Source organism: Nonlabens spongiae, from assembly GCF_002117125.1.
In the GTDB taxonomy this organism is placed as follows: Bacteria; Bacteroidota; Bacteroidia; order Flavobacteriales; family Flavobacteriaceae; genus Nonlabens; species Nonlabens spongiae.
On record NZ_CP019344.1, the window covers coordinates 1 to 115,343 of the forward strand.

The 115,343-nt window shown below is 39.1% G+C and carries 103 protein-coding genes and 2 tRNA genes (1 of these 105 running past the window's edge); 77 read left to right on the top strand and 28 right to left on the bottom strand.

The features are described 5' to 3' along the window. The first annotated feature begins 57 nt into the window (after positions 1–57). The gene (locus BST97_RS00005) at positions 58–939 is read left to right on the top strand and encodes a sulfotransferase (protein ID WP_085765315.1); all 882 of its coding nucleotides are present in this window, start codon (positions 58–60) and stop codon (positions 937–939) included. Beyond that, positions 936–2,120, top strand: a complete 1,185-nt coding sequence (gene lhgO, locus BST97_RS00010) for an L-2-hydroxyglutarate oxidase (RefSeq protein ID WP_085765316.1) — start codon at positions 936–938, stop codon at positions 2,118–2,120. The genes BST97_RS00005 and lhgO overlap by 4 nt, the downstream gene beginning before the upstream one ends. Before the next feature lie 48 nt (positions 2,121–2,168). On the opposite strand, the gene BST97_RS00015 is transcribed toward lhgO, so the two are convergent. Next, positions 2,169–3,074 (bottom strand): IS982 family transposase, encoded by a 906-nt coding sequence (locus BST97_RS00015; protein ID WP_085765317.1) that lies wholly within the window; start codon positions 3,072–3,074, stop codon positions 2,169–2,171. 275 nt (positions 3,075–3,349) lie between these two features. Here BST97_RS00015 and BST97_RS00020 point away from each other — a divergent pair, with 275 nt between their 5' ends. The 36 genes from BST97_RS00020 to BST97_RS00195 all read left to right on the top strand — a co-directional run bounded on the left by BST97_RS00020 (position 3,350) and on the right by BST97_RS00195 (position 40,668). Continuing rightward, a complete protein-coding gene (locus BST97_RS00020) occupies positions 3,350–4,537 on the top strand; it encodes a UDP-N-acetylglucosamine 4,6-dehydratase (RefSeq protein WP_085765318.1) in 1,188 nt (395 codons plus the stop codon). Then, on the top strand, positions 4,537–5,676 hold the full coding sequence (locus BST97_RS00025; RefSeq protein ID WP_085765319.1) for a LegC family aminotransferase: 1,140 nt from the start codon (positions 4,537–4,539) through the stop codon (positions 5,674–5,676). The genes BST97_RS00020 and BST97_RS00025 overlap by 1 nt, the downstream gene beginning before the upstream one ends. After that, on the top strand, positions 5,673–6,311 hold the full coding sequence (locus BST97_RS00030; RefSeq protein WP_211277442.1) for an acetyltransferase: 639 nt from the start codon (positions 5,673–5,675) through the stop codon (positions 6,309–6,311). The genes BST97_RS00025 and BST97_RS00030 overlap by 4 nt, the downstream gene beginning before the upstream one ends. Positions 6,312–6,313: 2 nt before the next feature. Next, positions 6,314–7,387 (top strand): nucleotidyltransferase family protein, encoded by a 1,074-nt coding sequence (locus BST97_RS00035; protein WP_085765320.1) that lies wholly within the window; start codon positions 6,314–6,316, stop codon positions 7,385–7,387. Further along, positions 7,384–8,625 (top strand): glycosyltransferase, encoded by a 1,242-nt coding sequence (locus BST97_RS00040; protein ID WP_085765321.1) that lies wholly within the window; start codon positions 7,384–7,386, stop codon positions 8,623–8,625. Before BST97_RS00035 ends, BST97_RS00040 begins: the two co-directional genes overlap by 4 nt. 5 nt (positions 8,626–8,630) lie before the next feature. After that, positions 8,631–9,641 carry a Gfo/Idh/MocA family protein gene (locus tag BST97_RS00045; protein ID WP_085768090.1) on the top strand — a complete coding sequence of 337 codons (1,011 nt, stop codon included), beginning with the start codon at positions 8,631–8,633 and terminating at the stop codon, positions 9,639–9,641. Then, positions 9,638–10,093, top strand: coding sequence for an acyltransferase (locus tag BST97_RS00050; protein ID WP_085765322.1), 456 nt, complete (start codon positions 9,638–9,640; stop codon positions 10,091–10,093). The genes BST97_RS00045 and BST97_RS00050 overlap by 4 nt, the downstream gene beginning before the upstream one ends. Beyond that, positions 10,090–11,184 carry a DegT/DnrJ/EryC1/StrS family aminotransferase gene (locus tag BST97_RS00055; protein ID WP_085765323.1) on the top strand — a complete coding sequence of 365 codons (1,095 nt, stop codon included), beginning with the start codon at positions 10,090–10,092 and terminating at the stop codon, positions 11,182–11,184. The genes BST97_RS00050 and BST97_RS00055 overlap by 4 nt, the downstream gene beginning before the upstream one ends. Then, positions 11,184–12,314 carry a glycosyltransferase family protein gene (locus BST97_RS00060; protein ID WP_085765324.1) on the top strand — a complete coding sequence of 377 codons (1,131 nt, stop codon included), beginning with the start codon at positions 11,184–11,186 and terminating at the stop codon, positions 12,312–12,314. The genes BST97_RS00055 and BST97_RS00060 overlap by 1 nt, the downstream gene beginning before the upstream one ends. Then, positions 12,275–12,715, top strand: a complete 441-nt coding sequence (locus BST97_RS00065; protein ID WP_085765325.1) for a sugar 3,4-ketoisomerase — start codon at positions 12,275–12,277, stop codon at positions 12,713–12,715. Before BST97_RS00060 ends, BST97_RS00065 begins: the two co-directional genes overlap by 40 nt. Continuing rightward, positions 12,715–13,257 carry an acyltransferase gene (locus tag BST97_RS00070; protein WP_085765326.1) on the top strand — a complete coding sequence of 181 codons (543 nt, stop codon included), beginning with the start codon at positions 12,715–12,717 and terminating at the stop codon, positions 13,255–13,257. Before BST97_RS00065 ends, BST97_RS00070 begins: the two co-directional genes overlap by 1 nt. After that, positions 13,254–14,354, top strand: coding sequence for a DegT/DnrJ/EryC1/StrS family aminotransferase (locus tag BST97_RS00075; RefSeq protein WP_085765327.1), 1,101 nt, complete (start codon positions 13,254–13,256; stop codon positions 14,352–14,354). The genes BST97_RS00070 and BST97_RS00075 overlap by 4 nt, the downstream gene beginning before the upstream one ends. Position 14,355: 1 nt before the next feature. Beyond that, positions 14,356–15,219 carry a glycosyltransferase gene (locus BST97_RS00080; protein WP_085765328.1) on the top strand — a complete coding sequence of 288 codons (864 nt, stop codon included), beginning with the start codon at positions 14,356–14,358 and terminating at the stop codon, positions 15,217–15,219. A 238-nt stretch (positions 15,220–15,457) separates the two neighbouring features. Beyond that, on the top strand, positions 15,458–16,357 hold the full coding sequence (locus BST97_RS00085; RefSeq protein WP_085765329.1) for a polysaccharide pyruvyl transferase family protein: 900 nt from the start codon (positions 15,458–15,460) through the stop codon (positions 16,355–16,357). Beyond that, positions 16,323–17,198, top strand: coding sequence for a glycosyltransferase family 2 protein (locus BST97_RS00090; protein ID WP_085765330.1), 876 nt, complete (start codon positions 16,323–16,325; stop codon positions 17,196–17,198). The genes BST97_RS00085 and BST97_RS00090 overlap by 35 nt, the downstream gene beginning before the upstream one ends. A gap of 803 nt (positions 17,199–18,001) precedes the next feature. Further along, positions 18,002–18,937 carry a glycosyltransferase family 2 protein gene (locus tag BST97_RS00095; protein ID WP_085765331.1) on the top strand — a complete coding sequence of 312 codons (936 nt, stop codon included), beginning with the start codon at positions 18,002–18,004 and terminating at the stop codon, positions 18,935–18,937. Positions 18,938–19,026: 89 nt separating this feature from the next. Next, the gene (locus tag BST97_RS00100) at positions 19,027–20,010 is read left to right on the top strand and encodes a glycosyltransferase family 2 protein (RefSeq protein WP_085765332.1); all 984 of its coding nucleotides are present in this window, start codon (positions 19,027–19,029) and stop codon (positions 20,008–20,010) included. Between the two features lie 6 nt (positions 20,011–20,016). Continuing rightward, positions 20,017–20,952 carry a sulfotransferase family protein gene (locus BST97_RS00105; protein ID WP_085765333.1) on the top strand — a complete coding sequence of 312 codons (936 nt, stop codon included), beginning with the start codon at positions 20,017–20,019 and terminating at the stop codon, positions 20,950–20,952. After that, entirely contained in the window at positions 20,949–21,887 is a 939-nt protein-coding gene (locus BST97_RS00110; protein WP_085765334.1) for a glycosyltransferase family 2 protein, read from the top strand. The genes BST97_RS00105 and BST97_RS00110 overlap by 4 nt, the downstream gene beginning before the upstream one ends. Positions 21,888–21,908: 21 nt before the next feature. Continuing rightward, positions 21,909–22,940, top strand: coding sequence for an NAD-dependent epimerase (locus tag BST97_RS00115; protein ID WP_085765335.1), 1,032 nt, complete (start codon positions 21,909–21,911; stop codon positions 22,938–22,940). A gap of 60 nt (positions 22,941–23,000) precedes the next feature. Next, on the top strand, positions 23,001–24,167 hold the full coding sequence (locus BST97_RS00120) for a glycosyltransferase family 4 protein (RefSeq protein WP_085768091.1): 1,167 nt from the start codon (positions 23,001–23,003) through the stop codon (positions 24,165–24,167). Continuing rightward, positions 24,154–25,176 (top strand): glycosyltransferase family 2 protein, encoded by a 1,023-nt coding sequence (locus BST97_RS00125; RefSeq protein ID WP_085765336.1) that lies wholly within the window; start codon positions 24,154–24,156, stop codon positions 25,174–25,176. Before BST97_RS00120 ends, BST97_RS00125 begins: the two co-directional genes overlap by 14 nt. Before the next feature lie 26 nt (positions 25,177–25,202). Beyond that, positions 25,203–26,594, top strand: a complete 1,392-nt coding sequence (locus tag BST97_RS00130; RefSeq protein ID WP_085765337.1) for an asparagine synthetase B family protein — start codon at positions 25,203–25,205, stop codon at positions 26,592–26,594. A 52-nt stretch (positions 26,595–26,646) separates the two neighbouring features. Further along, complete coding sequence (locus BST97_RS00135) at positions 26,647–27,201, top strand: serine acetyltransferase (RefSeq protein WP_245833609.1); 555 nt, start codon at positions 26,647–26,649, stop codon at positions 27,199–27,201. Positions 27,202–27,395: 194 nt separating this feature from the next. Beyond that, positions 27,396–28,499, top strand: coding sequence for a glycosyltransferase (locus BST97_RS00140; RefSeq protein WP_085765339.1), 1,104 nt, complete (start codon positions 27,396–27,398; stop codon positions 28,497–28,499). Next, positions 28,486–29,334, top strand: a complete 849-nt coding sequence (locus tag BST97_RS00145) for a sulfotransferase family protein (protein ID WP_085765340.1) — start codon at positions 28,486–28,488, stop codon at positions 29,332–29,334. Before BST97_RS00140 ends, BST97_RS00145 begins: the two co-directional genes overlap by 14 nt. 26 nt (positions 29,335–29,360) lie before the next feature. Beyond that, on the top strand, positions 29,361–30,539 hold the full coding sequence (locus BST97_RS00150; RefSeq protein WP_085765341.1) for a glycosyltransferase family 4 protein: 1,179 nt from the start codon (positions 29,361–29,363) through the stop codon (positions 30,537–30,539). A 170-nt stretch (positions 30,540–30,709) separates the two neighbouring features. Then, the gene (locus BST97_RS00155; RefSeq protein WP_085765342.1) at positions 30,710–32,242 is read left to right on the top strand and encodes a hypothetical protein; all 1,533 of its coding nucleotides are present in this window, start codon (positions 30,710–30,712) and stop codon (positions 32,240–32,242) included. A gap of 2 nt (positions 32,243–32,244) precedes the next feature. Then, positions 32,245–32,985, top strand: coding sequence for a 3-deoxy-manno-octulosonate cytidylyltransferase (locus BST97_RS00160; RefSeq protein WP_085765343.1), 741 nt, complete (start codon positions 32,245–32,247; stop codon positions 32,983–32,985). Further along, positions 32,978–33,589, top strand: coding sequence for an HAD family hydrolase (locus tag BST97_RS00165; protein WP_085765344.1), 612 nt, complete (start codon positions 32,978–32,980; stop codon positions 33,587–33,589). The genes BST97_RS00160 and BST97_RS00165 overlap by 8 nt, the downstream gene beginning before the upstream one ends. After that, entirely contained in the window at positions 33,564–34,346 is a 783-nt protein-coding gene (locus BST97_RS00170; protein ID WP_085765345.1) for a hypothetical protein, read from the top strand. The genes BST97_RS00165 and BST97_RS00170 overlap by 26 nt, the downstream gene beginning before the upstream one ends. Before the next feature lie 231 nt (positions 34,347–34,577). Beyond that, positions 34,578–35,906 (top strand): glycosyltransferase family 2 protein, encoded by a 1,329-nt coding sequence (locus BST97_RS00175; protein ID WP_085765346.1) that lies wholly within the window; start codon positions 34,578–34,580, stop codon positions 35,904–35,906. After that, positions 35,903–37,027 (top strand): glycosyltransferase family 4 protein, encoded by a 1,125-nt coding sequence (locus tag BST97_RS00180; RefSeq protein ID WP_085765347.1) that lies wholly within the window; start codon positions 35,903–35,905, stop codon positions 37,025–37,027. The genes BST97_RS00175 and BST97_RS00180 overlap by 4 nt, the downstream gene beginning before the upstream one ends. Beyond that, positions 37,018–38,154: a glycosyltransferase gene (locus BST97_RS00185; RefSeq protein WP_085765348.1), complete on the top strand. Its 1,137-nt coding sequence runs from the start codon at positions 37,018–37,020 to the stop codon at positions 38,152–38,154. The genes BST97_RS00180 and BST97_RS00185 overlap by 10 nt, the downstream gene beginning before the upstream one ends. 284 nt (positions 38,155–38,438) lie before the next feature. Next, complete coding sequence (locus BST97_RS00190) at positions 38,439–39,635, top strand: O-antigen ligase family protein (RefSeq protein ID WP_169711506.1); 1,197 nt, start codon at positions 38,439–38,441, stop codon at positions 39,633–39,635. Between the two features lies 1 nt (position 39,636). Beyond that, entirely contained in the window at positions 39,637–40,668 is a 1,032-nt protein-coding gene (locus BST97_RS00195) for a glycosyltransferase family 4 protein (RefSeq protein WP_085765350.1), read from the top strand. A gap of 5 nt (positions 40,669–40,673) precedes the next feature. Here BST97_RS00195 and BST97_RS00200 read toward each other — a convergent pair whose 3' ends face one another. From BST97_RS00200 to BST97_RS00210, 3 genes are read right to left on the bottom strand one after another with little or no spacing between them, the layout of a single operon-like run. Beyond that, the gene (locus BST97_RS00200; protein ID WP_085765351.1) at positions 40,674–42,059 is read right to left on the bottom strand and encodes an FAD-binding oxidoreductase; all 1,386 of its coding nucleotides are present in this window, start codon (positions 42,057–42,059) and stop codon (positions 40,674–40,676) included. Position 42,060: 1 nt separating this feature from the next. After that, positions 42,061–42,303, bottom strand: coding sequence for a hypothetical protein (locus BST97_RS00205; protein WP_085765352.1), 243 nt, complete (start codon positions 42,301–42,303; stop codon positions 42,061–42,063). Further along, the gene (locus tag BST97_RS00210) at positions 42,300–42,773 is read right to left on the bottom strand and encodes an SRPBCC family protein (RefSeq protein WP_085765353.1); all 474 of its coding nucleotides are present in this window, start codon (positions 42,771–42,773) and stop codon (positions 42,300–42,302) included. Before BST97_RS00210 ends, BST97_RS00205 begins: the two co-directional genes overlap by 4 nt. A 104-nt stretch (positions 42,774–42,877) precedes the next feature. Between BST97_RS00210 and BST97_RS00215 the strand changes: the two genes are divergently transcribed. The 7 genes from BST97_RS00215 to BST97_RS16020 all read left to right on the top strand — a co-directional run bounded on the left by BST97_RS00215 (position 42,878) and on the right by BST97_RS16020 (position 52,467). Further along, positions 42,878–44,857 (top strand): peptidylprolyl isomerase, encoded by a 1,980-nt coding sequence (locus BST97_RS00215; RefSeq protein WP_085765354.1) that lies wholly within the window; start codon positions 42,878–42,880, stop codon positions 44,855–44,857. Further along, positions 44,838–45,701: a hypothetical protein gene (locus tag BST97_RS00220; RefSeq protein ID WP_157111359.1), complete on the top strand. Its 864-nt coding sequence runs from the start codon at positions 44,838–44,840 to the stop codon at positions 45,699–45,701. Before BST97_RS00215 ends, BST97_RS00220 begins: the two co-directional genes overlap by 20 nt. Continuing rightward, complete coding sequence (locus tag BST97_RS00225) at positions 45,694–47,133, top strand: peptidylprolyl isomerase (protein ID WP_157111360.1); 1,440 nt, start codon at positions 45,694–45,696, stop codon at positions 47,131–47,133. Before BST97_RS00220 ends, BST97_RS00225 begins: the two co-directional genes overlap by 8 nt. A gap of 9 nt (positions 47,134–47,142) precedes the next feature. Next, a complete protein-coding gene (locus BST97_RS00230; protein ID WP_085765356.1) occupies positions 47,143–48,096 on the top strand; it encodes an AAA family ATPase in 954 nt (317 codons plus the stop codon). 274 nt (positions 48,097–48,370) lie between these two features. Further along, positions 48,371–50,638, top strand: coding sequence for an aconitate hydratase (locus BST97_RS00235; protein ID WP_085765357.1), 2,268 nt, complete (start codon positions 48,371–48,373; stop codon positions 50,636–50,638). 256 nt (positions 50,639–50,894) lie between these two features. Next, positions 50,895–51,419, top strand: coding sequence for a hypothetical protein (locus tag BST97_RS00240; RefSeq protein ID WP_085765358.1), 525 nt, complete (start codon positions 50,895–50,897; stop codon positions 51,417–51,419). 187 nt (positions 51,420–51,606) lie between these two features. Next, positions 51,607–52,467: a M23 family metallopeptidase gene (locus BST97_RS16020; RefSeq protein WP_085765359.1), complete on the top strand. Its 861-nt coding sequence runs from the start codon at positions 51,607–51,609 to the stop codon at positions 52,465–52,467. Positions 52,468–52,473: 6 nt separating this feature from the next. Here the strand turns inward: BST97_RS16020 and BST97_RS00250 are convergent, their stop codons facing one another. Together BST97_RS00250 and BST97_RS00255 are read right to left on the bottom strand one after the other, a co-directional pair. Further along, entirely contained in the window at positions 52,474–52,842 is a 369-nt protein-coding gene (locus BST97_RS00250) for a hypothetical protein (protein ID WP_157111361.1), read from the bottom strand. Then, positions 52,839–53,066 (bottom strand): hypothetical protein, encoded by a 228-nt coding sequence (locus BST97_RS00255; RefSeq protein WP_085765361.1) that lies wholly within the window; start codon positions 53,064–53,066, stop codon positions 52,839–52,841. The genes BST97_RS00250 and BST97_RS00255 overlap by 4 nt, the downstream gene beginning before the upstream one ends. A 162-nt stretch (positions 53,067–53,228) precedes the next feature. Between BST97_RS00255 and BST97_RS00260 the strand changes: the two genes are divergently transcribed. Continuing rightward, the gene (locus BST97_RS00260) at positions 53,229–53,936 is read left to right on the top strand and encodes a hypothetical protein (RefSeq protein ID WP_085765362.1); all 708 of its coding nucleotides are present in this window, start codon (positions 53,229–53,231) and stop codon (positions 53,934–53,936) included. On the opposite strand, the gene BST97_RS00265 is transcribed toward BST97_RS00260, so the two are convergent. The 10 genes from BST97_RS00265 to BST97_RS00310 all read right to left on the bottom strand — a co-directional run bounded on the left by BST97_RS00265 (position 53,904) and on the right by BST97_RS00310 (position 62,023). Beyond that, positions 53,904–55,067: a lycopene cyclase family protein gene (locus BST97_RS00265; protein WP_085765363.1), complete on the bottom strand. Its 1,164-nt coding sequence runs from the start codon at positions 55,065–55,067 to the stop codon at positions 53,904–53,906. The genes BST97_RS00260 and BST97_RS00265 overlap by 33 nt on opposite strands. Next, positions 55,046–55,669 (bottom strand): carotenoid biosynthesis protein, encoded by a 624-nt coding sequence (locus BST97_RS00270; RefSeq protein WP_085765364.1) that lies wholly within the window; start codon positions 55,667–55,669, stop codon positions 55,046–55,048. The genes BST97_RS00265 and BST97_RS00270 overlap by 22 nt, the downstream gene beginning before the upstream one ends. Continuing rightward, a complete protein-coding gene (crtD, locus tag BST97_RS00275) occupies positions 55,666–57,123 on the bottom strand; it encodes a 1-hydroxycarotenoid 3,4-desaturase CrtD (protein ID WP_085765365.1) in 1,458 nt (485 codons plus the stop codon). Before crtD ends, BST97_RS00270 begins: the two co-directional genes overlap by 4 nt. A gap of 5 nt (positions 57,124–57,128) precedes the next feature. Further along, a complete protein-coding gene (locus BST97_RS00280) occupies positions 57,129–57,575 on the bottom strand; it encodes a sterol desaturase family protein (protein ID WP_085765366.1) in 447 nt (148 codons plus the stop codon). A gap of 1 nt (position 57,576) precedes the next feature. Then, the gene (locus tag BST97_RS00285; protein WP_085765367.1) at positions 57,577–58,416 is read right to left on the bottom strand and encodes a phytoene/squalene synthase family protein; all 840 of its coding nucleotides are present in this window, start codon (positions 58,414–58,416) and stop codon (positions 57,577–57,579) included. Further along, complete coding sequence (locus BST97_RS00290; protein ID WP_085765368.1) at positions 58,413–59,879, bottom strand: phytoene desaturase family protein; 1,467 nt, start codon at positions 59,877–59,879, stop codon at positions 58,413–58,415. Before BST97_RS00290 ends, BST97_RS00285 begins: the two co-directional genes overlap by 4 nt. Continuing rightward, positions 59,876–60,787, bottom strand: a complete 912-nt coding sequence (locus BST97_RS00295) for a MerR family transcriptional regulator (RefSeq protein ID WP_085765369.1) — start codon at positions 60,785–60,787, stop codon at positions 59,876–59,878. The genes BST97_RS00290 and BST97_RS00295 overlap by 4 nt, the downstream gene beginning before the upstream one ends. Before the next feature lie 120 nt (positions 60,788–60,907). Next, entirely contained in the window at positions 60,908–61,642 is a 735-nt protein-coding gene (locus tag BST97_RS00300; protein ID WP_169711507.1) for a metallophosphoesterase, read from the bottom strand. A gap of 184 nt (positions 61,643–61,826) precedes the next feature. Beyond that, positions 61,827–61,911 (bottom strand) — tRNA-Leu (locus BST97_RS00305). A 39-nt stretch (positions 61,912–61,950) separates the two neighbouring features. Beyond that, positions 61,951–62,023, bottom strand: a tRNA-Lys gene (locus BST97_RS00310). Between the two features lie 107 nt (positions 62,024–62,130). On the opposite strand from BST97_RS00310, the gene BST97_RS00315 reads away from it, so the two are divergent. Then, positions 62,131–62,670, top strand: coding sequence for a shikimate kinase (locus BST97_RS00315; protein WP_085765371.1), 540 nt, complete (start codon positions 62,131–62,133; stop codon positions 62,668–62,670). On the opposite strand, the gene BST97_RS00320 is transcribed toward BST97_RS00315, so the two are convergent. From BST97_RS00320 to BST97_RS00330, 3 genes are read right to left on the bottom strand one after another with little or no spacing between them, the layout of a single operon-like run. Further along, entirely contained in the window at positions 62,649–63,143 is a 495-nt protein-coding gene (locus BST97_RS00320; RefSeq protein ID WP_085765372.1) for a phosphoribosyltransferase family protein, read from the bottom strand. The genes BST97_RS00315 and BST97_RS00320 overlap by 22 nt on opposite strands. Positions 63,144–63,151: 8 nt before the next feature. Next, a complete protein-coding gene (locus BST97_RS00325) occupies positions 63,152–63,730 on the bottom strand; it encodes a methyltransferase domain-containing protein (protein WP_085765373.1) in 579 nt (192 codons plus the stop codon). A 2-nt stretch (positions 63,731–63,732) separates the two neighbouring features. After that, entirely contained in the window at positions 63,733–64,107 is a 375-nt protein-coding gene (locus BST97_RS00330) for an RNA-binding S4 domain-containing protein (protein WP_085765374.1), read from the bottom strand. A 72-nt stretch (positions 64,108–64,179) separates the two neighbouring features. On the opposite strand from BST97_RS00330, the gene BST97_RS00335 reads away from it, so the two are divergent. The 3 genes from BST97_RS00335 to BST97_RS00345 all read left to right on the top strand — a co-directional run bounded on the left by BST97_RS00335 (position 64,180) and on the right by BST97_RS00345 (position 69,004). Continuing rightward, entirely contained in the window at positions 64,180–65,106 is a 927-nt protein-coding gene (locus BST97_RS00335; RefSeq protein ID WP_085765375.1) for an FKBP-type peptidyl-prolyl cis-trans isomerase, read from the top strand. A gap of 73 nt (positions 65,107–65,179) precedes the next feature. Beyond that, a complete protein-coding gene (locus BST97_RS00340) occupies positions 65,180–68,287 on the top strand; it encodes a T9SS type B sorting domain-containing protein (protein ID WP_085765376.1) in 3,108 nt (1,035 codons plus the stop codon). A gap of 213 nt (positions 68,288–68,500) precedes the next feature. Beyond that, entirely contained in the window at positions 68,501–69,004 is a 504-nt protein-coding gene (locus BST97_RS00345; RefSeq protein ID WP_085765377.1) for an OmpH family outer membrane protein, read from the top strand. A gap of 77 nt (positions 69,005–69,081) precedes the next feature. Here BST97_RS00345 and BST97_RS00350 read toward each other — a convergent pair whose 3' ends face one another. The 3 genes from BST97_RS00350 to glgA all read right to left on the bottom strand — a co-directional run bounded on the left by BST97_RS00350 (position 69,082) and on the right by glgA (position 71,956). Next, complete coding sequence (locus BST97_RS00350) at positions 69,082–69,330, bottom strand: YgjV family protein (RefSeq protein ID WP_085765378.1); 249 nt, start codon at positions 69,328–69,330, stop codon at positions 69,082–69,084. 148 nt (positions 69,331–69,478) lie between these two features. After that, a complete protein-coding gene (locus BST97_RS00355) occupies positions 69,479–70,747 on the bottom strand; it encodes a glucose-1-phosphate adenylyltransferase (protein WP_085765379.1) in 1,269 nt (422 codons plus the stop codon). A 3-nt stretch (positions 70,748–70,750) separates the two neighbouring features. Then, positions 70,751–71,956 carry a glycogen synthase gene (gene glgA, locus BST97_RS00360; RefSeq protein WP_085765380.1) on the bottom strand — a complete coding sequence of 402 codons (1,206 nt, stop codon included), beginning with the start codon at positions 71,954–71,956 and terminating at the stop codon, positions 70,751–70,753. 106 nt (positions 71,957–72,062) lie between these two features. Here glgA and BST97_RS00365 point away from each other — a divergent pair, with 106 nt between their 5' ends. Next, positions 72,063–72,641 carry a CopD family protein gene (locus BST97_RS00365; protein WP_245833611.1) on the top strand — a complete coding sequence of 193 codons (579 nt, stop codon included), beginning with the start codon at positions 72,063–72,065 and terminating at the stop codon, positions 72,639–72,641. Between the two features lie 40 nt (positions 72,642–72,681). Here the strand turns inward: BST97_RS00365 and BST97_RS00370 are convergent, their stop codons facing one another. Continuing rightward, on the bottom strand, positions 72,682–73,599 hold the full coding sequence (locus BST97_RS00370) for a LysR family transcriptional regulator (protein ID WP_085765382.1): 918 nt from the start codon (positions 73,597–73,599) through the stop codon (positions 72,682–72,684). 116 nt (positions 73,600–73,715) lie between these two features. Between BST97_RS00370 and BST97_RS00375 the strand changes: the two genes are divergently transcribed. Next, positions 73,716–74,687: a sodium-dependent bicarbonate transport family permease gene (locus BST97_RS00375; RefSeq protein WP_085765383.1), complete on the top strand. Its 972-nt coding sequence runs from the start codon at positions 73,716–73,718 to the stop codon at positions 74,685–74,687. A gap of 54 nt (positions 74,688–74,741) precedes the next feature. Here BST97_RS00375 and BST97_RS00380 read toward each other — a convergent pair whose 3' ends face one another. Continuing rightward, positions 74,742–75,407: a YceI family protein gene (locus BST97_RS00380; RefSeq protein WP_085765384.1), complete on the bottom strand. Its 666-nt coding sequence runs from the start codon at positions 75,405–75,407 to the stop codon at positions 74,742–74,744. Between the two features lie 279 nt (positions 75,408–75,686). Here BST97_RS00380 and BST97_RS00385 point away from each other — a divergent pair, with 279 nt between their 5' ends. The 25 genes from BST97_RS00385 to BST97_RS00510 all read left to right on the top strand — a co-directional run bounded on the left by BST97_RS00385 (position 75,687) and on the right by BST97_RS00510 (position 111,537). Beyond that, a complete protein-coding gene (locus tag BST97_RS00385; protein WP_085765385.1) occupies positions 75,687–76,277 on the top strand; it encodes a nucleotide exchange factor GrpE in 591 nt (196 codons plus the stop codon). Between the two features lies 1 nt (position 76,278). Beyond that, a complete protein-coding gene (gene dnaJ / locus BST97_RS00390) occupies positions 76,279–77,403 on the top strand; it encodes a molecular chaperone DnaJ (protein WP_085765386.1) in 1,125 nt (374 codons plus the stop codon). Positions 77,404–78,128: 725 nt separating this feature from the next. After that, complete coding sequence (locus BST97_RS00395; RefSeq protein ID WP_245833612.1) at positions 78,129–79,907, top strand: tetratricopeptide repeat protein; 1,779 nt, start codon at positions 78,129–78,131, stop codon at positions 79,905–79,907. Positions 79,908–80,067: 160 nt separating this feature from the next. Beyond that, on the top strand, positions 80,068–80,397 hold the full coding sequence (locus BST97_RS00400; protein ID WP_085765387.1) for a DUF4286 family protein: 330 nt from the start codon (positions 80,068–80,070) through the stop codon (positions 80,395–80,397). Positions 80,398–80,428: 31 nt separating this feature from the next. After that, complete coding sequence (locus BST97_RS00405) at positions 80,429–80,884, top strand: hypothetical protein (protein ID WP_085765388.1); 456 nt, start codon at positions 80,429–80,431, stop codon at positions 80,882–80,884. Further along, positions 80,868–81,425, top strand: coding sequence for a hypothetical protein (locus BST97_RS00410; RefSeq protein WP_085765389.1), 558 nt, complete (start codon positions 80,868–80,870; stop codon positions 81,423–81,425). The genes BST97_RS00405 and BST97_RS00410 overlap by 17 nt, the downstream gene beginning before the upstream one ends. A gap of 172 nt (positions 81,426–81,597) precedes the next feature. After that, complete coding sequence (purH, locus tag BST97_RS00415) at positions 81,598–83,145, top strand: bifunctional phosphoribosylaminoimidazolecarboxamide formyltransferase/IMP cyclohydrolase (RefSeq protein ID WP_085765390.1); 1,548 nt, start codon at positions 81,598–81,600, stop codon at positions 83,143–83,145. Positions 83,146–83,198: 53 nt separating this feature from the next. Next, a complete protein-coding gene (locus tag BST97_RS00420) occupies positions 83,199–84,233 on the top strand; it encodes a rod shape-determining protein (RefSeq protein WP_085765391.1) in 1,035 nt (344 codons plus the stop codon). Between the two features lie 27 nt (positions 84,234–84,260). Further along, positions 84,261–85,085 carry a rod shape-determining protein MreC gene (gene mreC, locus BST97_RS00425; protein ID WP_085765392.1) on the top strand — a complete coding sequence of 275 codons (825 nt, stop codon included), beginning with the start codon at positions 84,261–84,263 and terminating at the stop codon, positions 85,083–85,085. Between the two features lie 498 nt (positions 85,086–85,583). Next, on the top strand, positions 85,584–87,527 hold the full coding sequence (mrdA, locus tag BST97_RS00435; protein ID WP_085765394.1) for a penicillin-binding protein 2: 1,944 nt from the start codon (positions 85,584–85,586) through the stop codon (positions 87,525–87,527). Further along, positions 87,511–88,788 carry a rod shape-determining protein RodA gene (gene rodA, locus BST97_RS00440; protein WP_085765395.1) on the top strand — a complete coding sequence of 426 codons (1,278 nt, stop codon included), beginning with the start codon at positions 87,511–87,513 and terminating at the stop codon, positions 88,786–88,788. The genes mrdA and rodA overlap by 17 nt, the downstream gene beginning before the upstream one ends. Before the next feature lie 100 nt (positions 88,789–88,888). After that, positions 88,889–89,656, top strand: a complete 768-nt coding sequence (locus BST97_RS00445) for a 3'-5' exonuclease (protein ID WP_085768094.1) — start codon at positions 88,889–88,891, stop codon at positions 89,654–89,656. 129 nt (positions 89,657–89,785) lie between these two features. Then, the gene (locus BST97_RS00450; RefSeq protein WP_085765396.1) at positions 89,786–92,563 is read left to right on the top strand and encodes a hypothetical protein; all 2,778 of its coding nucleotides are present in this window, start codon (positions 89,786–89,788) and stop codon (positions 92,561–92,563) included. 316 nt (positions 92,564–92,879) lie between these two features. Beyond that, positions 92,880–96,053, top strand: coding sequence for a glycoside hydrolase family 2 TIM barrel-domain containing protein (locus tag BST97_RS00455; protein ID WP_085765397.1), 3,174 nt, complete (start codon positions 92,880–92,882; stop codon positions 96,051–96,053). 9 nt (positions 96,054–96,062) lie between these two features. Continuing rightward, positions 96,063–98,024, top strand: coding sequence for a carbohydrate-binding protein (locus BST97_RS00460; protein WP_211277450.1), 1,962 nt, complete (start codon positions 96,063–96,065; stop codon positions 98,022–98,024). 109 nt (positions 98,025–98,133) lie between these two features. Continuing rightward, positions 98,134–98,949, top strand: coding sequence for a glycoside hydrolase family 16 protein (locus BST97_RS00465; protein ID WP_085765398.1), 816 nt, complete (start codon positions 98,134–98,136; stop codon positions 98,947–98,949). 45 nt (positions 98,950–98,994) lie between these two features. Continuing rightward, positions 98,995–100,542 (top strand): sugar porter family MFS transporter, encoded by a 1,548-nt coding sequence (locus BST97_RS00470; RefSeq protein WP_085765399.1) that lies wholly within the window; start codon positions 98,995–98,997, stop codon positions 100,540–100,542. Positions 100,543–100,889: 347 nt separating this feature from the next. Then, positions 100,890–104,345, top strand: coding sequence for a hypothetical protein (locus BST97_RS00475; RefSeq protein ID WP_085765400.1), 3,456 nt, complete (start codon positions 100,890–100,892; stop codon positions 104,343–104,345). Beyond that, entirely contained in the window at positions 104,345–106,195 is a 1,851-nt protein-coding gene (locus BST97_RS00480) for a glycoside hydrolase family 3 protein (protein ID WP_245833613.1), read from the top strand. The genes BST97_RS00475 and BST97_RS00480 overlap by 1 nt, the downstream gene beginning before the upstream one ends. Further along, positions 106,192–107,481, top strand: coding sequence for a glycoside hydrolase family 17 protein (locus BST97_RS00485; RefSeq protein ID WP_085765401.1), 1,290 nt, complete (start codon positions 106,192–106,194; stop codon positions 107,479–107,481). Before BST97_RS00480 ends, BST97_RS00485 begins: the two co-directional genes overlap by 4 nt. An 11-nt stretch (positions 107,482–107,492) precedes the next feature. Beyond that, positions 107,493–108,929 carry an MFS transporter gene (locus BST97_RS00490; protein ID WP_085765402.1) on the top strand — a complete coding sequence of 479 codons (1,437 nt, stop codon included), beginning with the start codon at positions 107,493–107,495 and terminating at the stop codon, positions 108,927–108,929. An 11-nt stretch (positions 108,930–108,940) separates the two neighbouring features. Beyond that, positions 108,941–109,852, top strand: coding sequence for a glycoside hydrolase family 17 protein (locus tag BST97_RS00495; protein ID WP_085765403.1), 912 nt, complete (start codon positions 108,941–108,943; stop codon positions 109,850–109,852). 394 nt (positions 109,853–110,246) lie between these two features. Next, positions 110,247–110,759 carry an isopentenyl-diphosphate Delta-isomerase gene (idi, locus tag BST97_RS00500; protein ID WP_085765404.1) on the top strand — a complete coding sequence of 171 codons (513 nt, stop codon included), beginning with the start codon at positions 110,247–110,249 and terminating at the stop codon, positions 110,757–110,759. Beyond that, the gene (locus BST97_RS00505) at positions 110,756–111,166 is read left to right on the top strand and encodes a 6-pyruvoyl trahydropterin synthase family protein (protein WP_085765405.1); all 411 of its coding nucleotides are present in this window, start codon (positions 110,756–110,758) and stop codon (positions 111,164–111,166) included. The genes idi and BST97_RS00505 overlap by 4 nt, the downstream gene beginning before the upstream one ends. Before the next feature lie 104 nt (positions 111,167–111,270). Beyond that, complete coding sequence (locus tag BST97_RS00510) at positions 111,271–111,537, top strand: hypothetical protein (RefSeq protein WP_085765406.1); 267 nt, start codon at positions 111,271–111,273, stop codon at positions 111,535–111,537. Here the strand turns inward: BST97_RS00510 and BST97_RS00515 are convergent. From BST97_RS00515 to BST97_RS00530, 4 genes are all read right to left on the bottom strand, one after another. Then, positions 111,532–112,251: a DUF4369 domain-containing protein gene (locus BST97_RS00515; protein ID WP_085765407.1), complete on the bottom strand. Its 720-nt coding sequence runs from the start codon at positions 112,249–112,251 to the stop codon at positions 111,532–111,534. The genes BST97_RS00510 and BST97_RS00515 overlap by 6 nt on opposite strands. Positions 112,252–112,352: 101 nt before the next feature. Beyond that, positions 112,353–113,693, bottom strand: coding sequence for a DUF819 family protein (locus BST97_RS00520; RefSeq protein WP_085765408.1), 1,341 nt, complete (start codon positions 113,691–113,693; stop codon positions 112,353–112,355). 103 nt (positions 113,694–113,796) lie between these two features. Next, entirely contained in the window at positions 113,797–114,753 is a 957-nt protein-coding gene (locus BST97_RS00525; protein ID WP_085765409.1) for an alpha/beta hydrolase, read from the bottom strand. A 368-nt stretch (positions 114,754–115,121) separates the two neighbouring features. Further along, positions 115,122–115,343, bottom strand: partial view of a TIGR03643 family protein gene (locus BST97_RS00530; RefSeq protein ID WP_085765410.1) — the 3' portion only. Its footprint extends 75 nt past the window's final position; 222 of the gene's 297 nt are visible here — the last part of the coding sequence; its start codon lies beyond the right edge, outside the window; it ends in the stop codon at positions 115,122–115,124.

Genomic DNA, 115,343 nt, shown 5'->3' on the forward strand with positions numbered 1-115,343 from the left:
TTGAAGAAGTGTGAAGCTGAATTTTAAGCCTAAATTATTATAAATTAAATATTTTAGATGTTTTTAAAATTTAAACAAAAATTTTTTAAGAGACGGGTTTTTAAAAATGCATCAGCTAAAAATTTCTATTTCATTGTCAGTACTGGCAGGACTGGTACTAACTTTATGGAAGCTTTTATAAATAAAGCTTCTCACGACGTATTTTGTGTTCATGAACCTCATCCTGATTTGTTCAACTTATCGATAGAAAAATATCGAGAAAAAAAATCTTCTAATTATATTTATGAGAAACTTCAAGAATCTCGTTACGAGGTCTTACACAGTTTTTTGAACAGTAGGAAATCGATTTATATCGAGAGCAATCCATTCGCAGCTTTCTTGGTTGATAATCTTAAAGAAACGTTTAAAAATGCTAAATTTATTTTTATCTATCGAGATATAGATACCTACTTGCTTTCAGCTTTAAATAAATCTCCGCTAGGAAACAATGTTAATAACTTTTATGCTAAAGATGATGGCCGCAAGAGACTTTCGCCTATTGATTTTGATAATAATGAACTTGCTAAGGTGTGGTCGGATTTATCTCGTGCACAAAAGATCACATGGTATTGGACTAAATGTAATACATATTTAAGGAATTATGCCAAAGATAATTCAGGTCATGTTTTAGAGTTAAAGTTTGAAGATTTATTTTCCCTCGAAAATAAAAAGAAACACACTTCTTTTTCTAAGCTTTTTTCATATCTCAATATTGAATTAGAATCTAAACATTTGAATGAGTTACTAAAGAATTCTTTTGATAAAAGGAATAGCACTGAAGAAAAGTTTTATAAATCGTTGACTGAATTAAGTCAGCACGAAACGGAATGGATACAGTCTCAATCCGCTAATCTGAGCAGAGAGCTTCATGACAAGGTCTCTCTAAATGACCTAGGATGAAAATTGGAATTATAGGAGGAGGATTAATCGGTTTAGCGCTTGGAAGATTAATTTCAGCTAAGGGTGTGAAAGTAATTGTTTTTGATAAGGATAATATTGCAAGCCATCAATCCGGAAACAATAGTGGTGTGCTGCATTGCGGCTTGCATTATAAACCTGGATCACTCAAGGCAAGATTAGCTGTACAGGGTATAAGAGAGATGACCAACTACTGTATAAAAAATTCTATTACCCACGAATCTTGTGGAAAAATTGTGGTTGCGAATTCTCAACAAGAGATTGATAGGCTCAAAACATTAGCCGGCAGGGGAAAATTAAATGGGTTAAAAGGGCTAAAGTATTTAAATCAAAAAGAACTCAAAGAGCGAGAGCCGCATGTATGCGCAGCTGCTGCATTACTAGTTCCCGAGGAAGGTATTGTTGACTTCAAACAAGTTGCCACTAGTTTGAAAAAAGATATTCAAAATCAAGATGGATTTGTCAAAGAAAACTGCAAGGTAGTCTCATCTAAAATTAATCCTCAGGGAAAAACAATGCTAACTACCGCTTGTGGTGAATATGAGTTTGATTTAATATTCAATTGTGCAGGCTTGTACTCTGATAAGATATTTGCCGATTTCTCTTCAACAAAACCAGACTTGAAGGTTGTACCTTTTAGAGGCGAATACTGGAGTTTAAAGCCTGAATTCTCACATCTCGTAAAACACTTGATCTACCCTACACCTAATCCTGCATTCCCTTTCTTGGGAGTTCACTTCACTAGAATGACTTCAGGGGTCAGAGAAGTAGGTCCCAACGCGGTTCTAGCGCTTAAGCGAGAGGGTTACACGAATAAAGATTTCAATTTAAGTGAAGCTCTAGAAAGTGTAACCTATCCTGGTTTTATTAAATTTTTGACAAAAAACTTCAGATTCAGTTTGGAGGAGTTCATTAGTTCGCTCACTATTGAGGGATTTGTGAAAAAATCTAAAAAACTCATTCCAGATATCGACGCTAGTATGCTGGATCAAAAAACTGCTGGAGTGAGGGCTCAGTCAATGTCACGTTCAGGAAAGTTACATATGGATTTTGAAGTTAAGAGGTTCAACAATCAGGTTCATGTGCTGAATGCCCCATCACCAGGAGCGACCGCTTCATTAGCAATTGCAAGGTATATTGTTGAAGAGTATACTACACTGTGAATATGCATGAACCGTCCATTGTAGAAGACTATATAGTAACCCGTTGTGCTAGTAGTTCCATGCATGCCTGATCCTATTTATTGGTCTGTTGTTTTCCCTATTGAACATCTGCAGCATGGCAACTGCGGCCAGTTTGCTTGAGACCCTTGTCAGGAAGCCCTTGAAGCTCTTTGCCAGGTTGATCTTGATGGAGAACTGGGAGCATAACTGTGAAAACCTTGTCTCTATAAACTTACGGTTCTTTCTCCTCTCGGGCGAGAATGCGCTTTTGACCAGCTGGTTTTTCCTGGGTGGGGTGAGAAGTTCTATACCGTAGCTTGTGAACAGATCTGCCTGGAGCTCCCTGGATATATAGCCTCGATCGCCGATGATCTGCCTCTCCTCGCTACCGTCGTACTGCCTTTCCTTCAGGAACTTTATGTCGTGTACGTTTGCTGGGGTCACTGCCATGTCATGGAAGATGCCCTGCGTACTCATGAGCAGGTGGAGCTTGTATCCAATGTAGTAGAGGCGGTCAACCGCCGAGTAGCCCTTTCTCGGAGCCGTGCCCAGATCTTCCATACAGATCTTCATGCGGTGCTCCCTGGCGTTGTGCACGATGGGACAGGGCATCGAGTCCACCAGAAGGGCAGATCTGCCATCATCCATACGGTCGCCCAAGAGTCCCGCGGACTCCTTGAAGCGTGGCTCGAGCGAGCGCCTGCGCCGGTTGAACCTGGTGCGGTCGACCAGCATGGGAAAGTCCTCGCGAAAGTGCTTCTTTATCTCGGCAAACAATAGGTTCTCGCTGGGGATCGAGGCCGCCTCTCCGGTAATGGCGAGTGCCATGACCTCCAGGTCATTCATTTTCGTGTTGACCGGTCGCTTGATGAAGTTTCCGTCCACCGTGACGGTTTGGTAGAGATCAATGAGGTAGGAAAGGTGTTTTTTGTACATTGCAGGTAGATCGTGCATGGTATCAGAATTACAGATTAGGAACCATTAATATACTGAATATCAACAAAATGCACGGTCTTTTTTTAATCTGTTTTTTAATTTTAACTAGCACAACGGGTTATATAGTATTATATCTTAATGACTGGTCAGCGATAACTTCAAAATCCAAAGCATTGCGTGTTGATAACGATACACATATATTTGCGAGCAACGTATTCTAAAGAGGGATAGTGTTTTTTTGCATTGACTTAGTGTTGGAATAAGTTGTATAATCTAGAAAAATTAAAATTGTAGTGAACATACTTAATCTAATAGGACGAAACAAAAAACTGTTTGAGAAGGATGTACAGGCCTACTCAGACAAGATCAAAAGTCTTGTTGAAAGTTCAAAATTCCTTGTTCTAGGTGGAGCAGGTTCGATAGGTCAGGCAGTTACTAAAGAGATATTTAAACGCAACCCTCTGAAGCTTCATGTGGTGGATATTTCTGAAAATAATCTTGTTGAATTGGTTAGGGACTTAAGGAGTTCCCATGGATATATTGATGGTGATTTCAGGACATTTGCTATAGATATAGGTTCTTTGGAGTATCATGTATACTTTGAGAATGAGGGTGATTTTGACTATGTTCTGAATTTATCGGCTTTGAAACATGTGCGCAGTGAGAAAGATCCTTATACTTTGATGCGCATGATTGAAACTAACATCTTCAATACTGAGAAAACAATTGATCAAGCGGTAAGCCTTGGTGCCCAAAAATATTTTTGCGTTTCCACTGACAAGGCCGCAAATCCCGTGAATCTAATGGGCGCATCTAAACGCATCATGGAAATGTTTTTGATGCAGAGGAGCCAGCAAATCCAGATTTCCACAGCTCGATTTGCAAATGTAGCATTCTCTGATGGTTCATTGCTGCACGGGTTTAATCAGCGTATCGCTAAAAAACAACCTATAGTAGCGCCACGAGACGTTAAAAGATATTTTGTAACTTCACAGGAGTCTGGAGAATTGTGTCTCATGTCTTGCCTATTTGGAGAAAATGGAGACATCTATTTTCCTAAACTCAGTGAAAACCTGCATTTGATCTCATTTGCTGAAATCGCAAAGAAATATTTAATAGTGATGGGTTATGCACCTTTTGAATGCAGTTCTGAAGATGAGGCGCGGGAACTCATTGGAACGCTTCCGGAACAAGGAAAGTGGCCGTGCCTATTTACGCTCAGCGACACCACGGGAGAGAAAGATTTTGAAGAATTTTATACTGATGCTGAGGTGCTGGACCTTAATACCTATTCAGATCTCGGAGTAATTAAGAATAATCTTGATGTTGAGAAAGAAAAGCTAGAAAAGTTCAAAAATAGAATTGAACATTTCAAAGAAAAGAAGTCATGGACAAAAAAAGACCTTATAGAACTATTTAACCAAATGTTGCCTGAACTTGATCATCAAGAGAAAGGGAAATTTTTAGACTCAAAAATGTAATGAATGAGGTAGTAAGATTTATAAGGGAGGTACACAAACAGAAAGATGGATTTATCCCCTTACATGCTCCTGTTTTTGAAGGTAATGAGAAACAGTACCTTCTGGATTGCATAGATTCTACTTTTGTCTCTTCGGTAGGAGAATATGTCACAAGATTTGAGGAGCAATTAGCACTCTATACATCGGTTAAAAAAGCAGTTTCTGTGGTGAATGGTACAGCTGCTTTGCAAGTAGGAATGAGAATAGTAGGCGTCGAAAAAAGTACCGAAGTTATAACGCAAGCATTAACTTTTATAGCGACAGCAAATGCCATATCTTATTTAGGAGCAGAGCCTATATTTCTAGACGTAGATGTAGATACCATGGGATTATCCCCTAAGGCTGTTGGAAGTTTTTTGGAAGAACATGCAGAATTAAGAGAAGAAGCTTGCTACAATAAAACAACGGGAAAAAGAATCAGCGCTTGTGTTCCTATGCATACTTTTGGTTTTCCGGTACACCTTGATGAATTGTTTAAGATATGTGCTAAATGGAATATACCCATTGTAGAAGATGCTGCTGAGTCATTAGGTAGTTTTTATAAGGGACAGCATACGGGTTCATATGGTAAGGTAGGTGCCTTTTCATTTAATGGGAATAAAATTGTGACCAGTGGTGGGGGCGGTGCTTTAGTGAGCAACGATGAAGCTTTAATGGTTCGTGCCAAACACCTAACTACCACAGCAAAAGTACCGCACTCGTGGGAATATGTGCACGATGAAGTAGGCTATAACTATAGAATGCCAAACCTTAATGCGGCACTAGCTTGCGCGCAATTAGAACGCTTAGATGCTTATCTGGCAAATAAGCGCAAACTGGCCCGAGAATACCAAGCATTTTTTGCCGAGCAGTCTATAAAATTTAGAACAGAAACGCCCAATACCAAAGCCAATTATTGGCTAATGTGTGTAGAACTAGAAGATAAAGCCGAACGTGATGCCTTTTTAAAAACAACCAATGATGCCGGCGTAATGACGCGCCCCATTTGGCAATTGATGCATCGCTTGCCCATGTTTGCAAACTGCATGACTGACGGTCTTAAAAACTCAGAGTTTTTTGAAGATAGAATTGTTAATGTACCAAGTAGTTTTAGAGTTTGATCGAGAAAAACCCCATATTGTTAGTTGGTGGTGGGGGGCATTGTGCCTCTGTTATTGATGTAATTGAATCACAAGGGGCATACCAGATTATTGGTATTGTTGACAAAGAGGAATTTAAAGGTCAACAGCTTTTAGGATATAATTACATAGGAGAAGATAAAGACTTACCTGATTTAATATCAAAGTTTAAAAATGTTGTTATCACCTTAGGTATGATCAAGAGCAACACCTTAAGGGTGAAATTATTTAATTTAACTAAAAGTTTAGGAGCAAATTTTCCTGTAATAAAATCCCCCAGCGCCCATGTTTCAAGGTATTCAAAAATTTCACCAGGAACTGTGGTGATGCATCATGCTATAGTTAACTCACATAGCAAAATTGGCGAGAATTGTATAATCAATACAAAAGCATTGATAGAACATGATTGTATAATTGGGAATCACTGTCATATGTCTACCGCCGCAACCGTAAATGGCTCTTGCACTATTGGGGATAACGTAATGATAGGAAGTAATTCTGTTTTGTTAAATGGTGTCAAGGTTATAAGTAACACGATAATAGGTGCCGGCGGTGTAGTGGTTAAAAATGTTGATGTGGCTGGAACATTAGTTGGTAACCCAGCTAAAACTCTATAAAAATGCAAGGTAATATATCAAAAATTTCCATTGACTCAAATGCTTCTTTACTGGAGGCAATTAAACAGATGGATGTCTTGGATGGCAAGTTGCTCATGGTTACTGACAATGAGAACGACTATGTTTCCATCATTAGTATAGGCGATATTCAGCGGTACCTTATCACGCATCAAAATATTGAGGCTAAAGTTACTGATGCATTACGTCAAAACGTACGTGTCGCTTCAATCGACGATTCACCCGAACAGATCAAGAATATCATGCTCGAATTTAGAACGGAGTTTATGCCTGTGCTGGATGAAAAAGGTGATTTAGACCGTGTTATTTTCTGGAAAGACATTTTTGAAGAAAAGCAAACCTTTAATAAGGAAAAAATCAATGTACCTGTAGTTATTATGGCGGGAGGCAAAGGGACACGTTTGAAGCCTATAACAAATATCATCCCTAAACCATTGGTACCTGTTGGTGAAAGACCAATAGTTCAAATAATTATGGATCAGTTTTCTGAAATGGGCACAGAAAATTTTTATATGTCTGTCAACTATAAAGCAGATATGATCCAACAATATTTTGATAAAATAGAGAAACCCTACGCTGTTAATTATTTTGAGGAGGACAAGCCTTTGGGAACTGCTGGAAGCTTATCTCTGATAAAAAATCAAATTACGGAAACCTTTTTTGTAAGTAATTGTGATATTTTAATTGATCAAGATTATGAAGAAGTGTACAAATGGCATAAGAAGAACAAAAACGAGATCACGTCAATAGCGGCTATCAAGAATTATCATATACCCTACGGAACTCTTGAAATAGGTAGAGATGGATTGCTGGAAAATATGAAGGAAAAGCCTGACCTGACTTTTTTTGTGAACGCTGGAGTTTATATAGTAGAGCCACATTTATTGCATGATATTCCCAATAATGAATTTTATCACATCACTTATCTTATGGAAAAAGTCAAGCAGCGTGGTGGTAGAGTGGGTGTGTTTCCTGTAAGTGAAGGAAGCTGGATGGATATTGGTAACTGGGTTGAATACAATAAAACTCAAGAAATGTTTAAAAAGCGCTTTTCATGAGAATTCTCTATGTAGGACACTGCAATGACCTATATATTGGGTATTTGAATAGAATAGTCAAGAGTAATATTCGTGAAGCCATAACAGGTGTTGTAGATTTAAACTATTCTGGACCTAAGGAGGAGCTGTACGCGAGAAAAAAGAATTATGATTACTCTTTTTCGCTCAAGCGAAAACATAAAAAGTCAATTTCATCTCCATCTATAAAGGGGTTACTACAATTGCCGAATCGATTTCTAGTCTCAAACATTTTAAGAGCTCGGTTCAAAGCCATTGTGAAAGAAATAGAGAAGCGTCAAAATCAGCAAGTGATTAGCGCTAGTTATTCTAATATAATTAGAGAATTCAGGCCAACTCACATTCATGTGCACTACCTAGATAAGAACCGTTTGAAATGGGTCGATTTTGCTCCAGAGGACTGTAAGATAATATTATCGTTTTGGGGCTCTGACTTGATGACCGTTCCTCGTGGTGTGGGAGAGTATAACGTGCAATATCATGCTTTGAGAAAGGCAAATGTTATAACAACTCAAACACTAGACTTAAGAACTATACTGCTGAGTAAATATGGTCAGGATCTACAGCCAAGAATTCAGACGCAAACGTTTGACCCATTATTAAACAATAGAGAGATTATATCTCAATTGTCAACTGGGGAAAGTCGCAAAAAGTTCAAGCTAAAATATAATATTGATCCAGAGAAACGCTGTATTCAAGTAGGCTACAGCGCTGCTGCTGGTCAAAATCACATAGCCATTCTTGAGCAAATCAATCAACTACCCGCGGTTCATAAAAATACTATAGCTATTTTAATTCCCTTAAGCTATAATAACACGAATGACTATGTATCACTATTGTTGAAAAGAATAGCTACTTATGACTTTCAGATCATTCCTGTTTTAGAATTTCTTCCAGTCGAAGATATGCTTCAAATTGTTTCTGGATGCGATATTTTTATCTCAATGCGTCAAAATGATGCTCTCAATGCCGCTATGTTGGAATCACTCTATGCTGAAAACCTAGTTATTACCGGAGCATGGTTGCCTTATGGTATTTATAGACGTAACTCGATAGGATTTACAGCAGTTGACCGATATGAGGATTTGAAAGGTGAATTGTTGAAAATATTATCTAATTTCGCGAAAGCGAAAAATGTTACAATAAAAAACAGGCAAAAGCTAGCAAAGCTGTTTGATTCAGAGCAAATTGCGAGCAACTGGTTAAATGTCTATACTTGAAAAAAATGAAAGAAATAACTGTTGCTATAATAGGCTGTGGCCGAATTGCCCAGCGCCACGCTCAACACATTAATAATACAGAAGGGCTAAATCTAGTAGCTGTTTGCGATATTGACGAAAATAAAGCAAAAGAACTAGGAGCGGAATATTCAGTACCTCACATAAAAAACGCCGGTGATTTATTCAAAATCGAGGATATTGATGTCGTAGCGATTTGCACGCCTAATGGACATCACGCTGAGCATTCAATAAGTGCTTTAAAGGCAGGTAAACATGTTCTTTGTGAGAAACCTATGGCTATTTCAGTCCACGATTGTGGCGAAATGATCAAAACAGCTGAAAAGTATAACAAGCGCCTATTTGTTATCAAACAAAATAGGTTTAACCCACCTGTTGCGGCAGTCAAGAAGGCTATTGAAGAAAATAAACTAGGTAAAATCAATAGCGTCCAGTTATCTTGTTTCTGGAACCGTAATGAAAATTACTATCATAATAGCTGGAAGGGTACTAAAGAATTAGATGGTGGAACCCTTTTTACCCAATTCAGCCATTTTGTTGATTTGCTCTACTACCTTGTGGGAGATGTAAAGGAAGCAAAGGCTTTTGGAGCTAATTTTATCCACGAAGGAATTATCGAATTTGAAGACACCGGTGTTGTAATACTCAAATTTTTCAATGATGCTATAGGTACGATTAACTATACCGTGAATAGCTACGGAGGCAACATGGAAGGGTCTTTAACCTTGTTTGGCGATAAGGGAACGGTTAAGATAGGAGGGCAATATTTGAATGAATTGGAATATCAGCGTTTTGAAGACTATAGTATTGAAGATTTACCGCAAGGCAATAAGCCTAATAATTATGGTGAGTACAAAGGCAGTATGTCTAACCACGATGCGATATATGAGAATTTAGTAGATGTACTCAGTCGCGGTGGATCAATCTCTACAAATATGTTTGAAGGCTTGAAAACCGTCGAGATCATCAGTAAAATTTACGCAAACTTTCGGGCATGAAAGAGTATCAATCTCAAGTACGAAAGGTTTCCTTTGGTACGGGTTGCACAATAGTCCATCCTGTTAATATTTACGAATGCGAAATTGGGGATAGTTGTTTTGTAGGTCCTTTTGTTGAAATTCAGAATAATGTTTTAATAGGAGATCGCACTAAGGTTCAATCCCACTCTTTCATTTGCGAGATGGTTCATATTGGTAATGACTGTTTTATAGGTCATGGGGTGATGTTTATCAATGATGTTTTTTCAAAAGGCAAGCCTGCGGGAGGAGATTCCACACAATGGAAGAAAACTAAGATTGGCAATAATGTCAGTATCGGTTCAAATGCTACAATTTTACCTGTTGAAATTGCAGATGAAACAGTAATTGGGGCGGGAGCGGTTGTCACTAAAGATATTTTGACTAAGGGAGTGTACGCTGGCAATCCTGCTAGAAAATTAAGAGATTTATGAAAGTACCTTTTGTTGATTTATACGCTCAATATGTAAACATCCAGCAAGAAATTGATGATGCCATTTCAAAAGTTATTGCAGATACTTCATTCATAGGTGGAGAAGATGTCAAGTTATTTGAAAAAGAGTTTGCTAGTTATATGGGAGCTCAGTTCTGCGTTGCTTGTGCCAATGGTACAGATTCCATTGAAATGGCTCTCAAAGCTATGGGGGTAGGACCTGGTGACGAGGTTATCGTTCCAGCTATATCTTGGATCTCCACTTCAGAGGCAGTAAGTACGGTAGGGGCACGTCCTATTTTTGTGGATGTAGAAAAAGACTATTTAACAATAGATGTTTCTAAAATAGAAGAAAAAATCACAACCAATACCAAGGCAATCATTCCGGTTCATTTGTATGGACACCCAGCAAACATGAGCGAAGTGATGCGTATTGCTAAAAATTACGATTTAAAAGTGTTAGAAGATTGTGCTCAGGCACATAATGCTGAATGGAATGGACAAAAAGTTGGAAATATAGGTAATGCGGGTAGTTTTAGTTTTTATCCCGGCAAAAATTTAGGGGCTTATGGTGATGCCGGTGGTATAATAACAAATGATGAAGCCTTAGCCAAAAAAGTCCGAATGATTGCCAATCATGGTCAACTTAAAAAACACGATCATCAAATAGAAGGTCGTAACAGCCGTATGGATGGTATGCAAGCTGCGATATTGCGCGCAAAATTACCTCATCTGAGCGCTTGGACTGACGGTAGAATTGCGGTTTCTGATAAATATGATCGAGCTATAACTAACACAAAGATCGTTAAGCCAAAAACTGATGAGGTTGCAAAGCATGTATTTCATCTTTATGTGATACGAACAGAAAAACGAGATGAACTGAAGAATCTTTTGGAAAGTAAAAATATAAGTGTAGCGATTCATTACCCAACCGCTTTACCTTTCATGCCGTGCTATTCTCATTTCAATTTTGAATTCAAGGATTTTCCGGTAGCAGCAGAAAATCAAAATGAAATACTTTCCATTCCAATGTATGCTGAAATGACAGATGAAATGATTCAGACCGTAGCTGAAGAATTGAATAATTTTTGATGAAGGTTTTACAAGCAATACATTCTTACAAGCCCTATTTACCTTATTTTGAAGATAAGTACAAGGTGAATCAGGAGGAGATTACTTTTGATGAATTAAAAAGCCTACTACTTAAGGATAGGTTTTATGCGTCTCATTTACTCGATCCAGTATTAAATGATACCGAGAGTGGTTTTTATACCATGTGGGACTATCCATTATTTCAAGAAAAATGGGCTGAAAGTAAAGGGTGGAAGGAAACTGATGCTAAAAAGATTCTATTTGCTCAGATAGAAGAGTTTCAACCTGATGTGTTTTATAACTTTTCACCAGCGAGGTTTGAGTCATCTGAAATTAATGCAGGAGTTCCAGATCAAGTTCTTAAAATATGCTGGTCTGCCGCACCAGGGATACTAAATGAGGTATTTAGTCTATACAAAACGAGATTAACAAATCTTCCATCTGATATTCAACCCTTGGCAGAAGCAGGTTTTCGTAGCGATCTATTTCAACCAGCCCATGACCCTATGATGGACCAAATTAAAAAACAAACAAAAAAGGAAATTGATGTTTTTTTCTATGGCCAGTACGCTCCAGCGCATTTTAAAGTTAGGAACAAAATCATAGATCGATTGATTGATTATAAACTTCAGTCCAAGTTTAAAATTGAATTAGCGTTATTGTACACAAGCAGATATAAAGACCGTTATCTCCTTTCACGCCCCTATCGACTGCGCAAATTATTCCATAGCAGGAAATTAATTCATCCCTCCAGTAAAGTTGTTGAGAATTCAGCTTCTCAAGTTTATGGTTTGGATTTATACAAAAAAATTGCTTCAAGTAGAATCGTATTTAATGCGGCGGTAGATTTTTCAGGAAATTATAAAGTGAATATGCGTAATTTTGAAAGTCTAGGTTTAGGTGCGCATCTGATATCAGATGATGGAATTTATCCAGAACACTTTGAAAAGGAAAAGCATTTCTCTGTTTACAAATCTTTTGATCATTTTGTAGAAATTGCAGAGTACATGTTGAAAAATGAATCGAAGTCTCGGGAGATAGCTGCAGCTGGTAATAATATGATCACAAAGAAATATTCTAAAGAAAAACAATGGCTACAGTTTCAGAAAATAGTGGAAAAAGTATCATAGAATCAAAACCACATATTATAGATCTTAAGAGTATTGGATCACCAGATTTAGGATATATTTCCGTTGCCCAATACCAAGATAACATGCCATTTGAGATAAAACGTGTCTACTGGACGTATTATACTCCTAATCAGGTTACTAGAGGGCATCATGCTCATAAAGAGTTGCACCAGTGTATTTTTGCTGTAAGCGGTAAAATTGAATTTGAATTGATAAACCAACAAGGCAAAAAAACGATCTTTATTCTCGACTCACCAGAAAAGGGATTGTACATACCTCCTCTGCATTGGCGTACGATAAACTTTTCGCATAGTGCAGTTTTATTATGCTTAGCTTCTGAGGTTTATCTTAAAGAAGATTACATTAGAGATTTCGACTCATTTATCAATAATTCTAAGTAATGATTCATCCATTAGCAGACGTTCAATCCAGCACTATCGGTGAGAATACGACTATTTGGCAATTTTGTGTTATTCTTAAGAATGCGCAAATAGGTAAAAATTGCAATATTAATTGTAACGTTTTTATTGAAAATGATGTGATTGTTGGCGACAATGTCACTATTAAACCTGGAGTGCAGCTGTGGGATGGAGTAAGAATTGCAGATAATGTTCATCTTGGGCCAAATGCAACTTTTACTAACGATAAATATCCAAGGTCAAAAGAATACGTTGATCGTTGGCCTCAAATTACGATTGGCAAATACGCATCTATTGGCGCTAATGCAACAATTTTGCCTGGAGTTTCTATTGGTAACTATGCAAAAGTAGGTGCGGGTGCTGTTGTTACTAAAGAAGTGTTACCTCATCAAGTAGTAGTAGGGAATCCGGCAAAAGTAATAGGTTATTCAAGCATTGAAAATAATAGAGTGAGCTTGGCACTGCTTGACGAGTATGGGCACAGGTATAAATATGAAAATAATATTCTTAGCAAGACCTCATGATTAAATTTTTAGATCTAAAAGCAATTAATGACCAGTATCGATCAGAAATTAACGAAGCGATTAAAACGGTATTAGATTCTGGCTGGTATATAAAAGGTTTTGCACTTGAAAAGTTTGAAGCTGAATTTGCATCATATTGTGATACTGAACATTGCGTGGGTGTTGCTAATGGCTTAGATGCATTGATTCTCATCTTTAGAGCACTCATAATTCAAGATAAATTGAAAGTAGGAGATGAGGTCATCGTACCTGCTAACACTTACATTGCTAGTGTAATGGCTTTAACTCAAAACGGATTGATTCCAGTTTTGATAGAGCCAAACGAAAACTCATTTAATCTTGATTTAGAGGGTTTGAAAAAAAACAGAACAAGAAAAACTAGAGCTGTTCTTACCGTTCATCTATATGGTCAATTAGCAGTGGACGTAAGCTCTTATTGTAAAGAAAATGATTTGTTATTGGTTGAAGATGCAGCTCAGGCTCATGGAGCTCAAAACGAAAATGGTCAAAGAGCTGGCAGCTACGGTATAGCCGCAGGATTTTCATTTTATCCTGGCAAGAACCTGGGAGCGATTGGTGATGCTGGCGCGGTGACAACTAATGATGAAGAATTAGCTCAGCTTATTAGTCAATTAGGGAATTATGGGAGTGAGAAAAAGTATCACAATTCAATATTGGGTTTAAATAGTCGCTTAGATGAATTACAAGCTGCTGTATTAAGTGTTAAGCTTAAAAATTTAGATCACGAAAATGCTCAAAGAAGAATTGCTGCAAAGTATTACTCAGATAATATAAAAAACCCAAAACTTCGCTTGCCAGACTGGGATCAAAATGTCAAAAACCACGTATTTCATTTATTTGTAATACGCTGTCGCGAAAGAGATCTCTTAAAAAATTACTTAGAGGATAATGGCATTCAAACTGTCATCCATTATCCTATACCACCTCATAAGCAAAATGCTTATAATGAATGGAATGATTTGTTGTCGTACCCTATCACAGAGAAGATACATAAGGAGGTGTTGAGTTTACCTATTAGTCCTATAATCACAAAAGAAGAGCAAGAAAAAATTGTAAACGTTTTAAACGAATTTTGAAATGGAAAAAATACCACTTGTCTCACTGTGTATATTCACTTATAATCAACAGGATTATATTGAAGAGGCTATAGATGGTGCCTTTAGTCAAGATTATGATAATTTAGAGATTATTATCTCTGATGACAATTCTAGCGATAAAACCTGGCAACTTATTCAAGAAAAGGTGGCACGCTATGATGGAAAGCATAAAATAAAGATTAACCGCAATACACCTAATTTAGGTATTGCAGCACATGTTAATAAATTGTATTATGACTTAAGTAAGGGAGACTATATTGCCATTGCGGCTGGTGACGATATATCTTTACCGCAACGAGTATCAAAATCTGTATCTTACATGGTTGACAACAAGGGTGTTGTCGCCTTAAGCACCAGATTGATATATATCGATAAGAACTCTCAAATAGCCGCCCATCACAAAAAACATATAGAACAAGACTCAATTTATGATCTAGAATACTTCCTTTCTCCTGATTATAATCACATTAATGGTCCCAGTCGTTTTATTGATAGAAAGCTAATTGATGCATTCACGCCATTAAATAAAAATTGCCCTACCGAGGATACTCCTATGCTTTTGCGTTGTTTTTTATCAGGTAAGGTAGCACTCTTAAGAGATGAACTTGTTAAGTATAGAATTCATGAGAGTAATGTAAGCTCTGAAAAAGGTTTGCAGAAAATGAATATCAATTTCATTTTTGTCCAGTATGATCAGGACATTGCTTTCGCGAAAGCGGAAAAAATGATTACCCCTCAAATCGCCTTGAGGCTAACTCAAAAGATTGAAGAAATCAAAAGAAAGCGATTGAAAAAGAAAGAGAAACAAAGTATCTTGCAGCGCTTAAAATCTCGGTTACCGTAATTAAAAACGTTCTTATTTCAATAGTCGTGATCGGATTGATGGATTTTAATCCCAGACATTTTGATTCTCTCAAAAAGTGAGTAGATTGAACCGGTCAGCTATAATCTATTTGATATTCCTCGATATTTAATAATGACTTAGCAAGCAGTCTCTCTAGATAATACTGAAGTTGATCAAAATGTAACTAAAAAAACAATATCCGTGAGTTCATGACTATTGTGAATCAAAACCCAGCATTATGAAGCTATCCTATTATAAGACGAATCTAAATTTTGGAGACGAACTCAATGTATGTTTATTTCAAGATATTCTGGGTATCGAGAATGTAGTTCATGAACCGAAAATTCAGTGGGCAGAAATGATAGGTATAGGAAGCCTGTTTGAGCGTTTGTTGATGAATAAGGAGCAAGTGAGACATCGTAATAAGAAATTGAGAAAAAAGTCCCTGTTGAAAAGATTTAAACATACTTACCATGAATTCAAGAAATCTCCTATTGAAGTTTTTGGAACGGGTTTTATTCATGAAAACCATGATCTGGTTGTATTGTCTAGAAAAATTGATGTGATTGCATTGAGAGGTAAATTTAGCAAGGAGAAATTAGAGCGTATTGCAGGCAGGACATATTCTAATCTAGCTTTGGGAGATCCAGGGCTTTTATGTAGAGAGCTTATCGATCACGCAAAGATTGAGAAGCGCTTCAAACTAGGAATTATACCTCACTATGCTGATAAAAATATTAAAGCTATCAAGGATTTGCAAATTATAAACAAACATTCTAAAATAATTGATATTCAGCAAGAACCATATGCTTTTCTTCAGGAAATTGCTCAATGCGACACTATAGTTTCCACTGCTATGCACGGATTGATCGCGGCTGATAGTCTCGATATTCCAAATTTGAGATTGATAGTTTCAAATAACTTGACCGGTGGGGATTTTAAATTTCATGATTATAACTCAGTATTTGAGCATTCAGATCACCATAAAATAGACCTACTACGAGAATCTTTAGCTAATGAATACCTAGAAGATCTTCCTGCGTACGTGAACAAGTTTTACAAATCTCGTAAGAATGAGGTGAACAGTATAAACAATCGTTTATATGATGCATTTAAAAACAAATCAAGATTTGCCTAGAGTATCCATCATTGTACCGTGTTATAAACAAGCCCAATATCTTGATGAATGTCTCAATTCTGTTCTGTATCAAACTATAGAAGAATGGGAATGTATTATAGTTAATGATGGTAGCCCTGATAATACTATTGAAGTTACAAATGAATGGGTAAGACGAGATCCTAGATTCAGGATCATTACCCTGCCTAATGGAGGGGTGTCTCGAGCTAGAAATGTAGGCGTTCAAAACGCAAAAGCGGAACTTATACTACCTCTGGATGGAGATGATAAAATTCACCACCAATATTTAGAAAAAGCTCTGTCAAAATTCAGTGAGGGTATAAGTTTGGTTTACTGTAAAGCAGAATTTTTTGGTGCTAGAGAAGGTGCTATGGGTGCCTCATTTACTAATTACAGTGATTTATTGCTAAAAAATCAAATTTTTGTATCTGCAGTATTTAGGAAGAAGGATTGTGAAAGTATAGGAGGTTTTGATGAAAAGTTGACCATGGGGTATGAAGACTGGGAATTTTTCATTAGACTTTTGGATAAGGTTCAAGGTAATGTCGTCCAGTTAGATTTTGTGGGTTTTTACTATCGCATAAAAACGGTTTCAAGAAATCAGAATATCATGGCTGATTCACAGCTCCGTGACCAGGCATACAATATGATTTTTAAGAAACACTTTTCCCTTTACTACAAGCATTTCGGGAGTCCTTTAAGAAATTTAAAACAATTGCATAAACTTCGCTCTAAGCATTCTAATCCCATAAATTACAATAATCTATCCTTCAAACTTGTTATAAAACACAAATTGTCCAGCTACAGTCATAAGCTTTTTTCGTATTTCAAGTTACCGTAAATGACTAAACTATGGAATACGTGTAAGGTTAATTATTAATAACTTGAACCTACAAAGAAAGGTAGATAACAAACACTAGGTAATGGTATGGATGTTTTGCTTTTTTAATTTTTAAGCTTTGATCGTTTTGGTAATAAATAGACAAAACAATGAGGTCTTGTCCCAAGAGATATTTGCGGAAATCTCTAAAATCAAATGGACTTTGAATTCAATTCCATTATATCATTCCAACACATAAATAAAAAGACTTTTCAAAGTTGATCACACCTACATAAATCGATCACCAAGAGGATTTATGAGCAGGAACTGAGCCTATAATGAGCTTAGTTTATAGATGAAGAGTATCGATGTTTCCTCTATCTGATCGCTAAGTTTGAGAACGGAATATTTATGATTGAAATAAACTTGTCTCTATTTTGATCTCTGGTAATGTGGGTTTCCCTTTAACCAAAGTTTTTTTAACAACACATTTATCCTTAATTTTGCTTTTTCAAACCAACTGTATTAGATTAGAGAAATTTGACAGGAATATCTAAACGCAATATCTTACAGTGAATCGTTTCGCCTAAAATGAAAATGTTTGCGAATCAATAGATTATCATGGATCCGACGATTTGGAAACAACATTGAAGGAAGTGTTGTTTGCTTTCGCGAAAGCGAGATCTTAATTCATATCTTACCCAAAGATTTATAAACTTTATGCTCAACTTCAGAATTCAAAATTATGAGAATCATTTATCATATTTGTGACTAAAAACTTCTGCAAAATCACATTGGTTTAATAGCGGTATCATATAAATAGTATGTCTTTTAAAACTTATGTAGTAATTGTGACTTACAATGCCATGCCATGGCTCGACAAATGCTTATCAAGCATAGACCGGACCTTGTATAAAACAGTTGTGGTGGACAATAATTCAAAAGACGAAACCACCGATGTTATCAAGTCCAAATACCCACATGTAAAATTATTTGAAGAAGAGGAAAATTTAGGTTTTGGTCAGGGAAATAACAAAGGCATAAGTTACGCGCTGAATAACGGAGCAGAACATGTTTTCTTGTTGAATCAAGATGCCTATTTAAAAGGTGACTGTTTAAGAAAACTAGTAAACCTGCAAGTTGAGAACCCTGAGTACGGTATTTTGAGTCCCATACATACAAATGCCGAATCCAATAAGCTGGATCGTAATTTTGCAAAGTACGTGGGTTACGATAATAACAATTTTTTCTATTCTGATTTTGTATTGGGAAGTGAGTTAAAATCTGTTTATGAAGTCCCATTTATCAATGCGGCCGGGTGGCTATTGAGTAAAAACTGTCTTATGAATGTAGGTGGATTTGACCCTATGTTTTTTCATTACGGTGAAGATGAAAATTACTGCCAACGCGTCTCATTTCATAAATTTAAAATAGGCGTGGTTCCTAATGTGTTTATGGTTCATGACAGAGAATATCGGGAGAAAGAAGTGTTCAAATTATTTTCTGAAAAGTACTTCTATAAGCAGGATATAAGAATGAAAGCTTTTTATGGTAATATAAATGAATATGAGGCTGATAGGATATTGAAATATAAGGAAACGGTAAAAAAACAGCTGATGATCGCCTTTTTAAAAGGTAAAATTACTCACGCGCGAGGATTTAAGAAACTGCTCAAAGTTATAGACAAGGTCCATATTGAGATTGAAAAAAGTCATCATATAGTAAAAACAAAATTTCCAGCCTACCTTGACCTCTCATAGGTCTATGCGATTTTCTCTATTAAGGGGTAATGTAAGTCTAAGACTCGATTAAAGTTAATCTAATTGAATAGATTGTAGCTCGATTGCGCATGATAAAAGCATTATTTTTGCTCCAAAAGTTTTCAATGAGCCCATTGGTTTCAATCATTATTCCTACATACAATAGAGCTCACATTATAGGGCCGACTTTAGATTCTGTTATAGCCCAGACTTATCAGAATTGGGAGTGTATTGTAGTAGATGATGGATCTAATGATAACACCCAAGAGGTTTTAAATGATTATGTGAATAAAGATTCTCGTTTTAGATTCTATATAAGACCTGATGATCATTTACCAGGTGGGAACGGTGCCCGTAATTATGGTTTCAAAATGAGTAAGGGGGAGTTAATACAATGGTTTGATAGTGATGATTTCATGCTTGATAGGAAGATTGAGTTGAAAGTTGAGGCTATTTTGAGCAAAGAATATGATTTTGCATTGTGCAAAAGTGGAGAATTAACTTCCTTTAATCCGTATACTGTCAATCAAAAATGGAAAATACAATCTGAAGGCAATATTTTGTTGGACCACTTAAAAACCAATATTGCCTTTACAACAGCAGGACCTTTATTCAGTAAAAAGTTTCTGAATGATAAAAATCTTTTTGATGAGAAAGTGAAAATAGGACAAGAGTGGGAGTTTTACTCGAGGCTTTTGACTTATAAACCTCGAATCATATATGTCGATAAAGTTCTTTATCATTTCAGAAATCTTCAGGGGGGTATTAGAGAATCAATAGACAATGAAAAATATCTCAATAGATGTAGAACAGATCAAAAATTGTTTAAGTTTATCAATCAGTCTGGTTATTTTAAGCGAAGAAGTAAATTACACTATGATTATCAACAATTTAAATTTTACTGGTGTCTGCGACGTTTTCACTATTTAAGACGAAATACAGATCATGCCTTGGCTGTTTCAAATCTTATCAAATATTTGAAATTGATTGACAATCATTATTTTACATTAAATATTAGTAGAAATTTATTTAATTTCAAACATTGGAATAATATTTTAAAAAAAGCTTTATAGGTTAGAATGGCAATGTTGAAAAAAATACCAGGTTATTATGTGGTTAAAAAATATGTTCGTAATCATACTCGATTTGATAAAGATTTAAACTTCTTATTATTTGCCGATCCTCGTGGAGGAAGTACTTGGTTTTCAGAATGTTTGGTTTCAATCTTGAATAAACCACTTATTTGGGAGCCATTGCATTTAAAAAGGGTTGAAGAACTTAAACCATTGAAATTTGGATGGCGTCAGTACGTTGGGGAAGATTGTTCAGAAATAGAGATAAAAAATTTCTTTTCAAAACTATTTGAAGGGAGGCTAAAATCTGATTGGTTGTATAATCATACTTCCTTGTGGAAACTCTATACCTCAAACTCAGCAATATTCAAATTTTGCCGTGGTAATCAACTTCTACCTTATTTGGTTGAAGTTTTTGATTTGAAATATAAGCCCATTTATTTTATCAGGCATCCTTTTGCGGTCGTAGCCTCACAGTTAAAACAAGGTGGGTGGTCAAACACTTCAACTGGCTTCAGTTCTAATGAGATTGATCATGACCCTTTAAAGAGAAGGCATCGTGAATTTTTGTTGAGCTTGACAACTAAAGAAGAAGTTTTGACAGCAAATTGGTGTATAGTCAATAAAGTACCCCTTGAACATAAACTTAATAATATTAAATGGATTACTATCACCTACGAAGAGTTTTTACAGGACCCGGAGAAAACCTTCAGAAGAATTCAGAAGGAATGGAATAAAAATTTAGATACGACAAAGGTTGACTTCAATAAAAATAGTGTTACTTCCATTGAGGAGGTAACTACTGAATCAAAGTTGCAATTAGCAAAATGGAAAAACCAATTGTCAGAACTTCAAATATGGCGTATGCTTAAGGTTTTAAGATATTTTGATATAGAAATCTATTCTGAAGACGCATTACCGCATCAACGTTTCAATTTATGATTAGCGTTATAATCCCCAGTTATAATAGAGCTGACCTCATAGGAGAAACGCTAGAGTCTTTAATTGCCCAAACCCATACTGATTGGGAATGTATAGTAGTAGACGATAATTCTAAAGATGATACCGTTAAAATTGTAGAAAGCTACGCCAGAAAAGATTCAAGGTTTCACTGCTTTAAGAAGCCTCTTTCTCTACCCAAAGGCCCGTCTGCATCGCGAAACTTTGGACTTACCAAAGCGCGAGGGGCTTTTATTAACTGGTTAGATTCAGACGATTTGATGCATCCAGAAAAGATGACCAGGGACTTAGAGGCAATAAATTCTGGAGACTATGACTTTACAGTTTGTCAATCCAAATTTTTTACGAAAACAGGTGATGAAACCGAAAAAGATTATTGGAACAATGAAGTTTGGAGCAGTGACCCAATTTGTGACTTTATCTTGAAGAATATTGGATGGTCCACCAATGCTCCATTATGGCGGCAGTCGTCTTTAGCCGAGGTGAACTTAGTATTTGATGAAGAACTAATCACAGCAGAAGACTTCTTCTATCATTTGCAAGCGTTGAAGTTTGAGCTCAAGCCAAAAGTTTGTGATCAAATTCTTATTTATCAAAGAGAGCATCCCAATCGCTTAAATGAATTTCAGAAAAAATCCCCCTTTAAGTTGAAAGTGTTTAGCGCGCTATTGCAGGATGATTTTAAGCCATTACTAAATGAACAAACTTTAAATCACATATCTAAGGTATTGATTAGACAATTTTCAAACCTTTTAAAACATAAAGATCTTACCCTCGCTAGGGTTTACAGGAAAAAATTGAATCGTTTATTACCCGAGTATAAATCCGAATTTGACAGATTGTATAGAGTTGGGAAGTTATATAAATTTACAGGAAGGTTTTACTCCCGTTTGAATCCTATAATCGATGTTAAATAGCATTTTTAGACTTTTACCTTGATGAGATCTTTTCAAACAATACTGGTTACAGGCATCGCTGGTTTCATAGGTTTTCATTTAGCAAAACGCCTTCTAGAAGATGGTCATCGAGTAATCGGAATAGATAACCTAAATACCTACTACGACGTAGACCTTAAATATGCACGTCTTCAGCAATTAGGTGTCTCAAAAAACAATTCTGAATTTTACAATCGCGAGGTAAAATCAGATACTTATGAAGCTTTGGTTTTTTACCAATTGAAACTAGAAGACCGGGCCAATTTGCCTAAGCTTTTTTTGAATCATAAGATTGATGTCGTATGTAATCTGGCGGCACAAGCAGGTGTGAGGTATAGTATTGAAAACCCTGATGTTTACGTTGATACCAACGTAACTGGTTTTCTCAATATTTTAGAGTGTATGAGACATCATCACGTCCAAAAGCTTGTTTACGCTAGCAGCTCAAGCGTTTATGGCAATACAGATCAAGTTCCTTTTAGTGTCGATCAAAATGTCGATCATCCTATAAGTTTATACGCAGCTACTAAAAAATCAAACGAGCTTTTTGCTCATACCTACTCACACCTATTTGGAATACAAACTATTGGTTTGAGATTTTTCACGGTGTACGGTCCTTGGGGCCGTCCTGATATGGCGGCTTATCTTTTCATTGATGCCATTACTAAGGATAAACCTATACAAGTTTTCAACAATGGAGAATTGTCCAGGGACTTTACTTATATTGATGATATTGTTGATGGAGTCGAGAAAGTAATAAAAACGGATCTCCCAGATGATCGTAAATACGGTATCTATAACATAGGAAATTCTACTCCCGTAAACCTTCTTAACTTTATTGAGGAGATCGAAAACAGTCTTGGAAAAACCGCTCAAAAAATTATGATGCCCATGCAACCGGGCGACGTGAACCAGACATGGGCTGACGTTTCCAATCTGGAAAATGATTTTGGCTATAAGCCAGCTACTACAATAAGTACTGGAATTAGTAGATTTGTCGCTTGGTACAAAGAGTATCATGATATAGACCAATAAGGTTTCAAAACCTATCTCGCGGTGAACTAATAGAACTGATAGTCTAGTTAAATGGATAATTTGAGAATCGTAATATTTGATGGCTCCTTTAAGACTACCGCTTTTATAAGAAGGCTCATGCAAGGGTTGACACGTGCTGGACATCAAGTTTACGTTCTTGGTTTCAATTTAGATAATCCAGCACCTATGAAAGGCGTTCATTACATTTCACTAGGCAATAATTCCAGTAATTTTCACTTTATCAGAACCAGCCTCAAGTGGGGTCTGAGATTTGGTGAAATAGTATATGCGCTCAAAAATCTATTTTTAGTCAAAAAGAGTAAACTTAGAAGATTGAATCTTCGTGCAGCTTTAAAAGCTATAGACCCTCATATAGTACACCTTCAATGGATTTCAACGATTCCATTGTTTGAGGATGAGTTAGTAGAGGGGAAATATAAATTTGTAATATCCCAGAGAGGCTACCAAACAAATGTAAGACCATTTGTGAGTGAATCAGACTTTGAATATCAAGCAAAATGGTTACCCTATTTCTCAGGTTTTCATAGCGTGTCAAAAACGATGTCCAGTCAAGGTGATAAGATTTTTAATACATCCTCAAAGGTAAATCAAGTGGCATATACTGGATTGGATTTGAGTCAAATTGAGTTCTCAAGTAACGTGGTAGAAAATTCTGTGCTGGATATCATTTCTATCGGTCGACCTCATTGGAAAAAAGGTTATGTTTTTGCTATTAGAGCCCTTCACAAAATTAAGATGAATGGAATTGAATTCAAGTACACCATAATTGGTGCGGAAAATGACCAAGAACTTCTATTCCTAATCAAGGATCTTGATCTAGAAAATGAAATTGAACTATTTCCAAAGCTGGATCAAAAGGAGGTTTTCAAAAAGATTCAAGATTCTGAATTATTTCTTTTGCCCAGTCTGGAGGAAGGCATTGCCAATGTTGCTGTAGAGGCAATGGCTCTAGGTACTCCAGTCATTTCTACAGATTGTGGAGGGATGAAAGAATTGATAGAATCTGGTAAGGAAGGATGGATTGTACCCGTGTATGATATCAACGCGATGGCTGAAACTGTTACCGCTTTCGCGAAAGCGTCACCTGAAAAAATTGCTCAGATCAAATTAGCTGCCAGGAGAAAGGTTGAACACCAGCACAATGAAGAAAAGATGGTTACAGATATGAATACACTTTACCAAAAAATTTATAATGGACTTGATTAGTGTAATTATACCTCTTTATAATGCTGAGGACTTCGTTGAAAAAGCCTACGACTTTATAAAAAACCAAAAAGAGCTAAAGGTTCCTGTGGAAATTATTTTTGTCGATAATAATTCTAAAGACAGCTCATTTGAAAAAGCCAAGCACCTAGCTCAGAAGGATGAGCAGGTAAAAGTATTTAGGGAAACCAGACAAGGAGCGCCTTCTGCACGCAACAAGGGCTTCAAGGAATCTAAAGGAAATTTTCTATATTTCTTTGATGCTGATGATCAACTATTTGATGATGCACTAGCTTCGCTATACAATGTCCTTACCTCTCAAGATGTACATGCTGTCTGCGGTAGATTTATTAAATCTCATAAGAATATTGAAGATTTATCTATCAAGGAGATGAAATATGATGGCGATGTGAAGGTTTTTCAGCCTCCATTTCTGGGACTTTTATGGTTTAAAGATCTGAGTACAACTATAGGGCCTCCAGGATTCATGTATACTAGACGTGTCTTTGAAGAATTAGGAATGTATAATGTAGAGATTCCAGCTAGTGAGGATACAGCGTTTGACATAGATCTAGGGATGAGGTATCCAGTTGCCACGATCAACAAGTTGATTTATCTATATTTTAAACATGAAAATGCAACCACTACAATTTTAAAAAAGAAAAAAAGTAGGGCATTTATGCAATGGCCTCGTATTATCCATTCTCATGTGCCGTTCCATAAAAAGCACCCAGATAATCATGCCTACACACAAATTCTTAAAGAAAAGATATTCAGCTCTATCCCTAGAATGATTCATGAGACTAACGGTTATCAAAAACGGAAAGAGCTTTTTAATAAAACCAAAACTGATATCTATCCACTCGAACTTCCTAGGACCTATGATCTAGCTTTGAAACTATTGGTTCTCACAAATAATCCCATTTTATTCAAGTTTATACTGTTTAAGATGAAATCACGATATATCGAGTCCTATGATGATCCTACTTTAAGATTGTCAGAATATTTCTGACAAACAAAATCCAATTTTCTACAGAAATGACTACTAGTTTCAAGAGTCCTATAATACCCAGTGAACAAAAATTTGCTCGAATTCATGGTGAATCGCATGAACCGGATCTGAAATCCATTTGTTTATATGCTGCCACGGGTTTTTTCTGGGGAGATGCTACTTACTACCGTGACTTGAAAGCTGTACAACCTGGTACTTTAAATAATATTGATGAAGACGGGTTCTTACTAGATTCTAAACCTTGGTTCAATTGGTACTACGAGCCGCATGGACAATCTTTTCAAGAATCTGTTAAGCAACATGAGTTGTTGCTCGAGCAAATAATAGATGAACAGGTAGGTGAACAAAACGTAATCCTTCCTCTTTCTGGAGGTCTCGATAGCAGAAGCCAGGCAGTGGCACTTCATAAACTGGGTAAAAAAGTATCGTCGTATTCCTATTCATTCGCTGGTGGTTTTAAGGAGCATGAAATCAGCGAGCAAATTGCTAAGAAATGCAATTTTGAATTTCAGGCTTTTGAAATACCACATGGCTACCTCTGGGACGATATTGAAAAACTGGCACAAATAAATGGTTGCTATTCAGAGTTTACGCACCCGCGCCAGATGGCAGTAGTTGAAGATTTGAGAAAGCTAGATGGAGTTTTTTCTTTGGGCCACTGGGGCGATGTGCTTTTTGATCGAGGTGGCGATGAAGGTATCGAGCAGAATGACCTTGTCAAATACATTCATAAGAAGGTGATAAAAAAAGGAGGGCTAGAATTAGCCACTCAATTATGGAAATCTTGGGGTGTCGAGGGAAACTTTCAAGAGTATCTCTCTGAGGTTACCTTGGATTTATTGAAAAGAATTGAAATTAAAAATACATCTGCTAAAGTTCGCGCCTTCAAATCAATGTACTGGGCGCCTAGATGGACAAGCATCAATATGAGTGTTTTTAAAGCGGCACATCCTATTACCTTACCCTACTATGACGATAGGATGTGCGAGTTGATTTGCAACATCCCAGAAGAACATCTCGCTGATCGCAAGATCCAAATCGAATACATTAAACAAAATAATCCTGCAGTGGCGCAGATCACTTGGCAGGACCACAAGCCATACAATTTATTCAATTATCACCGTGATAAGTCTCCCAACAATCTACCTTATCGCGTAAAGAATAAGATCAAGCGTATGGTCAATGATAAGATGGGAAGGAAATATATTCAACGTAACTGGGAGCTTCAGTTCTTAGGGGATGAAAATAAGCAGCACTTAGAGTCTTATCTTTTCAATGATACTTTTTCAAACTTCATCGATCCTGAGATCGTACAAAAGGTTTATGCCAGCTTTAAAAACGATGATCAAGTTTATTATTCCCATCCTGTGAGCATGTTGCTGACCTTGAGCTTATGGAACAATAAGCTGCGTGATTGATTTATAGCCTCCTGACATGAAGAAACTCAAGTTTTACCTAAAGCACTATTTGATGAATTCTCACCTCAAGAGATTTGAAAAAATTGTGCTCGCAAATCATCCAGAAGTGGTAGAAGATGTACAGATAACTTATGGATTGAGGGGGTGCGATGAACGCAAAACTAATTTCTCAGAGCGTTTCAAGCATCTTATGAAGTATTATCCCGAGTTTGTTTATGTGTTTCAATGGCGTACAGGGCTTCTCAAATCCAGTCGTTTAAAATCTCTGTTTAAGTATACTGATTACCAGTGCAAAATCTTCAAAAGTACCAAAATTGAAGGAGGAATGGCTTGTTATCATCCTTATGCAAGTGTTATTAATGCTAAAAACATCGGTAGGAATTTTGAATTCAGAAACAGTATTACGATAGGCAATAAATCAAATGACAACCGGCTCATTCCTACCATAGGCGATAATGTCAAGATTGGTGCTAATGCTTGCATCATAGGCGATATTAAAATTGGTAATAATGTGATCATTGGCGCGGGCTCAATTGTTGTTAGAGATGTGCCTAATAATGTGGTTGTGGCAGGGAATCCAGCTCGTGTGATTAAAGCTTTAGAATAATATTATCTAGGCTAGGAGAGTGATGAATCTCTCGCTTTCGCGAAAGCGAACTATTAAAACGCCTCATTATTAAGACCAAAAATCATAAAACCTAGAATAGCTATTGACCGACTATGTTTGCCATTATTCCTTCTCGCATTTAAATGGGGTAGGTGAAGCAAATCAGTTATTTTTGACCCTCAGATGTAATATTCATGTCGAGACCTCTTAAAATCCTTTTTACCATACCAAATTTTGAGACAGCTGGTAGTGGAAAAGTCGTTTATGACCTAGTGAAGGGGCTCAATAGAGAAAAATTTCATCCAGAGATTTTAGTGAAGCATTCTAGAGGTAAATTTTTCAAAGAAGTTGAGAAACTAGGTGTCCCCATACATGTTTTTGATTATGAAACGGATTACAAGCCTTTATGGAACTTCCCGTTTCGAGTCCTTAGAGTTTCTAGGTATCTTAAAAGTCTGGATGTCGATATTATACATTCCTGGCATTGGAGTTCAGACTTTTCAGAACCTCTGGCAGCGCGCATGGCGGGAATAAAGTTTATTTATACAAAAAAGGCGATGGGATGGGGCAATAAAGCCTGGGTATGGCGCTCTAAATTGAGTACAAAGGTCATTGCAATCAATAAAGACATGATGAGTGAGTTTTTTGCGAAGCTCCCTTCAGTTCACGCTACCTACTTACCGCTGGGCTTGGATACAGAAGTTTATCAACCGCAAGAGTATCACCGACCTACCGCGGTTAAACATGGGATTGTTTATGACGATTTCGTTGTGATCTCAGTTGTAAATATGGTACCGGTAAAAGGCATAGAGATTTTAATAGAAGCTTTTCTCCAAACCAATATTCCCAATAAAAAGCTATTGCTTGTAGGTAATGATCGATCTGAATACGTGGATCAACTCAAATTGAAATATTGCAAAAAGCATCCAGAAGTGATTTTTACAGGAAAACAGCAAGAGGTTAGAAATTATCTTTCCATTGCAGATGTTTTTGTGATCCCGACTAAAAATGAAGGTAAGCGTGAAGGCATGCCTATGGCTCCAGTTGAGGCTATGAGTAGTGCTTTGCCAGTAATTGGATCTAGAGTTTCAGGGGTGACTGATATCTTGGAAGGTTTTGAAGACTGGATCTTTGATGCTGGAAATACTCATTCATTATCTGACAAACTCACGGAGTTCTACAAACTTCCTAAAGAAAGCAAAGAGAATATAGGTGTTGAAATGCGTGCAAAAGTAATCGATCAATATTCTCTTCAAGAGTTTATTAGATCTAGAGAGCAAGTATATGAGTCAGTATAAAAAGCACGCAATCATTTTGGGGTCTGCTAGAAGTGGCACGAGCTGGTTGAGCGAGAATCTGGCAAAGCCTTTCCGGTATAGAATGTTGTTTGAGCCTGAGCATGATGATAATACTCCAAAAGGTCATCTTCTAACCGATAAGCTTTTTTTAAACAGAAAGGAGGTGTCAAAAAATGCGAGTCATTATTTGCACCAAGTTTTGAAAAATAGAGTTGATAGTGACTGGATTGCACAGAATTCAAATAGAAAGTATAAAATGCATCTATGGCCAGTAGTGCCTAAGAAGTTTATCGTAAAATTTGTGAGGTTCAACCTTTCAGGACTTTATGTGGCTCGAGATTTAGGAATTCCCACAGTTCATATCATCAGGAATCCCATTGAAGTAATTAAATCACAAAAACGTGTGGCTTTTCCTTGGCTTTTAGATTTTCAATACTTCTTAAATCAGCCTCAACTCATCGATATTCTCAGAAATGAATATAGTTATGATCTCAAAGCAATTGAAAGTAAGACAGATACAGAAAAACTTGTCGTACGCTGGTGCCTAGAAAATGTGATCCCTTTAGAATATTACCGCTATTCCGATGAAAATTTCTATGTAGTAAAGCATGAAGATTTACGTAAAAACATAAGTGTTTATAAGGAGCTGTGTACTAACCTCGGCCTTGAAGTAGTTGAAAACATTGAGAGCGAGTACAAAAAGCCATCAAGTAAAACCCATCCTAAATCACATATTCAAGGAAAGCGTGATAAGAACTTGCTGCTGGAACCATCAGAAATGGATACGATCACGTCAATCTTGAACCAATTTAAACAATCACTTTACCACGTCTAATGGTGCGAACTTTATAGTTTAAAATAATGACGATAACCCTAGTTTTACCTCAACCTCCTGCTTATTCAGAGACTTTCTTTAGGTCTAAAATCTCAGGGCTTCAAGAGTCAGGGTACAAGGTAATTTTAGTAACAGGTTCCTCAGAGCAAAAGTTTACCGAGTGCTTGCATTTACAGCACCCTAGAGTGAGTCAAAATGCATTTGTACAGATTCTGAAAATGGGTTACACGTTTATAGGGTTACTATCTCATTTAGCTCGCATTATCAAGTATATAAAGCTTGAGAAAAGCAACGGTACAAGCATGGGTCGCATTTTGGAAAAAATCTATCTAAATTCGACTTTATTAAAACTTGATACGGATTGGCTACATTATGGATTTGCTACGATGGCGATGGACAGAGAGCTAGTTGGAAAATCTATAGGTGCTAAGGTTGCGGTTAGTTTCAGAGGTTATGATATTGATGTATTTCCATTAAACAAGGATGATGTCTATGGAAAACTTTGGCATAATCTAGACAGAGTGCATAGTATTTCAAATTATTTGATTGAAAAGGCTTATGAATTAGGACTGCCTCAAGATATAACCAGTGAAGTCATAACACCAGCGGTAGATATAGACAACTTGCCAAAATGCACGGAAAGCAGTAGACAACGATCAAAAAAACTAAAAATTATCACTATAGCGCGTTTGCATTGGATCAAGGGGATCGACGACTTGATAGAGGTGGCACAACTTCTTAAACAAAAATCGATAGACTTTGAATGGATAATTGTGGGCGATGGAGACAAGAAGCATTTAGAACGATATAAATACAGGCTTTACGAGAAAGGACTTCAAGGCGAAGTGAAATTACTTGGAAAACGTAGTCATGCTGAGACGCTCAAAATTTTATGCGATTGTTCTATATACGTTCAAACTAGCTTGAGTGAAGGGTTTTGCAATGCCGTTCTTGAAGCACAAGCGATGGGTAAATTATGCATAGTTACTGATGGTGGTGCTTTGATAGAAAACGTAGAGAACGGTAAGAGTGGGTGGGTAGTGCCTAAACTTGATCCAGAATCAATGAGGGATAAGATTATTGAGGTGAGTTCTTTATCAAGCATTGAAACAAATGAAATCTCAAACTATGCTAGACTAAGAGTTAAGAGATTGTTTACCCTAGAAAATCAAAAAAGACAGTTCAATAGATTTTATAATTCGTAAGTCTCAGGTCGATCTAAGTCAATCAGTATCTTTTAAATTTCGATGACTTTTTATTGATATTTAGAAGAGCTTGGAACTAGCATCCAAAAGTTTATAGAAAATCACTCATTTGTTTATGGGTCAGCATAAAAAGTCTTTATTTTGAAAATCGCTTATACAGATAATTTTTGATGAAAATACTAGATTGTACTTTAAGAGATGGTGGGTATTACACAAATTGGGATTTTGATAATGGGTTGGTTGATCTTTATTTGCAATCTTTAGAACACCTGCCTGTGGAGTATCTAGAGGTAGGATATCGATCTAAGCCTCTCCCGGGTTACCTAGGGAAATATTTCTATTTACCTCTTCCAGTTCTTAAGGAACTTAAATCAAAAAGCAGCAAAAAATTGGTGGTCATCTTGAATGAGAAAGATGTTCGAGCTGCTGATGCTGAGGAGTTGTTGTTACCCGTCAAAAATTATGTGACCATGGTGCGTATGGCCATTGATCCCAAGAATTTCAAACGGGCTTTGGAACTGGCACAAAAAATCAAAGAGCTCGGTTTTGAAGTGGCATTTAATGTAATGTATATGTCCACATGGAAAGAGGAGAAAGAATTTCTAGACTTATTAGATAAGGTTGATGGCGTAGCAGATTATTTTTATATGGTAGATTCCTATGGTGGAGTCTATCCAGAGGATGTCAAGGAAACTATAGCTCTTGTTAGATCTAAAACTGGAGTAAGACTTGGATTCCATGGGCATAACAATCTAGAAATGGCACTCGCCAATACTCTGGTCGCAATTGAACAAGGAGTCGACATAGTTGATGCAACTATCACCGGGATGGGTAGAGGAGCTGGTAATCTTAAGACGGAACTGTTGTTGAGTTCATTACAGGCTAAAAATCAATTAAACTTTGATTATAATGAGTTGGCAAAGGTTGTAGATGCATTTAGTGATCTACATAAACAACATGACTGGGGGACAAGTTTACCTTATATGGTTTCAGGTGCAAACTCTTTACCTCAAAAACAGGTTATGGAATGGGTAGGGAAACGATATTATTCATTTAACTCCATCATTAGAGCATTAAATAATCAGACTCTGGGTAAAAGGGACAATATCTCACTGCCTAAAATAAAATTTGGTGAAAATCTTTCTAAAGTGCTTATCGTTGGGGGCGGCCCTAGCCCTGTAGATCATGTACATGCCATTGAGCAATTCTTGAACCAGAATCCTGAAATATTGGTTATTCATGCGAGTTCTAAAAACGCAATGAGCTTCGCAAACATTTCAAACGATCAAATTTTTTGTCTCGTAGGTGATGAAGGGCATCGTTTAGAGTTGGTATTTGGAGAAAAAGAAATTTCAGGAAATTGTGTATTACCACCCTATCCTAGAAAAATGGGTACTTATATACCCAAAGCCGTAGAAAACAATGCATTTGAGTTAGAGCGTGTAGAATTCACAGATTATTTTAAGGGTTCACACACGGCAATAGCCTTACAGATCAGTATAGATCTAAATGCATCTTCTGTTTATGTGACCGGTTATGACGCATACTCTGGGAGCATTAGTAAAAGAGAACATGAGTTGTTTCTAGAAAATCAATATCTCTTTAAGATTTATAAAAACTACAGAAATGTGGAGTTAGAAAGTTTGACTCCTACAGGTTATGATAGTTTGACGCAAACCTCAATTTATTCTTTGATCAAATAGATATGCAAGATTTTGTAATCGTGATACCAGCGAGATATGAATCTACAAGATTACCAGGAAAACCTTTACTAGACATTCATGGGAAATCTTTATTGCGGCGTACCTATGAACAGTGTATCAAAGCAGTAGACGATAGAATAGTGTATGTTGCTACCGATGATAAAAGAATAATAAAACATTGTGAGAAGTATGACATTCAAGCAGTGTTGACCTCCAGTAATTGTCTCACTGGAACCGATCGTGTAGCTGAATTTGCTATAAAAGTTCCAGCAAAAACTTATATCAACGTTCAGGGAGATGAGCCGCTGATGAACCCTAAAGATATATTGAACACCATAAAAGCGATCAAAGAACATCCTTATGATATTATAAACGGTTATGCCTCAATTGATAGTGAAGAAGACTATAGAAGCTCAAGTATCCCTAAAGTTGTCTCTAGGCCAGATGGGAGACTTTTATACATGTCTAGGTCACCTATTCCAGGAAATAAAAAACATGATTTTATAAAGTCTTGGCGTCAAATCTGTGTCTATGGTTTTCCTGCAGAGGCTCTTAAACAATTTGCTGCTCTAAAGCATAAAACGCCTCTAGAAAATGAAGAAGATATTGAAATTCTACGTTTTCTTGAGCTAGGATATGAAGTCAGAATGATTGAATTGTCTGCAAATTCTGTGGCTGTAGATACGCCAGCTGACCTTTTAAAGGTTCAGGATATTATCTCAAAGAAAGAATGTTATGATTAAGAATATTTTTTGGGACTTTGATGGTGTACTTATGAATTCCAATTCTGTGAGAGATCGTGGTTTTGAATTAGTTTTGAAAGACTTTCCTACAGCACAAGTGGAGCAGCTCATGCAGTTTCACCGTCAAAATGGAGGGTGGTCCAGATACGTGAAATTCCGTCATTTTTTTGAGGTAATCAGAAAGGAATCAATTAGTCCAGAGGAAATTGACGTGTGGGCAGGGAAATTTTCAAATGTTATGCTGGAAAATCTTATCGATGAAAAGTTGCTGATTGATGAAACAATCACTTTTGTGAAAAGTAATTTCAGGGATTACAACTTTCATATCGTTTCTGGCTCAGACGGGAATGAGTTGAGAACCATCTGCAAAGCGCTGAACATTGATCCATATTTCATTACCATTGAAGGTTCACCTACACCTAAATCCTCACTCGTAGCCGATATTATAGAAAACCGAGGTTATCTACCACAACAATCTATCCTTATAGGGGATTCAATAAATGATTATGACGCGGCTAAGGATAATGGTCTTCATTTTAAGGGATACAATAGTTCTAAGGTAGAAGTATTGACAGATTATGATTTCAGTTTTCATGATTCCTAGACAGCAACTTTATAAGCTGATTATGGTGAGATGGTACTGGCTCAAAATTCAGTACAAAAAACTCATGGAGTCAAATCAAGAAATCAATTTTAGAAGACTGGAAGATCTTAAACAAGCCATCGGCGGGAAAAAGAATATTGTTGTTATGTGCAGTGGTCCTACTGCAAATAGAATGCAGCCGTCTCAAGATGATTTTTATTTGGTGACCAATGATTCTTACAAGCTAGTTCAGAATCAAGATTTTCTATACTATGTACATGATGGCTTTTTTATAAGACGTTTTTTTGCAAATCAACCCTTTTGCGATAATCATGACAAGTCAATTTTTCTTTATCGATCCCTGAATAAGCCCCATTTGGGAAACTTTAAACATTTTTTGAAAAGAAAAAGACACTTGAGTAACCAAAATTTTGTAATCTCAGATTTTGAAGACAATGTTGCTCATGCAAATGATAATTATGATGACTTTCATAACTTTTTTGAGAAACATCAGATACACACAAAAATTCAAAACTCTGGAATATTCCTGTTGTTGCTGGGATTTTATATAGCTTATCATAATGATCTGAACTTGAAAATATACGGTTTGGACCTTGGTCTAGGAGGTAAGGTTCATTTTGAAAAGGGAGGATTTATAGGAGTTTCTATTACCCATGACAGGGTTAAGGTGAATACTAAGCTTCAACTGGATAGGATGTACCAGATATTGGGTAATAGAATTGAGAATCACTCTAATTTTAATTCAAACGTTGAATAGAATTTCTGACCTAGTTTGAGTCAGAATCCTTATTGTCAAAGTGATTTAGTGTTTCGCTTTCGCGAAAGCGGGCCAGAATTTCTACTAATCCCTATGACTTTTAATGACTGATCCAGAAACTTGAAAAATGTATTTAAATCAGTAAAAGCCCATCAAGGCTCTACGTTATTATTATTTTTGCGTCTTGTCAAATTTTGGTTGATACCTCGAGAATTAAGATCAAACCTATAGATGCTTTTTAGATTCCTGAAATATTTACAGCCTACCTCATATTTCATGCTCAAACGTGAGAACGGTAAAAGCATTTTCCCGCGCATTGAAGCTGTTGATAGAGCATCTGCTCTTAAAGTTCCAGAAGATTCTAGGTATACAAGCGCTCTGGCCCGTGAATATGATCGATCCTGGCGCTTGATCTTAAAGGGATATACTATAGAATCAGATAGTTATGAGCACATAGAGAAACTCCCAGTGGTAGACGAGTACCGTTTTCTGAGAAAAAATTTTAATTCAGCATGGATTTGGTATGTGCTATGTCTACGGATTTTTAGTTTTAAGAATCCGTTTCGTGAGATTTCCGCTTTCGCGAAAGCGAGATCCGTAAAAAGAGTGAATGAACACAAGGAACCTATTGAATACCCAGGCTATTCTGAATTTTTGGGTCCACTGATCAAACAAAGACCTCTAGTTTCCATCATTATCCCGACTCTCAATAGGTATCCTTACTTGAAGGATGTGCTGGAAGATCTTGAAAAACAAGATTATACTAATTTTGAGGTGATCGTTGTAGATCAATCTGAGCCATTTAAAAAAGAGTTTTACGACCAGTTTGATCTCGACATACTTTTAATTCACCAAGAGGAAAAAGCTCTGTGGTTAGCTCGTAATACGGCCATTATCAAAAGCAGGGGAGAATATATTTTAATGTTTGATGATGACTCTCGGGTTGATCCAGCCTGGATAAGCCAGCATCTCAAGACTCTTGATTTTTTTGATGCTGCTATATCGTCTGGAGTCTCTATTTCCACACAGGGAGCAAAGGTGCCAGATAGTTACGCCCACTTTTGTTTAAGCCAGCAACTTGATACTGGAAACGCCATGATCAAGAAATCTGTTTTTAAATCCATAGGTTTATATGACCGCCAGTTTGAGAAGCAACGCATGGGCGATGGTGAATTTGGACTGCGAGCCTATCTCGCTGATTTCAAGAATATTTCTAACCCATTTGCCAAAAGATTGCATCTCAAAGTAGGATCAGGAGGGCTGCGACAGATGGGCAGCTGGGATGGGTTTAGACCTAAAAAATGGTTAGACCCTAGACCTATACCTAGCGTAGTCTATCTATTTAGAAAATATCATGGAAATTCAGCATCACGGTGGGCTCTGTTGAAAACGGTCCCTGGTTCGATTATTCCATATAGATATAAAAGTAGCTCTAAGATGATGTTCATAGGTGGAATAATAAGTATAATTTTACTGCCAATAGTATTCTTACAAGTGATGAAATCATGGAAATTGGCTTCTAAAAAGCTTGCAGAGGGTGAATTAATTGAAAAATTATGATACTCGAAAACTCTAATGAATGTCAAAAGCACGTTCTAATTCTAACATCTGAATTTCCTCCCCTACCTGGAGGAATAGGGCAGCATGCCTTTGATTTAGCAAAGCATCTCTCAAATTTTTATGAAGTAAAGGTAATTGCTGATCAGAGATCAGTGGAAGGTAATGAGGAAGCTGAATTTGATAAACAACAAAAATTTCAAATCCAAAGAGTTCAAAGAAACCAATTGATTTTATGGACCTATTTAAAAAGAATTGTCAGCTCTAATAGATCATTCAGCAGATTTGATTTAGTTATTGCTACTGGGAAATTCTCACTTTGGCAGATTCACATTTTAAAACTATTGAAGGGTTCAAAACCTGTAATCTCTATAATTCATGGTTCAGAGGTTTTGTTGCCTTCAAAATATGCTAGAAAACTTACTGATACTGCGCTGAAAAAATCAGATATGGTTGTAGCAGTTTCAAACTACACGCTCGATTTAGTCAGTCACTTGAAACTGAAAGACTCTATTGTGATTCCTAATGGGATCTCTTCTGTGCAAGATTATCGTAAAAAAGAAATAGGCAAAGAAACACTACACCTTATTACAGTGGGAAATCTTACTCAACGTAAGGGCCAGCATAATGTAATCAAAGCTTTACCAGAAATTTTGAAGCAGTTTCCTCATACTCATTATCATTGTGTAGGATTACCCACGAACCTAGATCAGGACAAGGCTCTTGCTCAAAAACTAGGAGTGCTCAATCACGTCACATTTCATGGAAGACTTGACGAGGTTAAAAAGAATGAACGCTATGAGGCGAGTCATATTTTCTTAATGCTCAGTGAAAAAACCAGCACTGGAGACGTAGAAGGTTTTGGGATTGCAATATTAGAGGCAAATGCTTACAGTATACCTGCGATAGGAAGCAAAGGCTGCGGTATAGAAGATGCTATAGATCATGGGAAGTCTGGATTATTAGTAAATCCACATGATTCCGAAGATGTGGCAGGTGCCATTACTACCCTTATGCATGACTACGAGGAATATCAATTTAATGCCCATAGTCATGTTCAAAAATTTACTTGGAATTCAATAATCAAGTCCTATAATCAGATAATTGACAAGCTATGCGCATAGTTGTGATTTCTCATACGGAACATTATTTCAATCAAGATAGACAAATTTGCGGTTGGGGTTCTACGATAAGGGAATTAGATCATGTAGCACAGATTTGTGATGAGCTGATACATATTGCTCCCTTGCATAAAACTCCTGCTCCAGAAAGCAGCCTAACCTATACAGCCTCAAATGTACAATTTATTGCTCTCGAACCATCAGGAGGGAAGGGACTGAAAAAACTTAGCATTCTTAAAACCCTATTCACTAACTTAAAAAAAATTCAGCGTTATACTAAATCGGCTGATTATATCCAGTTTAGAGCACCCACCGGTATGGGCACATACGTTCTACCATATTTGAAATTTTTTCGATCTGGTAAGTACTGGGTGAAATATGCTGGGAATTGGATGGATGATCACATGCCTCTGGGCAATAGAATTCAGAAATTCTGGCTTAAAAAAATTGACAAAAAAGTAAAAGTTACCATTAACGGTAATTGGGAGTCAAATCCTAGGTTTTTATCTTTTGAAAACCCTTGTCTTACCAAAGAAGAGTATGAGCAGGGGCAAGAGGTGATTAGTAAAAAAATCAATTCGGATTTTGATAATCTAAGGTTGGTATTTGTCGGCAGTCTCAATAGACACAAGGGAGTTCATCTGATCTTAACAGCTTTTTGTAAAAAAAGTCAATATACATCTCTTTCTGAAATGATTTTTGCTGGAGATGGAGCAGAGAGAACTGAATTTGAAGAAATGGCTACCCATTCTCCATTCCCAATTAAATTTTTGGGGCACTGTTCAAAAGATGAAGTTGCTAATCTGTTATCTCAAAGCCATGTACTCATTTTACCCTCAAAAAGTGAAGGGTTTCCCAAGGTAGTAGGAGAAGCCATGAACTTTGGTTGTATTCCTGTAGTTACTGATATCTCCTGTATGAAGGATTACATCAAGAATAATTATAATGGGTTTTTGCTTAAGGAAGCATCAGCAGATTCAATAATCAAAACCTTAAATGAACTGGAGCAATTAGACTTTGATTCATACAAAGAGGCTCTGTTACACAATAGTAAACTAGCACATCGTTTTACTTATGATTACTATAACTTTGCGCTTCAAGATAAAATATTTGAGGATGTCTATGAATAGCTTGTTAAAGAAATATTAATAAGGCTTTGTAAGGTATCGTTCGGAATATTTGAATAAAACAGATCTATCCCTTGATGTTTAAATTAGAACATCTTCCTTATCCTTTACTTTTAGCAATTCACTTTGCTATCGGTATTTCTTGCGTGTTTGCCCCAGTACTCGCTAAGGTATTGGTCTATTTAGTGATATTTTATTTGTTGATTAGAATTTTCAATAATTCTGATCGCAGCAATGAGGTTCTTCTAGCTTGCCTGTATTTTGTTTGCCTTGAAGTTTTTTTTAGAATGACGAAATCAACGCCAGTACACGAGATTGGAAAGTACTTTGTATTAGTATGCTGTATAATAGGTGTTTACGTTAAAGGTTTTTCCTTACGATCATCTTGGTATGTAATTTACATCCTTTTGTTTATTCCCAGTATACTGGTAGCTGCTGAACGTATAGATATTGATGAAAGTCTGCGTAAAGCGATAGCTTTCAATCTCGCTGGTCCCGTAGTTCTGGGAGTCGCGGCTGTCTACTGCTATAATCGGAAGATCAGCAAGCAACAACTTTTAAATTTTTTCGGATTAGGAGTAGCTGGAATTTTTGCAATGACAGGTTATGTGATTTTTAAAGCGCCTGACTTAAGTGAAATAACGTTTTCATCAGCATCAAATGCTTTAGCCTCTGGGGGTTTTGGTCCTAATCAGGTTTCCACCGCTTTTGGTATTGGTATTTTTCTTTCATTCGTTAGATTCATCATGATCAAGAACTTGTGGACTAATATTTTAGACTTGTTCCTATTCTTATTGTTTACCTATCGAGGCTATTTGACTTTTTCTAGAGGAGGTGTGCTTACAGCGTTTTTAATGATAGGAGCGTTTATCGGCACTATCATTTTTCTCCAGAGTAGAAATTTCAGAGCCTCTTTCATTCCTAAATTTATATTAATAGGAGCTGGTATTTTAATTGCGTTTTTCTACAGTAGTGTAGTGACTGGCGGTATGATTGAGAACCGATATACAAACAAGGATACTATAGGTAGAGAGAAGGAAGATGTTTCTGCTGGAAGAGGGGAGCTTGCCAACCTTGAAACACAGGCGTTTCTAGAGCACCCGATTTTAGGCTTGGGAGCAGGTATGTCCAAATTTTATAAATTGAAAAAAGCGGGTATCGAAGGAGCTTCTCATAATGAGGTAACTAGACTGCTAGCAGAACATGGAGCTGTGGGTGTTTTTTCATTAGGACTCTTAATCCTAGTGCCTTTATTCAATCGTTTGGGCGATCGCTCGAACATGTTATTCTACAGTTTTCTTATATTTTGGTTTGCTACTATAAATCACTCTGCTATGCGCAATGCTGCACCCTCTTTTCTCTACGCCTTGGCGCTTTTGAAAATAAAGGAGCCAGAAATCGTCAAAACAGATGAGGAAGAAGAGGTAAATGAATCGCCTAATTTGAGAAATCAAAAAGTTCTGAATCCGTCTCGCATCAGTTAATATGGCCCTCAAAATTCTCTATATAGGAAATAAACTTAACGTGCATGGTGGTAACATCAGCTACATTGAGACACTGGGACCACTATTGGAAAGTTCAGGCCACCAAGTTTCGTACGCCAGCGATAAAAAGAATAAAGGTCAGAGATTTTTGGATATGCTGGTTACGCTTTCGCGAAAGCGAGATCAAACAGACCTTGTACTCATCGATACCTACAGCACGTTGAATTACTGGTATGCGATTGCGGTCGCTCGATTGTGCGTGCGATTTGATATTCCTTACATCCCAATCTTGCATGGCGGAAACTTGCCGGCAAGAGCAAAAAAATCGAGAAAGACCTTCAGTTTTTTGATCAACAATGCTCATAGCGCTATTTGTCCTAGCCCATATTTGAAGAAAAACCTGTCTGATTTAGGTTACAAGAACTTGAGGGTGATTAAGAATACCATCGAGCTGACAGATTATGATTTTAAACTAAGAGATGCCGTTAAACCAAAACTCCTCTGGGTACGGTCTTTCTCTAGAATCTACAATCCATTAATGGCTGTTGAGGTTTTTAAAAATATCCAGTCACGATTTTCTGATGCCCAGCTTTGCATGATTGGACCAGACAAAGATGGGTCACTTCAGCAAACTAAAGATCTTGCAAAGAACTACGGTCTTGAAATAGAGTTCACTGGACGTTTGTCTAAAGAAGAATGGCGAGCTCGCAGTGAAGAGTTTGATATTTTTATAAATACTACGCATTTTGATAACGTACCCATAAGCGTTTTGGAAGTCATGGCGCTAGGTTTACCAGTGGTTTCTACAGACGTAGGCGGATTGACCTATATGCTCGAAGATGGAAAGACTGCATTATTAGTAAACGATGGTGATGTTAAGGCAATGACTGAAAAAATTATTGATCTTATCGAGCAACCAGAACTGTCTAAAGCCTTATCCATCAACGCTCGCAAAGAGGTTGAAAAATATAGCTGGGATGCCGTCAAATTGGAATGGGAAAAATTACTCAGTGAGATTGAGAATCGCACTTAATCTATTCATAGCTCAAATATCTTCCCTCGATTCAATATCGAGTTGGGGTCAAATGTTTTCTTAAGCAGTTTCATCAATTCTATTTCTTCAGTTGTGTTGCTTATGTTGAGGTAGTCCCGCTTATCCACACCTATGCCATGCTCAGCGCTTACTGATCCATTTAAATCGGTCAAGCCTTCATAAACTATTTGATCAATCTCCACTTTAAGTTCCATGCTATCGTTTTGCTTTCCAATCATAAGATGAATATTCCCATCAGCAACATGACCGAAGGCATAAACTTCATCCACCTGATCTAACTTTTCAAGACGTTTATAGCAAGTTGCGATATAATCATCAATCGCGGGAATAGGCAAAGAGATGTCAAAATGCTGATCGTATTTCATGTGATCCGTGAGGTTGCTCACATCTTCCCGTATTCTGAAAAAATGCTCCACTTCTGAGAGGCTAGATGCAACTACCGCATCATCTACAATTTCCTCGATAAGCATGTTTTCAAGAAGTTTTTCCAGCTCCCGCCGATCGGTTTGATCATCATTGCCTTGTGATTCTAAGAGTACGTAAAATTTATGATCCAGTTCAAGAGGTGGCCTTACATGAGCTCCCGCAGCGGTAAGTTGTTTAAACGTATTGTTCCACATCAGTTCAAAGCCACTCAGCTTTCCCGACAAGTGGGCGTCAGCTTTCTTGAGTAGTTTCATGACGTTGACGTAATCGCTCAGTCCGGCGATGGCGGCTTGTCTTGATGTAGGTTTTTCCACAAGTTTTAAAACGGCTTTGGTAATAACACCCAATGTTCCCTCGCTTCCTATCATCAGTTGTTTGAGGTCATAACCGCTGTTATCTTTAATGATCGTTTTGAGTGAAGAGATTATCGTTCCATCGGCTAGAACGTATTCTAATCCCAATACCAGTTGGCGTGTCATTCCGTATTTAAGCACACGCAGTCCGCCGGCGTTTGTGCTGATTATTCCGCCTATTTGAGCGCTACCTTTTGCCCCAAAGTTGAGTGGGAACTGGAGACTGAGATCCTCAGCAGCATTATGTAGATTCTCCAGTATGACTCCGGCTTCAACCGTTGCTGTGCGCGTATTTTCATTGATCTCGATAATGCGATTCATACGCTCTAAACTGAGAATCACATCTTGGTTTTCACTCCTTGTACTGCCCACAAGATTTGTGAGCCCACCGTGAGTAACCACATTCAGTTTGTTATCGTTGCATATTTTGAGAATGGCACTGACTTCCTGTGTTGAAGTAGGTAAAAGTAAACAGCTGGCTTTTAAAGGCTCATCCATACGCCAGATGTGACTGTATCGATCTTTGAGCTGGTTGCCGTGAAGAATGTATTTGGAGTCTAAGGCCGATTCAAAAAGCTGGTGTGTCTCCATATCAGTCGGTTTTTGTCCATAATTGACCTCGGTGGGGTCGTAAGTCGTCCCGCACTTCGATCATGTTTGCTTCCTCGACCGCTACAAACGCAAGGTGGTGATTCTCACTAACCGCCTCCACGCCAGATGCGATAAAATCAAAATCCTTTCGCTCAACGTATTCCTTTAAATGGATCAAGTGGTGCTCTGCTGTTTTCTTACCATCAGGTCCCTTAAAATCCCATATCAATTTTAGCTTCCTCATTCTGATCGATCTGTGTGGTTTTCGGCAAAGGTCTTAAAATCTTTCATGAAGCTTATGGTCTGTTTTTGAAAAAGATCGGGTTTTGAACGCGCAATCAGGCGCATGAAACCTGTAAATTTAAAAATACTACGACTGTTCCAGATAGTGACTTTTTTTGTTGAGGTGCTTGTAGTGATCTCGCTTTCGCGAAAGCGGTTATACTGAAAATTCCTAACACCTTTTGACCTATAGACAGCTTCCCAGGCGTGAGGCAGATCTGTTTTGAGAATTTCCTCTTCCATAGTGATGCTGGTGCCTGCGAGCTTAATTTTCATCTCTCTTTTGCTACCCACTTGACCTATTAGTGGCGTAATGTTCTTGAAACTCACTAAGCCTTTTTGCCACTCTTTGAAATACTCTTGTTTCTGGAATAACTCCATGACTTTGTCAATGGGAAGCTCGACGATAATTTCTTGATTGCTTTCTATCATCGGTTAGGTTTCATATTTATCTATATATTAAAATAAGTCGTAAGAGTATGCGTTTTGAAACAGGTGCTCAATTCTCTATTTTTGCACGCCTTAAAATATGATGTATGAAGAGCTTAAATGCTGTTACAGGAGTATTAATTTTTCTTGCGAGCTTTTTTACAACAGCTCAGGATTTGGAAGACAGAACACTGTTAACCATCGACGGTAAGGATTATGATGCCGGGACCTTTATGAAGGTATACCTCAAAAACCTAGACATCGTTCAGGATGAGTCTCAAAAAGACGTGGATAACTACCTGGACTTGTACGTCAAATACCGTCTCAAACTTCAGCAGGCTTATGATATGAACCTGCAAGACGATGAGGAATACCAAAAAGAACTCAAAAATTACCGCAGTAGCCTATCACAAAGCTATTTGACAGATACAGAAGTTACTGATCAACTTGTACGTGAAGTTTACGATCGCTCGCTGGAAGAAGTCAATGCAAGTCATATTCTGGTACAGGTAGGTAGAGGAGCTGAACCTGCAGATACTCTTGAAGCCTACAAGAAGATTCTTGATATCAAAAAAGAACTGGACGCCGGTGCAGATTTTGCAAAGGTCGCTCGCGAGAAGAGTGAAGGGCCTAGTGCTGGAAATGCAGGTGAGTTAGGTTGGTTCGGACCGTTCAGGATGGTGTACCAGTTTGAGGACGCCGCTTACGAAACGGAAGTAGGTGAGTATACGGATCCTTTTAGAACTGATTTTGGTTATCATATCCTTAAAGTCAACGATCGTCGCAAGTCGAGAGGTGAAGTGACCGTGGCTCACATCATGACCTTTGATCGACCAGCAGACAGTACCAAAACTGCAGAGACACGTATCAGGGACATCTACAAGCAACTTGAAGACGGTAAATCATTTGAAGAAATGGCCCGAGAGTTTTCAGATGATTTGAGAACGGCAAAAGACGGAGGGAAGCTGCAGCGATTCGGTTCGGGTGGTTTGAACTCTCCTATTTTTGTAGATGCAGCCTTGGAAATGGACGAAATAGGTAGCTATACGGAGCCTATAAAATCAAAATACGGCTGGCACATCATAAAGCTTTTAGAAAAACACCCCCCAAAGTCCTTTGAGCAACAAGAAAAACAACTGCGCCAGCAAATCACTAAGTCACCTAGAGCGCGTAAAATTACCCAGTCCTTTATCAAAAAACTTCAAGATCGATACAATGCAAAAGTTGATGTGAAGGTAGATGGGGAAATGCTGCAAACGGTAGGAGACAGTATCATGCAACGTTCTTGGAAATACAAGCCTTTGCCTGAGCATGCTCAGAAGCAGTTGTTCTCAATACAAAACAAATCTTACACTGTTAAAGATTTTTATCAATTTGTAGAAGAGCGTCAGAAAAAAGACTTTCAGCAATACGATAATAAAAGAGAGAAGGTAGAAAGTTTGCTGGATGCTTTTGTGGAAACCTCTTTTATCAACTATTATGACGAGAACCTAGAGCGTGACAACAAAGATTTTGCTTTTATCTATAGCGAATTCAAAGAAGGGATTTTGTTGTTCAACCTGATGGAGAAAAAAATATGGGGCAAGGCAAAAGAGGACACCGTAGCTTTGAAAAAATATTATGAGTCTAACAAGGAGAGGTATCAATGGAAAAGAAGAATAGATATCATTCTGACTCAGAATACTTCCAAGGAAACCGCTGAGCAAGTACAAGAACTCTTGAGGAAAGGCGTTGAGATAGATAGCATAAAGGCTCAAATAAATCTTGATGGCAGAACTAAAACAATAATATCTTCTGGGACCGTAGAAGAAGACTACAGCAGACTGCCAGAAGATTTTGAAATTAAAACGGGAGTGTCAAAAATCTATCACGAGAAGGAGGATAGTTTTTATAAAGTCATTATGGTAAATGAAATCATGGAGCCTAGCATAAAAACTTTTGACGAGGCAATAGGAGCAGTGATCAATGATTACCAACAAGTGCTAGAGAAAGAGTGGGAGTCTTCTTTAAAAGAAGGTCACGACATTAAAATCAATAAACGCACGCTTAAAAAAGTAAAAAAGGAACTTGCTGCAAAAACTGACTAAATACCTATTCTTACTTGCTGTCATTTGCAGTATGCACTCCTGTCACCTCTTTGAAAACAAAGAGGAAGTGCCTGGGGCTCTAGAGTTAGATGGGTATTACCTTCTCAAGTCAGATATCCTTCAACTACTTCCAGAAAACTACACTAAAGAAGACAGCTTGCGTATAGTCGATAGCTATGTCAAAAACTGGATGTTGAATACAGCGTTATACGAAAACGCGCTCAACAATATTCCAGAAGAGAGGCAGGAACAGATTGACGAACTCGTAGATCGATATAAGATAGAGTTATATACACAAGAGTATTTGAAGGAGTTGACGATTCAGAATCTGGATACCAGTATTTCAAAAGCTTCTATAAAGCAGTATTATTCTGATAAAAGTGAGGAGTTCCGATTGAACGAGGATCTGATGCAACTGATATATGTGAAAGTGGATCCAGTTTATGGAGATTTATCAGATCTCAAAAAAATGCTTTCAAAGCGGGACAGTATCTCCCGTGTACAATTAGACAGCTTAAAACTGGCTTTCAAGGACTATATCTTAAACGATAGCCTGTGGTTAAAAAAGAGCACGGTTTTTGAAAAGATAGATCCTATCAATGCATCAAATGAACAAGACTACATCGTCAGAAAGAAGTTTTCTCAATTTAAGGACAGTACGGGAATTTATATGATGTATGTTAGTGACGTTTTGGAACGAGGAGCAATCGCTCCTTTGTCTTTTATAGAGCCTTCCATACGTCAGATAATATTGAACCGAAAGAAGTTGGAGTTCAAAAAAGAATTGGAAAAAGATTTATTACAAGACGCCAAAGTGCGCGTAAAAAACAGATTATATGAATAAGATATTCATGATGGCTGCAATGCTTTTTGCTTGCGGTTTTGCCTCAGCTCAGAATACGGATACTGAAGCCGAGGATCAAAAAGTAAAAAATGAGGTGATCGCCTCTCTCATCAAAAAGGACACGATCAAACCTCAAATTCAAAACACACGTTTTATGATTGATGGCGTAGCAAGTGTAGTGGGTGATTATGTGGTGCTTGATTCTGATATTACTAAGCAGGTCGAAACCATGAAACGAGGAGGTAATGATGTGCAGCTCTCAAAATGTGAGCTTATAGAGAGCATCATTCAAGAAAAAATGTATGCGCACCATGCCATTCAGGATAGTATCACCATAAGTGACGCTGAAGTAGAGGGTAGAACCGAGCAACTATTATCACAATGGAAAGCAGAACTGGGAACTGACGAAGCGATTGCTAGGCTGTACCGTAGAGAGAGCATTCAGCAAGTACGTGATGAATTGAATCAAATCAACCGAGATTTACTTCTTTCACAGCGCATGCAACAAAGACTGACTGAAGAAATTGAAATTACGCCAGAGGAAGTACGTCAGTTTTTCAGTGAGATACCAGAAAATGAGCGCCCCTTGTTCAATACTGAGGTGGAGATGTCTCAAATTATCGTAGTACCAGAGCCTACAGAGCAGGCTATTAATGATGTCATTGAGCGATTGAGAGGGTATAGAAAAGATGTCTTGGAGAATGGATCCAACTTTGCAGCGCTGGCTACATTACATTCCGATGATATTGCCACAGAACGTCAAGGTGGGATTTTAACCATGAGGCGTAATGACCCTTTTGTAAAGGAGTTTAAGGATCTAGCTTTCAGTTTACAGGAAGGTGAAATCAGCGAGCCTTTTGAGACTCAATTTGGCTGGCATATTTTAATGGTAGATAAAGTACGTGGGCAGGTAAGAGATGTACGTCACATTTTGCTGAAACCTTTTATTTCAACAGCACAAACTAATAAAGCTCGCAAAAAACTTGATGAGATGCGTGACAAGATCATCATGGGTGAGATTGAATTTGCAGAAGCTGCAAAACAAATCTCTGATGAAGAAGAAACAGCCCAAAACGGAGGGAAGTTCATCAATCCTAGAACTGGAGACGTTCGCCTTGAAGTGGATAAATTACCTTCCGAGCTTGCTTCCCAACTTCAATTTCTTGAAAAAGGCGATGTAAGCGGAATCTTTCAAGAACGCGATCCTCGAGACTCTGATAAAACCATCTTCAAAATTATTTACGTAGAAGATAAGATAAAAGACCACATTGCTGACTACCAGCTGGATTATTTGAAGATCAAGAACCTTGCTTTGAACGCTAAAAAGATTGAAGCCATCCAGAAATGGCGTAATGAAAAGCTCAAAGATACTTATATCAAAATCGGTCCGGACTTCAAGGATTGTGACTTTACCAGTAACTGGACGAAATAATTATCTCTTATGTCAGACGTAAACGCTATCGACCGGCTGGTTCAAAAAAACAAACAACTCAAGCAAGAAATTGCCAAAGTCATTATAGGACAAGAAGAGGTCATCGATCAGATTCTGATCTCGATTTTCTCTGGAGGGCACTCGTTGCTGGTAGGAGTACCGGGATTAGCCAAAACCTTGATGGTGAATACCATTTCACAGGCTTTGGGACTTGACTTCAAAAGAATCCAGTTTACTCCAGATTTGATGCCTAGTGATATTTTGGGGAGTGAGATTCTAGACGAGAACCGTACTTTCAAATTTCTCAAAGGTCCCATTTTCTCAAACATTATCCTTGCCGATGAGATCAACAGAACGCCGCCCAAAACCCAAGCGGCGCTCTTAGAAGCGATGCAGGAGAAGAGCGTTACCGTTGCGGGACATAATTATAAGCTTGCCGCACCATATTTCGTTCTGGCAACGCAAAACCCTATCGAGCAAGAAGGAACCTATCCCTTGCCCGAAGCGCAACTGGACCGTTTCATGTTTGCGATTAAATTAGAATACCCCAGCTATAAGGAAGAAGTTGAGGTGGTAAAAAGTACGACTTCTGACCACAAACCTTCTGTGAATGCACTTTTTAACGCCCAAGAGATCGTAGATATTCAGCAGTTGATCAGACGCATTCCCGTGGCTGATAACGTGATTGAATATGCTGTAGGTCTTGTAGGCAAGACACGTCCCAATGCTGCAAACGCTCCTGAATTGATAAAAGAATATATCGATTGGGGAGCCGGACCTCGAGCTTCACAGAATCTTGTGCTTGCTGCAAAGGCACATGCTGCCGTAAATGGAAAGTACAGTCCAGATATTGAGAATATCAAAGCGGTTGCAACCGGTATCTTGCGTCATAGAATCATCTTGAACTATAAAGGTCAGGCCGAAGGTTTTACGGAGGAAAAGATCATTCAGGAAATTCTGTAGCTGCCTAAGACCTATCATTAATCAAGCTTGTAACTGTGGGGTGATGATTAAAATGATCTCGCTTTCGCGAAAGCGTACCCTAAATCAGTCTATTTAGAATTATTTCAAATTGCGAACAAACGAAATAATTAGCGTTATTTCTAATGATTTGTTAGAATTATTCTATTGAAAATAGTAAACTGATTAGAATACTGCAGCTCTTTCACTATATCGTTGTAGATTTTCAAAAATGAGGCTGTTTTTGTAAATTTGTTATCCTTAAAAAATAAGAAATATGGCATTTGATATTGATATGATTAAAAAGGTGTATGCAGAGATGCCTGCCCGCATAGCAAAAGCACGCGAGCTTACTGGCAAACCGCTTACACTTTCTGAAAAGATTTTGTATTCCCACCTTTGGGAAGGGAAAACGAGTAAAGCTTTTACACGAGGTAAGGACTACGTAGACTTTGCTCCAGATCGTATCGCATGTCAGGATGCAACGGCACAAATGGCGCTTTTGCAATTTATGCAAGCGGGTAAAGATAAAGTTGCCGTGCCTACCACGGTACACTGTGACCACTTGATCCAAGCAAAAGAAGGTGCTGATAAAGACTTACAGCACGCCATGAATACCAGTAATGAGGTATTCAACTTTTTGGAGTCGGTTTCAAATAAATACGGAATCGGTTTCTGGAAGCCGGGAGCTGGAATTATTCATCAAGTGGTTCTTGAAAACTATGCGTTTCCAGGTGGTATGATGATCGGTACAGATTCTCATACGGTAAACGCTGGTGGTCTAGGTATGGTTGCGATAGGTGTAGGTGGTGCTGACGCGGTAGACGTTATGGCGGGTATGGCTTGGGAGCTTAAATTCCCAAAATTGATCGGTGTAAAACTTACGGGTAAACTGTCTGGTTGGACTGCGCCAAAAGATGTTATACTTAAAGTGGCAGAGATCTTAACCGTAAAAGGTGGTACTGGAGCGATTGTAGAATACTTCGGTCCTGGGGCTGAAAACCTTTCCTGTACGGGTAAAGGAACCATTTGTAACATGGGAGCTGAGATAGGAGCTACGACTTCTACATTTGGTTATGATGAAAGCATGGAACGTTATCTTAGAGCAACTGACCGTGAAGATATTGCAGATGCTGCAAACGAGATCAAAGAACACCTTACGGGTGATGCTGAAGTTTATGAAAATCCTGAGCAATATTTTGATCAAGTAATCGAGATCGATCTTGACAAATTAATGCCTCACCTAAATGGTCCATTTACTCCTGATCTAGCGACAGAAGTTGGAACTATGAGGCCTAAAGCCGAAAAGAATGACTGGCCATTAAAAGTAGAGTGGGGGCTTATAGGTTCTTGTACTAACTCCTCTTATGAAGACCTTTCCAGAGCTAGTAGTATTGCTCAACAAGCGATTGACAAAGGTTTGAAGACCAAAGCAGAATTTGGTATCAATCCAGGTTCAGAAAAAGTGCGCTACACAACTGAGCGCGACGGTATCTTGGGAATATTTGAGAAGCTGGATGCTAAAATCTTTACTAACGCCTGTGGACCTTGTATCGGTCAGTGGGCGCGTTATGAAGATCCTAAAAATGCACCTAAAAATAGTATTGTTCATTCCTTCAACAGAAACTTTGCAAAACGTGCCGATGGTAACCCTAACACGCACGCCTTTGTAGCCTCTCCAGAAATGACAGCTGCAATCGCCATAGCAGGTCGTCTAGACTTTAACCCGATCACAGATAAGTTGATCAACGAGGACGGAGAAGAAGTAATGCTCGATGAACCAACAGGATGGGAATTGCCACCTAAAGGTTTTGAAGTAAAAGACGACGGTTATTTAGCGCCTAAGGAAGATGGAAGTGATGTAGAAGTTATTGTAGATCCAGATTCTGAACGTTTGGAATTATTAGAGCCATTTGTACCAATAGGTCGTGATATCAAGGGAGCTAAATTGTTGATCAAAGCTTTCGGAAAATGTACGACTGACCACATTTCCATGGCAGGACCTTGGTTAAGATATAGAGGTCACTTGGACAACATCTCAAACAACTGTTTGATAGGAGCGGTAAATGCGTACAATAAGAAAACCAATTGGGTTAAAAACCAAATGGATGGGGAGTACGATGCGGTTCCTAAAACGCAAAGAGCTTACAAGGCAGCTGGGGTTCCTACCGTGGTAGTGGGAGATCACAATTACGGTGAAGGTTCTTCTCGTGAGCACGCGGCCATGGAACCTAGATTTTTAGGTGTGGTTGCGGTGATCGTGAAATCCTTTGCACGTATCCACGAGACCAACTTGAAAAAGCAGGGAATGCTAGGTCTTACGTTTGCTAATGAAGAAGATTACGACTTGATCCAAGAAGATGATACCTTCAACTTCTTAGATCTGGATCAGTTTGCACCAGATAAACCATTAACTATTGAGATCGTTCACAAAGATGGTAGCAAGGACACCATTAAAGTGAATCATACGTATAACGATGCACAAATTGCCTGGTACGATAAGGGTAGTGCTTTGAACAAGATCAAAGAAGAGAACGCTGCTTAGCATAGCTAAATGATAATTTAGAGAAAGCCGTTTTACATAAGTAAAGCGGCTTTTTTTTGTTTCTTCGGTAAGGGCGGACTTGAGTCCGTCCTTTTTTTAGTAATTGAGAGTTAACAATCCTAATTTTGAACTTATATTTAAATTGTTTCAAAAATCAACTAGTCCCATTCACCTTATGATATCCAAACTTACAAATCCCTTTCAATCAGTATTGATTGTTTTACTGCTCGCGTCTTGTGGTCTCTCTTCATGTTCCATGATTGGCAAAATGGTTACTGGTGTCGGCAATCTAAAAGCCGAAACCTCAATGCAAGACAGAAAAAAATACTATAAACCCTTCCTCGCTGAAAAAAAGAATTTAGTTCAAATCAGACACTATAATCAAAATGATTCTTTGATAAACGGATGGCGGAGACTTTCTGGTCAAAATATTCCTATTCTACTTATTCATAATGTTAAAACGGATAAGTATTACTCCTTAAGTTGTTATGAAGATATTGAAGGAGACGTTGAGGCAATAAACAATAAAAATTTTTCAGAACTTGTGGAAGCTGATTCAACGAGGATAAAACTAGTGGCTGATTACATGCAAGAAACTATTGCGTTCAAAGAACTCAGTGCTGATTATCAACCAGACAACTCTAATGAATTGGAAGCTTTTTATGTAGGAGGAATCTGGACTGGGAAAAAGTTGCGTAAAAGAGTTCAGCCTATTACTGAGATTGAAAATTTAAGATCGATTTATTTAATTGAATTAAGCAAGCTAGAAGCTTCAAAGTAACCTTTGTAAAGCTAGAAATATAATTGCTCCAACCAAATAATATAGTTCGCCGTACCAATTTGTGGTTTGGCAACTTACGGCATGAGTTAGGTAGTATCCGAAAACAAAAGAATATTATTTTTAGATTCATATTTGAATACCATATTTTCCACTACAATTTAGATTTACCATTAAATCCATCAAACCCATGAACAGCCTAATAGTACAACGCACTCGTTATCTTACTCTAATTCTAATTCTTCTTTTGAGTTACCCAGCGCGAGCACAAAAGAATAACAAAGATAAATGGCAAGAAAACTATTCTTGGAGATGGGAAAATACAGACTCGGGTACAAAAGCTCTTGTTGACAATAACAATCTTTTACCCATTACGGTTGTTATCGATTACAAGCTCAAAAACTTAAAACCAAATAAGCCTAATGGTAGCTATGTCGTGGTACCGGCACTGGCTAAGAATTTCGAAGTTATTAGCATGGATAGAATTGATCCAAAAAAAGGCTCGAAATTTCTTAAAAACGATACGCTGACTTATTTAGGCGATTTAACGGACTCGGAATATGATGAGGATTTCGTGTATCTACTGCCTTTTAAAAAGGGAAGGTCATTCAAGGTACATCAAGGAGTAAATGGTGATTTTTCTCATCAAGACAAATATGCATGGGACTTCACTATGCCTGTTGGTACTGAAATTTATGCGGTAAGAGATGGTCTGGTCGTAGATTTAGAGAGGCGAAATAGTAAGAATTGTAAAACTCAATCATGCTCAAAGTATAATAACTACATTAAAATTTTGCATAGCGATGGAACCATTGCAGAATACTTACATCTTAAGAAAAATGGTGTAAAGGTTAAAATTGGTCAAAACGTGAAATCTGGCCAGCTAATAGGGTATAGCGGTAACACCGGTTGGAGTACAGGGCCTCATTTGCATTTAAATATGTATTTATTAGATAAAAATAACCAGAAGATAACTTTACCAATGAAGTTCAAAATGGGAGATGGTAGCATTGTGGATGAGCTCAAGGGTGGAATATCTTATTCAAATTGACGGTAGTCACGGCAATTTTTGCAAAAAATAGAATATAATCGCTCCCATAAAATAACACAGCACATCGTACCAATCTGCGGTATAGCGACTCATGGTTTGCGGCAGGTAGTATTCAAAAATCAAAGAATACATCAGGAATATGCTCAGAATGCTGAACCAGCCTAATCTTATTGAACGGTCATTTTTTACTATCCAAACCGCATTTAGCGAAAGGGTCAAAACCATCGGCACGATCATAAGATCGTTCAAATGGTATAGAATGAAAGTATTATAAGTAAGATCAAAATACTTTGCCAGTAAGACAAAGCCATACATAAAAATACAGGCTAGTGAAAAGAGGTGTAGCGTCTTACATGAAAAATTTGATAATTTCATGTTGCTAAAACTGCTACCAACCATGCGATAGCCATACCTATCACCATTACAACTGTCCATATACTGTGTGCGACTATATATGTACCGCGTACAAATAAGTATTTGCTGTGTTTCCAGCGTTCGGTGAATGAAGGTTGTTCTTTTTTATCGGTTTTTGCGGTATTTTGTTTTTCTCCCGCGTCTGGAGACTTTGATGGCACAGGTGATGACTCAGCATTTTTCATGTGTAAAATATAGCAGGATAAATTTGCTTTCGCGAAAGCGGGATCTGTATTTGACTCATATTTAACGATTGAAATCTACTTTGGAATGCAAAATCAAATTTCTGGTTAAGATTAGAACTATGTGGTTCATATTTCCTCAGTTGGGCTTTACCTTTGATATTGATGTCAGAGCAAATCACAACCGTTTCCGTTTTTAAGAGTGACACCCGCTGGGGTAACGTGAAAGGATTTTTTGCGGTGGCTGAGGGTTATGTCAGGTTAAGGAATATTCCGGGTCAGAATTTTTTTAAGGTCATGGGTGTGGGTAAAAGCAATTTTGACCCAAAGCCAGACTGGAGCACCTACATGCACGTGCAGGTCTGGAACAGGGAAAAGGATGCTTTAGCGTTTTTTGAAAGCAATGGCTTTCACAGGAAAATGAGATCGCAAGCCGCTCAATTCAAACTTATTTTTTTGAGGAACAGCAAGGCTCGCGGTCTGTGGGCGGGTAAAAATCCGTTTGAGAAAAGTGAGGAGCTCGATGCTGAAAATGATTGGATATTTGTGATTACCCGTGCACGCATCAAGCTGAAGTTTTTGAAAAAGTTCTGGGATTACGTACCCACTTCTCAAAAAGGACTTTATGAAGATCCCGACCTTGTTTTTACCGCTGGAGTGGGAGAGTGGCCGGTGACCCACATGGCTACGATGAGTTTGTGGAAAAGCGAAGAAGGTATCAAAAGATTTGCCTACAAAGGTCGCGAGCACCGCCAGGCGATCCAGCAAACACAGGCCTTGCAATGGTATAGCGAGGAATTGTTCAGTAGATTCCAGCCATATAAAATGCAAGGGAATTGGTCAGCCCTGGTTACGCCCGAAGATTTTAGGTAAATGAGCAAAAAACGGCTTCAAAAAAGCCATGGAGGTCATGGGGAACATGATCCGGAGATCCTGTAAAAACGTAGTTTCCTCGTCCAAAAACCTGAAGAAATATTTCATCTTGTTGCTGCTGTAGAGCTTGTAGAAAACCTCGTCGCCGTTTCCATTGTTTTTATCCAAAACATCCAGCAAAGTCGCATCGTACAATTGACTTTTCTTGCTGAATAGCCCGTGATCAAGTTTGCGATCATCTCTAATATTCTCGACCAGCTGTCTTGCTTTTTTCTCGCTCATTTTAAAACTGTACCCGGTAGAAGGTTTTACCCAGCCGCCAGCGGTTCCTATCCTAAAATGATCGGGATGATTGTGTTGCTTAAAATCATAAGTGGTCATGGGAACAATGCCCTGCTCAACATCGGTAATTTGGTATTCTTCAATTTTCAAATGCTCTTTGATGTACTTTTTGAGAAAATGATCGTAGGTTGATTCTGTTACAACTTTGTGTGAGAAGTAGGTGAACTCAACGAGAGCTGAACGTTTTGAATAAGGTAAGATATAAGTAAAACTGCACGTTCCCTCGTCCATAAGTGTATAATCCATCATCGTGCACACGTCTGGATCAAAGTGATCGCCAGTTGTCTTAATCACGATTCCTTTGAAATGTTGAAAGATTTTGATCGATTTTTTGTCTTCGTAAAAATCTTTTGGAACACGGCTATCGAGTATGAGATCAGCCGTGAGAGTCTCACCGTTTTCAAGCGAAATCTGTTTGTTAGAGGTCTGTTTTGAAACCGTTTCTACGGACCCGTTGATGAATGTGATGTGAGGTGATTGTTCTAATCTCGCTTTCGCGAAAGCGGTAAATTTCTTACTATCCAGAGTTTTATACACATACGGCTCTAGATCCAGCTTCAACTCGTGGCCTTTCTTGAGCACGATAGTTTTACTCCAGGTTTGTTCCACAAGATGATCCCATTTGCCAGCACCTTTTTCCCAGAAACTCCAAGCTTTTTCGGGCCTTTCATCGCTCCAAGGATCGATTACAGCGATCTTCTTCTCCACGTTCTGATTGATCAGCTCGTGAACGATGTGGCTCCCAGCACAGCCCAGCCCTATGATCGCTATGTCGTAATGATGAACCATAAAGCTGCTGCAAAAACAAGTTGAACACTATAAATATTAAGGGCGCTTGTGAAATCTCCCTTGAGCTTGTATCTCCCTGCGACGATGTGTAAAACAAACGCAATGATCCACCAGCAAACGTAGTTAAACCAGCCAGCACCGCCCTCAAAATGCCAGAAACCGGCAAAATCGCAAACCTGCTCCAAAAAGAAATCCAGTAGCACCATGAGACTTGCTCCCAGAGCTGCTTTGAGATAGACGTTTGAGGCGACTTTTTGACTGATTATATGCGTAACCGTGGTGAGAACCGCCCAGTTGGCTCCTATTAGAATTGGGATTTTATCGATTTTAGGTCCAAAGTTCTTTCCGTAATAATACTCACCAAAAAGAAATCCTGTATGCACCCCTATCCACTCCACGACAAATCCCGTGGTAAAAAATAAAGCGAAGAGTAGTAAAGATTTCCTCGATAGCACTGGTATCAAACCGATGCATAGAACCGTTATATAAATGAGCGTAAACGGAGACTTTGGCAAGAAGAAATCTGCCTGACCCAGCGCAATTCCTATAAGCGCAGAAATATGCACCACCCAGAGAAAAATAAGAGCCGCTTTTTTGATCATGATTTCTCAATTAGATCACTCGTAATTTTAGCACTCAATAAACACAAAGGAATACCGCCGCCAGGATGCACGGAGCCTCCCACGTGATATAGGTTTTTGATCTTGTTAAAGTTGGGGTGTCTTAGAAAAGCAGCCATTTTATTGTTGCTCGCAGCTCCGTAGAGGGCACCGCGATAGCTGCTCGTATTTGCCTCAATCATCGGTGGGGTGAGTACGTATTCTGTTTCAATAAGATCTGAGATATCGACGTTCAGGCAACTCTTGATCTTATCGAGAATTCTGTTCCGGCTTTTTGTGACGAGATCGTCCCAGTCCTGACCGTAATTGCCGGGTGCGTTGATCATAACAAACCAGTTCTCGCAACCTTGCGGCGCATCGCTTTGAGTTTCTTTGCTCGTAATATTGATATAGACCGTGGGGTCTTCATAAAGATCTCGTTTATCAAAAATGTACTCAAATTCTGCCGGGTAGTTCTCGCTGAATAAAATGTTGTGCAGATCCAGTTCTGGAAACGTCTTCTTCACGCCCCAGTAAAAAATCAGCGCGCTGCTCGATCTGGGCTGCTCGAGTGTCTTTTTGGGTTCAGGTACATCTTTCAACAGCTTTTTATAGGTCGGGAAAATGTCCATATTGGATACGACTATTTCAGCATCAAAGGTGTCTTGATCAGTCGTTACTCCGGTGACTTTACTTTTGTGGTGGTTTATTTTTGTTACGCTTTCGCGAAAGCGGAATTCCACACCCACTTCTTGAGCCAATTTGAACAGCGACTGAGAAATATTGTGCATGCCGCCCGCTGGATAGTACGTGCCCAATCCAAGCTCGAGATGCGGAATCATGCTCATGATGCCAGGCGTAGCGTAGGGATCAGACCCGTTATACGTCGCATAGCGATTGAAGAGCTGAGTTAGTTTTGGGTTGGAAAAAACAGAATTCTCTTGATTTAAAGTGTTGTTGATTCCCAAAAACGGCATTTGAATGAGTGCCTTTACAGTATCCTTGGATAGATAGGTGCTGATTTTATGCAGTGATTTTTCTAGGAATAAGCCTTTAGTAAGTTCATACTTTAACTTACTGCTATTTAGATACTTTTTTAAGGTAGATGGATTTTCTAAAAAGGTTTTAGAAGCCCCTTCGATAAATTGGTTTTGATCTGTACTCGCAGCAAATTGAGTTCCGTCCTCCCAAAAGTATTTGAACGATATTTTCTTTTTCTTGTGACTGAATGGGATTTGTGTTTCAGTAAAAAGTTGATGGAGTTCATCAACGAGATGGGGAAGCGTGAATAACGAGGGGCCTAGGTCAAACCGGTAACCATCTAGTTCTAGGGCATGCAGTTTACCGCCGCTATAGTCGTTTTTCTCAAAAACCGTGACATGAAACCCCTGTTTTTTGAGCCGCAGCGCAATAGCCAAACCACCTATGCCGGCACCTATGACTGCAGCTTTTTTCATAAGGCTTACTTGAAATACTTGAAGGGTACGACCAGCATCCCAAAATTCTCACCTTCTTCCTTACCCAAGTGTTTATGGTGAACCTTGTGGGCGCGTCTCACACCTTTGGCATATTTGTTATTTGCTTTGCGCAACCACTTGAAACGCTGATGTATGAAAATATCGTGCACAACAAAATAGGCGATGCCATAAGCTAGAATTCCCAAGCTTATGGGTAAGCACCACCACAAATCAAACACGCCATGTAAAATTTTGAATCCTATACTGATTGCCGCAAAAAACACAAAAAACAAATCGTTTTTCTCAAACCAGCTGTCGTGTTTTTTATGATGGTGATCTTCATGGATTTTCCATAAAAAACCATGCATGACATATTTGTGAATAAGCCATGCATTGAATTCCATGATACAAAATGTGATTAAAAAAATCAGTATCCAAAAGAGGGTACTCATATCATATCAAATTAAGCCGATAAGTTACATAACCTTTTGCGAGTAGACCAATTTTCTCGTAGTTGGGCACGCGTATTCTGCGCTTTCTGATTTCTCGGCTGGGTGTTTTTTCCAAGCGAGTCAACAATTTTCTGTAATACGTGTAAGCTGTGTAGACACCTAGTTTTGCTTCAATAGGCAATCTCTTGATGCCTCTGAGACCCGCATTAAAATCGTCCTTAATCTCAGCAATTAATCTGGCTTTATCTTCTTCGTTTAGATCGTGCAGATTTGTATTTGGGAAATAACTGCGTTCCAGCATCTCAAGATCTGCTTTTAAATCTCTCAGAAAATTTACTTTTTGAAAAGCACTTCCCAGTCTCATGGCATCGTCTTTCAAGTCATCATATTTCTGCTGGTCTCCCTTGACAAAAACTTTCAAAGACATCAATCCAACTACATCTGCACTCCCATAAATGTAATTGCGATATTCCTCATCAGTCAAATAAACAGATTTATCCAAATCCAAACGCATGCTATGAATGAAAGCGCCATACATATCTGGAGTAATATCGTATTTATGGACAGTCTCTTGGAATGAATTGAGAATAGGGTTAAGGCTTATCTTATTTTCAACAGCTTTATGCAGTTCGTTTTCAAAATTGTCCAGCAGCTCACGTTTGTTGTAGTCATGAAATGTGTCAACAATCTCATCAGCAAAGCGCACGAAGCCGTAAATGTTGTGAATGTCTTGCTGAATAGAAGGCCCTAGCATTTTACTCGCCAAAGAAAACGAGGTACTGTATTTATTAGTTACCGTTCGGCTACACTGCCTTGATACGTCGTCAAATAAACTTTTCATGATGGGGAATGTTTCTCTATTAATTCTGCTACTAGTTTACCTGAAATGAGCGACGGCGGCACTCCTGGACCCGGAACAGTAAGTTGTCCCGTAAAGTAAAGGTTATTTACTTTGCGACTTCTTAAATTTGGTCTAAGAAATGCGGTCTGTGTCAGAGTGTTTGCCATTCCGTAGGCGTTTCCTTTATAACTATTATATTCTTTGATAAAGTCGTTTACACAAAAAGATTCTTTCACGATAATGTGATCTCTTACATTTTGACCTGTTCTTTCTTCAAAACGGCTCATTACAATATCAAAATATTGGTTCCTTAATTCTGGCGTGTCTTCTAAACCTGGAGCTAGTGGTATGAGGAAAAATCCATTTTCACAGCCTTCAGGCGCCGTGCTAGGATCAGTTACTGATGTGAAGTTGGCGTAGAACAAAGGATCGTCTGGCCATTTAGGGTGCTCGTAGATTTCATCAGCATGTTTTTCAAAGTCGGTGTCAAAAAACAGATTGTGGTGATCTATGTTCTTCAATTTTTTATCAAAACCTACATAGAATATCAAAGAGCTGGGAGCGAAGGTTTTCTTTTTCCAGTAATTCTCAGAGTATTGTCTGTGTTTCTCTTCAAGCAAAGTTTCTGAATGGTGATAGTCAGCACCTGATAAAACTACATCATAAAGGAACTTTTGATCATCGATTATCAGTCCTTCTGCATTATTGTTTTTATCTACGAGAATTTTTGAAACAGGACTATTGGTTTTAATGACTACGCCCAGTTCTTGAGCTAACTTTTTCATTCCCAATATGACTTCATACATACCACCTTTGGGATGCCAAGTTCCTAATCCAAAATCTGCGTAATTCATAAAGTTGTAGAAACTAGGTGTGTTAGATGGAGTTGCACCTAAAAAGAGAACTGGAAACTCTAGGATGGAAACTAATTTTGGGTTACTGAATTTTTTCCTTACGTCTTTTGAGACATTACCGACAAAGGCTCCTAATTTTTTAACCGTTTGAAGAGTGACCAATTCTAATGGCGATTCACCTGGGCGATAAACCAAATTCTTGATGGCAATGTCATAGTTCTCAGATGCTACGTCCATGAATTCCTGAAGAGGCTTAGAGCTTCCTGCTTCAACTTTCTCAAAAGTTTCTTTGATGGCTGGAAGATTATCAGCAATAGTTATTTTCTCGTCTTCAAAAACCACGCTGTATGCTGGATTTAATTTGTCCAGTTGATAATAATCAGACGGCTTTTTACCGAAGTCAGCAAAGAAACGTTCAAATATATCGGGCATCCAGTACCACGAAGGCCCTATATCAAAGGTAAAGCCGTCTTTGACCAGCCTTCTGGCTCTTCCACCTACGGTGCTATTTTTTTCATAGATAGTGACTTCATGACCAGCTTTGGCTAAATAAGCTGCTGCTGACAATGAAGAAAATCCTGATCCTATAACTGCAATTTTATGGCTCATGCGCTCACGAGTTGAGGAAGTTGCTTGATTACATCATGAATGTTTGTGAACACCCGTTGATTCGTGTGAAGATCATCTTCTTTGATTTTTTTGGATAAGTAACCAAATACCCATAATTCAGCATCATTATTTTTTTGAATCTTCTTGTGGAATTTTCTTAGAAAGCTCGGGATTTTAGACTCCATGGGATTAACCGTCATATAGGTAAGATAAACTGGGTCTACTTCCTTGTTTTTAAAGTGCTTTAAAGCGTCAATCAACATACTCTCACCTAAGTAAATAGTACGCTTATTGTGACTTAATAATTGATAATTCAAAAACAACAGCCCTAGATCATGCATTTCATTGTCCGGGAGAAAAAGGATGTAGGCTCTATCATTCTGATCATAACTTTGATATTGTAGTTTTTCTAACTCTACTAGCATCTTTTGTTTGATCAGGTGACTGATGAAATGTTCATGAGCAATATTTATCGTTTTGGATTGCCATAGAAGACCTAATTCTTCTAGAAACGGTATAAAGAGTTGATAGAATACGCCATTAAAACCTTCCCTATCATAAACTGATTTGTAAATCTTTTGAAAAAGAACTTGATCAAAATTGATCATCGCCAGTTTCAGTTTTTGAATGTAGTGGTCATTAATGTTTTCTGATTCAGCGATTGTTCGTACTTGTTCTTCTATTTCCTCAGCATTTAATTTGGCTATGCTAGATATACGCATGCCGTTATTTTTCAAAAAGCTTACATTCAAAATTTTGCGAAGCGAGTGCAGGTTGTAGGTACGTATGTTTGTATCGGTACGATCTGGTGTTAAAAGGTTATATCTTTTCTCCCAAATACGAATAGTGTGGGACTTGACTCCACTTAAATTTTCAAGATCCTTGATACTAAACCGACTCTTAACCACGACATTTGTTTATTAAATCCAATGTAAAGTTAAACAAACAAAGATTTAAACAAACACATCCTACGATTGTTTTAACGTTTTGCGATTTGAAGTTTTTTATTTAGAACCCGATTCTGGTCGTTATAGAGTGAAGGTGCAGGAAGCATTAAATCCTAAATGTTCATCATTAAGAACGTATCCTAATTGATTAGTTACTACAGTTGTGTTGTTAATTTTAAATGGATCTGTATTAGCGTGATGATGTCCGTAGATCCAATATGGCACTTGAGAATCTTTAATTAACAAGTTATTCTCACTGGCAAACGCTTGATTTAAAATGCTGCCCTTATATTTTTCAGGATAATTCTGTAGGGTAGGAACATGGTGAGTAATTACAATGGAAGAATCATCTAGCCGATTCTTTTCAAGGAATTTGAGGTCTAATTCATGCATTATGTTATAGTCATCAATATCTAGCTTGCGATTCTTCCAGTGGATCTTGCTAAAATCCTGCAAATATCTCTTTATTGGAAATTGGTGAGCTTTATCAATATAGCTCCACAGCGTGCATCCAAGAATATTTAAACCGCCAACTTTAATTACTGAACGATGACATAAGTGTATATTATTTCTAATCTTCTCTAAAATTGGATTTAAATAAACAGATAGATCAGAACTGTAAAATTCATGATTTCCAGGTATCCAAATAACAGATTTCCAGTTTGATGAAAGATAATCCAAGAAATCTGAGAATCTCTTCATACAGTTTAGTGGCATGAGATCACCAGCAATAAGTAGAGTGTCTGCAATAGGTCTTAAAGGATTGTTCTTAAGATAAGCGCGATTTGCTGGTTGTTCGTAATGTATATCGGACAAATACTGGAATACCATTTCAAAATTTGGTAAAAGGTAAAATTAAAAACTTATAGTTATAGTTAATGATATGGCAACGAGTTTATACTACATTGAATCTATAATAGAAGTGGAATTTTGAAAAACAGAATCTATTGAATAAAAAAATCCTTTTCACAGTTTATGTAAAAAGGATTTTGAAGCTGAATGGTACCCGGGATGGGACTTGAACCCACACGTCTTACGACACACGGCCCTCAACCGTGCCTGTCTACCAATTTCAGCACCCGGGTAGAAAAAAAGCCCTCTTAATGGAGAGCTTTTTCTTAAAGTGATCTGGCTGGGGCTCGAACCCAGGACCCTCTCCTTAAAAGGGAGATGCTCTACCAACTGAGCTACCAGATCAGCATTGTTTTAATGCGGGTGCAAATATAAAACCTATATTTCTTATTGAGCCAATTTTTTGACCACTATTTTTGAAGAAAATAAACTTTATTTCTGAGGTGTTGAATATGAGTAATTTAGTAGTGTTAGTGGGCTATATGGGAAGTGGTAAATCCTCTGTCGGTAGAAAATTGGCTGTGAAAATGGACTTACCATTTATAGATCTGGATGACTTGATCGAGCAAGTCGAGGGAAAATCCATATCAGAAATCTTTGAAAAACAAGGGGTTCTTCACTTTCGAAAACTAGAACGAGAAGTTTTAGAAAATACTTTACGCGAAAATCTAAACGCTGTTATCGCTGTAGGAGGTGGTACTCCATGTTACTATAATAATATGGATATGATTAACGAGCATGGGTTATCTATTTATTTGAGAGCAAACGTGCCTCAACTATCAAGAAGGCTTTTCCCAGAACGTATGCAGAGACCAATTATAGAGAGTCAGCAAAGTTTAGAATCGTTGCAAGAATTTATCGGTAAACATCTTTTTGAACGCAGTCCATTTTATGAGCGTGCGCACGAGACCCTGGATGTTGGTTTGATTGATTTAGATGAAGTGGTGCAACACTGCGAGCACATCATCAATCAGCGCAAAACGGCAGAGTAAGGCTCTGTCCTTAAGTTTACCTCAATGTGTTCTTGCATGGTTGTGCTTAACGAGATACCTTTAAAATCAGCTTTTACAGGATATTTTTTATGATTACGGTTTACTAGCACAGCTGTTTTAAAAGCTCTCAAAGGTATTTGTAAGAAATGCTGTACTGCGTAGATTAAGGTAGTTCCACTGTTCAAAACATCGTCGCAAAGAACTAGATTCCCGTCCCGAGCATCTTCTAGACTAAAGTCGGTTTTTGCGGCACTCAATGGATTGTTTTTGTCAAGTTCTATTTTTACCAGTCTTACATCGAGATCTGATATAGATTTCAAAAAGGTGCTTAAAATTTCAGCAAACTTGTATCCCTGACCACTTATCCCTGCGAGAAATAATTGATCTTGGTCAGAAAACACTTCTGCGATTTGATAGGCAATACGTCTGCTTTTATTTTCAATGTCTTGGTGGGTGAGTATGTTTGAAGCCATTCTGTAGGTTATTTCTTTAGAAAATGAATGAGTAATTCCCTGCCTCGTCGATCTGGCTCAGAGATTTCACAGTTTTCCATTGATTTTATTTCAAAAAACGGACTGAAAAGTCGTCTGTATTCTTCTGCGTTTCCTCCATAAGGTGGTTCTGTGCGGTCGCTTTCAAACTGGAAAAGTACACCTTTAATTGCACCGTCTGATTTGAGGAGGTCGTGGCATTTTTTAGGATAGCTTTCGCGAAAGCGAGATTCCAAAGCACAAAAAAAGGTCTGCTCTAATATAAAGTCATAAGATCCCTCGTGATCAAAAAAATCTTCTAAGTGAAGAGTAATCTCGTCTGATTCTATTTGTTGCTGGAGGCTCTCAAGTGCCGGTTCAGCAAAATCCAAAATATGGACATTAGTAAATCCTTGCTGTAGTAGATAGCTGGCATCTCTGGAATTGCCAGCTCCTGGTATTAAAATAGAGCAGTTCTTATCTTCAATTTGACTTATTACGTGTTTCAAAGGTGCTGAGGCATGGGATAGCTGCCAGGGAGTATCGTCCTGCTGATAGCGTTGTGTCCAGTAATGCTTATCTAAGATCATGCTTATTCTTCCTCTTGTGATAAAAGATCATCCAGTTCACGACGGTCTTTTTTTGTGGGACGGCCTTCTCCTTTTCTACGGTAGTAATCTTGATTGAGCGCGATCATTTTTTTGACTTCGAGACGTTCTTTAGGCGTGCGGTCCAACATATAGAGGTTCACAAGTTTTGCTCCTACACGATTAGGAGGAAGGTCTAGTACTTCGATTTTATAATCAATTTGATCTTTACGCACCTCTACGATATCTGTCGCGTACACCTCCCGAGAGGGTTTCACCACATCACTATTTACTTTCACCCTGCCTTTTTTTACAGCTGTGGTGGCTTTGCTTCTTGATTTAAAATATCTGATGGACCACAAATATTTATCTACGCGCATAAGATTCTCCGTTCTGAGTCGTTTTCCACAAAAATAGCCGAAAATACTATCTTTGCCCACTCAAAAATTGCGATGAAATATTTACTGTATACAATATTAGCTGGTTTACTCTTAAGTTCTTGTGAGAGTGATGATGATTCAAACACGATACCTGTTAGAGATAGGCAGGAAGTCTTTGATGAAAATATCATTGACCTTGAAACCTATCTAAGCACACACTTCTATAATTATGAGGATTTTGATCCAGCAAACCCCAGTGATTTTGAGATCGTCATCGATACCCTGGCAGGAGCAAACGCTGATAAGATTGCACTGATAGATCGTCCAGAATTAGAGCGATTGAGTATAACTAGAGACGAGGTAGATTATGAGTACTTTGTCTTGAAAGTGAGAGAAGGTGAAGGGGCATTGAGACCCACTTATGCTGATAGCACCCTGATTTCTTATCGTGGTTTCAATTTACAGAATGAAGTGTTTGATGAGGCTCAAAATCCCCTTTGGTTGGATTTACCTAACACGATAGCAGGTTTCTCCCTCGGACTAACTGAGTTTAAGGAATCAACTGATCGTGTGCAGAATCCAGATGGGACTTTCACTTTTGAAAATTCAGGTATGGGTGTCATCTTTATGCCTTCTGGCCTAGCTTACTTTAATAATCCACCTAACAATACTATAGGTCAATATAATCCTATCGCATTCTCTATCAAATTGAGAACAGTAGAAATTACTGATCACGATGGTGATGGTATCCTATCGATCTATGAGGACCTGAACAATGATAGAAATTTAAGGTCTGGCGATGCTGACGATACAGATGGAGACGGTATTTCAAATTTCCTAGATGCAGATGATGATGGAGATGGTATTTCTACGAGAGAAGAAATTTCTGATGAAGATGGAAATCTTCTTATTTTGAATGGAGATCCTTCAACTGCACCAGATTCAGATAATGATGGGATTCCTGATTATTTGGATAATCGTACTGAAGCTTCTTCATAATCTTAATAATTTGCTAACTTTCGACCGCTAAAGTAAGAGTCTCGACTCATTAGTTTTGCGCAAATTTTTACGGTTGAGGTTTTTACAATTTATTTTATTCAGTTTATGTGGCTTTTTAGCCTCAGGTCAATCTGCCAATTCTGTTTATCTGTGCTTAGGTAACGATGATATTGTGCTTGCAGATCTAGATAATTGCTCTTCATCTTTAATCACGACTTTACCAGAGTCTTTATTTGATATTTCTCAGGGAGATACTGATGATACGCTTTATGGTATCAAAGATGAAAGATTGTACAGGATCAATGTGTCTAATGGTTCGTTTGTACTTCTAGGTAATCTTACAGTTCTAGGTTTTAATGGCAACTTTAGGGTTACATCGCTGGTTAAGGAAAGAGATGGTTTTCTTCTAGGTGCCAATCAAAGCTCAAATGGCGAGTTATTTCGGATTGATGTAAATGCCATGACGGCTACAAATCTAGGAGCTACTGGTTTTGAAAGCGCTGGTGATCTAACTTTCTTAAATGGTGTATTGTACTTAAGTGCTGATAATAATGAACTAGTTCAAGTAAATATTAATACACCTTCCCAGTCAAGTTTAGTAGGCTCCATGAGTCTCAATGGAGGGCAAAACATATTTGGAGTAGTAAGTATTATAACAGCTAATCCATGCGCTTCCAATCCTACTGTTGATCTTATCGCAACCGGTGGGAGATCCACGGGAGTTGTCAACCCTTCTAATGGTAATACAACAACCACTTGTATTAATTTGGTGAACTCCAGTATTTTCGGTGCTGCCGAAGTCACCTCAGACGTTATTTGCACCATCGATATAGAGATCTTAGGAGATGGTTTGCAAAACCCTGAATTTTGTGGAACGGCAAATCCCAATTTGACTACAACAGTTGATCCTAACTCACCTATCGGTACCTACACTTATGAATGGAGAGAACAGGGAAGCTTAACAGTACTTTCAACTAATGAAGATTATTCTCCTACGGTTACCACTACGACCACTTTTGAATGCACGGTAACTGACACAGGAAGAGCAGCACCAGATAACATTGCGGTAGACACGATTACAGTGACAATTAATGACGAGCCGGTTTATAATAGTCTGGGCAATGTGATTGTACACTCATTCTACGATCTTCCATCCATCGATGGGACAAACATTCCTGCAAACGCGAGGTATTATACTCAGCCTAACGGTAACGGTACTCCTATAAACATTGGCGATCAAGTTCGCGAATCTGATTTTTCATCAAATCCTGGAACTCTTTATGTTTTTGGAACTGATGCCAATAGTTGTGAACTCACTGGTCAGTTAACAATTGAATTCGTTACGACTCAAGTGACTGTTGAACCAGTACCTACTAACTCAAGCTTGAATATTTGTGAAGGTGACAGCATTACTCTAAGAGCTGATACGGTGCCTGGACCAGCCTATGGTACCTACACTTACAACTGGGATGATGGATTGGGAAGTGTGCTTCCAGATACTCGAGAGATTACAGTTACCCCTTCTCAAGACACAACCTATTCCGTTACTGTAAATGATTCAGGTGTAATTAACGGCACAGCAATGGGATTTGATCAGATTCAAGTAACAGTAAACTTACGACCCAGCCTAGGAGTGATAACCAACACTACAAGAACTAATTCTTACGAGTTTCCAGTTATAAATGGTAACAATCTTACAGGTAATCAAGCTTTTTACACGGGACCTAACGGTACTGGCCAGTCTTACCAACCGGGAGATATCATTGACTTGAATGATTTCTCAAGCTTTCCAATTACCATTTACATCTACGACAACAATAACGGTTGCGATGATCAGACTCAGTTTGAATTGACCATAGAGCCTATCAACCTAACTCTACAACTAGATCCCGATTCTACAACCATTTGTCAAGGAGGTACAGTTACAATTACTGCCATTCCTGATCCTGTAAATCCCGTGGATCAATATACCTATGAATGGACTGTAAATGGAAGTCCTGATCCACAAACTGGAGATGTAGCAACTTTTACTCTTCAGCAATCCACAAGTACAATCACCTGTACTGTTACTGACTTGGGAATAGCCGGTGCACCACAATCATTTACCCGAAATATTCAGATTGATGTGCTGCCTAGCATCCAAATTTCTAATCCTGGCGATCAATCTGTAAATAATAGCTTCACGTTTCCAGCAATTACAGGGCCTAATGTTACTGCAAACGCTCTTTACTCCACGCAGTCAGGCGGTGCAGGCCAGCCCTTTCAATCTGGGGACGTAGTGACCAGAGCAGATTTTGCAACGCTACCGATTCAGATTTTTATCTATGATACAAACGGTACCTGCGATGATGAAGAATCATTTATTTTAGATATTATAGAGCCCCAACCTACATTGACAGTCACTTCTAGCGCGACTGAAATTTGTGAGGGAGAAGAAATCACTCTCTCTGCCACGGCTGATCCAGCTACTCCAACGGGTGATTATTCTTATGAATGGACTGTTGTGGGCGATACAACTGTCATTGGGACAGAACGCAATCTCACTATTATTCCAGAAGCTTCTACTTCTTATCAATGTACTATTACCGATTCTGGTCTAACTGCTCCTAATGATCAGGCGAGTGATTCCATTTCTATTAATGTAAATGCCAGTCCCAGTCTGGACGTAGTTGAGAATATTGTAATTCAGGATCAGTTCGTTTTCCCGGATATCCGTGGAACAAATCTTTCAGGCAATGCAGCCTACTTCACAAATACGGGCGGGCAGGGAACAAGCTATGTACCGGGAGATGTGCTTGCCTTTAATGAAGACGCTACCTATCCTCTCACCATTTTCATTTATGATGAATCTGCTGGGTGCTTTGATGAGGAAAGTTTTCAGCTAACGATACTTGAGCCGCAGCCAGAATTGTTCTACATCCCGCAATTTGTCACGCCTAATGAAGATAATTATCACGACACTTGGAATGTTGAGATTCTGAACTCTGAGGTAAGTATTGAATTTATCTACATCTACGATCGTTATGGTAAGCTTGTTACGCAAATTGTGCCAGGAGGTATAGGCTGGGATGGAACATTGAATAACAACCCGCTGCCATCGAGTAGCTATTGGTATCAATTTGTTTATACCTTCCGTGGTACTGAAATAGAGGAGAAGGGCTATTTTGCACTCAAGCGATGAATTGTCATTTAAATTATTGATAATTAGTCGGTTAATTATTTTAGTTATTACGCTTTCGCGAAAGCGAGAAAATATCATCACACCTGCTTAACACTTGCTAACGTTCTTACTAACAAACAACTGCAAGTTTGGTCTGATCCTTGTAAAACACCAGCGTAATCATGGCGTTTTAGATGGGACTTCTTATCTTGCGCCACCTAAATTAAAATGTAGATGAAAAAAGTAGTATTTCTATTGTTTCTAGTTGCCAGCACTGCGGTAATGGCTCAAACCGGTTATGTACGATCACAAGGTCTTATGCTTGCCATGCCAGAAACGGCAACAGCAAATAAAACCCTGAATGAGCTAGGTACAAAACTTGAAGCAGAAGTCGCTAAAGCAGAACAAAATGCTGCCACTAAAATGCGTAGTCTTCAATATAAGGCTCAAGATCCTGAACTGGGTGATGCTGTAAGGCAAGATCTTGCTTCTCAGGCGGCAACTCTTGAGCAAGAGCTTAATAAAGTGAAGCAAAACGCTCAGATGGAACTGCAAAAAAAGGAAGCAGAACTTATGGAGCCTATTACTACTAGATTAACTCAAGCCATTGAAAAAATTGCAAAAGCAAGAGGTTATAAAATGGTAGTAGACATAAGTTCTGTGAGTTATGCTGATAAAGAACTCGATATCACTCTTGATGTAAGTAAAGAACTGGGTATTGCTCCTAAAGAGCAGTAAAAAATTTTGATTGTAATAAATAAAAACCGCAACTCATTGAGCTGCGGTTTTTTTTTACATTCAATAATAGTCAGGAATCAAGAAGGGTTCTCAACTTTGGCCTTAGATGAACGATCTTTAATAAATAGGTAGTAACTGTTAACCATTAGAATAGCTACGTTTGTTATTATAATAGGTATACTACCTAAGAAAATGCCATAAGCAACAAAAAGTGAGCACCCAAAACAGTTTACGGTTCTCAACATCTTGATATTCTTCATGAAGAATGAAAGCAACACCATCGCACTAGCAAAATACCCTAGCAATTCCACTTGAAATACGCTCATAGCCTAAACAGATTTGATTTCTTTAAAGGAGTGCGAAATTACCGATAAGTAAGCGATTTACCTATTGAGCCATACTATTTAGAAAAGAATATTGATCTAGGGTGAAATATCAGTTGTTTTAAATTTACCGCACACCGCACATTTTCAACTACGGTATCGTAAATCCTTCTGGAATTACAGCATTTTTCTTGATCACGACCACACCAGATTTAATCACGTAGTCCTGTTCTTCTCTGTCTGCAAGGTGTTCTCCACCGTTGATGCGTACATCATTGCCTATTCGGCAATTCTTGTCTATGATTGTGTTTTTAATAAAACAACGCTCTCCTATCCCCATGTTGGGAGTGGATTGATTTTGTTCTATTTCTTCAAGAGTTTCATAATAATCGCTACCCATCATATAGGTATTTATAACGGTAGATTCTTTTCCTATTTTGGCACGGATTCCTACGACAGATTGCTCGATTTTAGCAGCTTCTATGATACAACCATCAGCAAAAACGCTTTTGTTAATCATCGTTCCCAAAATTTTAGAGGTGGGCAGGAAACGAGGTCGGGTATAGATTTGTTTGAGGTTGTCGTATAGGTTGAATTCAGGCAAAGCATCAGTGAGTGCAATGTTAGCCTCAAAGAAAGAGTCAATGTTTCCTATGTCTGTCCAGTAACCTTCGTATTGGTAACTGAGAGTCTTATGCTTCTCGATATTCTGTGGGATGATTTCTTTCCCAAAATCCACGGTAGATTCATCTTCCATGAGCTCTACTAACAGATCACGATTGAAAATATAGATTCCCATCGAGGCGAGATAGTGACGACCTTTCTCTTGCATTTCCTCACTTACTTCTGATTCCCAACCTGGTAATTTGTCTGAACTGGGCTTCTCTGTAAAAGATGTGATGAGATTGTTTTCATCAGATTTTAAAATACCAAACGAGGTAGCATCTTTTGCATTAACAGGTATGGTCGCCACAGAGATTTCGGCACCACTTTTCTCATGGGCTTTGATCATCTTATTAAAATCCATCTGGTACAATTGATCACCTGAAAGTATCAAGACATATTCAAAATCTTGTCGCATAAAGTGATGCATACTTTGTCGCACCGCATCTGCCGTTCCTTGAAACCAGTTAGAATTTCCTGGAGTTTGCTCAGCAGCGAGTACATCCACAAAGGCGCTACTCATAAAACTGAAGTGATAGGTGTTTTTGATATGCCTATTCAAAGAAGCAGAATTGAATTGAGTCAAAACAAACATTCTTTTAATATCAGAATTGATACAGTTGGAAATAGGAATGTCCACAAGCCTGTATTTTCCAGCAATGGGAACAGCAGGTTTTGATCTACTCTCTGTAAGAGGAAATAATCTTGAGCCTTGACCGCCGCCTAGGATAATGGAAATAACTTTGTTGTTGATCATGGTTTATTTTTTAGTTGCTTCGTAAAGTTCTTTGGTTTGTTTTGCGATGGCTCGCCAGTCAAAATATTCTTCCACTCGTTTTCTTCCAGCTTGTCCCATACGTTTTCTGAGCTCTGGATTGTTGATCAATTGATTTATTTTTTCGGCGAGATCTTCAGAGAATTTTTCTGGGCTTTTAGGCTCAAAAGGAGCCTTTTTCTGCTGGTCAATTTCTATAAGATGACCCGTCACGCCTTCAATAACCACTTCTTTAATGCCTCCCACGGCACTGGCCACTACTGGGCATTCACAAGCCATTGCCTCCACATTTATGATTCCGAAGGGTTCATAGATAGAAGGGCAACAAAATACCGCAGCGTGAGAGTAAAGCTCTATAATACTGCGTTTATCCAGCATCTCAGCAATCCAGATGATGTTCTCTCTGTGCTTTCTAGCATCCTGAACCGCTCGTTCCATTTCCTTGCCTATTTCTGGGGTGTCTGGTGCGCCGGCGCAGAGTACGACTTGAGTATCTGGATCGATATGCCTGATCGCATTTACCAGATGAATAATCCCCTTTTGTTTAGTAATTCTACCTACAAATAATACAAAAGGTTTATATGGATCGATTCCATGCTTTATTAAAGCCGCAGTACTGGTTTTCTTCTGGTATTCCTGTAGATCAATCCCGTTATAGATTACTTTGATCTTGTTTTCTGCAATATCAAAATGCTCTAAGACATCTTGTTTTGTGCCTTCTGAGACTGCAATAATGGCATCTGCCATTTCTATGGCCGTTTTTTCAACCCAAGATGAAGCGTCGTAACCACCGCCCAACTGATCGCGTTTCCAAGGACGCAAGGGCTCTACAGAATGCGTGGTTACCACCAGTGCAGTTCCATAACAAAGTTTAGCAATAATTCCTGCAAAATGAGAATACCAGGTGTGACAATGTACAACATCAGCATCCATGGGTATCGCATTCATCTGCACACCTGTTTGAAGGGTTTGTAACAAGCCTTTAATTTTAGGATCAGCCTTATCAAAAAAAGAGTCTTTAAAATCGTACCCATGGACAGATAGCTGTTCACTGCTTATATCTTGATCACCAAAACATCTCACCTCCACTTCCATAAGTTCTGCTAAGAATTTAGCCAGATATTCTACGTGTACTCCGGCTCCGCCATAAACATGAGGTGGGAATTCTTTGGTAAGGAAAGTAACTTTCATAAGTTTTAAAAGGTGAGTTAATAATCAGTTGCTTAAAATTAAGCAAGTAATTCCAGATTAAGGCTTTATTGAACCTAAGTATCCTATAAATTGACGATTTCTTAGCATGAGTAAGTTACAGATTGTAATTTTGAGTTCTAGAATGACCTATCTATATATTAAGTCTCTGCACCTTATTTTTGTGATCACTTGGTTCGCAGGCTTATTCTATATCCCTAGATTATTGGTATATCAAATAGAAGCACACAACAAGCCTGAACCTGATAAATCCATTCTACTCAACCAACTCAAATTGATGACTAAGAGACTCTGGACCATCATTACCTGGCCCAGCGCAATACTTGCTACTTTATTTGCCATTTGGTTGCTTATACTTCAGCCTGCATGGTTGCAGCAATCTTGGATGCATGTGAAGCTAGCCTTTGTAGTGCTATTGATAATCTACCACTTAAAGACTGGTTTTATAATTAGCGAATTAGATCGTAATGTGGTTAAATGGACCTCAAACGGTATGCGGCTTTATAATGAGGGAGCAACGCTCATCTTATTTTCCGTAGTTTTCCTAGTCATTCTGAAAAGCGCTTTATCTTGGATTACAGGAGTTATAGGCCTAATTGTATTTGCGCTAATCTTGATGATTCTATTTAAAATCTACAAACGTTATCGCTCGAGACAAAGTGAGTGATTATTACGCTTTCGCGAAAGCGTAACTATTTACAATCACCTTACTTCACATAACCGTAGTAATTATCAATGATCTGTGTACGATGGTTTCTCACAAACTCGATGAAGGTTTTTGGGGCAATGGGCAAATTTTTAGATTTCATCCAGATGATATTCCAATAGGTCTCCACCGGGAGACCCTTGGCAGGTATGATTTTAAGGTCACCGCTTTTTAAGGAATCTTGAATGCCTATAAGTGGCATAATAGATACACCCAGACCAGCAATCACTGCCTGTTTAACTGCCTCATTTGAGGTAAGCTCTATGGTTTTTTTTACTTTTAGTTGACGCTGGGCGATGTAGTTTTCCATCGCAAGTCGTGTAGCGCTTCCCTGTTCACGGTAGATCAGTCGGTATTGCTCAAGGTTCTTTTTGCTGATGCTCTTTTCCAGATCTGGCATCTCCTTACCGCCCACGAGATAAAGTTGATTTTTCATAAGCGAGATGGAATGAGCCTTTATTTTTCTAGGGATGGTAGAAACCATAGCGATGTCGATCTCATTGTTCTCGAGACTTTTAAGAACTGAGGATTTATTGGTGACATCTACAGATAGATCCACGCTAGGGTATTTTTCTAGAAAATCGGTAATGAAAAAGGGCACGATGTACTTTGCTGTAGAAACGGCACCTATTTTTAGCTTACCTGCGACCGCGCCCTGATAAGTTTTTGACTTGTAATTGATCGCTTCTATCTCATCTAAAATGCGTTGAGCAGTATCAGCAATTTCATGGCCAAATTCTGTTATGGAGATGCGCCTACCTACAGTTTCAAAAAGAGGAATTTCAAATTGATCCTGCAATTTTTTAAGCTGAACTGATACTGCCGGCTGGGATAAAAACAGTTCTTCTGATGCTTTGGTAACACTACCTGTATCTCGCACCTTGAGTAAAACGCTCAGTTGATGAAGAGTGTAATTCATAAATGATGATTATAGAATTGATAATAAATATAAATTACAAATTATGAAAGATAGCCGCATCTTTGCGCAAAATTTAATGGGAATCTATATCCTGCATTCCTAATTTGAGATAGCAAATGGACTTACATCTACTCGTAGACAACCTATCAAACCCTGCTTTACTATTCTTTTTCTTGGGGCTTATTGCTGTTCAGCTTAAAAGTGACCTGCGCATTCCAGAAAATTCTTCTAAGTTTATATCGCTTTACCTCTTGTTATCTATAGGTTTTAAGGGAGGGCAGGAATTGTCACACAGTACTATAGATGGTGAGATTATCTGGTCCTTGTTCTTTGGGATTTTCCTTGCGCTTATTGTCCCCATTTATACCTATTATATACTCCGTATAAAATTCAGCATAGAAAACTCAGGTGCCATAGCATCTGCTTATGGTTCAGTAAGTGCTGTAACTTTTGTGACTACTATTTCCTTTTTAGAAATGGAAGGGATCCCTTTTGGCGGTCACATGGTTGCTGTTATGGCTCTTATGGAAGCGCCCTCAATCATCATAGGGGTCTTGCTCATGGCGATCTATAAACGTAAAGCCGGAGGTGATGAAAATTTCTCTCTGGGAAGTATAGCTTATCATTCTATTACTAACGGGAGCGTACTCTTGATTCTAGGAAGTTTGGTAATAGGTTATGTAGCGAGCGATGCACAGGCAGAAGGTATCAAACCTTTTACCACCGACCTTTTCAAAGGTTTCTTAGCAGTTTTCCTACTCGATATGGGGATTACAAGCGGTAGAAAACTAGGCTCCTTCCTCAAAAAGGGTTGGTTTGCACTCAGTTTTGCCATTTTTATACCTGTATTGAATGGAGTATTAGTTGCAATCGCAACAACGTTTTTTATAGAAGAGCCAGGCAATAGATTGCTTTTTTCTATTCTAGGGGCGAGTGCGTCTTATATTGCAGTACCTGCAGCCATGAAACTGGCAGCTCCTAAAGCAAACCCCAGTCTTTACATACCCATGGCGCTGGCTATAACCTTTCCATTTAATATCACCTTTGGTATGCCGCTGTACCTCTATGTCATCAATTTGATGCCATAAAAAAACCGCCTCAAAAATCTTGAGACGGCTTCTTTCCATTAAACTAAAACAATCTTACTTTGTTGCAACCAGATCAACGGTTAGCTGTATATCGTCATCGATAGCTTTGTCCTTTACCACATCTGTAAAGTTGCTGCTACCGTACTTGATGCCCCAGTCCGTACGATCGATCTCAAAAGGCTCGCTCTTAAGCATCATTTTATTCCCCTCATAAGAAACCATCACTGGGAAAGCAACATTTTTAGTTACATCCTTAAGAGTAAGGTTACCCATAAGCATGGTTTTTCCTTCTTTGCTTTCCACACCAGTAACTACAAATTTCGCAGTTGGATATTTTGGCGTATTGAAGAAATCTGTTTCTTTTCCTTCCACGGTACCTTCTAGGTGTGCTTTTAAGTTAGTTGCAGATTCCCCTTCTAAGTCAGTTACTTCAATACTTGTCATATCAACAGTAAACTCTCCGCTTTCCAGCTCCTCGCCGTTAACTTTTACCATACCGTCCTTTAGCATGATGTTACCAGTATGTTCTCCAGCTACTTTAGATCCTACCCATGCAATTTTTGAGTTTTGGGTATCTACGTTATAAGTTACCGCTTCCATAGTTGCCTCAGCAACTTCTGCTTCTTCTTTAGCTTCTACTTCATTTTCAGCATCCTTACATGCTGCAGTAAACGCGATCATTGCTGCAAGACCGGTTACTTTTAAAAAATTTTTGTTCATGATTAAGTGATTTAATGAAGGCAAATTTAAATGTACATACAAATACCACGGTTAAAATTCTACTAAAAAAGTGTTGTGACATTTTGACACAACTCTAATGCTGGCAGTACTTTTGAAATATCGCGCGAGAACAATGGTGTAAGCTAGAGGTTAAGCTTTGAGTATGTTCAGACTTTTGAAAGGTTCTCGCTTTCGCGAAAGCGTAACCATCTAACATACCGCTACCATATAAGCAAGGCACCAGTTATGAAATCATGGTTTAACAGATCAAGTCGTAAAATGGCAAAAAAAGATAAGAACACAGAAGAAAAAGCAGCACAGAAGAGTGCTGAAAGCCTTGAAAATCAAAATACTGATGCTGCCGTAGCAGAAGAGCAGGCAGATACAGAGCAAGCGGAAAAATCTGAGAAACCTGAGCAAAGCGAGACAGAGATGCTCGAGCAACAGGTTAAAGCAGAGAAGGAAAAATTCCTAAGACTATTTGCTGAATTTGAAAATTATAAGCGACGCACTGCAAAAGAGCGTGTGGAATTTTTCAAGACAGCAGGAGAGGGAGTTCTTAAGGATATGCTTCCCGTTTTGGATGATTTTGATCGTGCAATGGTAGAAATTAGCAAAAGTGAAGATGAGCAACTTGCTACTGGTGTAGGTTTTATCGCAAATAAACTGCGTGCGACACTTAAGAGTAAAGGGCTGGAAGAAGTAGAGGTAGCTGCAGGGGAAACCTTTGATGCAGATGTGCATGAAGCAGTGACTCAGATTCCAGCGCCTAGTGATGACCTCAAAGGTAAGATCGTAGATGTTGTGGAAAAAGGATATAAACTGGGAGACAAGATCATTAGGTATCCCAAAGTAGTTATAGGACAATAATATGGCAGATTTTTATGAAATATTAGGCATTTCAAAAGGTGCCTCGGCAGCCGAAATCAAGAAAGCTTACCGTAAAAAGGCCATAGAGTTTCACCCAGATAAAAATCCTGGTGACAAGACTGCAGAAGATAACTTCAAGAAAGCAGCTGAGGCTTATGAGACCTTAAGCGATCCACAGAAAAAGGCGCGTTATGATCAACTGGGACATCAAGCCTACACCTCTGGTGGAGGAGGCGGCTTCGGTGGAGGCCGCGGTTTTGACATGGAGGACATCTTCAGTCAGTTCGGCGATATCTTCGGCGGCGGCGGTGGCGGCTTTTCAGGTTTTGGCGGTTTTGGCGGCGGCGGTGGCCGTAGGCGAGTCAAAGGAAAAGATTTGCGCATACGCGTTTCACTAACTCTGGAAGAAGCTGCAAAAGGAGTTGAGAAAAAGGTCAAAGTAAAACGCAAAAAACAAGCGCCTGGTGTAACTTACAAAACCTGTTCTACCTGTAATGGATCAGGTCAGGTAACCCGCATTCAAAATACGATTCTAGGACGCATGCAAACCAGCGCCCCTTGTGGTACGTGTGGTGGTTCAGGTCAGATCATGGATAAGAAACCAGCCGGAGCTGATGCTCAAGGAATGGTGGTTACAGAAGATCGAGTAAGCATACAGATCCCAGCTGGTGTCGAGAGTGAAATGCGTCTCAAGGTTGCCGGAAAAGGGAACGACGCTCCTGGGAACGGCGTGAGCGGAGACCTGCTAGTGGATATTGAGGTAAAACCTCATGAAAACCTGCAGCGGGAAGGGAATAATCTCCACTATGATTTGTATTTGAGTTTGCCTGAAGCAGTTCTGGGAACTTCAAAAGAAATACAGACGGTTACCGGTAAAGTGCGCATTCCTATTGAAGCTGGTATTCAAAGTGGTAAGATTTTGAGATTACGCGGTAAAGGTATGCCCAGCTTAAATGGTTATGGAACCGGCGATCTATTGGTTCATGTAAATGTTTGGACACCAAGAACTTTAACGAAAGAACAAAAGGATTTTTTCCAATCGATGATGACGGATTCTAACTTTGATCCAGCTCCAGAGAAAAGTGATAAATCATTTTTTGAAAAAGTAAAGGACATGTTTTCTTAATATAAACTTAATAGTTTCAAAAATTAGTATATATTTGACATGCATTCAGTTTAATAGCTGATTGTAATTTTTCTTTTTCATAGCAATTTTTCCCACCTCTTCTAACCAAGAGGTGGGTTTTTTTATGACTTTATTTTAGAGTTAAATATTGAACCTTTCAATCTTTATGACGGTCCTACCTTTTTCGCCCGAAACCAAGCTTTCAAATATTTTTCCCTTCGTCTGAAAGGAAACGCTTTGCTCTAGAAAAATCGTAGATAAATAAAACACCTTATTAATAGAAGCCTCTCCCTTCCCAAAAGGGAGACCGGTCGACGACGAACGGCGAAGCGGTGAGCGGCCAGAGGATTTTGCGGTTGAATTCCAGTCATAATCGTTGTCAAACCCTTCTCGCCCGAAAGCAAGCTTTCAAACATTTTTCCCTTTAGCTCAAGGGAGGATCCGTTTTTATATAAGAATATGTGGTTTGAAATGAAAGCTTTTGAAATGAGTAAAGAACCTCTCCCTTTTTAAACGGGAGACTCGTCGATGATGGCAGTTCTTAATTTGTGGAAGTAACTCCCTCTCCTTTGGAGAGGGCTGGGGTGAGGTCTAGAGCGAGCGGTCAGAGGGTTTTGCGGTTGTCCATTAAATACTTGTGTTCATATCAGCATCTTGAAAGCATATTTCTTATACCCTTCCACGGCATATTAATTGTTATTTTTGAAGTGCTAGCAAAAGCTTCTATGCGCAGATTTTCATTTTTCTTCTTTTTGTTTTTGACTTGGTGCATTCAGGCTCAAGAATTACGCATTGCCGAAAATTATATGGATCAAGGTGAGTACACCAAGGCCTTGAAGATTTACGAAAAGATTTATGAAGCAAATAAGCGCAGTACTAACAGCTTATTCAATCTAGTTAAGGTGCATCAGCAGCTCGAGGCCTATGAAACGGTCGACTCGCTTCTTTCTGAAGGAGTTTCTTTGATGCCTAATAATAATCAGTTGCTGATCGAGCAAGGTTATAACAAAGCTTTGCAGGGAAAAGACAGTCTGGCAGATCAATATTATGAAAAAGCCCTAGCAACGATTGATTCCATTCCACAGCTTGCTTACCAGTTGGCTTCTCGTTTTGAACAAAGAAGTTTACTGGATCAGGCCGTTCGCGCTTATGAGAAAGGACTGGAACAACGCCCTAATGTAAATTTCTTGATGCAACTAGCTCGTCTCTACGGTGAGCAGGCCGAAATCGAGAAAATGTTCCAAACTTACCTGGATATTATTCTTGAAAACGAGCAATACAGGTATAGAGCTCAAGCAGTTTTTTCTCAGTATATAGATGAAAATCCAGACAATGAAGCAAATCAAATGCTACGCAAGCTGCTGTTAGTCCAAATGCGCAATAATCCAGACGTGATCTATAACAAGCTGCTCTCATGGTTATTTGTCCAGCAAAAGGATTTTCAAAAAGCTTTCATCCAAGAAAAAGCAGCCTACCGTCGCAATCCTGAAAACGTGGGTACTTTCATGCCTCTGGTGATGGATGCGGTTGAAGAGGGTGACACTCAGGCAGCAACTGACATCTTGGATTTTATGATTGCAGAGGCTCAGTCTGATTACGTGAAATACAATGCAAGTACCCAGCGCGTAAAAATCATGGCAGATCAAGCGATCGCAGATGATTATCCTGCTATCAAAGCGGAGTATGAACGACTGCTCAATGAATATACACGCGGCAATACTACTTATTCTCTACAGTTGAATTATGCCGATTTCTTAGCCTTCAAAAGTGATGAGGTGGATGCAGCGGTGGATATGTTGACCGAACTGGAGAAAGAAAACCTCAATCCCATTCAGAAAGCTCAGGTTAAGATGAAGCTGGCTGATATTTTGGTTTTGAAAGAACAGTTCAACCGCGCCTTGATTCTTTATACGCAGGTACAAAACGATGTTCCCAACAATGAATTGGCACAAGAATCACAATTCAAAGTAGCGCGTACCAGTTATTTTCAGGGTGATTTCCCTTGGAGTTTGACCCAGTTGAAAGTCCTGAGGAGCGCAGCCAGTAAACTGATTGCAAACGATGCTATGGAATTGAGCCTCACGATTTCAGATCATTCTGTTGAGGATACGACTTTTGTTGCTTTGCACGCTTTCGCGAAAGCGGACCTACTACAATATCAAAACAAACGCAAAGAATCTATAGAGAGGTACAAGCTCTTGCTGGAGAACCATAAAGGTGACCCGATCGAAGACGAGGCCTTGCTCAACCTGGCGCGATTGTTTGAGTTAGAGGGCGATTTTAAGAGCGCCGAGAGCAGCTACCTGTCCATCGTTCAAAATTATGGAGATGGAATACTGGCAGACGATGCTCGATATTATTTAGCCAGATTATACGAAGAACGACTGGAGATGCCAGACAAAGCTCAACCTTTATATGAAGCCATCATCTTTAATCACGCCGATTCCATCCACTTGGTAGACGCTCGACGTAGATTCAGGAGATTGAGGGGAGATGAGATATAGGTTTCAAAAACAAAAACAAAAACAAAATCAAAATCAAAGTAATAACCAAAACTATAGATCAAAGCTTCATAACTCAATTTCGAAACGCCTAAAGCCCTAAGCTAACAACTGACAACTAACAACCATTTAACCGTTAACAATTAACTATTAACCCAAATCCATGTCTTCCATAATATATAACGTCACTTGCAACATGAGCCCTTCGGTAGAAAAAGAATGGCTGGAATGGATGAATGAGCACATCCCAAAAGTGCTAAGTACCGGCTTGTTTCTTGAGGCGCGTTTGACTCGTGTGCTTATAAAAGAAAATGATGGCGCAAGTACGTTTTCCATTCAGTATAAGGCGATCGATAGAAAATCACTAGATAAGTACATTAATGAGCATTCTGATACGTTGCGCCGTGAGGGTTTTGAGAAGTTTGGAGACTCAGTTTTGTCTTTTAGAACGGAACTTGAAGTAATTGATGAATATCGAGTGAATATCAATTGAACAGCAATTCGAATTTATAGAATAGGAATATATGAATCAGAAAATTTCACGTGTGCTCCAGTCGCTTTTAATATTTCCATTTCTCATTTCCTGCGATGAATTTATTGAAGGAACAGTAATTTACAATAAAGGCAATTTTGATACGGTAGAAATGCAATTTTACACTCGAATCAATCGCTCTGATCTAGAGAGCAGGGTCTATCGATTAGAAGAAACGGCTCTTTTAGACGAGTTTCAAGATAAATTTGAAAAAAATGAAAGTCGTCTAGGTTCTGGACAAGTAAGTGCCAATTTTGTGATAGATTCTGATTCGGTCGTGATTATATTTAATAATGAGCGTCGCTTCTCTTTTCCAAATGGATCCGAACCCTTAAACTCTGCAGAGAATACCTTGTTTTTTCAAAACGAATATTATGAAATAAGTGGTTCAACAATTTACACAAAAACATTTACACAACAAGATTATGAAGATGCTGAGGAAATCTAGAATTTTAAAATTTGTGCTATGTTTTTCAACGCTTTTCTTGATCGCTGGACAATGCGATGACGACGATGGCGGAATTCCACAAGCAGATGATGATGGAGGCGCTGTGATGGAAAATAAATTTAGCATAGGTGCTGACACTTACGATCTTGACGAAGGTTTTAAAGGTGTGGCGACAAATTTTGCTCCTGGAGGTTTCTCGACCTTTTTCACATTTACTGCAGATGGTCTTACCGTAGAAAATGCAGACTATAGTGGCAGAGGTAATTTTGTGGCGCTAGAATTTTATACTTCTACGAGTGTGCTTGGAGATGGTACTTATCCTATTGATAACAGTGAAAACCCCAATACGGTTGAGGTTACGTATGCTTTAGATTTTGATGCAGCTAATCCTTTTTTTCCACCTCAAAACGTATTTAATGGAACGGTCGACTTTGAGCGAGTGGATGATGAAAACTTCATCATCAATGTTACAGGAGTGGATAATGATAGCGGTCAAACCTTTCGGGCATCTTATTCTGGATTGGTCACTACTGTCCAATAAGAATAATAGAACCTGCTAAATGATTTAATCAGGTTAGGTCGAACTGATGGTTTTTTTGATTCATGATTTTGTTAAAAACCTACTCATAAATCTTGATAATCACGGCTTGTTTTCAAGACTTTGCGGTGGCATTCTTTTATTTTTGTGTGCTTAATTTTTAAGCTCTCACAATATGTCTTCCATTCGCGCAAAATCTGCCCTTATTTCTGTTTTTCATAAAGACGGTCTAGAGCCTATCGTTCGTAAAATGAGCGATTTAGGAATCACCATTTATTCCACCGGTGGAACTGAAAAGTTCATCAAAGATCTTGGTATAGACGTGGTTCCGGTAGAAGATGTGACTTCTTATCCATCGATTTTGGGCGGTCGAGTAAAAACCTTGCACCCTAAAGTTTTTGGAGGAATATTAAACAGACGCGATAATGAGGGCGACGTGAGTCAATTAGCGGAATTTGATATTCCACAATTGGACATTGTGATCGTGGATCTGTATCCATTTGAGAAAACCGTTGCAAGCGGTGCGAGTGAGCAGGATAACATTGAAAAAATTGACATAGGTGGGATTTCCTTGATCCGTGCCGGTGCAAAAAATTATAAAGACACTCTTTGCGTAGGGACTATGGACGATTATGCAGAGTTGCTTGAGGTGCTTGAAAAAGGCGAGGGAGAAACTACCTTAGCGCAACGTAAACGATTTGCCACCAGGTGTTTTGATGTCTCGTCAAACTATGACAGCGCGATCTATCAGTACTTTACTGGGGATGCTCAGGATCAATCCTTGAAAGTGAGTGAGCAAATTGTGATGTCGTTGCGTTATGGTGAGAATCCGCATCAGCGTGGTTGGTTTTACGGAGATTTTGAAGCGATGTTCATAAAGCATCACGGTAAGGAGTTGTCATACAATAACTTACTCGATGTAGACGCAGCTGTAAATCTCATGAGCGAGTTTGAAAATGACGCGCCTACTTTTGCCATATTTAAACATAACAATGCTTGTGGTGTTGCACAAAGAGACACTATTCATCAAGCTTACGTAGATGCACTAGCGGGTGATCCGGTTTCTGCTTTTGGCGGGATTTTAATCGCAAATACAGCAGTAGACCTGCAAACCGCTGAGGAAATACACAAACTTTTCTGTGAGGTGGTAATCGCACCATCATTTGATGCCGATGCGTTAGAACTGCTCAAAGGAAAGAAAAACAGAATTCTATTAACCTTGAAGGAGGGTGCGCTTTCGCGAAAGCGAGACAACAACCACAAAGAGGTACGAGCTTCATTAAATGGATTTTTGGTGCAAGATGCCAACATTAAAACGGATCAAAAAGAAGACCTCAAAACCGCAACGGAACTTGCGCCTACTGATGAGCAAGTGGAGGATTTACTATTTGCCTCAAAGATTTGCAAACACACAAAATCAAACACTATCGTACTGGCTAAAGGCAAGCAATTGTGTGCGAGTGGTACGGGACAGACTTCACGAGTTGACGCATTGAATCAGGCGATTCACAAAGCAGGAAGTTTCAACTTTGACCTGAATGGTGCCGTGATGGCAAGTGATGCTTTCTTTCCATTTCCAGATTGTGTGGAGATTGCAGATAATGCAGGTATTACAGCTGTTATTCAGCCGGGTGGAAGCATCAAAGACCAGCTTTCCATTGATTATTGTAATGAGCATAAAATTGCCATGGTTTTTACAGGAACGCGACACTTTAAACATTAGAAAAGTAGTAGCTTTGCTGAACCCCTAATTCTAACAGTTTCCGATTATTACCCATGGGATTTTTTGATTTTCTTACTGAAGATATTGCCATCGATCTTGGAACGGCAAATACACTCATTGTTCACAACGGTAAAGTTGTGGTGGACAGTCCGTCCATTGTGGCAAGGGATAGAAGGTCTGGAAAGATCATCGCCGTAGGTAAGGAAGCTGCGATGATGCAGGGAAAAACGCATGAAAACATCAAAACGATCAGACCACTCAAGGATGGTGTAATCGCAGATTTTGATGCCAGTGAAAAAATGATCTCCATGTTTATCAAGGAGATTCCAGCGCTTAAAAAGAAACTTTTTGCACCATCATTAAGAATGGTGATCTGTATCCCATCTGGGATTACTGAGGTTGAAATGCGTGCGGTAAAGGATAGTGCAGAGCGTGTTAATGGTAAAGAAGTCTATTTGATCCATGAGCCTATGGCTGCCGCTATAGGTATAGGTGTGGATATCATGCAGCCTAAAGGAAACATGATCGTCGATATAGGTGGTGGTACGACTGAGATTGCGGTTATTGCTTTGGGAGGAATCGTCTGTGACCGGTCGGTAAAGATTGCGGGAGATGTTTTTACAAATGACATCGTTTACTACATGCGTACCCAGCACAATCTATATGTGGGAGAACGCACAGCAGAAAAAATAAAAATTCAGATAGGTGCGGCAACTGAAGATCTAGAAACGCCTCCAGAGGAGATGAACGTTCAGGGGCGTGACCTTCTCACTGGGAAACCTAAAGAAGTAAAGATCAGCTATCGTGAGATTGCAAAGGCTCTCGATAAATCTATTTTGAGAGTAGAAGATGCCGTAATGGAAACTTTATCACAAACTCCTCCAGAACTTGCCGCTGATATCTATAATACGGGAATCTATCTCGCCGGTGGTGGCTCAATGCTTAGAGGGCTTGATAAAAGGTTGTCCATGAAAACAGATCTACCTGTTTACATTGCAGAAGATCCTTTAAGAGCAGTTGTGCGAGGAACAGGTCTTACCTTGAAGAATCTGGATAAATTTAAAAGTGTTTTGGCTAATAAATACTAGCCGTAATCGATTACAGAGTGGGAGTTTATGCAACAGATTGTCAACTTTCTGATCAAGCACAGAAATTTGTTGCTGTTTCTAGTTTTGTTTGGGATTTCTCTTTTTTTTACCATTCAGTCACACGATTACCATCGTAACGCCTTTATCAGTTCTTCTAACTCGATCTCTGGCGGCATTCTCAGCACTCGAGATGATATAACGAGTTATTTTGATCTGAAATCTGAAAATCAACGTTTACAAGAAGAAAATGCTCTGTTGAGGATGCGACTTTCCAAAGCTGCTGATACTCTCCTAGGCCAGCCAGTGGACACCCTCATCAGCGATGCGCCATATACGATAATTCCCGCTCGAGTGGTTAAGAATAGCTTCTCCAAACGTGATAATTACCTCACGCTAGATGTAGGAACAGATCAAAAAATAGAGGAAGATCAAGGGGTATATAACAGCAACGGTGTGGTAGGCGTAATTGACGAGACTGGCAACCGATTTTCTAGGGTAGTTTCTATTTTGAACACACAGTTGTCCATAAGTGCATCTATTAAAAATACTTCGACCATCGGTTCCTTGAAATGGGACGGAGAAGATCCTTATTATGTTAATCTAGAAGACGTCCCTAGACTTGCTCAGGTTAAAAATGGTGACTCTGTTGTTACTGGAAATTTGTCTACTATTTTCCCTCCAGGGATTTTGATAGGCACTATAGAGAGCGCTGAGCTCTTGGGTAATTCAGGGCGTTATAATATAAGAGTACGCTTGAGTAACGACATGACTGATTTAGGTCATGCTTATGTAGTGAGAAAAAGGGATCGGGATGCGATCCAAGTAATTGATACACTCGGTTTGAATGAATAAGTCCTGGTATCATACAATAGCTCGGTTTTTTATACTGCTGCTGGTGCAAATTTTTGTATTAGATCAGATTCATTTTTTTGGATTCATCAGTCCTATGGTCTATTTCTTATTTGTACTATTAGTTCCCATTCGTATAAAGCTAGCTCCATATTTACTATTGGCTTTCTTCTATGGCTGGATCTTAGACACATTTAATGATACTGGTGGGGCGCATGCAGCTGCCTGTTTGACACTGGCATTTTCACGGGATTTGCTACTGGGTCTAGTCTATGGAGAAAGCTATAAGTTACAGAACCTCAAGATTACTCGAAGCCCTTTAAATCGAATCATCTTACTACTGATCCTGTCTATTTTAATTCATCATTTAGTATATTATTTTCTGGTGATTTTTAACATTTTTCAGATAATAACCACTTTAAAAATGGTGTTTCTGGTAGGGGTTGCTTCGTTTATAATATCCCTAGGTATATTAATGCTCATAAAACCTAAAAAGAGGTCGTGAAGAAACTTCTATTTCTTTTAGTAATCATCGTGACGGGAATAGTATTCTTGTCTAGGTTGTTCTATTTGCAAATAGTGGACGAAGACTTGAAAAGAAAGGCCGAAGCCAACTCGGTAAAAACTGTCTTCGATTACCCAGAACGTGGCTTTATCTATGATCGCAACGGTAAGCTTATGGTGGCCAACCAGGTCGCTTATGATGTAATGGTTATTCCGCGAGAGATCAGAAGTCTGGATACCTTGGAACTGTGCCGATTGTTAAAGATCGAGAAGTCTCGTTTGAATCAAGAACTTGAAAAGGCAAAGAACTGGAGTTACAGAAAAGGGAGTGTGATCATTCCACAGCTTACTCAAGAAGAATACGCTCCATTACAGGAAAAACTCAGAAAATTCCCAGGGTTTTATATTCAGCGTAGATCATTGCGCAGCTATCAGGTAAATCACAGTGCAAGTGTACTGGGTTACATACGTGAAGCCAGTAGGATCAAGGTAGAATCTGACCCATACTACAGTCTCGGTGATTTAGAGGGAAAGAGCGGTATTGAAAAGCAATATGAAGAGGTACTACGTGGACGCAAGGGTGTTAAAAAGTATCTGAAAGATCACTTCGGGCGCATCATAGAGCCGTACAAGAATGGATCAAACGACACTATTCCTGAAAACGGTTCTGACCTGACAGTTACCCTTGATGCTGAACTCCAGAAGTATGGAGAGATGCTCATGACTAACAAGCGCGGTGGGATCGTTGCCATAGAACCTAAAACAGGTGAAATATTAAGTCTTGTTACAGCGCCCAACTATGACCCTAAGATTTTGATGGGACGCGATCGCAGCAAGAATATTAATGCGATCATCAGGGATACCATTAGAAAACCTACAGTCAATCGAGTCTTACAAGGTCAGTATGCGCCCGGATCACCCTTTAAAGTAATCAACGCTTTGGTGGGCTTGCAAGAAGGTGTAGTGACACCGCAAGAGCGTTTCAGATGCAGTCATGGATATAATTATGGGGGGGCGAGAAAACTAGGCTGTCACGCTCATGCTTCACCTTTAGCTATGAATAAAGGTATAGCAGAAAGCTGTAACGCTTACTTCGCTCAAGTCTATAGACGCATTATTGAAAAAGGAGCCACACCTGAAGAAGGAATGGATACCTGGCACGATCACGTAACCAGTTTTGGATTGGGCAATTATTTGGGTTACGACCTTCCCGTAGGTCAGCCAGGCTTGATTCCAGATGGAGATTATTACGATCGCAGCTACAAATACCAGTGGTATGCACCAGCAACCATTTCAAATGCGATCGGACAAGGAGAAGTTTATCTGACTCCCATCCAAATGGCAAACATGACGGCAGCTATTGCCAATCGTGGTTATTATTATACACCCCATATTATCAAAGAAATAGGAGATAGTCCTATCAATGATCCTACCTATACAGAAAAGAGGCATACCACCATCGATCCTAAATATTTTGAACCTGTTGTTGAGGGCATGAATGAGGTGTATAAAAGTGGTACTGCAAAACGGGTACAGGTACCAGATATAGAGATATGTGGTAAAACGGGTACGGTAGAGAACTTTGTCAAAATCGACGGTAAAAGAACTCAGCTAACGGATCACTCCGTATTTGTCGCATTTGCTCCAAAGGATGATCCTAAAATTGCCTTGACCGTCTTTATAGAAAATGGGTATTGGGGATCGCGTTATGCGGCAAAAATTGCCAGTCTCATGATTGAGAAATACCTCAAAAATGAGATAACCCGTACAGATTTAGAAGATTATGTTCTGAACTACAGCTTAGAACATGAATATGTTAAACCTTACAGTGGCAAGGAGTTTACCATTAATCCTGCCGTTGATCAAGGGAAGATAACTCCACAAGATACCTTGAGTGTACCACCATCAGAAATAAGACGTCGTTATGGCTACGGGCGATAAAGCTTATTATGACTTTGTTTCAATTTTCCTTTATCTAGCGCTTGTTATAGTTGGCTGGGTAGCCATATACAGCGCGACGCCTACTTTAGAATATTCCAGTCTTATGGATTTGTCAGAACTGTATGGCAAGCAGTTGATATTCATTCTAGCTTCCCTATTCATCGCTGTCATACTTTTAGCGGTAGAACCTAAATTCTATGAAAGGTTTGCCGGTGTGATATATCTAGTCTCGATACTCAGCTTATTGGGACTATTCATTTTTGGCAAAGAGGTAAACGGAGCAAAAAGTTGGTATGCCATCGGGTCATTTACGTTACAGCCCAGTGAGTTTGCAAAAATGGCTACCTCACTAGCAGTAGCCAAATACTTGAGCCAGCTAGAAGTTAACCTCAAAAACCTTAGGGACTTACTCATTGTGGGAGGTATCATCTTGCTACCAGCCATCATCATAGTACCGCAACCAGACCCTGGGAGTGCCTTAGTTTATGGTGCGTTTTTTTTCGCCCTTTATCGTGAGGGACTGTCGCTTTGGTACCTGAGTTTAATCGTTGTTGCACTTGGAATCTTTCTCATGGCTTTATTACTGCCCATCGCTGTGGTGTGTGTTGTAATTCTTGCAGCAGTAGTCTTGATGTTTACGCTTTCGCGAAAGCGTAGACACAAAAAGCGCCTTCCTAAGCCTAGGCCTGTCCTGTATGTAATTGTCGCCATGATTACTATGGGGTTTGCTCTTTCTATTAATCCCATATTTGAGAATGTGCTGGAAGAACGGCATAGAAACCGCATTAATATAGTACTTGGAAAAGTAGAGGACGATGCGGGAATAGGTTATAACATTGCTCAAAGCAAAGTCGCTATAGGGAATGGTGGCTGGACTGGTAAAGGGTGGCTTCAAGGGACGCAAACTCAAGGCGGATTTGTGCCTGAGCAAGAAACCGATTTTATTTTCAGCGCGATAGGTGAGGAGTGGGGATTTATGGGAACAAGTATAGTTTTACTCTTGTTTCTCGGTTTGATCGTAAGAGTGCTCGTCATGGCAGAACGGCAGCGCAACCAGTTTGCCCGTATTTATGGTTACTGTGTTGCCGGGATCTTTTTCTTGCATGTATTTGTTAATATAGGAATGGTAATCGGGTTGCTGCCTACCGTGGGAATACCATTACCTTTTATGAGTTATGGAGGTAGTGGTTTGCTGGGCTTTACCGCATTATTGTTCATATTCATAAAGCTTGATGCGCACAGAATGAGTTATGAACATTAACAAGCTTAGCATATCACTTAACTACACAAGCTTTTGAATCCTTAGATTTGCCGTCTGCTCTTTTAAGAGCTTTTTTTAACCTAGAATGAAATTACCTAAAATGAAACTGAACCTTAGACGACCTATATGCTTCTTTGACCTTGAAACTACTGGAACTAATATTTCAAAAGATCGCATTGTAGAAATTTCCATTCACAAGGTACATCCTGATGGATCTGAAAAGACGTATACGTTTAAAGTAAATCCTACAGTTCCCATACCTGCTGAAACAACGGCAGTACACGGGATTACTGATGAGATGGTTAATGATGAACCCACGTTTAAGGAACTGGCCCATCGTATCAATGAAATAATTAAAGATTCAGATCTTGCTGGTTTCAATTCAAACCGCTTTGACATTCCTCTATTGGCAGAAGAGATGCTTCGTGCTGGGGTGGATTTTGAGATGGGCAATCGCCATGCTATTGATGTGCAAAATATCTTTCATAAAATGGAGCAGCGCACGCTAGTAGCGGCCTACAAATTTTATTGTGATAAAGAGCTTACTGATGCGCATAGTGCCGAGGCCGATACAGTTGCCACTTATGAAGTTTTGAAAGGACAGCTAGAGCGTTATCCCGAGCTCGAGAACGACATGAAAACACTCGCTGAATTTTCCGCTAGAAGAAAACCTGTAGATTTTGCTGGAATGCTGGCTTTTAATGATAAAGGCGAGGAATGTTTCAACTTCGGTAAGCATAAAGGAAAGCGTGTTGTAGATGTCCTTGAGAGTGAACCAGGCTACTACAACTGGATTCAAAATGCTGATTTCCCACTATACACAAAAAAAGTACTGACTGGAATTAAGCTGAGATCATTTAACCAATGATGTTGAGTCAATCTTAAATCAGTGGTTTTTTTAAATAATTAATTTACAGTAGTTTATATCTTGACGCTGGTTGAATTGTATGATTTTGTAGAGTGATAATTTATCTTAAATTTGATAAATTCCTTTACCATGCGATCTCAACTACATCGTTTGATCATCTGTTTATTGATTTTTTCTCAAGGCTTCTCTCAAGAATTACCTCCGTTTGAGAATTTTGATTCTACGGTTTATTCTGCTGGAAATCAGAATTGGGCTATTTCCCAAGATGAAAACGGCAACCTTTATTTTGCCAATGAGCAAGGGCTGTTGAGGTTTAATGGAGCGCAATGGGAACTCTATCCTATGCCTAACGGTAGTATAGCCCGATCTGTATACTGTCATGATGGTCGCATCTACACCGGTTGTTATATGGATATAGGCTATTGGGAGAACAACAATAGCGGTAGTCTAGTATATACTTCATTAAAGCCCAAAATTGAAAGTCTCTTACAAGAAGATGAGCAATTCTGGAAAATCCTATCCATTGATGAATTCATACTTTTTCAGTCTCTGTCTGGAATCTATTCATTTAATCTTGAGACTGAAAACATTGAATTAATTACCAGAGAGAGTAACATTTGGAAGCTTTTTAAGGTCGAGGATAATTTCTATTATCAGGTCCTAGGTGAAGGGCTTTTTCAAATCTCAAACAAAAAAGGAGCTCTTGTCTCTGATTCAGAATTGTTGAAGAGTAAAAGCGTAGTTCACATCTTCAATAAGTCAGATAAAATCTACCTCCTCTTCAAAGACGGTCAGCTAGGTATTTTGAATAATCAGGAAATCTTAGACTCTGTTCAAATCATTCCTAACAAAGAATTCCAAGTTTATAGCGCTACCTATATAGAGACTCTCGATATGATTGCCTTAGGAACTATACAAAACGGGCTTATACTTAAAGATCTGGAAGGAGACCACAATATTCAAATTAACAAGAAAAATGGTCTCGATAACAATACGTTACTATCAGTATTTTATGCAAAGGATGGCAATTTGTGGCTAGGTCTAGATAACGGTATTAGCTATATAGATTTAGATTCAAGCGTAACTCAATTTGTAGATCAAGAGGGTGTACTAGGTACGGTATACGCATCCATAGTTTACGATGATCAATTATACTTGGGTACGAATCAAGGACTATTTGTACGGACGCAGGGAGATGATGCTTACTTCAGTCTAGTACCTGATATTTCAGGTCAAGTCTGGTCATTATCTGTGATAGGCAATACTTTATATTGTCACCATGACGCTGGAATGTTTGCAATTAGTAAAGGTAAGGTTGCAAATGTTTTCAATCAAACTGGGGTTTGGGAATCTTGGGTTGATCATGATTCTAAAACAGTTTATATAGGCTGTTATGATGGTGTATATAGGTCAACAGATCTCTCCATGACTGCATTTGAAAAGCTTGAGGGATTTAACATTAGTGCTAAGGATTTTGTTGTAATGGATAACCAAATCTTTGTAAGTCACGAGTATAAGGGCCTGTACCAGATGGATTTCGATCAGCATTTAAATACAGTAGACAACATTAGCTTAATTGATGATGTAAGGATTGATAAAACCTCAGATCTTAAACGTTTTGGAGATGTTTTATTTCTTACCAATAGAGATGGTATCTTTAGATATGATGCTAAGAGCAAGCAATTTTCAAAAGATGAGAAACTGAGTCAGGAATTTTTGAGTGGAGGCTTTGAAAGCGGCAAGATGAATGTGACCAGCGACGATGCGCTCTGGTTTTTCTCGCAAAAAGAGCTTTTAAAAGTAACTAGAGGAAATATTGATGATAATTTAAATGTGTCATCATTTAATATAGACAGTCGAGCAAGGGATGACATGTCTGGTTATGAAAACGTAAGTTTACTAGAGCAGGATAAATATCTTATAGGAACCACATTTGGTTACATCACGCTTGATACAAAGTATCAAAATACCACAGAGCCATCAATCAAAATTAATCAAGTCAAAAAATTTTATAATAACGGTGTCGAGAATCTTGATGTATCTCAAGCAGGGATTTTACCTCACGATCAAAACAATATCTATATAGAATACAGTTCTGATAGTTACAATCCTTTGAGACCAGTACTTTATCAATATAGGCTCAATCAAGAAACGTGGAGTAAGTGGGATAGCAAGCCCCAGGTAACATTTAATAAATTGAATCATGGAGATTATGAGTTTGAGGTGAGGTCTATGGTGGACTCACAAATTTCATCTGAGCCAGCTATTTACACTTTTGAAATTCTACGACCATTTTATCTATCCTACACGGCCCAGATCATCTATGTATTATTGTTGATTGCGACAGGGTATGCTATCCACCTTACTTATAAGTGGTATTACAGAAGGCAAAAAGATCGTGAGGCAAAACGTCATCAAAAAGAGCTGGAAGTTTTAAGCCTCCAAAACGAAAATGAACTTATTCAAATGCGTAACGAGAAATTACGGTCAGAAAATGAGTTTAGAAGCAAGGAGCTTGCTGTGGCTACAATGGGGACGATACGTAAAAATGAATTGCTCAACGAGGTTCAATCCATTGCTCAAAAGTTACCTGACTCTCCACCTGCAAGAGAATTGCGTAAAATGGTTAAGAAAAATCTCACCAGTAAAAAAGATTGGATCTCATTTGAAGAGGCTTTTAATAATGCTGATAAAGATTTCTTCAAGAAAATCAAAGCAAAACATCCCTCACTTACTCCTGGAGACTTAAGGCTTTGTGTATACCTGAGATTGAACCTGAGTTCTAAAGAAATAGCTCCCTTGCTTCATATTTCTCCACGTAGTGTCGAGATCAAAAGATACAGATTGCGCAAAAAAATGGAACTTGATAAAGAAACTAACCTCAGCGACTACATAATTAGTATGTAAAGGTTCAAACTTTAAATTATTCTACTCATCAACACCTCAACAAACCATGATTTAGGAGTTGTTTTCTTTGAGATTTTGCCATTCTGATCTATTTTTAAAAGATGTTAAATATTTGAAAATTAGAGAGTTTGATTACTGTTTGTTAACAAACAGCATCATATTAATTTCAATGTTGCAAATATGATAGGTATAAATTATCAAATTGACACTTTAGTATTCGTAACATTGAAAGTGTAGAGTAATGTTATTGGATAATCCGCTTTCGCGAAAGCGTAAACCCTATTTACTACATCGTAATAGTTCAAAATTCTATCTTATGAAGAAATTCTTTACCCTGATTATTTTCTTGATTACGGCACTAGTGGTCGGACAGGCAAATCGTGTTGTAATTAACGAGGACAGTGATGGTTTTCGATTAAAAGTCGACGGTGTTGATTTTATGATCAATGGTATGAATTGGGATTACGTGCCCATTGGTACAAACTACAGCTACAGTCTGTGGGAACAACCTGATGATTTGATAAAAGCAGCCCTGGATTCAGAAATGGGGCTGCTTAAAAATATGGGTGTAAATACCATACGTGTATACGCAGGGATGCAGCCTAAGTGGATTACCTATATATATGAGAATTATGGTATCTATACGATGCTCAATGATAGTTTTGGTAGATATGGACTCACTATAAACGGTGTTTGGTATGCAAATACGGAATACAGTGATCCTAGAGTAGAGAAGTATTTGATGAAAGTTGCAGAAGATATGGTGAACGACTACAAGGATACACCAGGTCTTCTCATGTACATGTTAGGTAACGAAAATAATTACGGACTATCCTGGGGAGGTGCAGAAACTGAGGATATTCCTATAGATAGTGAAAGCTCTACCATTAGGAGGAGAGCCCGAGCGATGTACAAGCTCATGAATAATGCTGTGCTGAAGATGAAGTCCTTAGACGCTAATCACCCTATAGCTATTTGTAATGGAGATCTTCTTTATCTGGATCTGGTCAAGGAAGAAGCTCCAGATATCGACATCTATGCTACTAACATGTACCGCGGTGTATCATTTGGCGATGCTTTTTCTAGAGTAAAAGAAGAATTGGGGAAACCGATTATGTTCTCAGAATTTGGTGCTGATGCTTTTAATGCAATTGAACTTCAAGAAGATCAATACTCACAAGCTTACTACATGTTTGGAAACTGGAAAGAGATTTATATGAATTCGGCAGGTCTTGGCTTATCGGGTAATTCAATAGGAGGTTTTACTTTTCAGTTCAGTGATGGCTGGTGGAAGCGTGGTCAGACTGAGGATTTGTTTATACATAATACAGAAGCATCTTGGTCAAGTGGGGGTTATTCCCGAGATCTCGCTCCAGGTGAAAATAATATGAATGAAGAGTGGTTTGGGATCTGTGCTAAAGGTCCTACCAATGCACGTGGACTTTACACCTTGTATCCTAGAGCTGCGTACTACGCTCTAAAAAATGTACATAACATCAATCCATATGGCGATAATGCCAGCGCTGTAACAGTACTAGAAGATCTCAATGATATCCAGATTATGGATGCTGTTTTGAGAGCACGCGGTGACAAAGCTCTAGCCACCGGTGGAAGTGCGAGTGGAACAGGCATTAAATTAAGTACGCTCCGTGCAGAATTTGATCTGATTCAAACTGGTGGTTCTTTAATCACTACGCCTGATGATCCAGTACCTAACAACGATACTTTTCCGGATGAATTGGGTTTTGATCACATGCAGTCCTATTATGTAGGTGTAGAAGGTAAGCCGGCTAGTAATGTAAGACTTGAAGTAACTGCTAACATTATCGGTAGGGTTGCTGAAAATCCTATCAATGAAATTTTCTATGAGAACAGAGGTCGACAGGTTAGAGCTCTGGATGAGAACAATGGTGTTCAAGTATTTGATGACATTAACCGTTTGAATATTTACCAAGGAGAATTTGACTGGAATGCAAAGGACTTTGACATAAGGGGGTTCTACAGGACAGGTCATTATCATTGGGGATATGAAGGAGATTTTTTCAATCTATATCCTGAGGCAAACTATGGTCCTAATCTAGATATCTACGGAGGTGAAACATTCGGTTTTGAATTTGATGGGAAAAAGTCTCTTGATGGTCTCAAAATTGCCGTAGGTCCTCAACTGTGGTGGGGTGCAAATCCGACCATGTTATTTAAATACAGTCGAGATTTCTCTGGCTGGAATGTTACAGGTATTTATCACAGGGATTTTGAACAGGATATTGAAATTAACGATGATGGATCCCGTTTTATCGATCCAGAAAGAGCACGTAGTGGTATCATACCACCATGGCCTATAGAAAGAGCAACGCTGGCGGTGGAGCGCAGTCTCGGTGAGCTCACATTTATGGTAGGAGGAATATGGGGAGGAAGTCCTCTTAATGGAATCGGGTACCAGGATATTCTAGAAACTGAAGCAGGCGATGTAGTTGTCGTGGACCGCATAAAGTCTTCTGATAACTGGGGAGCTAAGGGAAAGATCATGTATCAAGGCGGTCGTTTCAACTCTTATGTTCAGGGTTCTTACATGGGGCTCGTTGCAAATGGTGGCGCAGATCAGACACAAACTTTTACTGGATGGAGGTTAAAAGATTCTGGAAGTGGAAATATGACTAACCTACTTGCTGGTTTTACTTATAGCGTAGGACAGTTTCAAGTCGCACCTAATTTTATGTATCAAAAGCCACTTGTAGATCCCATACCTAATAATGTCAATGCTCCTGGAAGACTACGCAATTTTATAGACGATCCCTTTGCAGTGAGGGAAGGTAGTAGAGAAACAACAGCTGGAGAATTACTAATCACTTTTGACCCAACTCCAGGTACATGGATGTACGATTGGGATAATGATCGCAAGGAAGACGCAAAGTTTGCCGCAAGTTTGGGTTTTGTATACAGATACCTGCCTACTACTATGGATGGACATATAGGTTTTCAAGCAAATCGAACTTTCTTGAAATTTGCTCAATCGGTTCCTGCTCAAGACTTGTATGAAGCTAATCTGAGAATGGTTTCCAAACTCACACCCGAGTGGGGAATTATAGGTAATTTTTATTATGGTAACGGTCAGGCAAATGGTGATAGCGAGCGCGTCATCAATCGATTTGGTGCTGATCTACGTATGATCTATAAAAAAATCAAAGTAAGCTCTCATGTAAAAATCAATGATTGGGGACCATACGATTATCATCGTGACTTCAACCTAACATTCCCTACTCAGTTGATGCTTGATGTTTCTACTACCTTAGGAAAACCAGATTGGTATATCTTACCTGATACTCAAATAGGAATTAGAGGTCTTTGGAGATCTTTAAATGAATTCTCACCTAGGTATGCACCTAATGAAACTACTGATTTTTCAAACACTCCCATCGTGAGTCCCATAGGCTTTCCTAATGGCTCTGAGTGGGAAATAAGAACGTACATCCACTTCAATATTGGAAATTAAAAAAGCTTGATGATGAAAAACTATAATATAAAATACAGCTGGTTTGCTGTGATAGCCATTCTATTTGCAGTTGCTGCATGTGAAAGAGATATTTCTGACGATGCTGTCGAGGCCTTGTTCCCAAATACTGCTGAAGTATATTCTGATGGTCCAGTAGGGTTGACAGATGAATTTTTTGAATCTTTTGGGCCTGCTGATGGGGCAAACCCGTTTGGATTTAATACCAGTACTACAGATGTGTATGAGGGAAGCGAGGCCTTAAAAATATCTGTACCCGCGCCTGATGATCCAGACGGTGGTTTCATCGGTGGTATATTCAGAGATAGAGGTGCCGGTCGCAATCTTACAGGTTATGATGTGCTCACCTTCTGGGCAAAAGGTTCAACCACAGCTACAGTAGGTGAAGTAGGCTTTGGCGATGATTTTGAAGGTTCTCAGTATAGAGTAGTGAGAACAGGTTTACGCTTGAGTACTAACTGGAGAAAGTACATTATCCCTATCCCAGATCCAGAGTTACTGGTTCAAGAGCGAGGGTTGTTTGTATTTGCAGCAGGTTCTGAAAGCACTGGAGGTTTTGGATACGATCTTTCTATTGATGAAATTAAATTTGAGAATCTTGGCACCATTGCCCAGCCTAGACCATCCATTTTTAATGGTGTTGATGAAAGTCGCCAGGGCTTTATAGGCTCAAGATTTCAGATTACTGGTTTGCAACAAACTTGGAACACCGCAACAAATGGAGATGTAACAGTTAGCCCAGCACCTGCATATTTTACCTTTACCAGCAGTAATCCTGGCGTGGTAACGGTAGATGAAAATGGATTTGCAGAAATAATTGCGTCCAGTCCTATCGATGGAAATGGCGATCCTATTCCCACGATTATAACCGCTAGTCTCAACGGTGTAGAGGCTTCAGGATCACTTTCTATTATTTCCCAAGGTGATTTCAATGCCGCTCCCATTCCAGATAGAGCGCCAGAGAACGTGATCTCGATTTTTAGCGATGCTTATAACAATGTTCCCGTAGATTACTTCAACGGATTTTTTGAACCTTTCCAAACCACTCAGGGAGGAACTCCACCTCTCAATATTAATGGAGATCAGGTAATCAACTATACAGATTTCAATTTTGTAGGCGTGGGAACATTTCTTAACGTGCCATCTGTAGATATTACCGGGATGACTCATTTTCACGTAGATCTAAATGTTCAAGAATCAGTTGATCCGGGTGATTTCATAAGAGTGGAATTGATCAATGATGTAGGTGATAATGAAACTTCTGGTACGTTTACGATAAGTTCTTCTGATCTGGTTTCAAACGGTTGGGGTAGCTACGATATACCGCTAAGTAACTTTAATGGACTGGGAGAAAGAGACCAGCTAGGATTAATCATTTTTGTCTCTGACGCTACGGTCAGTAACGTTCTAGTAGATAATATCTATTACTATCAAGAAGTTGTGGACCCTACACCTATTGTAGATGACTCGGCAAATACTCAAGTGATGCTGCCTATAGGCTTTGAGTCGACTACACTTAATTACAATATTACCACATTTGAGGGTGCTCAGAGCAACATTATAACTAATCCAGATCAGTCGGGAATCAATACATCTTCAAGAGTAATTGAAACTTTGAAACCTGCTGGATCACAGTTTTTTGCGGGAACTTTTATAGATCTTGATGCGCCTGTAGATTTTTCAAATTCTCAGATTATGCGCATGAAAGTATGGTCGCCCAAAGCAAATATCCCCATACGCCTAGCACTGGAGACAGCGGGTGGAGGTAATCAAATCGCAGTTGATGCAAACGTCACAGTTGCAAACGAGTGGACTGAACTAGAATTTGATTTTTCAGCAGTAAGGAATCCAGGTTTGAATTATCAGCGTGTCGTGTTCATCAATGAATTTATCGTGAATCTTCCTGGTGATGGCAGCACGTACTATGCAGATGACATACGAGTTCTTGATTGACCTTTCAAGAGCAGTTTAGTGTACGCTTTCGCGAAAGCGTACTTATCAAAAAGTAAAGAGCATGATATGTGCTTCCTAAAGTATTTCAGGCAATCATAAAATTCTAAAAATGAAAAACTATAAAATTTTAATTCTCGGAGCAGTTCTCACTTTTGTGGGAGTTTCTTGTCATAGTGATGAAGATCAACAGGTTACAACGCTTAACGATCTTGTATTTGCTGATGAGTTTGATGTGAATGGAGCTCCAGATCCCTCAAAATGGACTTATGATATAGGTACTGGAATGGGCGGCTGGGGAAATAACGAGCTTCAGTATTATACAGATCGCCCTGAAAATGTTGTTGTTGAAGATGGCATTTTAAAAATCACCGCGAGAGAAGAAAGTTTTCAAGGTTCTAGATTCACTTCGGCTCGTATTTTAACTAAAGGATTGTTTCAGAAACAATATGGTAGATATGAAGCCAGAATCAAATTGCCCTGGGGTCGTGGGATCTGGCCAGCGTTCTGGTTGCTAGGTGAAGATTCAGATGGGGCTATTTGGCCACAAATCGGAGAAATAGACATTATGGAATATCGCGGTCAGGAGCCTACCATTGTTCATGGAACTGCCCACATGCCCGGTAACTTTGCTGGTAATCCCATCACAAACACATATGAACTGCAGAATGAGCGCTTTGATACCGGTTTTCACATCTTTGGAATTGAATGGAGCCCTAACCGAATCAATTTTTACGTAGACGATGTGTTGTACCAATCTATCACTCCAGCTGATATGGATGAGGGTTCTGAATGGGTATTTAACGATGGTCGTGAGATGTTTATCATCTTAAACGTCGCCGTAGGAGGAAGTTTCGTAGGACCTCCAGGACCAGACACGGTTTATCCACAAACTATGGAAGTAGATTATGTGAGAGTCTACGAGTAAGGGAAGTCCACAGGACTTAATACCTGTTATACCTCTATATAATTTATGTCTAAGAAGCTCATACTCATTGCATTTGTGGTATCCCTCGGTGGGTTCCTATTTGGTTTTGATGCAGGGATTATCTCAGGGGTGATGAATTATGCAAATCCTGAGTTCAATCTCACAGAAACCCAATCGGGTTGGGTGGTGAGTTCACCTTCGTTTGCTGCCATGTTTGCCATGTTGTTTGCGGGTCGATTGAGCGATGCCATTGGGAGGAAGAGGGTTTTAATAGGCGTTGCGGCATTTTATGCTGTTTCTGCAATTTTCAGTGCACTGGCAGAGAGTTATCACATGCTATATATCGCGAGAATGATAGGTGGGGTCGCTTTTGGCGCAGCTCTCGTGCTGGCTCCCGTCTATATAGCTGAAGTTTCTACCACAAAGGATCGAGGTAAGTTAGTAGCTATTCAGCAACTAAATATAGTGCTCGGTTTTTTTGCAGCCTTTTTGAGTAATTACTTTTTTAACGAGGCGCTTAATTCATTGACCTCATTTTTAACTGATGGCAACGTTTGGAGATATATGTTAGGAATAGAAACAATTCCAGCCATTATTTATCTCGCTGCTCTTTTTTTAGTACCACGTAGTCCCAGGTGGTTATTTCTCAAGGAACGTGAAAATGAGGCAGCAACCGTTATGAAATTCATCCATGGTGAAGTAATTGGCTTGCAAGAAATGAACTCTATAAGTCAGCAAAGCGATAATTCCGCTCAAGGCGAAAACGAGGTATCCTATAAAGTCCTCTTTAAAAAATCACTTCGATTCATCATAATTGTAGGCTTGATAGTAGCGATTCTTCAGCAAATTACCGGTATAAACGCGGTCTATTTTTACGCTACTTCAATCTTTGAGCAAACTGGCATAGGTACCGATGCTTCTTTTACGAGCAGTGTACTCTTAAGTTGTGTAACGGTTTTGTTTACCATACTAGCGATGCTGCTTATTGATAAAATGGGCAGGAGGCCGTTACTGCTTTTTGGTACCGCTGGAATTGCAATCAGTTTGCTTTTATGTGCCTATGGCTTCAATAGTGCTAAATATCAATTAACCACTCAATCAATAGATCAACTAAAATTTGCAGAAAAGGAGCTTTTACGACCTATCCAGAATCAAGTTTTCCTATCTGACGTAGAATTCAAGAATGAGCTGAAACAAAGATTAGATAACCAGGTCTACCTTGCTAATGACGGCGACCTACTACAGGCAGCTATTACAATGAATGCTACCCTGGTCTTTGTAGGAATTTTAGGATTTATTGCCTGTTTTGCCTTCAGTTTGGGCCCAGTGATGTGGGTATTACTTTCTGAGTTGTATCCACTCAAAGTACGCGGGATCATTATAGGAACTATAGCCTTTGTGAATTCTTTAATCAGTTCATTAGTTCAACTTGTATTTCCATGGGAACTGGCAAACCTCGGGAATGCACTGACCTTCTTCATTTTTGGAGCCATCGCTTTAGTGGGCCTCTTCATCATGATCAAGATATTACCAGAAACTAAAGGAAGATCGCTGGAAGAGTTGGAACTGGAGCTGGTGGGGGAGAAGGTTTGAGAGGCGAGAAGTTAGAAATGAGAGATGAAATGCTATACGATAGGAAAAATAGGAAAGATTAGGTATGAAGTACTAAGTACAAAGTATAAAGTACGATGACTCTGAAGACGAGTAATACTCTGAATAGAGAACATAGGTTGCGCGCTGTTTGTCACCCTGAGCCTGTCGAAGGGCTGTCGAGATGCCTAAAGTGCTATTTATAAGGTAGAACGTATTAAACTAACGATATCAAACAAGGAATAAAGAATAAGGAATACCGAATAACGAATAGCAAAAAGCCAATAGCAAACCGCAAAGCGCCAAGAGCCAACTGCTAACTGCAAAGTGCTAAGCGCCAAAAAAGAAAAATGAATAAAGATATATATATAGGAAATACACCACTAGCCCGAAAAGACACAAACGTCCAGGGAGCCCTAGTGGAGTTTGAAAACGAGAAATATTATAAGATTTCAAACAGCGACGCGATGCGACCTTTTTTTATGAGCATCGTGAGTGAATCAGACCACTGGATGTTTATTTCCAGCAATGGAGGGCTCACTGCTGGCCGTAGAAATGCTGAATCTTCCCTATTTCCATATTACACAGATGATAAAATCACAGAGTCAGTTGATGTTACGGGAAGTAAAACTATAATGCAAGTTTCCCGTGAAGGTAAAACTTACCTATGGGAGCCTTTCAGCCTACGCATGGAGGGTGTGTATAAAACGCAGCGCAACCTTTATAAAAATCAGCTGGGAAATAAGATCGTTTTTGAAGAAGTAAATCATGATTTAAAACTTGTTTTCCAATATGCCTGGAACACGAGCGAGCAATATGGATTTATAAGAAAATCTAAGATAATAAATACTGGCGATGAGAATGTAGAGATTGCTGTTTTGGACGGTATCCAGAATATCGTTCCCTATGGTGTAGGTTCAGAATTGCAAAATCGCAGTTCTAATTTAGTAGACGCCTACAAAAAATGTGAGCTTGAAAAGGAGAGTGGAATTGGGATTTTTGCCTTGAGCGCAATTATTGTAGACCGTGCAGAGCCTAGTGAATCATTACAGACTACAACGGTGTGGAGTGACCGGTCAGGAACCAAAAAATTGTTGTCCTCTCAACAGTTAGACACGTTCCGTGCCGGCGGCGCTGTAGAAGAGGAAGTAGATGTGAGGGCTGAGAAAGGTGCTTATTTTTTAAATCTTGATTTAAAGCTGAAGCCCCAACAAAGCGACTCGTGGATAATCGTGGCTGAAGTCAATCAATCTATGGTCGATGTCGCTCAGATCAAAAACTGGATAGCGCATGAAGATGACTTGAGTCAGTCGGTTCAAGCTAGTATTGATGAGGGGTCAGAGGAGTTACTGAAACTCAACTGCGCCTCAGACGGGAGGCAGCTCACCGCAGATAAGATGAGGAATACCAGACATTTCTCAAATACCCTCTTTAATATTATGAGAGGTGGAATTTTTGATGATAACTATACCATTGAGAAAAAAGACTTTTCAGACTACCTTAAAAGCGCGAGTAAACCAGTTTATAAAGCTAAGTCTGGAGTACTAGAGAACCTACCAGAAACTTTTACGGTGGAGCGTCTTCAGGAATTGGCAAACGAGGACAGCGATGCAGATTTCAACCGCCTCGCCATGGAATATTTACCGCTTAAGTTCAGTCGTAGACATGGTGACCCTAGTAGACCTTGGAATAAATTCAGTATCAACTTGACCAGCGATAGGGATGGATCAAAAATCTTGGATTACGAAGGAAACTGGCGTGATATTTTCCAGAATTGGGAAGCGCTGGCTTATTCCTATCCTGAATTCATCGATGGGATGATCTTCAAGTTTTTGAACGCCACAACTTTTGATGGATATAATCCTTATAGAGTGACAAAAGGTGGATTTGACTGGGAGACTGTTGAGCCAGACGATCCATGGTCCTACATAGGTTACTGGGGCGACCACCAGATCATATATCTACTCAAGTTTTTAGAGATCATTGAAAAGCACGATCCTAGCAAACTTGCTAGTTATTTTGATCAGGACCTCTTTGTCTATGCAAATGTTCCCTATCGTATTAAATCATATAAAGAGATCGTTGAGGATCCCAAGGACACGATCCTCTTTAATGAAGAACTAGATGATAAGATACGCCGTGAGCGGGAACAAATGGGAGCTGATGGTGCCCTGCTCAAAACCACTCAGGAAGAGCTATATCACGTGAATTTTACAGAAAAGATTCTAGCGACATTACTTGCCAAAATCTCTAACTTCATACCTGACGCTGGAATCTGGATGAATACCCAGCGCCCTGAGTGGAATGACGCAAATAACGCACTTGTGGGGAACGGTGTCTCTATGGTGACCCTATATTATCTACGTCGATTTATTGCATTCTATTCAAATATTCTTGAAAAAGCAGATGTTTCAGATTTTGTGGTGTCTGAGGAGATGGTGGAACTGTTCAGTTCCATTATGTCAACACTTGCGTCTTTTGAGGGTACGCTTTCGCGAAAGCGAGACAATAAAGAGCGCAAGCAAATAATAGACCAGTTAGGTCAGGCAGCCAGTGACTATCGCAACAAGATTTATGACCGTGGTTTTACAGGTAAGAAAGAAGGTCTTACCAAGAGCGAAATCTCGAAAATGCTAGAGGTCGTTCAGTCTCATCTAGAGCAAACGATAAAGACTAATGAGCGTGAGGACGGGATGTACCATGCCTACAATTTGATCACCTTCAAAAATGATGGTGTAGAGGTGAGCTATTTACCAGAGATGCTAGAAGGTCAGGTAGCAGTGCTGTCCAGCGGGTTCATTAATGCAAAACAATCTCTAAGGGTACTGGATGGAATGAAGGCGAGTGCACTCTTCCGCCCGGATCAGTACAGCTATACCCTTTATCCAGATAGAGAATTACCACGATTTACGGACAAGAACAACCTCGATAGGGAGAAAGTTCAGAACTCTTTATTGCTACAACAGCTAGAAGCAGCAGGAAATACCCAGATCGTCGAGAAGGATCTTCAAGGTAATTATCACTACAACGGTACCTTTAATAATGCAGACAGTCTCGAGCAGGCGTTAAACGACCTGCCAGAGAAATATGGTGAACTAGTTGAGCGGCAAAAGGAACAACTTCTTGCAGATTTTGAGGAGCACTTCAACCATAAGGCATTTACCGGTAGGTCTGGAACTTTCTACGGTTATGAAGGATTAGGCTCTATTTACTGGCATATGGTCAGTAAATTGCTTCTTGCAGTTCAAGAAACTTGTTGGTCAGCAATTAATGATGCAGAAAGCGATGAAACAATAGGCAGGTTGCTGGAACATTATTACGAGATTAATGAAGGAATAGGCGTCCATAAATCACCAGAACTCTATGGTGCATTCCCAACTGATCCTTATTCCCATACACCGGGTGGTAGAGGTGCACAACAACCTGGAATGACGGGACAGGTTAAAGAAGATATTTTATGTCGTTTCGGTGAGCTAGGGGTGATCGTAGAAGATGCAAAAATCAAATTCAATACCCGTCTGCTCAGACATGATGAATTTCTCAAATCACAAAACAGTTTTGAATTCTATGATCTTCAAGATCAGAAACAAGAGATAACGATAGATCAGGGCTGTCTCGCATTTACTTACTGCCAGGTTCCTATCATCTACGAGCTGACTGATAATAAAGGTAGTGGAATAGTGATTTTTAAAGATGGAAGCCAGGAAAAACTCTCCAGTGATCTGGAAGTAACTAGAGAAACGAGCAGGAGTATTTTTAAAAGAGAAAATAAAATAGACCGGATCCTGGTAAAAGTAAATAGATAATGACACTGCTCCCTCAAATTAAGATCCGAGGATTCTGGCAGGTAGGAATTTTTACATTTCTGTTAGCCTCGTGTGAAGATAAAAAAGAGACTCAAGTAGACATGAAACCCACAGACGCCGAAATCATTGAGAACCGGGTAGATTCATTACTAGCCATCATGACCCTCGATGAGAAGATCGGGCAAATGACTCAGGTGAGGCATTTCTGGGATTTAGAGTCAGATAGTCTGGTAACATCAAAATTCATCGGTTCCATTATTCACACTCAAGGGGGAGATCCTGGTAAAACGGTTAAGGACTGGCAAAATCGCTTTATAGAACTGCAGAAGAGGGCGTTACAGACCAGACTGGGAATTCCCCTTTTGCTGGGTGTCGATGCAGTGCATGGACAGAACACGTTTGATGGTGCTACCATTTTTCCTCACAATATCGGAATGGGAGCTACAAGAAATCCTGATTTAGTAAAAAAAGCTGCAGAAGTTACCGCTATAGAAAGTCAGGCGACAGGTTTTAATTGGGTGTTTTCACCCTGCGTGGCAATTCCCTTTAATGAGAAATGGGGAAGAACTTATGAAGCTTTTTCTGAAAGTACGGAGCTCACGAGTGAGTTGACCAAAGCATCTATCCAGGGACATCAGGGAGAAAGCTTGAAAGATCGCCATACCGTTATGGCAACCGCAAAGCATTTTATGGGAGATGGTGCCACGGTTAACGGAGCAGAAGGCGGTGAAACCATTCTGACAGATCAAGAAATTTCTAACCTATTGATGCCACCCTATCAGGCAGCAGTTGATGAAGGCGTGGGAGCGGTAATGGCTTCATTCAATACGCTTAACGGTAAATCCATGCATACCAACAAAGCCATGATTACCGATACGCTCAAGGGTAAGATGGGTTTTGATGGGATTGTTTTGACGGATTGGAAGGGATATTCCCGTTTCGGCGGGAACGATGTGGTTAACGCAGGTGTGGATATGTTTATGGCGGTAGATGGAGACATGCCTAAGTTTCACGAGGGAATAAAAAGAGGTATTAGAAAAGATTCCGTAAGTATGGACCGCATAAACGATGCAGTACGCAGAATTTTGAGGCAGAAATTCAGACTGGGACTTTTTGAGAACCCTTTTCCCGATACCTCATTAGTGAAAAAAGTAGGTTCAAAATCGCATCGGAACATTGCTCGTCAAGCAGTGCGAGAGTCGCTAGTACTCCTCAAAAACAAAGGTGTTCTTCCTTTAAATAAGGATCTAGAGAAAATCGTCGTCGTAGGTGAACATGCTGATAATAGCGGTTTGCAAAGTGGAGGCTGGAGTGTAAACTGGCAAGGTACTTTGGAAAGCTACAACGGCTCCACGACTATCTTGGACGGTATAAAAAGAATCGCGACCGGTCAGGTGGTTTATGATCAGATAGGTACACAAACGCATCCTGATGCTGAGGTGGCGATTATTGCAGTAGGAGAGACGCCCTACGCAGAATTTATGGGAGATGTGGGTAATGGAAGAGGTGTGTATAGGATGACGCTTTCGCGAAAGCATAAAGATTACATAGCCCATTACAAAAAACAGGGAATTCCCGTGGTCATCTTGCTTGTTTCAGGGAGGCCTATGGTGGTAACTCCAGAAATCAATAAGTCAGATGCATTTATTGCGGCTTGGTTGCCAGGTTCTGAAGGTGATGGAGTCGCAGAGGTGTTGTTTGGTGAGTATGATTTTTCAGGAAAATTACCTCATTCCTGGCCCAAGTATGTTAAAGATTTCGACGGTGAATTTGGTCCTAATTTATGGGATGAAAGTATTGAGCCATTATTTCAGTTTGGGTACGGTTTGAACTATAAAGAAAAGCCATGAAAAACCTGAAAGCTCTGGTGGTATTTGCTTTAATCGTGGGTTTAACTTCTTGCGTTCAAAAAGAGGACAAGGGGGCTGATCAAAATGAAGAGATTGAATTGATGACTAAGGATACAAAAAACTCAAGTGCTTCAGATATTTTGGGGAATAAGGAATATCACGCGATTTCCTATGGAGGTTATCGACAAACGAGCAGGACTAAGCAACCTAAAATAAAACAGCTCAAGGAAGATTTATTAATCATGCATGCGATGGGAATACGCATTCTGCGCACCTATAACGTACAATTAGCTCATGCCTCAAATGTTTTAGAAGCCATCAAGCAACTCAAAGAAGAGGATCCGAATTTTGAGATGTATGTGATGCTGGGAGCTTGGATCGATTGCTTGAATGCCTGGACAGAACTCACTCCAGATCACAATCAAGAAAGTCCAAATAATGCAGATGAGATCAAGAGAGCAGTAGCGCTGACAAATAAATATCCCGACATCGTCAAAGTGATCGCAGTGGGTAATGAAGCTATGGTTAAATGGGCAGCGAGCTACTATGTCCAGCCTGATGTGATTCTGAAATGGGTGAATCATTTACAGAGCCTGAAGAAAGAAGGCACTTTGCCAGCAGATTTATGGATCACCAGTTCTGATAATTTTGCCTCTTGGGGTGGAGGTGACCGAGTGTACCATGTAAAAGCTTTGAACGATTTGATCAAAGCCGTAGATTTTTTATCGGTGCATACCTATCCCATGCACGATACCCACTATAATCCCGTGTTCTGGAAAGTCATGCCTTCAGAGACCTCATTGACCAAAAAAGAACAAGTTAAAGCAGCCTTGCTTCGCGCAAAAGGTTATGCGATAAGCCAGACTGATAGTGTCAGAGCATACATGAAAAGCCTGGGGATCTATAAACCCATTCACATAGGAGAAACGGGATGGGCGAGTTATTCAAAAGGTTTTTATGGACCTAACGGTTCCAGAGCAAATGACGAGTATAAACAAGCCTTGTACTATGACCACATGCGCGACTGGACTGATGCTCAAAACATGTCTTGCTTCTTTTTTGAAGCTTTTGACGAGCCGTGGAAAGATGCTGGCAATCCAGATGGTAGCGAAAATTACTTTGGACTGTTTACCGTAGATGGAAAAGCAAAATATGCGCTTTGGGATCAAGTGGAGGATGGAGTTTTTGAAGGCTTGGGCCGCAATGGAAAACCCATCACTAAAACCTTCAACGGAAATAGCGATAAAATGATGCAGACCGTAAAAATCCCTGCGGTCAAACAATAAACTTTTGAAATATGGCAACATTAGTCAAATCAAGGAAAGGAAAAGTGCCTTTGGGTCAGAAAGCCGCTTTTGGTGCTGGTCATTTAGTTAATAACCTCATACCTGGAATTTTAGGGGTTTTTGTGGTAATTCTCAAATCTGCAGATGGGTTCGGAATGGATACGGTGCTTGCGGGTTTAATAGTTGGTATACCTCGTTTATTTGATGCATTAACAGATCCAGTAATGGGATATATCTCTGATAATACAAGCTCTAGATTTGGCCGACGTCGCCCTTATATTTTGACTGGAGCTATTTTGTCGGGTATCATCTTTACCATTCTCTGGCAAGTCCACGGTGATGCTGATCATATGTTCAATTTTTGGTATTTGCTGATTTTCTCAATTCTGTTAGTTTTTGGAAATACGATATTTTCTACTCCATTAATAGCTCTCGGTTATGAGATGACTTCGGACTATAAAGAGCGCACTCGCTTAATGAGTTTTGCAAATACTATAGGGCAGGTAGCTTGGATGTTAGTACCATTTCTATATGTACTGATTCCTGATACGAACTTTTTTGAAAACCAACCGGAAGGAGTTCGCACTATCGCAATTATATCTGGTTTGGTAATTATTTTATTAGGTGTCATGCCAGCAATTTTTTGTAGAGGTATAGACGCGAGTAAAATGGAAGGTAGGGAAGATGTTTCTTTCAAAGGAGTTCTCAACAGTTTTGGTAAAATTTTCAGCGGTATTAAGGTAGTTCTAAAGAATAAACCATTTGTAAAACTGTGTATTGCTACTTTCCTAGTGTTTAACGGCTTTCAAATTGTAGCTGAGTTCGGAGTCTTTATTATCAATTTCTACATGTTTGATGGAGATTGGGGTGCTTCAAAATGGTGGGTTGCATTATTTCCCGCAGTGACCGCAGCGTATACCGCATTTATTGCTATACCAATTATTAACTGGATGGCAAATAAGTACGGTAAAAGAAAAGCATTCATTATCGCTACTTTCATTTCAGTCATAGGTTATGTGTTGAAATGGTGGGGATTTGATCCTGAGAATTACTACATGATATTCCTTCCCATTCCCCTTATGGCATTTGGGATGGGATGTCTATTCACTCTTATGATGTCCATGACCGCTGATGTGTGTGATCTAGACGAACTCAACAACGGTATGCCTAGAAAAGAAGGGACATTTGGAGCAATTTATTGGTGGATGATTAAAGTAGGACAAGGTATTGCCCTGGTCTTTTCAGGTGTTATCCTGAAGGTTTTAGGTTATGATCCAGAAAGCACCACTCAAACTGCAGAATCCTTGACTGGAATGAGAATCACAGATATTGCATTACCGGTTATAACTGCACTTCTAGCAATATGGGTAATGAAAACTTATAGTCTAGATGAAAAGCGTGCACAAGAAATTAAAGAAGAACTTGTCAGAAGGCGAGGAGAACTCTAAATAATAAATTTATGTCATACAGATCAGGACACTTTTATACCAGTGATGATACAAAAGGTTTTGAAGAGAAAGGAATCAACCTTACCAAATACAAGTCAGACGATCTGAGCAAATTGTGGCGCAAAACCTTAGAAAACGGTATGCACGGCATCTGTTTTAGTATGTATGAAGACGGTCAGGAACCGGGAGATAACATTACAGAAGCTCAAGTAGAAAGGCGCATCAATATCCTGAAACCTTACTCAAAATGGATCAGGTCCTTCTCGTGTATAGAAGGTAATGAGTATGTCCCAAGAGTTGCCAAACGACATGGTTTGAAAAATTTGGTCGGAGCGTGGCTCAGCGATGACCTTGAAAAAAATGAGGAAGAAATTGAGGCACTTATAGGTCTTGCCAAAGAAGGTTGCGTAGATATCGCCGCAGTAGGAAACGAGGTTTTGTATCGCAAGGAGCTAACTCTAGAACAGCTGCTCGATTACATGAAACGCGTAAAATATGCGGTAGGTCCAGAAATTCCTGTTGGCTATGTGGATGCTTATTATGAATTTACTGATCACCCAGAGTTGGTTGATGCCAGCGACGTAATTTTGAGTAATTGCTACCCGTACTGGGAAGGTTGTCCCATTGAGCATTCTCTCAATCACATGAAGGCTATGCATGGTCAGGCGAGTCATGCCGCGGCAGGTAAACCCGTGATCATTACCGAATGTGGCTGGCCCAGCGAGGGTGGTGGATTAAAAGGAGCTAAAGCTTCAAAGGAAAACGCCATGAAATACTTTATCGATGCCCAAAAATGGTCTCGTGAGGAAAACATCCCTATGTTCTATTTTTCAAGTTTTGATGAGAGTTGGAAAACGGGCGCAGAAGGCGACGTGGGCGCCTACTGGGGACTTTGGGATAAGCATGAAAAGTTGAAATTTTAGTTTGTGAGTTATGAGTTGTGAGTTGTTAGCTGTTGGCTTCAGGCGTCTGTCTATCAGTTTCTAGCTTGTTATTATTCGGGATTCAATATTCTTTGACTTATGCTCAAATTCTTTTTTAGTTTGTAGTTGGACATCGGGTGGCCTTCGACTCCGTGGTCATTGAGCGGAGTCGAAATGCTCAGGAACCGCCTCAGCCCCTGTTTTATAAAAAGGGATACGATCGTTGCCGTTTTCAAAGGCAACTTACCTTTCTAATTCTTAACTCATAACTCATAACTCATAACTCCATAACTTATCCCACATTCTGAATTCAACTTCCTGAATTCAAACTTCTCTTAACACCACGTTCAGAACTCGCTCTTCCCTGTGTTGTAATTTAGCTATCCAAACAAGAATAGTGGAGCAAGTCATACTGGTAAACGAGAACGACGAGAAGGTCGGTCTCATGGAGAAAATTGAGGCGCATGAAAAAGCATTATTGCATCGTGCGTTTTCGGTTTTTGTGATAAATGATAACAACGAGATCATGTTGCAGCAACGAGCGCATGATAAATACCACAGTCCAGGTTTGTGGACTAATACCTGTTGCAGCCACCAGCGTGACGGAGAGTCTAACATCGCTGCCGGCCGTCGTCGATTGCAGGAAGAGATGGGATTCACAACCGACTTGAAAGAACTTTTCAATTTCATCTACATAGCACCTTTTGACAATGGCTTGACGGAACATGAGCTGGATCACGTCATGGTGGGAAGTTTCAACGGTGAGCCACAATTGAATCCAGATGAGGCTGCAGACTATAAATGGATGACTGCAGATGATATCAAGAAAGATATTGCCCAGAATCCTGACATTTATACAGAATGGTTTAAAATCATTTTTGATAAATACTACAATCACATCTCATGAGACTCACTGCCTACAGAAAAGCCCACTTTAATGCCGCTCACCGCTTGTACCGCAAGAACTGGAGCGATGAGAAAAATGAAGAGGTTTTTGGTAAGTGTAGTAACCCACATTTTCATGGGCATAATTATGACCTTGAGGTAGGAGTGACCGGTGAAGTAGATCCTGAGACCGGTTATCTGATTGATCTCAAAATCCTCAAGGACATTATCAGAGATGAGGTAGAAGACTACATGGATCATAAAAACCTGAACGAGGAAGTTCCTGAATTTGCGACCATGATACCCACCGCAGAGCATATTGCCTATGTGATTTACAACCGCATCAAAGCCAAGCTTGAAGATCGGTTTGAGCTTGAGATCAAACTTTATGAGACGCCACGCAATTTTGTGGTGTATAAGGGTGGTTGATATGACGCTTTCGCGAAAGCGTACTAACCACAACCCACTCGATACTTACAAACACAACGTTTCTATCTAGCCTACAAAGCGTATTTTTGCAGAAATTTACAGTTATGGCTAGTATTAGAGATTTAAAACAAGATATCAACTACGTGTTAGGAGATATCATAGAGGCTGCGATGATTCATCAAGCGGCACATCCCAAAGAAGATCACCAAAAATCTGAAAAAATTATAGACGACGCGATTGACACTTTTGATGAATTGATCGCAAAGGTTAACGATCGCAAAGTTGAAAACCGTAGTGCTCACTTGAAGTCAGTGCGTGTAGAGCTGGAGCAGAAAGGTAGAGAACTGATTGAAAGAATCAACAGTCTATAAATTTTCCTTAGAACTTTTTATTAATTCAGACAGCTGTTTTCCATAACGGCTCGTCTGAATTTTTTTTGGCATCTTTTGATAGGCACTGTCCAGCAAGATAGGATTGGCGTCAAATGCTTCAGAAACTAAAAGGTAGGGCGCTACCTCTTTGTCTTTAAAACGCTGCGCAAAGTTGATCGCGTAGAGCACTCTCTTTCTAAGATATTTATTGTAATCCTCGTCAAGTTTATCGAGTTCTGCTGGGTCTACTGGACTCTCTTGATTATCAAGTGCTATACTGCGCTTCACAAGCTCTGTGTAAAGTTCGTCGAGACGCTTTTTATTCACGTTGAATTCCATTAAAATATTGTGATTTTCTGATCCCTCTAGAGTGTAATCTTTTTCAAAGTCCTCTAGCGTGGATGAGAAGGTAAGTACAGTGTCTTCAGCAAAGAATGCAATACGGTCATCATATTTGGCACCATCTTTAACATCAAGATGTAGATACATTAATTCTGGTTCTTCCAGAGCTCCAGAAAGCTTGAATTCTGACGAGCCGTCCAGTGCTACTGAATCGAGTGTAATCAAGCTCGTATCAGCTACTTTTTGCAATAAGACATTGCCTACTTTAAGGCCTTCTATATTTCCTTTTATGGTTACCGTTCCCACTTCTGCAGACTCATCTCCACAAGAGATTACGATTAAGGCTGCGAGTATATAAATAAGATTTCTCATAATGCATTTAAGGGGTGCAAATATGCTGTAAAACAGTTGAAGATTCTATAACGGATTCGGAGATTTTTCCACCGTAGAATGAAGTCTAACAAGATTAAGTTTTATCCAGCTGCAACAGCTTGCATCATGATAGTACAAGCAATCGCACCTACAGTTCCAACGACGTAACCAAAAACCGCGAGTAAAACCCCTACCGTAGTCAGTGACGGGTGGAATTCTGCCGCTACAACGGGAGCACTGGTTGCACCTCCTACATTGGCCTGGCTTCCCACGGCAAGGAAAAAGTAGGGAGCTTTGATCATCTTTGCTATGAGAATCAACAAGCCAGCATGAATTGCCATCCAGACCAAACCTAATACGATCAACATGGGTTTTTCAGTGACTTGTCTTAAATCCATCCCCATTCCTATGGCCGCGACTAAAATATAAATGAATATGCTACCAATGCGACTGGCACCTGCACCCTCATAATTCTTAATTGGAGTATAAGACAATATGATTCCAATAACCGTAGAGATAAAAATCAGCCAAAAAAATGAATTGACTAGAAAACTTAGATATCTATTATTATTAATAACTGACATTTCGGAAAATTTTTGAGCTAAAAAATCTCCGCAGAAGTGACCAAAGGCGACAGTTCCGAAAGCTACTCCTAGCATAACCATGATATCTGTTAATGTAGCCTCTCTTTTAACGCTTGTCGAAAAATTTGAAACTTTTGCTTTTAGACTCTCGATTGCAGTGTTGTCAGCGCCTAGCCAGCGGTCTATTTTAGCAGATTTACCTATTCCTAAAAGTAATATTGCCATCCAAACATTGGCTACTACAACATCTACAAGCAACATCGCTCCATATTCCGACCTGTTGAATTTGTACACTTCAAGCATGGCAGCTTGATTAGCACCACCGCCTATCCAGCTGCCCGCCAAGGTAGAAAGGCCGCGCCAAACAGCATCGTATCCTTCACCACCTACGGTTTCAGGTGAGAAAGTTCCAATAATCAAAATCGCTAACGGACCACCGATTACAATGCCTACGGTTCCCGTTAGGAACATGATTAAAGCTTTTGGGCCAAGGTTAAACACAGCTTTCAAGTCAATGGATAAGGTCATCAAAACGAGTGCAGCCGGTAACAAATACCTTGAAGCCATGAAGTATAGACTGGATTTATTCTCAACAATATTACCAGCATCATTAAATTCGTTCCACTCTTCACCACTTACGACACCCAGCGAACTCAAAATACTGGGTAGGAGATAGCACATTAATAAAGCCGGGACATATTTATAAAATTTTGACCAAAAACCATCTTTGATAGAAGAAGTGTAAAACACCAGCGCGAGACATACTGCAAGCATTCCAAATACAATGGTATCTTGAGTAATTAGAGGTGGTTCTATAAATTTTTCGGTTTCTTGAATAAGCGATAGGAGTGCAACCATTTTCAGATATTAGAGAACTTCGGCCGCAAAATACGATAAAGATTCAGCAAAGGAATTTTTAGCACGAGAAGGGAAAGAATATGCTTTTTCGAGAAGATGCGTTTTACATATCGATAAACTGAATCACAGTCTCAATAAAAGAGTCACTCAATTCATAATCCGGATCCACATAACTTTTAGATGCCAAAATCTCATCATCACCTACACGTTTCATGATATGATTCATGCCATTAATCACTTTAACTTCAGCAGAATCTGAGGAATCAGCCAGTAGCTGAGCATTTACAACATCAATCTGACGATCTTTTGAACCGTGAATGATCAGAATGGGAAATGAGAGTTCAGCGATAACCTTTTTAGGATCGTATTTCATCCATGATTTGATAAAGGGTTGCACGCTGGGATGCAAAATACTTTGTAGCGCTGGCTGTATATCTTCAACATTTCCCTCTTGCGCTCGCATTTTATCAAAAGTCTTTTTAGCTACTTTATCCAGACCTGGTTGCTGCTGGGCGATTTGTCCAACTATAATTTGGTCTATGGGGTCTGCCGCACCCGCTACACTTATGAATTTATCCACGTTTTCTATTGCAGCCAGCATTCCCACAAGCGATCCTTGCCCGTGGCCAAGAACCACGATTTTAGAAAAACGACGGTCGTTAGAAAATGCGGCAATCACCTTTCTGGCATCGGCGACAAAGTCCTCAAGGGTCGTATTGTTATCGACTCTCCTGTTTTTTACTTGGGTGAACGTGCGCTTGTCGTATCGGTAAGTGGCGATTTGATTAGTAAGAAGTGAGTCAGCGAGTTGTTTGTAGGCAAAATGCTTGGAGCGCATATCATTACCATTGCGATCTACGACACCTTGATCAGGAATGAAGATGACTAAGGGAACGGCGCGGTCAGTATCGGGAACCATGAGGATTCCTTTAACCTGACTGGTAATGTTTACCTCTTGATTTTTGGTGTTAGGTTTCTGTAAAGTTTCTCTTCCAAATAAATCCTGAGCAAAAGATAAATGAATGGAAAAAAATAGGATGATAAAGTATAATGCCCTCATCTGCTTAAAGTGGTTTTGCTGCAAGATAGCAACGCTTGTGCCAATTCTTTATTATTCTAGGCATGTACAGCATTAGGCATTAGACATTAGGCATTAGGGTTAAGATTGCCTTTGGGTACTGTTTGTTAATTTTCTTAGCTCTTAGCTCTTAGCTCTTAGCTCTTGGCTCTTGGCTCTTGGCTCTTGGCTCTTGGCTCTTGGCTCTTGGCTCTTGGCTCTTGGCTCTTGGCTCTTGGCTCTTGGCTCTTGGCTCTTGGCTCTTAGCTCTTAGCTCTTAGCTCTTAGCTCTTAGCTCTTAGCTCTTAGCTCTTGGCTCTTGACTCCAAAACTCACGACTCACAAACTCACCTACTCAACAACTAAAAAACCTACCTCTTACTAATCTTGTTGTGTGTAATATGGCGCTGCCTGCTGCATTTAAATCGGTCTAATTCTGGGTCTCGTTTTGCTCTATGTTTGGTATTTCTACCTTGTACGCGCTCACGCCACATTCTGAAACTGCTCGCCTTCATCTGGTCGCGCATGATTTTGATTACTTCGGCTTCTGACACGCCAAATTGAAATTCAATAGCACCAAAAGGCGTACGGTC

What these genes read in the sequence shown, in the direction of transcription:
- BST97_RS00005 (WP_085765315.1), top strand. Translation starts at nt 58, where the DNA reads ATGTTTTTAAAATTTAAACAAAAATTTTTTAAGAGACGGGTTTTTAAA.
- lhgO (WP_085765316.1), top strand. Translation starts at nt 936, where the DNA reads ATGAAAATTGGAATTATAGGAGGAGGATTAATCGGTTTAGCGCTTGGA.
- BST97_RS00015 (WP_085765317.1), bottom strand. Translation starts at nt 3,074, where the DNA reads ATGCACGATCTACCTGCAATGTACAAAAAACACCTTTCCTACCTCATT.
- BST97_RS00025 (WP_085765319.1), top strand. Translation starts at nt 4,537, where the DNA reads ATGAATGAGGTAGTAAGATTTATAAGGGAGGTACACAAACAGAAAGAT.
- BST97_RS00035 (WP_085765320.1), top strand. Translation starts at nt 6,314, where the DNA reads ATGCAAGGTAATATATCAAAAATTTCCATTGACTCAAATGCTTCTTTA.
- BST97_RS00040 (WP_085765321.1), top strand. Translation starts at nt 7,384, where the DNA reads ATGAGAATTCTCTATGTAGGACACTGCAATGACCTATATATTGGGTAT.
- BST97_RS00045 (WP_085768090.1), top strand. Translation starts at nt 8,631, where the DNA reads ATGAAAGAAATAACTGTTGCTATAATAGGCTGTGGCCGAATTGCCCAG.
- BST97_RS00050 (WP_085765322.1), top strand. Translation starts at nt 9,638, where the DNA reads ATGAAAGAGTATCAATCTCAAGTACGAAAGGTTTCCTTTGGTACGGGT.
- BST97_RS00055 (WP_085765323.1), top strand. Translation starts at nt 10,090, where the DNA reads ATGAAAGTACCTTTTGTTGATTTATACGCTCAATATGTAAACATCCAG.
- BST97_RS00060 (WP_085765324.1), top strand. Translation starts at nt 11,184, where the DNA reads ATGAAGGTTTTACAAGCAATACATTCTTACAAGCCCTATTTACCTTAT.
- BST97_RS00065 (WP_085765325.1), top strand. Translation starts at nt 12,275, where the DNA reads ATGGCTACAGTTTCAGAAAATAGTGGAAAAAGTATCATAGAATCAAAA.
- BST97_RS00070 (WP_085765326.1), top strand. Translation starts at nt 12,715, where the DNA reads ATGATTCATCCATTAGCAGACGTTCAATCCAGCACTATCGGTGAGAAT.
- BST97_RS00075 (WP_085765327.1), top strand. Translation starts at nt 13,254, where the DNA reads ATGATTAAATTTTTAGATCTAAAAGCAATTAATGACCAGTATCGATCA.
- BST97_RS00080 (WP_085765328.1), top strand. Translation starts at nt 14,356, where the DNA reads ATGGAAAAAATACCACTTGTCTCACTGTGTATATTCACTTATAATCAA.
- BST97_RS00085 (WP_085765329.1), top strand. Translation starts at nt 15,458, where the DNA reads ATGAAGCTATCCTATTATAAGACGAATCTAAATTTTGGAGACGAACTC.
- BST97_RS00090 (WP_085765330.1), top strand. Translation starts at nt 16,323, where the DNA reads ATGATGCATTTAAAAACAAATCAAGATTTGCCTAGAGTATCCATCATT.
- BST97_RS00095 (WP_085765331.1), top strand. Translation starts at nt 18,002, where the DNA reads ATGTCTTTTAAAACTTATGTAGTAATTGTGACTTACAATGCCATGCCA.
- BST97_RS00100 (WP_085765332.1), top strand. Translation starts at nt 19,027, where the DNA reads ATGATAAAAGCATTATTTTTGCTCCAAAAGTTTTCAATGAGCCCATTG.
- BST97_RS00105 (WP_085765333.1), top strand. Translation starts at nt 20,017, where the DNA reads ATGGCAATGTTGAAAAAAATACCAGGTTATTATGTGGTTAAAAAATAT.
- BST97_RS00110 (WP_085765334.1), top strand. Translation starts at nt 20,949, where the DNA reads ATGATTAGCGTTATAATCCCCAGTTATAATAGAGCTGACCTCATAGGA.
- BST97_RS00115 (WP_085765335.1), top strand. Translation starts at nt 21,909, where the DNA reads ATGAGATCTTTTCAAACAATACTGGTTACAGGCATCGCTGGTTTCATA.
- BST97_RS00125 (WP_085765336.1), top strand. Translation starts at nt 24,154, where the DNA reads ATGGACTTGATTAGTGTAATTATACCTCTTTATAATGCTGAGGACTTC.
- BST97_RS00130 (WP_085765337.1), top strand. Translation starts at nt 25,203, where the DNA reads ATGACTACTAGTTTCAAGAGTCCTATAATACCCAGTGAACAAAAATTT.
- BST97_RS00135 (WP_245833609.1), top strand. Translation starts at nt 26,647, where the DNA reads ATGAATTCTCACCTCAAGAGATTTGAAAAAATTGTGCTCGCAAATCAT.
- BST97_RS00140 (WP_085765339.1), top strand. Translation starts at nt 27,396, where the DNA reads ATGTCGAGACCTCTTAAAATCCTTTTTACCATACCAAATTTTGAGACA.
- BST97_RS00145 (WP_085765340.1), top strand. Translation starts at nt 28,486, where the DNA reads ATGAGTCAGTATAAAAAGCACGCAATCATTTTGGGGTCTGCTAGAAGT.
- BST97_RS00150 (WP_085765341.1), top strand. Translation starts at nt 29,361, where the DNA reads ATGACGATAACCCTAGTTTTACCTCAACCTCCTGCTTATTCAGAGACT.
- BST97_RS00155 (WP_085765342.1), top strand. Translation starts at nt 30,710, where the DNA reads ATGAAAATACTAGATTGTACTTTAAGAGATGGTGGGTATTACACAAAT.
- BST97_RS00160 (WP_085765343.1), top strand. Translation starts at nt 32,245, where the DNA reads ATGCAAGATTTTGTAATCGTGATACCAGCGAGATATGAATCTACAAGA.
- BST97_RS00165 (WP_085765344.1), top strand. Translation starts at nt 32,978, where the DNA reads ATGATTAAGAATATTTTTTGGGACTTTGATGGTGTACTTATGAATTCC.
- BST97_RS00170 (WP_085765345.1), top strand. Translation starts at nt 33,564, where the DNA reads ATGATTTCAGTTTTCATGATTCCTAGACAGCAACTTTATAAGCTGATT.
- BST97_RS00175 (WP_085765346.1), top strand. Translation starts at nt 34,578, where the DNA reads ATGCTTTTTAGATTCCTGAAATATTTACAGCCTACCTCATATTTCATG.
- BST97_RS00180 (WP_085765347.1), top strand. Translation starts at nt 35,903, where the DNA reads ATGATACTCGAAAACTCTAATGAATGTCAAAAGCACGTTCTAATTCTA.
- BST97_RS00185 (WP_085765348.1), top strand. Translation starts at nt 37,018, where the DNA reads ATGCGCATAGTTGTGATTTCTCATACGGAACATTATTTCAATCAAGAT.
- BST97_RS00190 (WP_169711506.1), top strand. Translation starts at nt 38,439, where the DNA reads ATGACGAAATCAACGCCAGTACACGAGATTGGAAAGTACTTTGTATTA.
- BST97_RS00195 (WP_085765350.1), top strand. Translation starts at nt 39,637, where the DNA reads ATGGCCCTCAAAATTCTCTATATAGGAAATAAACTTAACGTGCATGGT.
- BST97_RS00200 (WP_085765351.1), bottom strand. Translation starts at nt 42,059, where the DNA reads ATGGAGACACACCAGCTTTTTGAATCGGCCTTAGACTCCAAATACATT.
- BST97_RS00205 (WP_085765352.1), bottom strand. Translation starts at nt 42,303, where the DNA reads ATGAGGAAGCTAAAATTGATATGGGATTTTAAGGGACCTGATGGTAAG.
- BST97_RS00210 (WP_085765353.1), bottom strand. Translation starts at nt 42,773, where the DNA reads ATGATAGAAAGCAATCAAGAAATTATCGTCGAGCTTCCCATTGACAAA.
- BST97_RS00215 (WP_085765354.1), top strand. Translation starts at nt 42,878, where the DNA reads ATGAAGAGCTTAAATGCTGTTACAGGAGTATTAATTTTTCTTGCGAGC.
- BST97_RS00225 (WP_157111360.1), top strand. Translation starts at nt 45,694, where the DNA reads ATGAATAAGATATTCATGATGGCTGCAATGCTTTTTGCTTGCGGTTTT.
- BST97_RS00230 (WP_085765356.1), top strand. Translation starts at nt 47,143, where the DNA reads ATGTCAGACGTAAACGCTATCGACCGGCTGGTTCAAAAAAACAAACAA.
- BST97_RS00235 (WP_085765357.1), top strand. Translation starts at nt 48,371, where the DNA reads ATGGCATTTGATATTGATATGATTAAAAAGGTGTATGCAGAGATGCCT.
- BST97_RS00240 (WP_085765358.1), top strand. Translation starts at nt 50,895, where the DNA reads ATGATTGGCAAAATGGTTACTGGTGTCGGCAATCTAAAAGCCGAAACC.
- BST97_RS16020 (WP_085765359.1), top strand. Translation starts at nt 51,607, where the DNA reads ATGAACAGCCTAATAGTACAACGCACTCGTTATCTTACTCTAATTCTA.
- BST97_RS00250 (WP_157111361.1), bottom strand. Translation starts at nt 52,842, where the DNA reads ATGAAATTATCAAATTTTTCATGTAAGACGCTACACCTCTTTTCACTA.
- BST97_RS00255 (WP_085765361.1), bottom strand. Translation starts at nt 53,066, where the DNA reads ATGAAAAATGCTGAGTCATCACCTGTGCCATCAAAGTCTCCAGACGCG.
- BST97_RS00260 (WP_085765362.1), top strand. Translation starts at nt 53,229, where the DNA reads ATGTCAGAGCAAATCACAACCGTTTCCGTTTTTAAGAGTGACACCCGC.
- BST97_RS00265 (WP_085765363.1), bottom strand. Translation starts at nt 55,067, where the DNA reads ATGGTTCATCATTACGACATAGCGATCATAGGGCTGGGCTGTGCTGGG.
- BST97_RS00270 (WP_085765364.1), bottom strand. Translation starts at nt 55,669, where the DNA reads ATGATCAAAAAAGCGGCTCTTATTTTTCTCTGGGTGGTGCATATTTCT.
- crtD (WP_085765365.1), bottom strand. Translation starts at nt 57,123, where the DNA reads ATGAAAAAAGCTGCAGTCATAGGTGCCGGCATAGGTGGTTTGGCTATT.
- BST97_RS00280 (WP_085765366.1), bottom strand. Translation starts at nt 57,575, where the DNA reads ATGAGTACCCTCTTTTGGATACTGATTTTTTTAATCACATTTTGTATC.
- BST97_RS00285 (WP_085765367.1), bottom strand. Translation starts at nt 58,416, where the DNA reads ATGAAAAGTTTATTTGACGACGTATCAAGGCAGTGTAGCCGAACGGTA.
- BST97_RS00290 (WP_085765368.1), bottom strand. Translation starts at nt 59,879, where the DNA reads ATGAGCCATAAAATTGCAGTTATAGGATCAGGATTTTCTTCATTGTCA.
- BST97_RS00315 (WP_085765371.1), top strand. Translation starts at nt 62,131, where the DNA reads ATGAGTAATTTAGTAGTGTTAGTGGGCTATATGGGAAGTGGTAAATCC.
- BST97_RS00320 (WP_085765372.1), bottom strand. Translation starts at nt 63,143, where the DNA reads ATGGCTTCAAACATACTCACCCACCAAGACATTGAAAATAAAAGCAGA.
- BST97_RS00325 (WP_085765373.1), bottom strand. Translation starts at nt 63,730, where the DNA reads ATGATCTTAGATAAGCATTACTGGACACAACGCTATCAGCAGGACGAT.
- BST97_RS00330 (WP_085765374.1), bottom strand. Translation starts at nt 64,107, where the DNA reads ATGCGCGTAGATAAATATTTGTGGTCCATCAGATATTTTAAATCAAGA.
- BST97_RS00335 (WP_085765375.1), top strand. Translation starts at nt 64,180, where the DNA reads ATGAAATATTTACTGTATACAATATTAGCTGGTTTACTCTTAAGTTCT.
- BST97_RS00345 (WP_085765377.1), top strand. Translation starts at nt 68,501, where the DNA reads ATGAAAAAAGTAGTATTTCTATTGTTTCTAGTTGCCAGCACTGCGGTA.
- BST97_RS00350 (WP_085765378.1), bottom strand. Translation starts at nt 69,330, where the DNA reads ATGAGCGTATTTCAAGTGGAATTGCTAGGGTATTTTGCTAGTGCGATG.
- BST97_RS00355 (WP_085765379.1), bottom strand. Translation starts at nt 70,747, where the DNA reads ATGATCAACAACAAAGTTATTTCCATTATCCTAGGCGGCGGTCAAGGC.
- glgA (WP_085765380.1), bottom strand. Translation starts at nt 71,956, where the DNA reads ATGAAAGTTACTTTCCTTACCAAAGAATTCCCACCTCATGTTTATGGC.
- BST97_RS00365 (WP_245833611.1), top strand. Translation starts at nt 72,063, where the DNA reads ATGAGTAAGTTACAGATTGTAATTTTGAGTTCTAGAATGACCTATCTA.
- BST97_RS00370 (WP_085765382.1), bottom strand. Translation starts at nt 73,599, where the DNA reads ATGAATTACACTCTTCATCAACTGAGCGTTTTACTCAAGGTGCGAGAT.
- BST97_RS00375 (WP_085765383.1), top strand. Translation starts at nt 73,716, where the DNA reads ATGGACTTACATCTACTCGTAGACAACCTATCAAACCCTGCTTTACTA.
- BST97_RS00380 (WP_085765384.1), bottom strand. Translation starts at nt 75,407, where the DNA reads ATGAACAAAAATTTTTTAAAAGTAACCGGTCTTGCAGCAATGATCGCG.
- BST97_RS00385 (WP_085765385.1), top strand. Translation starts at nt 75,687, where the DNA reads ATGGCAAAAAAAGATAAGAACACAGAAGAAAAAGCAGCACAGAAGAGT.
- dnaJ (WP_085765386.1), top strand. Translation starts at nt 76,279, where the DNA reads ATGGCAGATTTTTATGAAATATTAGGCATTTCAAAAGGTGCCTCGGCA.
- BST97_RS00395 (WP_245833612.1), top strand. Translation starts at nt 78,129, where the DNA reads ATGCGCAGATTTTCATTTTTCTTCTTTTTGTTTTTGACTTGGTGCATT.
- BST97_RS00400 (WP_085765387.1), top strand. Translation starts at nt 80,068, where the DNA reads ATGTCTTCCATAATATATAACGTCACTTGCAACATGAGCCCTTCGGTA.
- BST97_RS00405 (WP_085765388.1), top strand. Translation starts at nt 80,429, where the DNA reads ATGAATCAGAAAATTTCACGTGTGCTCCAGTCGCTTTTAATATTTCCA.
- BST97_RS00410 (WP_085765389.1), top strand. Translation starts at nt 80,868, where the DNA reads ATGCTGAGGAAATCTAGAATTTTAAAATTTGTGCTATGTTTTTCAACG.
- purH (WP_085765390.1), top strand. Translation starts at nt 81,598, where the DNA reads ATGTCTTCCATTCGCGCAAAATCTGCCCTTATTTCTGTTTTTCATAAA.
- BST97_RS00420 (WP_085765391.1), top strand. Translation starts at nt 83,199, where the DNA reads ATGGGATTTTTTGATTTTCTTACTGAAGATATTGCCATCGATCTTGGA.
- mreC (WP_085765392.1), top strand. Translation starts at nt 84,261, where the DNA reads ATGCAACAGATTGTCAACTTTCTGATCAAGCACAGAAATTTGTTGCTG.
- rodA (WP_085765395.1), top strand. Translation starts at nt 87,511, where the DNA reads ATGGCTACGGGCGATAAAGCTTATTATGACTTTGTTTCAATTTTCCTT.
- BST97_RS00445 (WP_085768094.1), top strand. Translation starts at nt 88,889, where the DNA reads ATGAAACTGAACCTTAGACGACCTATATGCTTCTTTGACCTTGAAACT.
- BST97_RS00450 (WP_085765396.1), top strand. Translation starts at nt 89,786, where the DNA reads ATGCGATCTCAACTACATCGTTTGATCATCTGTTTATTGATTTTTTCT.
- BST97_RS00455 (WP_085765397.1), top strand. Translation starts at nt 92,880, where the DNA reads ATGAAGAAATTCTTTACCCTGATTATTTTCTTGATTACGGCACTAGTG.
- BST97_RS00460 (WP_211277450.1), top strand. Translation starts at nt 96,063, where the DNA reads ATGATGAAAAACTATAATATAAAATACAGCTGGTTTGCTGTGATAGCC.
- BST97_RS00465 (WP_085765398.1), top strand. Translation starts at nt 98,134, where the DNA reads ATGAAAAACTATAAAATTTTAATTCTCGGAGCAGTTCTCACTTTTGTG.
- BST97_RS00470 (WP_085765399.1), top strand. Translation starts at nt 98,995, where the DNA reads ATGTCTAAGAAGCTCATACTCATTGCATTTGTGGTATCCCTCGGTGGG.
- BST97_RS00475 (WP_085765400.1), top strand. Translation starts at nt 100,890, where the DNA reads ATGAATAAAGATATATATATAGGAAATACACCACTAGCCCGAAAAGAC.
- BST97_RS00480 (WP_245833613.1), top strand. Translation starts at nt 104,345, where the DNA reads ATGACACTGCTCCCTCAAATTAAGATCCGAGGATTCTGGCAGGTAGGA.
- BST97_RS00485 (WP_085765401.1), top strand. Translation starts at nt 106,192, where the DNA reads ATGAAAAACCTGAAAGCTCTGGTGGTATTTGCTTTAATCGTGGGTTTA.
- BST97_RS00490 (WP_085765402.1), top strand. Translation starts at nt 107,493, where the DNA reads ATGGCAACATTAGTCAAATCAAGGAAAGGAAAAGTGCCTTTGGGTCAG.
- BST97_RS00495 (WP_085765403.1), top strand. Translation starts at nt 108,941, where the DNA reads ATGTCATACAGATCAGGACACTTTTATACCAGTGATGATACAAAAGGT.
- BST97_RS00505 (WP_085765405.1), top strand. Translation starts at nt 110,756, where the DNA reads ATGAGACTCACTGCCTACAGAAAAGCCCACTTTAATGCCGCTCACCGC.
- BST97_RS00510 (WP_085765406.1), top strand. Translation starts at nt 111,271, where the DNA reads ATGGCTAGTATTAGAGATTTAAAACAAGATATCAACTACGTGTTAGGA.
- BST97_RS00515 (WP_085765407.1), bottom strand. Translation starts at nt 112,251, where the DNA reads ATGAGAAATCTTATTTATATACTCGCAGCCTTAATCGTAATCTCTTGT.
- BST97_RS00520 (WP_085765408.1), bottom strand. Translation starts at nt 113,693, where the DNA reads ATGGTTGCACTCCTATCGCTTATTCAAGAAACCGAAAAATTTATAGAA.
- BST97_RS00525 (WP_085765409.1), bottom strand. Translation starts at nt 114,753, where the DNA reads ATGAGGGCATTATACTTTATCATCCTATTTTTTTCCATTCATTTATCT.